Origin of the sequence: Streptomyces sp. NPDC006610, assembly GCF_040611575.1 — a bacterium.
GTDB lineage: Bacteria > Actinomycetota > Actinomycetes > Streptomycetales > Streptomycetaceae > Streptomyces.
The window spans coordinates 112,624-227,966 of record NZ_JBEXOP010000005.1; the positions used below are offsets into that span (position 1 = coordinate 112,624).

98 protein-coding genes, 2 tRNA genes and 1 pseudogene (2 of these 101 only partly in view) are annotated in these 115,343 nt (G+C 72.4%); 39 read left to right on the top strand and 62 right to left on the bottom strand.

All coding sequences use genetic code 11. The features are described 5' to 3' along the window. A protein-coding gene (locus tag ABZY13_RS06100; protein ID WP_356627666.1) for a molybdopterin oxidoreductase family protein crosses the window boundary here: on the top strand, positions 1–179 show its 3' portion. 1,939 nt of this gene lie to the left of the window's left edge; 179 of the gene's 2,118 nt are visible here — the last part of the coding sequence; the start codon falls outside the window, past its left edge; it ends in the stop codon at positions 177–179. A gap of 162 nt (positions 180–341) precedes the next feature. On the opposite strand, the gene ABZY13_RS06105 is transcribed toward ABZY13_RS06100, so the two are convergent. Then, entirely contained in the window at positions 342–707 is a 366-nt protein-coding gene (locus ABZY13_RS06105) for a Uma2 family endonuclease (RefSeq protein WP_356627667.1), read from the bottom strand. Between the two features lie 482 nt (positions 708–1,189). Between ABZY13_RS06105 and ABZY13_RS06110 the strand changes: the two genes are divergently transcribed. Together ABZY13_RS06110 and ABZY13_RS06115 are read left to right on the top strand one after the other, a co-directional pair. Further along, positions 1,190–1,696, top strand: a complete 507-nt coding sequence (locus ABZY13_RS06110) for a hypothetical protein (RefSeq protein ID WP_356627668.1) — start codon at positions 1,190–1,192, stop codon at positions 1,694–1,696. A 108-nt stretch (positions 1,697–1,804) separates the two neighbouring features. Continuing rightward, a complete protein-coding gene (locus ABZY13_RS06115; protein WP_356627669.1) occupies positions 1,805–2,428 on the top strand; it encodes a class F sortase in 624 nt (207 codons plus the stop codon). Here the strand turns inward: ABZY13_RS06115 and ABZY13_RS06120 are convergent. Further along, positions 2,336–2,755: a helix-turn-helix domain-containing protein gene (locus ABZY13_RS06120; RefSeq protein ID WP_356627670.1), complete on the bottom strand. Its 420-nt coding sequence runs from the start codon at positions 2,753–2,755 to the stop codon at positions 2,336–2,338. The genes ABZY13_RS06115 and ABZY13_RS06120 overlap by 93 nt on opposite strands. 117 nt (positions 2,756–2,872) lie before the next feature. Between ABZY13_RS06120 and ABZY13_RS06125 the strand changes: the two genes are divergently transcribed. Continuing rightward, positions 2,873–3,775 carry an NAD(P)-binding domain-containing protein gene (locus ABZY13_RS06125; RefSeq protein ID WP_356627671.1) on the top strand — a complete coding sequence of 301 codons (903 nt, stop codon included), beginning with the start codon at positions 2,873–2,875 and terminating at the stop codon, positions 3,773–3,775. A 7-nt stretch (positions 3,776–3,782) separates the two neighbouring features. Here ABZY13_RS06125 and ABZY13_RS06130 read toward each other — a convergent pair whose 3' ends face one another. After that, positions 3,783–4,565: a sulfite exporter TauE/SafE family protein gene (locus ABZY13_RS06130; protein ID WP_356627672.1), complete on the bottom strand. Its 783-nt coding sequence runs from the start codon at positions 4,563–4,565 to the stop codon at positions 3,783–3,785. Between the two features lie 211 nt (positions 4,566–4,776). Here ABZY13_RS06130 and ABZY13_RS06135 point away from each other — a divergent pair, with 211 nt between their 5' ends. From ABZY13_RS06135 to ABZY13_RS06160, 6 genes are all read left to right on the top strand, one after another. Beyond that, a complete protein-coding gene (locus ABZY13_RS06135) occupies positions 4,777–5,988 on the top strand; it encodes an FAD-dependent oxidoreductase (RefSeq protein WP_356627673.1) in 1,212 nt (403 codons plus the stop codon). Further along, complete coding sequence (gene nirB, locus ABZY13_RS06140; protein ID WP_356627674.1) at positions 5,988–8,618, top strand: nitrite reductase large subunit NirB; 2,631 nt, start codon at positions 5,988–5,990, stop codon at positions 8,616–8,618. The genes ABZY13_RS06135 and nirB overlap by 1 nt, the downstream gene beginning before the upstream one ends. Then, positions 8,615–8,968 (top strand): nitrite reductase small subunit NirD, encoded by a 354-nt coding sequence (gene nirD / locus ABZY13_RS06145; protein WP_356627675.1) that lies wholly within the window; start codon positions 8,615–8,617, stop codon positions 8,966–8,968. Before nirB ends, nirD begins: the two co-directional genes overlap by 4 nt. Before the next feature lie 256 nt (positions 8,969–9,224). After that, positions 9,225–10,385, top strand: coding sequence for an alkaline phosphatase PhoX (locus ABZY13_RS06150; RefSeq protein WP_356627676.1), 1,161 nt, complete (start codon positions 9,225–9,227; stop codon positions 10,383–10,385). Between the two features lie 118 nt (positions 10,386–10,503). Continuing rightward, positions 10,504–11,433 carry a superoxide dismutase gene (locus tag ABZY13_RS06155; RefSeq protein WP_356627677.1) on the top strand — a complete coding sequence of 310 codons (930 nt, stop codon included), beginning with the start codon at positions 10,504–10,506 and terminating at the stop codon, positions 11,431–11,433. 112 nt (positions 11,434–11,545) lie between these two features. After that, complete coding sequence (locus ABZY13_RS06160) at positions 11,546–12,031, top strand: excalibur calcium-binding domain-containing protein (RefSeq protein WP_356627678.1); 486 nt, start codon at positions 11,546–11,548, stop codon at positions 12,029–12,031. 143 nt (positions 12,032–12,174) lie between these two features. On the opposite strand, the gene ppdK is transcribed toward ABZY13_RS06160, so the two are convergent. Together ppdK and ABZY13_RS06170 are read right to left on the bottom strand one after the other, a co-directional pair. Further along, positions 12,175–14,895, bottom strand: a complete 2,721-nt coding sequence (gene ppdK / locus ABZY13_RS06165; protein WP_356627679.1) for a pyruvate, phosphate dikinase — start codon at positions 14,893–14,895, stop codon at positions 12,175–12,177. Between the two features lie 448 nt (positions 14,896–15,343). After that, a complete protein-coding gene (locus ABZY13_RS06170) occupies positions 15,344–16,627 on the bottom strand; it encodes an ROK family protein (protein ID WP_356627680.1) in 1,284 nt (427 codons plus the stop codon). A gap of 119 nt (positions 16,628–16,746) precedes the next feature. Here ABZY13_RS06170 and ABZY13_RS06175 point away from each other — a divergent pair, with 119 nt between their 5' ends. From ABZY13_RS06175 to ABZY13_RS06185, 3 genes and pseudogenes are all read left to right on the top strand, one after another. Next, positions 16,747–18,360, top strand: a complete 1,614-nt coding sequence (locus tag ABZY13_RS06175) for a hypothetical protein (RefSeq protein WP_356627681.1) — start codon at positions 16,747–16,749, stop codon at positions 18,358–18,360. Continuing rightward, complete coding sequence (locus tag ABZY13_RS06180) at positions 18,357–20,312, top strand: glycogen debranching N-terminal domain-containing protein (protein WP_356627682.1); 1,956 nt, start codon at positions 18,357–18,359, stop codon at positions 20,310–20,312. Before ABZY13_RS06175 ends, ABZY13_RS06180 begins: the two co-directional genes overlap by 4 nt. Positions 20,313–20,719: 407 nt before the next feature. Further along, positions 20,720–20,938 (top strand): annotated as a pseudogene (locus ABZY13_RS06185) (CDP-alcohol phosphatidyltransferase); the annotation flags it as partial. Between the two features lie 45 nt (positions 20,939–20,983). Here the strand turns inward: ABZY13_RS06185 and dusB are convergent. Beyond that, positions 20,984–22,126, bottom strand: a complete 1,143-nt coding sequence (gene dusB / locus ABZY13_RS06190) for a tRNA dihydrouridine synthase DusB (protein ID WP_356627683.1) — start codon at positions 22,124–22,126, stop codon at positions 20,984–20,986. A 133-nt stretch (positions 22,127–22,259) separates the two neighbouring features. On the opposite strand from dusB, the gene ABZY13_RS06195 reads away from it, so the two are divergent. Further along, the gene (locus ABZY13_RS06195; protein WP_356627684.1) at positions 22,260–22,466 is read left to right on the top strand and encodes a hypothetical protein; all 207 of its coding nucleotides are present in this window, start codon (positions 22,260–22,262) and stop codon (positions 22,464–22,466) included. Between the two features lie 277 nt (positions 22,467–22,743). Here ABZY13_RS06195 and ABZY13_RS06200 read toward each other — a convergent pair whose 3' ends face one another. Beyond that, positions 22,744–24,126, bottom strand: a complete 1,383-nt coding sequence (locus tag ABZY13_RS06200; RefSeq protein ID WP_356627685.1) for a glycine--tRNA ligase — start codon at positions 24,124–24,126, stop codon at positions 22,744–22,746. Positions 24,127–24,331: 205 nt separating this feature from the next. On the opposite strand from ABZY13_RS06200, the gene ABZY13_RS06205 reads away from it, so the two are divergent. The 4 genes from ABZY13_RS06205 (at position 24,332) to ABZY13_RS06220 (ending at position 27,498) form a co-directional block, all read left to right on the top strand. Further along, the gene (locus ABZY13_RS06205; protein ID WP_356627686.1) at positions 24,332–25,324 is read left to right on the top strand and encodes a zinc ABC transporter substrate-binding protein; all 993 of its coding nucleotides are present in this window, start codon (positions 24,332–24,334) and stop codon (positions 25,322–25,324) included. Positions 25,325–25,359: 35 nt separating this feature from the next. After that, a complete protein-coding gene (locus ABZY13_RS06210; RefSeq protein ID WP_356627767.1) occupies positions 25,360–26,130 on the top strand; it encodes a metal ABC transporter ATP-binding protein in 771 nt (256 codons plus the stop codon). Further along, positions 26,130–27,023 carry a metal ABC transporter permease gene (locus tag ABZY13_RS06215; protein WP_356627687.1) on the top strand — a complete coding sequence of 298 codons (894 nt, stop codon included), beginning with the start codon at positions 26,130–26,132 and terminating at the stop codon, positions 27,021–27,023. Before ABZY13_RS06210 ends, ABZY13_RS06215 begins: the two co-directional genes overlap by 1 nt. Before the next feature lie 61 nt (positions 27,024–27,084). Continuing rightward, on the top strand, positions 27,085–27,498 hold the full coding sequence (locus ABZY13_RS06220; RefSeq protein WP_356627688.1) for a Fur family transcriptional regulator: 414 nt from the start codon (positions 27,085–27,087) through the stop codon (positions 27,496–27,498). A 45-nt stretch (positions 27,499–27,543) separates the two neighbouring features. Here the strand turns inward: ABZY13_RS06220 and ABZY13_RS06225 are convergent, their stop codons facing one another. From ABZY13_RS06225 to ABZY13_RS06240, 4 genes are read right to left on the bottom strand one after another with little or no spacing between them, the layout of a single operon-like run. Then, the gene (locus ABZY13_RS06225; protein ID WP_356627689.1) at positions 27,544–28,377 is read right to left on the bottom strand and encodes an isoprenyl transferase; all 834 of its coding nucleotides are present in this window, start codon (positions 28,375–28,377) and stop codon (positions 27,544–27,546) included. A 45-nt stretch (positions 28,378–28,422) separates the two neighbouring features. Continuing rightward, the gene (gene recO, locus ABZY13_RS06230) at positions 28,423–29,172 is read right to left on the bottom strand and encodes a DNA repair protein RecO (protein WP_356627690.1); all 750 of its coding nucleotides are present in this window, start codon (positions 29,170–29,172) and stop codon (positions 28,423–28,425) included. Between the two features lie 30 nt (positions 29,173–29,202). After that, positions 29,203–29,481 (bottom strand): hypothetical protein, encoded by a 279-nt coding sequence (locus ABZY13_RS06235; RefSeq protein ID WP_356627773.1) that lies wholly within the window; start codon positions 29,479–29,481, stop codon positions 29,203–29,205. Beyond that, the gene (locus ABZY13_RS06240; protein WP_356627691.1) at positions 29,478–29,684 is read right to left on the bottom strand and encodes a hypothetical protein; all 207 of its coding nucleotides are present in this window, start codon (positions 29,682–29,684) and stop codon (positions 29,478–29,480) included. Before ABZY13_RS06240 ends, ABZY13_RS06235 begins: the two co-directional genes overlap by 4 nt. A 114-nt stretch (positions 29,685–29,798) precedes the next feature. On the opposite strand from ABZY13_RS06240, the gene ABZY13_RS06245 reads away from it, so the two are divergent. Further along, on the top strand, positions 29,799–30,632 hold the full coding sequence (locus ABZY13_RS06245; RefSeq protein ID WP_356627692.1) for a helix-turn-helix transcriptional regulator: 834 nt from the start codon (positions 29,799–29,801) through the stop codon (positions 30,630–30,632). Then, on the top strand, positions 30,614–30,886 hold the full coding sequence (locus tag ABZY13_RS06250) for a DUF397 domain-containing protein (RefSeq protein WP_356627693.1): 273 nt from the start codon (positions 30,614–30,616) through the stop codon (positions 30,884–30,886). Before ABZY13_RS06245 ends, ABZY13_RS06250 begins: the two co-directional genes overlap by 19 nt. Positions 30,887–30,993: 107 nt before the next feature. On the opposite strand, the gene ABZY13_RS06255 is transcribed toward ABZY13_RS06250, so the two are convergent. The 3 genes from ABZY13_RS06255 to ABZY13_RS06265 are packed head-to-tail and all read right to left on the bottom strand — an operon-like array spanning position 30,994 to position 32,483. Beyond that, entirely contained in the window at positions 30,994–31,431 is a 438-nt protein-coding gene (locus ABZY13_RS06255) for a helix-turn-helix transcriptional regulator (RefSeq protein WP_356627768.1), read from the bottom strand. Positions 31,432–31,449: 18 nt separating this feature from the next. Further along, the gene (locus ABZY13_RS06260; protein WP_356627694.1) at positions 31,450–31,938 is read right to left on the bottom strand and encodes a hypothetical protein; all 489 of its coding nucleotides are present in this window, start codon (positions 31,936–31,938) and stop codon (positions 31,450–31,452) included. Next, positions 31,938–32,483, bottom strand: a complete 546-nt coding sequence (locus ABZY13_RS06265) for a hypothetical protein (RefSeq protein ID WP_356627695.1) — start codon at positions 32,481–32,483, stop codon at positions 31,938–31,940. The genes ABZY13_RS06260 and ABZY13_RS06265 overlap by 1 nt, the downstream gene beginning before the upstream one ends. A gap of 1,073 nt (positions 32,484–33,556) precedes the next feature. Here ABZY13_RS06265 and ABZY13_RS06270 point away from each other — a divergent pair. Beyond that, positions 33,557–37,666 carry an SGNH/GDSL hydrolase family protein gene (locus ABZY13_RS06270; protein ID WP_356627696.1) on the top strand — a complete coding sequence of 1,370 codons (4,110 nt, stop codon included), beginning with the start codon at positions 33,557–33,559 and terminating at the stop codon, positions 37,664–37,666. A 760-nt stretch (positions 37,667–38,426) separates the two neighbouring features. Here the strand turns inward: ABZY13_RS06270 and ABZY13_RS06275 are convergent. Continuing rightward, the gene (locus ABZY13_RS06275; protein ID WP_356627697.1) at positions 38,427–42,326 is read right to left on the bottom strand and encodes an amino acid adenylation domain-containing protein; all 3,900 of its coding nucleotides are present in this window, start codon (positions 42,324–42,326) and stop codon (positions 38,427–38,429) included. Between the two features lie 318 nt (positions 42,327–42,644). Here ABZY13_RS06275 and ABZY13_RS06280 point away from each other — a divergent pair, with 318 nt between their 5' ends. Genes ABZY13_RS06280 through ABZY13_RS06300 form a run of 5 tightly spaced genes read left to right on the top strand, consistent with a single transcriptional unit; the run spans position 42,645 to position 49,212 of the window. After that, positions 42,645–44,258, top strand: a complete 1,614-nt coding sequence (locus ABZY13_RS06280) for an ABC transporter substrate-binding protein (RefSeq protein WP_356627698.1) — start codon at positions 42,645–42,647, stop codon at positions 44,256–44,258. A gap of 19 nt (positions 44,259–44,277) precedes the next feature. After that, positions 44,278–45,237 carry an ABC transporter permease gene (locus ABZY13_RS06285; RefSeq protein ID WP_356627699.1) on the top strand — a complete coding sequence of 320 codons (960 nt, stop codon included), beginning with the start codon at positions 44,278–44,280 and terminating at the stop codon, positions 45,235–45,237. After that, on the top strand, positions 45,237–47,222 hold the full coding sequence (locus tag ABZY13_RS06290) for a dipeptide/oligopeptide/nickel ABC transporter permease/ATP-binding protein (RefSeq protein ID WP_356627700.1): 1,986 nt from the start codon (positions 45,237–45,239) through the stop codon (positions 47,220–47,222). Before ABZY13_RS06285 ends, ABZY13_RS06290 begins: the two co-directional genes overlap by 1 nt. Next, positions 47,219–48,289 carry an ABC transporter ATP-binding protein gene (locus ABZY13_RS06295; protein WP_356627701.1) on the top strand — a complete coding sequence of 357 codons (1,071 nt, stop codon included), beginning with the start codon at positions 47,219–47,221 and terminating at the stop codon, positions 48,287–48,289. Before ABZY13_RS06290 ends, ABZY13_RS06295 begins: the two co-directional genes overlap by 4 nt. Next, positions 48,286–49,212 carry a dihydrodipicolinate synthase family protein gene (locus ABZY13_RS06300; protein ID WP_356627702.1) on the top strand — a complete coding sequence of 309 codons (927 nt, stop codon included), beginning with the start codon at positions 48,286–48,288 and terminating at the stop codon, positions 49,210–49,212. Before ABZY13_RS06295 ends, ABZY13_RS06300 begins: the two co-directional genes overlap by 4 nt. 28 nt (positions 49,213–49,240) lie before the next feature. On the opposite strand, the gene ABZY13_RS06305 is transcribed toward ABZY13_RS06300, so the two are convergent. The 4 genes from ABZY13_RS06305 to leuA form a co-directional block, all read right to left on the bottom strand. Beyond that, positions 49,241–50,437: a sialidase family protein gene (locus tag ABZY13_RS06305; protein WP_356627703.1), complete on the bottom strand. Its 1,197-nt coding sequence runs from the start codon at positions 50,435–50,437 to the stop codon at positions 49,241–49,243. After that, complete coding sequence (locus tag ABZY13_RS06310; protein WP_356627704.1) at positions 50,434–51,168, bottom strand: response regulator transcription factor; 735 nt, start codon at positions 51,166–51,168, stop codon at positions 50,434–50,436. The genes ABZY13_RS06305 and ABZY13_RS06310 overlap by 4 nt, the downstream gene beginning before the upstream one ends. Positions 51,169–51,558: 390 nt before the next feature. Further along, complete coding sequence (locus tag ABZY13_RS06315) at positions 51,559–52,254, bottom strand: TerB family tellurite resistance protein (protein ID WP_356627705.1); 696 nt, start codon at positions 52,252–52,254, stop codon at positions 51,559–51,561. Between the two features lie 196 nt (positions 52,255–52,450). Further along, positions 52,451–54,172, bottom strand: a complete 1,722-nt coding sequence (gene leuA, locus ABZY13_RS06320; RefSeq protein WP_356627706.1) for a 2-isopropylmalate synthase — start codon at positions 54,170–54,172, stop codon at positions 52,451–52,453. A 344-nt stretch (positions 54,173–54,516) separates the two neighbouring features. On the opposite strand from leuA, the gene ABZY13_RS06325 reads away from it, so the two are divergent. The 3 genes from ABZY13_RS06325 to ABZY13_RS06335 are packed head-to-tail and all read left to right on the top strand — an operon-like array spanning position 54,517 to position 57,270. Next, the gene (locus ABZY13_RS06325) at positions 54,517–55,590 is read left to right on the top strand and encodes a M4 family metallopeptidase (RefSeq protein ID WP_356627707.1); all 1,074 of its coding nucleotides are present in this window, start codon (positions 54,517–54,519) and stop codon (positions 55,588–55,590) included. Positions 55,591–55,610: 20 nt separating this feature from the next. Then, positions 55,611–55,877, top strand: coding sequence for a protealysin inhibitor emfourin (locus ABZY13_RS06330; RefSeq protein WP_356627708.1), 267 nt, complete (start codon positions 55,611–55,613; stop codon positions 55,875–55,877). Between the two features lie 58 nt (positions 55,878–55,935). Then, positions 55,936–57,270, top strand: coding sequence for a GH1 family beta-glucosidase (locus ABZY13_RS06335; RefSeq protein WP_356627709.1), 1,335 nt, complete (start codon positions 55,936–55,938; stop codon positions 57,268–57,270). Positions 57,271–57,368: 98 nt separating this feature from the next. Here the strand turns inward: ABZY13_RS06335 and era are convergent, their stop codons facing one another. After that, positions 57,369–58,322 carry a GTPase Era gene (era, locus tag ABZY13_RS06340; RefSeq protein WP_356627710.1) on the bottom strand — a complete coding sequence of 318 codons (954 nt, stop codon included), beginning with the start codon at positions 58,320–58,322 and terminating at the stop codon, positions 57,369–57,371. 177 nt (positions 58,323–58,499) lie between these two features. On the opposite strand from era, the gene ABZY13_RS06345 reads away from it, so the two are divergent. Continuing rightward, positions 58,500–59,822, top strand: a complete 1,323-nt coding sequence (locus tag ABZY13_RS06345; protein WP_356627769.1) for an ammonium transporter — start codon at positions 58,500–58,502, stop codon at positions 59,820–59,822. Next, entirely contained in the window at positions 59,819–60,157 is a 339-nt protein-coding gene (locus ABZY13_RS06350; RefSeq protein WP_356627711.1) for a P-II family nitrogen regulator, read from the top strand. Before ABZY13_RS06345 ends, ABZY13_RS06350 begins: the two co-directional genes overlap by 4 nt. 9 nt (positions 60,158–60,166) lie before the next feature. Here the strand turns inward: ABZY13_RS06350 and ABZY13_RS06355 are convergent, their stop codons facing one another. The 7 genes from ABZY13_RS06355 to ABZY13_RS06385 form a co-directional block, all read right to left on the bottom strand. Continuing rightward, positions 60,167–60,520, bottom strand: a complete 354-nt coding sequence (locus ABZY13_RS06355; protein ID WP_356627712.1) for a cytidine deaminase — start codon at positions 60,518–60,520, stop codon at positions 60,167–60,169. Positions 60,521–60,554: 34 nt separating this feature from the next. Further along, positions 60,555–60,914 (bottom strand): MmcQ/YjbR family DNA-binding protein, encoded by a 360-nt coding sequence (locus ABZY13_RS06360; RefSeq protein ID WP_356627713.1) that lies wholly within the window; start codon positions 60,912–60,914, stop codon positions 60,555–60,557. Then, a complete protein-coding gene (locus tag ABZY13_RS06365; RefSeq protein ID WP_356627714.1) occupies positions 60,911–62,218 on the bottom strand; it encodes a hemolysin family protein in 1,308 nt (435 codons plus the stop codon). The genes ABZY13_RS06360 and ABZY13_RS06365 overlap by 4 nt, the downstream gene beginning before the upstream one ends. Further along, the gene (gene ybeY / locus ABZY13_RS06370; RefSeq protein ID WP_356627715.1) at positions 62,215–62,712 is read right to left on the bottom strand and encodes an rRNA maturation RNase YbeY; all 498 of its coding nucleotides are present in this window, start codon (positions 62,710–62,712) and stop codon (positions 62,215–62,217) included. Before ybeY ends, ABZY13_RS06365 begins: the two co-directional genes overlap by 4 nt. Positions 62,713–62,724: 12 nt before the next feature. Then, on the bottom strand, positions 62,725–63,801 hold the full coding sequence (locus ABZY13_RS06375) for a PhoH family protein (protein ID WP_356627716.1): 1,077 nt from the start codon (positions 63,799–63,801) through the stop codon (positions 62,725–62,727). 177 nt (positions 63,802–63,978) lie between these two features. Beyond that, complete coding sequence (locus ABZY13_RS06380) at positions 63,979–65,277, bottom strand: PfkB family carbohydrate kinase (protein WP_356627717.1); 1,299 nt, start codon at positions 65,275–65,277, stop codon at positions 63,979–63,981. Between the two features lie 91 nt (positions 65,278–65,368). Continuing rightward, positions 65,369–66,664: a glucarate dehydratase family protein gene (locus ABZY13_RS06385; protein WP_356627718.1), complete on the bottom strand. Its 1,296-nt coding sequence runs from the start codon at positions 66,662–66,664 to the stop codon at positions 65,369–65,371. Positions 66,665–66,856: 192 nt separating this feature from the next. Here ABZY13_RS06385 and ABZY13_RS06390 point away from each other — a divergent pair, with 192 nt between their 5' ends. Both ABZY13_RS06390 and ABZY13_RS06395 read left to right on the top strand, forming a co-directional pair. Further along, the gene (locus ABZY13_RS06390; RefSeq protein ID WP_356627719.1) at positions 66,857–67,639 is read left to right on the top strand and encodes an IclR family transcriptional regulator; all 783 of its coding nucleotides are present in this window, start codon (positions 66,857–66,859) and stop codon (positions 67,637–67,639) included. Between the two features lie 179 nt (positions 67,640–67,818). After that, positions 67,819–69,099: an MFS transporter gene (locus ABZY13_RS06395; RefSeq protein ID WP_356627720.1), complete on the top strand. Its 1,281-nt coding sequence runs from the start codon at positions 67,819–67,821 to the stop codon at positions 69,097–69,099. A gap of 62 nt (positions 69,100–69,161) precedes the next feature. On the opposite strand, the gene ABZY13_RS06400 is transcribed toward ABZY13_RS06395, so the two are convergent. The 8 genes from ABZY13_RS06400 to hrcA form a co-directional block, all read right to left on the bottom strand. Next, positions 69,162–70,067 (bottom strand): ribonuclease Z, encoded by a 906-nt coding sequence (locus ABZY13_RS06400; RefSeq protein WP_356627721.1) that lies wholly within the window; start codon positions 70,065–70,067, stop codon positions 69,162–69,164. A 6-nt stretch (positions 70,068–70,073) separates the two neighbouring features. Further along, positions 70,074–70,427 (bottom strand): histidine triad nucleotide-binding protein, encoded by a 354-nt coding sequence (locus tag ABZY13_RS06405; protein WP_356627722.1) that lies wholly within the window; start codon positions 70,425–70,427, stop codon positions 70,074–70,076. A gap of 50 nt (positions 70,428–70,477) precedes the next feature. Next, a complete protein-coding gene (locus ABZY13_RS06410; RefSeq protein ID WP_356627723.1) occupies positions 70,478–73,687 on the bottom strand; it encodes a PDZ domain-containing protein in 3,210 nt (1,069 codons plus the stop codon). 45 nt (positions 73,688–73,732) lie between these two features. Then, positions 73,733–74,281 (bottom strand): hypothetical protein, encoded by a 549-nt coding sequence (locus ABZY13_RS06415; protein WP_356627724.1) that lies wholly within the window; start codon positions 74,279–74,281, stop codon positions 73,733–73,735. Between the two features lie 80 nt (positions 74,282–74,361). Continuing rightward, entirely contained in the window at positions 74,362–75,102 is a 741-nt protein-coding gene (locus tag ABZY13_RS06420; RefSeq protein WP_356627725.1) for a 16S rRNA (uracil(1498)-N(3))-methyltransferase, read from the bottom strand. Beyond that, the gene (locus ABZY13_RS06425) at positions 75,099–76,163 is read right to left on the bottom strand and encodes a nitronate monooxygenase (protein WP_356627726.1); all 1,065 of its coding nucleotides are present in this window, start codon (positions 76,161–76,163) and stop codon (positions 75,099–75,101) included. The genes ABZY13_RS06420 and ABZY13_RS06425 overlap by 4 nt, the downstream gene beginning before the upstream one ends. A gap of 246 nt (positions 76,164–76,409) precedes the next feature. Further along, entirely contained in the window at positions 76,410–77,546 is a 1,137-nt protein-coding gene (gene dnaJ / locus ABZY13_RS06430) for a molecular chaperone DnaJ (protein WP_356627727.1), read from the bottom strand. After that, positions 77,547–78,563 carry a heat-inducible transcriptional repressor HrcA gene (hrcA, locus tag ABZY13_RS06435; protein WP_356627728.1) on the bottom strand — a complete coding sequence of 339 codons (1,017 nt, stop codon included), beginning with the start codon at positions 78,561–78,563 and terminating at the stop codon, positions 77,547–77,549. 162 nt (positions 78,564–78,725) lie between these two features. Between hrcA and ABZY13_RS06440 the strand changes: the two genes are divergently transcribed. Next, entirely contained in the window at positions 78,726–79,457 is a 732-nt protein-coding gene (locus ABZY13_RS06440) for an MBL fold metallo-hydrolase (RefSeq protein ID WP_356627729.1), read from the top strand. Between the two features lie 31 nt (positions 79,458–79,488). Further along, the gene (locus ABZY13_RS06445) at positions 79,489–80,301 is read left to right on the top strand and encodes a DUF3097 domain-containing protein (RefSeq protein ID WP_356627730.1); all 813 of its coding nucleotides are present in this window, start codon (positions 79,489–79,491) and stop codon (positions 80,299–80,301) included. Here ABZY13_RS06445 and ABZY13_RS06450 read toward each other — a convergent pair. From ABZY13_RS06450 to lepA, 5 genes are all read right to left on the bottom strand, one after another. Next, on the bottom strand, positions 80,279–80,560 hold the full coding sequence (locus ABZY13_RS06450) for a Uma2 family endonuclease (RefSeq protein ID WP_356627731.1): 282 nt from the start codon (positions 80,558–80,560) through the stop codon (positions 80,279–80,281). The two genes, ABZY13_RS06445 and ABZY13_RS06450, sit on opposite strands and share 23 nt — an antisense overlap. A gap of 208 nt (positions 80,561–80,768) precedes the next feature. After that, a complete protein-coding gene (gene hemW, locus ABZY13_RS06455) occupies positions 80,769–82,001 on the bottom strand; it encodes a radical SAM family heme chaperone HemW (RefSeq protein WP_356627732.1) in 1,233 nt (410 codons plus the stop codon). Between the two features lie 30 nt (positions 82,002–82,031). Beyond that, the gene (locus ABZY13_RS06460) at positions 82,032–84,998 is read right to left on the bottom strand and encodes a SpoIIE family protein phosphatase (RefSeq protein ID WP_356627733.1); all 2,967 of its coding nucleotides are present in this window, start codon (positions 84,996–84,998) and stop codon (positions 82,032–82,034) included. A gap of 293 nt (positions 84,999–85,291) precedes the next feature. Next, positions 85,292–87,166: an AMP-dependent synthetase/ligase gene (locus ABZY13_RS06465; protein ID WP_356627734.1), complete on the bottom strand. Its 1,875-nt coding sequence runs from the start codon at positions 87,164–87,166 to the stop codon at positions 85,292–85,294. A 423-nt stretch (positions 87,167–87,589) separates the two neighbouring features. Then, complete coding sequence (lepA, locus tag ABZY13_RS06470; protein WP_356627735.1) at positions 87,590–89,458, bottom strand: translation elongation factor 4; 1,869 nt, start codon at positions 89,456–89,458, stop codon at positions 87,590–87,592. Positions 89,459–89,679: 221 nt separating this feature from the next. On the opposite strand from lepA, the gene rpsT reads away from it, so the two are divergent. Then, positions 89,680–89,946, top strand: a complete 267-nt coding sequence (rpsT, locus tag ABZY13_RS06475) for a 30S ribosomal protein S20 (RefSeq protein WP_086168781.1) — start codon at positions 89,680–89,682, stop codon at positions 89,944–89,946. Between the two features lie 223 nt (positions 89,947–90,169). Here the strand turns inward: rpsT and ABZY13_RS06480 are convergent, their stop codons facing one another. From ABZY13_RS06480 to leuS, 9 genes are all read right to left on the bottom strand, one after another. Beyond that, positions 90,170–90,565, bottom strand: coding sequence for a nuclear transport factor 2 family protein (locus tag ABZY13_RS06480; protein WP_356627736.1), 396 nt, complete (start codon positions 90,563–90,565; stop codon positions 90,170–90,172). Between the two features lie 65 nt (positions 90,566–90,630). After that, positions 90,631–91,623 (bottom strand): DNA polymerase III subunit delta, encoded by a 993-nt coding sequence (holA, locus tag ABZY13_RS06485; RefSeq protein ID WP_356627737.1) that lies wholly within the window; start codon positions 91,621–91,623, stop codon positions 90,631–90,633. 182 nt (positions 91,624–91,805) lie between these two features. Next, positions 91,806–92,051 (bottom strand): hypothetical protein, encoded by a 246-nt coding sequence (locus ABZY13_RS06490; RefSeq protein ID WP_356627738.1) that lies wholly within the window; start codon positions 92,049–92,051, stop codon positions 91,806–91,808. Between the two features lie 49 nt (positions 92,052–92,100). After that, on the bottom strand, positions 92,101–92,931 hold the full coding sequence (locus ABZY13_RS06495) for an arylamine N-acetyltransferase (RefSeq protein WP_356627739.1): 831 nt from the start codon (positions 92,929–92,931) through the stop codon (positions 92,101–92,103). Positions 92,932–92,962: 31 nt separating this feature from the next. After that, positions 92,963–95,515, bottom strand: a complete 2,553-nt coding sequence (locus ABZY13_RS06500) for a ComEC/Rec2 family competence protein (RefSeq protein WP_356627740.1) — start codon at positions 95,513–95,515, stop codon at positions 92,963–92,965. A gap of 128 nt (positions 95,516–95,643) precedes the next feature. Further along, on the bottom strand, positions 95,644–96,687 hold the full coding sequence (locus ABZY13_RS06505) for a ComEA family DNA-binding protein (RefSeq protein WP_356627741.1): 1,044 nt from the start codon (positions 96,685–96,687) through the stop codon (positions 95,644–95,646). 459 nt (positions 96,688–97,146) lie between these two features. Then, positions 97,147–97,992, bottom strand: coding sequence for a DegV family protein (locus tag ABZY13_RS06510; RefSeq protein WP_356627742.1), 846 nt, complete (start codon positions 97,990–97,992; stop codon positions 97,147–97,149). Between the two features lie 68 nt (positions 97,993–98,060). Beyond that, positions 98,061–98,831, bottom strand: coding sequence for a hypothetical protein (locus tag ABZY13_RS06515; RefSeq protein ID WP_356627743.1), 771 nt, complete (start codon positions 98,829–98,831; stop codon positions 98,061–98,063). Between the two features lie 256 nt (positions 98,832–99,087). Next, positions 99,088–101,964, bottom strand: a complete 2,877-nt coding sequence (leuS, locus tag ABZY13_RS06520; RefSeq protein WP_356627744.1) for a leucine--tRNA ligase — start codon at positions 101,962–101,964, stop codon at positions 99,088–99,090. A gap of 388 nt (positions 101,965–102,352) precedes the next feature. Between leuS and ABZY13_RS06525 the strand changes: the two genes are divergently transcribed. Continuing rightward, complete coding sequence (locus ABZY13_RS06525; RefSeq protein WP_356627745.1) at positions 102,353–103,804, top strand: cytochrome b/b6 domain-containing protein; 1,452 nt, start codon at positions 102,353–102,355, stop codon at positions 103,802–103,804. Continuing rightward, positions 103,801–105,417: an NADH-ubiquinone oxidoreductase-F iron-sulfur binding region domain-containing protein gene (locus tag ABZY13_RS06530; protein ID WP_356627746.1), complete on the top strand. Its 1,617-nt coding sequence runs from the start codon at positions 103,801–103,803 to the stop codon at positions 105,415–105,417. The genes ABZY13_RS06525 and ABZY13_RS06530 overlap by 4 nt, the downstream gene beginning before the upstream one ends. A 74-nt stretch (positions 105,418–105,491) precedes the next feature. Here ABZY13_RS06530 and ABZY13_RS06535 read toward each other — a convergent pair. The 9 genes from ABZY13_RS06535 to ABZY13_RS06575 form a co-directional block, all read right to left on the bottom strand. Beyond that, positions 105,492–105,564, bottom strand: a tRNA-Ala gene (locus tag ABZY13_RS06535). A 134-nt stretch (positions 105,565–105,698) separates the two neighbouring features. Next, positions 105,699–105,932, bottom strand: coding sequence for a hypothetical protein (locus tag ABZY13_RS06540; protein ID WP_003976229.1), 234 nt, complete (start codon positions 105,930–105,932; stop codon positions 105,699–105,701). A gap of 3 nt (positions 105,933–105,935) precedes the next feature. Then, positions 105,936–106,112: a hypothetical protein gene (locus ABZY13_RS06545; RefSeq protein WP_356627747.1), complete on the bottom strand. Its 177-nt coding sequence runs from the start codon at positions 106,110–106,112 to the stop codon at positions 105,936–105,938. Positions 106,113–106,279: 167 nt separating this feature from the next. Beyond that, a tRNA-Ala gene (locus ABZY13_RS06550) sits at positions 106,280–106,352 on the bottom strand. Positions 106,353–106,423: 71 nt separating this feature from the next. Further along, a complete protein-coding gene (locus tag ABZY13_RS06555; RefSeq protein WP_356627770.1) occupies positions 106,424–107,101 on the bottom strand; it encodes a histidine phosphatase family protein in 678 nt (225 codons plus the stop codon). Beyond that, the gene (gene rsfS / locus ABZY13_RS06560) at positions 107,092–107,538 is read right to left on the bottom strand and encodes a ribosome silencing factor (RefSeq protein WP_356627748.1); all 447 of its coding nucleotides are present in this window, start codon (positions 107,536–107,538) and stop codon (positions 107,092–107,094) included. The genes ABZY13_RS06555 and rsfS overlap by 10 nt, the downstream gene beginning before the upstream one ends. Before the next feature lie 126 nt (positions 107,539–107,664). Then, positions 107,665–109,470, bottom strand: a complete 1,806-nt coding sequence (locus ABZY13_RS06565) for a LytR C-terminal domain-containing protein (RefSeq protein WP_356627749.1) — start codon at positions 109,468–109,470, stop codon at positions 107,665–107,667. A gap of 16 nt (positions 109,471–109,486) precedes the next feature. Beyond that, positions 109,487–110,122, bottom strand: coding sequence for a nicotinate-nucleotide adenylyltransferase (nadD, locus tag ABZY13_RS06570; protein ID WP_356627750.1), 636 nt, complete (start codon positions 110,120–110,122; stop codon positions 109,487–109,489). 45 nt (positions 110,123–110,167) lie between these two features. Next, the gene (locus ABZY13_RS06575; RefSeq protein WP_356627751.1) at positions 110,168–110,332 is read right to left on the bottom strand and encodes a hypothetical protein; all 165 of its coding nucleotides are present in this window, start codon (positions 110,330–110,332) and stop codon (positions 110,168–110,170) included. Positions 110,333–110,550: 218 nt separating this feature from the next. Between ABZY13_RS06575 and ABZY13_RS06580 the strand changes: the two genes are divergently transcribed. After that, positions 110,551–111,699 carry a M48 family metallopeptidase gene (locus ABZY13_RS06580; RefSeq protein ID WP_356627771.1) on the top strand — a complete coding sequence of 383 codons (1,149 nt, stop codon included), beginning with the start codon at positions 110,551–110,553 and terminating at the stop codon, positions 111,697–111,699. 64 nt (positions 111,700–111,763) lie between these two features. Here the strand turns inward: ABZY13_RS06580 and ABZY13_RS06585 are convergent, their stop codons facing one another. From ABZY13_RS06585 to ABZY13_RS06600, 4 genes are all read right to left on the bottom strand, one after another. Next, positions 111,764–112,828, bottom strand: coding sequence for a hypothetical protein (locus ABZY13_RS06585; protein WP_356627752.1), 1,065 nt, complete (start codon positions 112,826–112,828; stop codon positions 111,764–111,766). Positions 112,829–112,904: 76 nt separating this feature from the next. Next, positions 112,905–113,435 carry a hypothetical protein gene (locus ABZY13_RS06590; protein ID WP_356627753.1) on the bottom strand — a complete coding sequence of 177 codons (531 nt, stop codon included), beginning with the start codon at positions 113,433–113,435 and terminating at the stop codon, positions 112,905–112,907. 102 nt (positions 113,436–113,537) lie between these two features. Next, the gene (locus ABZY13_RS06595; RefSeq protein ID WP_356627754.1) at positions 113,538–114,824 is read right to left on the bottom strand and encodes a glutamate-5-semialdehyde dehydrogenase; all 1,287 of its coding nucleotides are present in this window, start codon (positions 114,822–114,824) and stop codon (positions 113,538–113,540) included. Positions 114,825–114,924: 100 nt separating this feature from the next. Continuing rightward, a protein-coding gene (locus ABZY13_RS06600) for a hypothetical protein (protein ID WP_356627755.1) crosses the window boundary here: on the bottom strand, positions 114,925–115,343 show its 3' portion. Its footprint extends 73 nt past the window's final position; the window shows 419 of its 492 coding nt (coding positions 74–492); its start codon lies beyond the right edge, outside the window; its stop codon occupies positions 114,925–114,927.

Below are 115,343 nucleotides of genomic sequence, written 5' to 3' on the forward strand. Positions count from 1 at the left end.
GCCGTGCGGTGGCCCCGGCCCGCATCACGACGTCGATCCGCCCCGACACGGTCTTCATGCCCTTCCACTGGCCGGGCGAGGGCCGCGCCAACACCCTGACCAACCCGGCCCTGGACCCGACGTCCCGCATGCCGGAGTTCAAGGCGTGCGCGGTACGGCTGGAGGCGGTGCGGCCCTGACGGCCCCGGATCCCTGCCCCCGCCGGACGGCGGGGGCAGGGATCCGGTCCGGCTGCCGTCGGACAAGCTCTATTGGCGGGTGAGTCCGGCAGGATCGATGGTGAGGGGGAACGGAGCGTCCAGGCAGGTGGTCGCTCCGGAGGGCGCGGTGGTCCGCTCGACTTACCGGCCGCCCCGCAGCTCATGGACGACGAGCATGGGCGCGGGGTCGAACTCGAGCCGCCAGAAGTGCGGGATGGCGGCTTCCGCGTACAGCATGGGCTTGACCTTGCGGTCCATGGTGCTGTTGCCGGGGGAAACGAGTTCGACGACGAGTTGCACCGCGTCGACGTCGACACTGACGGGATCCTCGGCGGTCGCGCCGGCGTCGGCCACCACGAGGTCGGGCACGGCCAGTCCGGAGGGAAGAACGACGTTGACGCCTTCCAGGATCTCCACCGGTGCGCCGACGGCCCGGGCGGCGGCCTCCAGGGCGACGTGGAGGCGGAACGAGGCCCGCTGGTGGCGGACGCCGGGTGCGGGGGACATCAGGGGGGGACTCCCCCAGCAGTTCGTAGCGCACGGTGCGGTCTTCCGGCAGGGCGAGGACGTCGGCGACGGTCCAGGGCCCTGTGTGGTCGACGGCAACGCTCATGTCCCTTTCACCTCCTCGTCCCGCCCGACGGCCCCGGGATGCCCCGGCAAGCGGTACACGGCCGGCATACGGACGCCGTCACCTGCCGACACGAGCGTCATCAGGACCTCCGACAGGGCGGGTGCCGGCTCCGCGTTCAGCATTCGGGCGGCCCTCCGCGTCACCCGTTCACCGTCTCGGCGCAGTGCCGTGCGGGGATTTCCGTGCGGGGCCCGGCCGGTGGGGCTGACCTGGGCGGACGTCCGGGCCGGGTGGGCGCGGGGCGGGCTGTGCGCTCGGCCGTTCGAGGGATGCCGGGTCGTTTCTCGGGGAGCGGGTTCGGTCGCCGCGGCCTTTCCTCGGAGGGACAGGGACCGAATCGCTCGAGGGAGCATCGATGCGACGTACCGCCCGCTCGCTGACCGGTGCCGTGTTCGCCGTCGCCGCCGTGGGGGCGCTCGCCGCGCCCGCGCTCGGGGACGGGGCCCGGCTGGAGGTGCGGCCGGGGACGGCGGCGCCCGGCGGGGACGTCACGGCGACCGCCGTGGGGTGCGCCACCGCCGCCGGGGACGCCAGCGCGGTCGGCGCCGGGGAGTTCACACTGGCCCCGGACGACGACGGTGACGCCACCGGACGGTTCCGGGTGCCGCCGAGCGCGCAGCCGGGGACGTACGAGATCGTCGCGCGGTGCGCCCGCGGCGGCCCGAAGGTGCGCGGCGACCTGGTCGTCGTGCTCGCCTCGGCGCACGCTCAGGTGTATCCCCGGGGAAGTGTGAAGACGGGGGTCGGCGGCGCCCTGGGCCCCGACCCCGTGCAGACCGCGGCCGGCGTGGCGGCTCTCGCCGTCGCCGCCGCGGGCGGTACCTGGCTCCTGCATCGCCGGGCGAGAGGCGACGGGATCTGACGGACACCCTCCGCTGTCCGTCCGCCGGTACCGCAAGCCCCACCCCCTCCGGGTCCGACGCCCCTCGCGGCCCGGAGGGGGACGGGAGACTCCCGGAGGAGGCAGATCGTGCGCACGTTCGGCAATGCGGGCGACGCCGCGATAGCGGCCGTGACCGCCGTGGCCCTGTGCTCGGGCGTGTGGCTGCTGGCCGGCGCCGGCGCGGGAGCCCCGCCGCAGCCGTCCGCCGCCCAGGCGAGCGCGACGGCCGCGCCCGCCTCCCCCGTCGCCGCGCTGCCGCCCTCCCCGCCGGACCGCATCCGCATCCCGGCGATCCGCGTCGACGCCCCGCTGACCGGCCTCGGCCTCACCGCCACCGGCAGTCTCGACGTGCCGCCCGCCGACCGGCCCGGCCTCGCCGGCTGGTACGAGGCGGGCACCCGGCCCGGCGAGCGCGGCACCGCCATCGTCGCCGGGCACGTCGACAACGCCGACGGGCCGGCCGTGTTCTACCGGCTGGGCGCGCTGCGCCGCGGCAGCGTCATCGAGATCGACCGGCGCGACGGCGGCGTGGCCGTGTTCCGGGTGCACGCGGTCGAGGTGTACGACGCGGAGGACTTCCCCGACGAGAAGGTGTACGGGGCCGCGCCCAGGCCCGAGCTACGGGTGATCACCTGCGGGGGCGGCTACGCGCGCGGCACCGGGTATCGCGGGAACGTCGTCGTGTTCGCCCATCTGACGGGGAGCCGGTGAGCCGCCCAGGACGTTGGTCTTCCCCCACGCGCCCAGCGGCTCCAGCGCCTCGTTGAGGCTCACCCCGCGCGGCGTCAGCGAGTACTCGACGCGCGGCGGCACCTCGTCGTACTCCTCCCGGTGCACGATGCCGTCCGCCTCCAGCTCCCGCAGCTGCGCCGCCAGCACCTTCTCGGTGACCCCCGGCAGCCCCCTGCGCAGCTCGCCGAAGCGGTGCGGGCGCAGGGACAGCTCCCACAGGATGAGCACCTTCCACTTGCCGCCGATCACGTCGATCGCCGCGTCCACCCCGCACTGGTACGACCCCGGCCGTCGCCCGATCCCCATGTCCGCCACCAGCTCCCGTCGCCGTCGCGCGTGCTGCCTGCACGCTTCCCCGGGGGTAACCACCCACTCGCAAGTACGTACTTGAGCAGGTCATCGCCCTCCATGAGGCTAAACGCCATGACCGACAACGCTCGTTCCCATACCTCTCCGACCCCTCCCGTCACCCTGCTCGGCGCCGGCGCCATGGGCAGCGCCCTGGCCCGCGCCTGGCTCGCCGCCGGGCACCCCGTGACCGTCTGGAACCGCACCCCGGCCCGCGCCGAGGCCCTTGCCGCCGAGGGCGCCGCCGTCGCCGCGAGCGCCGCCGAGGCGGTGGCCGCCGGCCGGCTGGTCGTCGTCTGCCTGCTGGACGACGCCTCCGTCGGCGAGGCCCTGGCCGACGCCGACCTGACCGGCAGGGACCTGGTCGACCTCACCACCGGCACGCCCGCCCAGGGCCGCGCCCGCGCCGCCTGGGCCACGGAGCGCGGGGCCCGTTTCCTGGACGCCGGCATCATGGCCGTACCGCCGATGATCGGGAAGCCCGACTCGGGGGCGTACGTCTTCTACAGCGGCTCGCCCGAGCTGTTCGAGGAGCACCGCGCCACCCTCGCCGTTCCGGCCGGCGCCCGTTACGTGGGCGCGGACCCGGGGTTCGCGGCGCTGCACGACGTGGCGCTGCTGAGCGCGATGAGCGGGATGTTCGCGGGGGTGCTGCACGCCTTCGCGCTGATCCGGCGGGAGGACATCGCGCCCACCGACTTCGCCCCGCTGCTGGTCTCCTGGCTCACGGCGATGGCGCAGCTGGCCCACCAGACGGCCGAGCAGCTGGAGAGCGGCGACTACGGCAAGGACGTCGTCTCCAACCTCGCCATGCAGGCGGCCGGCAACGTCACGCTGCTGCGCACGGCCGAGGAGCAGGGCGTCAGCGCCGAGCTGCTCACCCCGTACACGGAGCTGATGGACCGCTGGCTGGCCGCCGGACACGGCGACGAGGACACCGCCGGGATGGTCGAGCTGCTCACCGGGGAGGCCTCCTGACCACTGCCTAGGCCACCCACTGCTCGTACGCCATGTTCGCCACCAGCGCCAGCACCACCGTCAGCAGCACGATCCGCACGAAACCGCTGCCCCTCTTGAGCGCGGTGTGCGCGCCGAGCATCCCGCCCGCGAGGTTGAACGCCGCCATCAGCGCCGCCAGCTGCCACAGCACCGTGCCCTGCCAGGCGAAGGTGGCGAGGGCGCCGGCGTTGGTGCAGCAGTTGACGATCTTGGCGGTGGCGGAGGCGGTGACCAGGTCGAGATGGAGCACGGCGGTGAGGGCGAGGACCAGGAAGGTGCCGGTCCCGGGGCCGATCAGCCCGTCGTAGAAGCCGATGCCGAGGCCCGCCAGGCCGATCGCGGCGAGCACCCGGCGGCGGGTCACGGGGCCCGGTGCCGGGGCGGTGCCGAAGGCGGGGCGCAGGATGACGAACGCGGCGACGCCGAGCAGCACCACCATGATCACCGGCTTGAGCACCTCCGTGCTCATCCCCGCCGCGAGGAACGCCCCGCCCGAGGAGCCGGCCAGCGCCGCGAGCCCGATGCGCACGGCCACGCGGACGTCGACGGGCGCCTTGCGTGCGTAGGTGACGGCGGCGCCGGCCGTGCCCACGATGGCGACCGCCTTGTTGGTGCCGAGCGCGTACGCGGCCGGCGTGCCGGCGGGCAGCCCGAGCAGCAGGGCGGGAAGCAGCAGCAGTCCGCCGCCGCCGACCACGGCGTCGATCCAGCCCGCCGCGAGCGCGGCGAGGCACAGCACGGCGACCATGGCCAGGGAGATGTCGGGCATGCGTGCGACCCTATGGACGGGATACGTGTGGCGTCCACGCAGCTGAGGGTCTTCTGAGGTTCACTCGGGGTTCGCGGGCCGATCTCACAGCCCACCCCCGGTCGGCCGTCCCAAGCCTCACATCCGCCCCCCTCCTCCGCTGAGGGCAGCGTTCCTCACGGGAAACAGTTGCGATGCGGCCGGGTAACGTCGGCGTCGCACGCTCAGGGGCATGACCTCGAATACGCGTGTGGTGGTGATCGGCGCCGGCCTCGCGGGCGTACGGCTCGCCCGGCGGCTCGGTGAGCTCGGCACGCCCGCGCTGCTCGTCGGCGAGGAGGAGCACCGGCCCTACAACCGGGTCCTGCTCGCCGAGGTGCTGGCCGGGCGGTACGCCCCCGACGTGATCGCGCTGCCGGCCCCGCCGGAGCTGACCCGTGCCCGGGTCACCGGCATCGACCGCGACGAGCGGACCGTGCGCTGCGCGGACGGCTCGGTGATCGCATACGACACGCTGGTCCTGGCCACCGGCTCCAACCCGGTCCTGCCGCCGCTGCGCGGCCTGTTCACCCCCGACCACGAGCTGCCCGAGGGCGTCCACGCCTTCCGCACCATGGACGACTGCCTGGGCCTGTCCAAGGCGGTACGGCCGGGGGTGCGGGCGGTCGTCATCGGCGGCGGCCTGCTCGGGGTGTCCGCGGCCCGGGCGCTGGCGATGCGCGGCGCGTCGGTCGTGCTCGCCCAGCAGTCCGAGCGGCTGATGGAGCGCCAGCTCGACCCGGCGGCGTCCAAGCTGGTCAAGCGGCATCTGAAGGACCTCGGGGTCGAGGTGCACACCGAGTGCCGGGTCCGGGACGTGCGCGTGGTCGGCGGCGCGGTCCGCTCGGTGGAGATGCACGACGGATACGCCCTCGACGCCGACATCGTGGTCCTGGCCTGCGGCGTCCACCCCCGGGTGGGCATCGCCAAGGCCGCCGGCCTCGCCGTCCACAAGGGCGTCCTGGTCGACGACGAACTGCGCACCTCCGACCCGCACATCCGGGCGATCGGGGACTGCGCCCAGCACGACGGCACCCTGTACGGGCTCGCCGCCCCCGCGCTGGAACAGGCCGACGTGCTCGCCCGGATGCTCACCGGGGACACGGCCGCCCGCTACGGCGGCACCCGTGCCCTCACCCGCCTCACCCTCGCGGGTCAGGCACCCTTCGACCTCGCCGCGTTCGGCGAGACGGAAGCCCGCCCCGGGGACGACGTCGTGCAGCTCACCGACGCCACCCGCGGCACCTACCGCAAGGTCGTCGTCCGCGACGACCGCCTGGTGGGCGGGGTTCTCGTCGGCGAACTCGGCACCGTCGGCGCCCTCGCCCGCGCCTGGGAGGGAGCAGAGCCGCTCCCCGACGACGGCCCGCTGCTCCACCTGCTCACCAACGATGGAGGCTCCTGATGACCACGACCGCAACTGTCGGGGACGAGTCCCGCCCCACGATCGTGCTCGTCGGCCACGGCATGGTCGGCCAGCGCTTCCTGGAGGCCCTCGCCGAGCGCGGCACGACCGCCACGCACCGGGTGGTCGTGCTGTGCGAGGAGCCGCGGCCCGCCTACGACCGGGTCGGCCTGACGTCGTACTTCTCGGGCAAGACGCCCGAGGACCTGTCCATGACCGACATGGAGTTCATCAGGGAACACGGCATCGAGCTGCACGTCGGCGACGCGGCCGAGACGATCGACCGCGAGGCCCGCCGGGTCACCGCCCGCTCGGGGCTGACCGTCGACTACGACGTGCTGGTCCTGGCCACCGGCTCCTACCCCTTCGTCCCGCCGGTGCCGAACAAGGACGCCGAGGGCTGCTTCGTCTACCGCACCATCGAGGACCTCCTCGCCATCGAGGAGTACGCCAAGAAGGCGACGACCGGCGCGGTGGTCGGCGGCGGTCTGCTGGGCCTGGAGGCCGCGGGCGCGCTGAAGGGGCTCGGGCTCGAGGCGCACATCGTGGAGTTCGCGCCCCGGCTGATGCCGGTGCAGGTGGACGAGGGCGGCGGCGCGGCGCTGCTGCGCACCATCCGGGACATGGGCCTGAGCGTGCACACGGGCGTGGGCACGCAGGAGATCGTGACCGACGAGTCCGGCGTCGTCACCGGCATGAAGCTGTCCGACGGCTCGGAGCTGGCCACCGACATGGTGGTGTTCTCCGCCGGCGTCCGCCCCCGCGACCAGCTGGCCCGCGACTGCGGTCTGGCGGTCGGCGAGCGCGGCGGCATCACCGTCGACGAGCAGTGCCGCACGGTCACCGACCCGCACGTCTTCGCCATCGGCGAGTGCGCGCTGGCCGCCGACGGCCGGGTGTACGGCCTGGTGGCCCCCGGCTACGAGCAGGCCGAGACGGCCGCCGCGACGATCGCCGCCGACGAGGCCGCCTTCACCGGCGCCGACCTGTCGACCAAGCTGAAGCTGCTCGGCGTGGACGTGGCCTCCTTCGGCGACGCGCACGGCGCGACCGAGGACTGCCTCGACGTGGTCTACTCCGACTCCCGCTCGGGCCTGTACAAGAAGCTGGTCATCAGCCGCGACGGCACGCTGCTCGGCGGCATCCTGGTCGGCGACGCGGACCAGTACGGCACCCTGCGGGCCCTCACCGGCTCGGTGCCGCCCATCTCGCCCGAGCAGCTGGTCCTGCCGGCCGGCTCCAGCGGAGGCGCGCAGCTCGGCCCGTCCGCGCTGCCGGACGACGCGGTGATCTGCTCCTGCCACAACGTCAGCAAGGGCACGATCCGCGCCGCGGTCGCCGACCACCAGTGCACCAGCGTGCCCGAGGTGAAGAAGTGCACCAAGGCCGGCACCGGCTGCGGCTCCTGCATCAAGGTCCTCGGCCAGCTGGTGACCGCGGAGCTGGAGGCCAGCGGCGTCGAGGTCGACAAGGGCCTGTGCGGCTGCTTCGGGCAGACCCGCGAGGAGCTGTACGAGATCGTCCTCGCCCTGCGCATCAACTCGTACCAGAACCTGCTGGACCGCTACGGCCGCGAGGAGGCCCGGGGCGGGGAGGGCTGCGAGGTGTGCAAGCCGACCGTCGGCTCGATCATCGCCTCGATCGCCCCCGTGATCGGCGCCGAGCCCTACGTCCTGGACGACGAGCAGGCGGCGCTGCAGGACACCAACGACCACTTCCTCGCCAACCTGCAGAAGAACGGCTCGTACTCCGTCGTCCCGCGCATCCCCGGCGGTGAGATCACGCCGGAGAAGCTGATCGTGATCGGCGAGATCGCCCGGGACTACGGCCTGTACACCAAGCTGACCGGCGGCCAGCGCATCGACATGTTCGGCGCCCGCGTGGAGCAGCTGCCGTCGATCTGGGCGCGGCTGGTGGACGCCGGCTTCGAGTCGGGGCACGCGTACGGCAAGTCGCTGCGCACCGTGAAGTCCTGCGTCGGGCAGACCTGGTGCCGCTACGGCGTGCAGGACTCGGTCCGCATGGCGATCGACCTGGAGCTGCGCTACCGGGGCCTGCGGGCGCCGCACAAGCTGAAGTCGGGGGTGTCCGGCTGCGCCCGCGAGTGCGCCGAGGCCCAGTCGAAGGACTTCGGCATCATCGCCACCTCCAACGGCTGGAACCTCTACGTCGGCGGCAACGGCGGCGCGACCCCGCGCCACGCCGACCTCCTCGCGCAGGACCTCGACGACGACGAGCTGATCCGGCTGATCGACCGGTTCCTGATGTTCTACATCCGCACCGCCGACCGGCTGGAGCGCACCTCGACCTGGCTGGACCGCATCCCCGGCGGCCTGGAGCACGTCAAGGACGTCGTGGTCAACGACTCGCTCGGCATCTGCGAGGAGCTGGAGAGCCTGATGGAGGCGCACGTCGCGAACTTCCGCGACGAGTGGACCGAGACCATCAGCAACCCCGACAAGCTCGCCCGGTTCGTGTCCTTCGTCAACGCGCCGGACACGCCCGACCCGCTGGTCTCGTTCGTGCCCGAGCGCGACCAGATCAAGCCGGACCTGCCGCTGCTGTCCATCGGCATCCGTCCCAAGGACGACATTCTGGAAGAAGCCCTGGAAGGAAGCGCCCAGCGATGACCCTGGCACCCGAGACGACCGACCTCAAGATCCAAGTGCGGATCGGCGAGGACACCTGGTTCACGGTCTGCGACCTGCATCTGCTGCTCCCGGGCCGCGGTGTGGCGGCCCTGCTGCCGGACGGCCGCCAGGTGGCCCTGTTCCGCGACCGCGCGGGCCGGCTGTACGGCATCGACAACCGCGACCCGTTCACCGGCGCGGCGGTCCTCTCCCGCGGCCTGACGGGCACGCACCAGGGCCGCGCGTACGTCGCCTCGCCCCTGCTGAAGGAGCGCTTCGACCTGGTCACGGGCCAGTGCCTGGACGACGACGCCGTCCGGATCCAGGCGTACGAGGTACGGGCCGCCTGAGCCTCCCTCTCGTGAACGACCGAGGGCCTTCCGGGTCCGGTGCGGACAACGTCGTCCCCACCGGACCCTGGGGGGCCCTCGTGTCTTCCCGGCCGGATGCCGTCCGCGCGGCGCGCCCCCCGTGTACTCCGACCCGTCACGGACCGGACACGAACCGTGCACGGAGCAGTCCACTCCGCTCCCCTAGGGTCCCGACCGCACGACCCCCTGTCGCCGACCGGCGGCGGGGGCGGTCACGGCACCTCCTGGAGTGAGAGTGGAACGTCGTAGCCTTCTGCGTGCGGCCGTCCTCGGCGGCTCGACCGCCGTCCTCGGCGGGACCCTGTGGCGTGGCGCCGCGTACGCCGCGCCCGCCCAGCCCGGCGCGAGCCCCTACGGCTCGCCGGGTTCCCCGGACGCCAACGGCATCAGACTCCCCAGCGGCTTCACCAGCCGGGTCATAGCCCGGTCCGGCCAGAGAGTCGCCGGCACCTCGTACACCTGGCACAGCGCCCCGGACGGCGGCGCCTGCTACGCCGACGGCACCGGCTGGATCTACGTCTCCAACTCGGAGATCAACCCCTCGGGCGGCGCGAGCGCGGTGAAGTTCTCGTCCACCGGCGCGATCACCGGCGCGTACCGCATCCTCTCCAACACCCGGCAGAACTGCGCGGGCGGCAAGACCCCGTGGAACACCTGGCTGTCCTGCGAGGAGGTGTCGCTCGGCTACGTCTACGAGACCGACCCGTGGGGGTCCAAGGCGGCGGTCCGGCGGGACGCCATGGGCCGCTTCAAGCACGAGGCCGCGGCTGCCGACCCGGTCCGCCGGGTCATCTACCTGACCGAGGACGAGAGCAACGGCCGCTTCTACCGCTTCGTGCCGACGACCTGGGGCGACCTGTCAGCCGGCCGGCTCCAGGTGATGGTCGCGGGCTCCGGCACGTCCGGGTCCTTCAGCTGGGCGAACGTCCCCGACCCCGACGGCTCCCCGACGACCACCCGCGCGCAGGTGTCGGGCTCGAAGTCCTTCAACGGCGGCGAGGGCTGCCACTACGCCGACGACAAGGTGTGGTTCACGACGAAGGGCGACAACCGGGTCTGGCAGCTGAACCTGCTCGACAACACCTTCGAGCTGGCGTACGACGACTCGCTCGTCACCTCCGGCACCGCGCCGCTCACCGGCGTCGACAACATCACCGGCTCGGCCTCCGGCGACCTGTTCGTCGCCGAGGACGGCGGCAACATGGAGATCTGCGTCATCACCCCGGCCGGGGTGATCGCGCCGTTCCTGCGCATCGACAACCAGTCCGCCTCGGAGATCACCGGCCCGGCCTTCTCCCCCGACGGCCGCCGCCTGTACTTCTCCAGCCAGCGCGGCACGTCCGGCACGTCGTCCGGCGGCATCACCTACGAGGTGACGGGCCCCTTCCGGGCGTAGCCGGCGACCCGACGGGGGTCGGGGGGTGTTGCGGGCGGGACGAGCGGGAACCTCCGCCGCGTCCCACCCGTACATCCGTACATCCGCATGTTCACATCTCCGCACCGGAGGCACATACATGAACCGACCCCTGTCCCGCCGTTCCCTCCTCGCGGGCACGGCCCTCGCCGCCCTGGCCGGCCCGGCCGCCGCCGCTTCCGCCTCGGCGGCCGGGTGGCCCACCGAGTTCCCCCTCCCGGACGGCTTCCTGCCCGAGGGCATCACCATCGGCGCCCGGCCGTACGCCTACATGGGCTCGCGCGCCAACGGCGCCGTGTACCGCACCGACCTGCGCACCGGCGAGGGCCGGATCGTCCACGCGGGCGCGGCGGGCACCGCGTCGATCGGCCTGAAACTGGACCGCGACGGGCTCCTCCACATCGCGGGCGGCGCCGGCGGCACGGCCAGGATCGTGGACGCCCGCAGCGGCGCCCTGCTCCACACCCGCCGGCTCACCACCGCGACGCCCGCGTTCATCAACGACGTCGTCCTGACCGGCGACCGCGCCTGGTACACCGACTCCCGCAACGCGGTCCTGTACGGCGTGCCGCGCGACGGCCGGGGCGCGGTCAGGCCCCTGCCGCTGACCGGCGAGTGGGAGCAGCTGGCGGGCGTCAACAACGCCAACGGCGTGGTGGCGACGCCGGACGGCCGGGGCCTGATCGTGGTGAAGAGCACGCCGGGCACGCTGTACCACGTCTCCCTGCGCACCGGCGAGGCCACGGCGATCGAGCTGGTCGGCGCGGAGTCGGTGGTCAACGGCGACGGCCTGGTCCGCATCGGCCGGACGCTGTACGTCGTCCAGAACCGCCTCAACCTGATCAGCGTCTGGCGCCTCTCCCCCGACCTGCGCACGGCCACCCTGACCCGCACGATCACCGACCCCCGCTTCGACGTCCCCACCACGGCGGCCCGCTACGGCGACCGCCTCTACCTGGTCAACGCCCGCTTCACCTCCCCGCAGCTCCCGGAGACGACGTTCACGGGGGTGGCGGTGCCGCTCCAGTAGCCGCAGCCCTTCACATCTCCCCCGCATCGATCACGAATCAGCCACATCCCCCGTGCGCCGGAGACCCCGGCACTGGGTTCGGCCCCCCGACACACCCGTCACTGGGGGGACCATGACGAATCCGTACACGCCCTACAACGCGCCCATGCCGCCCACGCCGCCCGCCGCGCCGACGCCGCCCTCGCGCCCGGCGCCGGCGTGGGCGCGGAAGAGACTCGTGATCCCGGCCCTGGCACTGGCGTTCCTCGCCGGCATCGGCGCGGGCGCGGGCGGCGAGGGGGACACCACCACGAACGCCAAGCCCGCGGCGGCCGAGCCGGCCCCCACCGAGACGGTCACCGCGACCGCGACCGTGACGCGGACGCCGAAGGCCGAGCCCGCGCCCACGGTCACCGCGACGAAAACGGTCCGCGCCACCAGGACGGTGACCGCCGGGCCCGCCGCCGAACCCGAGGCGGACGCCCCGGCGCCCGCCGACGTCCACTACGGCAACTGCACCGAGGCACGCGCCGCCGGCGCCGCGCCCATCCACCGCGGGGAGCCCGGCTACGCCTCCCACCTGGACCGCGACAACGACGGAGTCGCCTGCGACGCCTAGGCGGCGTGCGTGACCGCCGGAAACGGAGAGGGCGGCACCCCCGCACAAGGGTGCCGCCCTCTCTTCGTGCTCCGGAACCGCCGCCGGATCGGTGAGGGTCGGGGATACGGCGGCGGTTCCGGCGTTCAGGAGCCCGGCAGGGCTCAGCGGTGGTCGCTGCCGGCCGACCGGGACGCCGCCCGGCCCGCCTCCAGGCGCGCGACCGGAATGCGGAACGGCGAGCAGGAGACGTAGTCGAGGCCGACCTCGTGGAAGAAGTGCACCGACTCCGGGTCGCCGCCGTGCTCGCCGCAGACGCCGAGCTTGAGGTCGGGGCGGGTGGCGCGGCCGGCCCGGGCGGCGGCGGCGACCAGGGAGCCAACGCCGTCCTTGTCGATGGTCTCGAACGGGGAGACGCCGAAGATGCCCTTCTCCAGGTAGGCGGTGAAGAAGCTGGCCTCGACGTCGTCGCGGCTGAAGCCCCACACCGTCTGGGTCAGGTCGTTGGTGCCGAAGGAGAAGAACTCCGCCGCCTCCGCGATCTGGCCTGCGGTCAGGGCGGCGCGCGGCAGCTCGATCATCGTGCCGATCGCCAGCTTCAGCTCGTACCCGGTCGCCTCCTGCACCTCGGCGACGACCTGGTCGGCCTCCTCGCGGACGATCTCCAGCTCCTGGACCGTGCCGACGAGCGGGATCATGATCTCCGCGCGCGGGTCGCCCTTGGCCGCCCGGCGCTCGGCCGCCGCCTCGGCGATGGCCCGCACCTGCATGGTGAACAGGCCCGGGATGACCAGCCCGAGCCGCACGCCGCGCAGGCCCAGCATCGGGTTCTGCTCGTGCAGCCGGTGCACGGCCTGCAGCAGGCGCAGCTCGTTCTCGTGCGGCTCCTGCCGGGCCTCGGCGAGCGCGACGCGCACCGACAGCTCGGTGATGTCGGGGAGGAACTCGTGCAGCGGCGGGTCGAGGAGGCGGACGGTGACCGGGAGGCCGTCCATCGCCTCGAACAGCTCCACGAAGTCCTGCTTCTGCAGCGGCAGCAGCTCCTTCAGGGACTCCTCGCGCTCGGCCTCGGTGTCGGCCAGGATCAGCCGTTCCACCAGCTCGCGCCGGTCGCCGAGGAACATGTGCTCGGTGCGGCACAGCCCGATGCCCTGGGCGCCGAACCGCCGCGCGCGCAGCGCGTCCTCGGCGTTGTCGGCGTTGGCGCGCACCCGCAGCCGCCGCTTGCGGTCGGCGAACGCCATGATCCGGTGCACGGCCTCGACCAGCTCGTCGGCGTCGTCCGCGCCGGCGTGCATCCGGCCCTCGAAGTACTCGACCACCGGCGACGGCACGACCGGGACCTCGCCGAGGTACACCTTGCCGGTGGAGCCGTCGATGGAGATGACGTCGCCCTCCTCCACGACGTGCCCGCCGGGTACGGTCATCCGCCGCCGCTTGGTGTCGACCTCCAGCTCCTCGGCGCCGCACACGCAGGTCTTGCCCATGCCGCGGGCGACGACGGCGGCGTGCGAGGTCTTGCCGCCGCGCGAGGTCAGGATGCCCTCGGCGGCGATCATGCCGTCCAGGTCGTCCGGGTTGGTCTCGCGGCGGATCAGGATGACCTTCTCGCCGGAGCGGGACCACTTGACGGCGGTGTAGGAGTCGAAGACCGCCTTGCCGACCGCCGCGCCGGGCGAGGCGGCGATGCCCCGGCCGGCCTGCTCGACCTTGGCGTTCTCGTCGAAGCGGGGGAACATCAGCTGGGCGAGCTGGGCGCCGTTGACCCGCTGGAGCGCCTCGGCCTCGTCGATCAGGCCCTGGTCGACCAGCTGGGTGGCGATGCGGAAGGCCGCGCCCGCGGTGCGCTTGCCGACGCGGGTCTGGAGCATCCACAGCTGACCGCGCTCGATGGTGAACTCGATGTCGCAGAGGTCCTTGTAGTGGTTCTCCAGCGTCTCCATGATCTGCATCAGCTGGTCGTACGACTTCTTGTCGATGCGCTCCAGCTCCGCCAGCGGGACGGTGTTGCGGATGCCCGCCACGACGTCCTCGCCCTGGGCGTTCTGCAGGTAGTCGCCGTACACGCCCTGGTGGCCGGAGGCGGGGTCGCGGGTGAAGGCGACGCCGGTGCCGGAGTCGGGGCCGAGGTTGCCGAAGACCATGGAGCAGACGTTGACGGCCGTGCCCAGGTCGTGCGGGATGCGCTCCTGGCGGCGGTAGAGCTTGGCGCGGTCGCCGTTCCAGGAGTCGAAGACGGCCTTGATGGCGAGGTCCATCTGCTCGCGCGGGTCCTGCGGGAAGTCCCGCCCGGCCTCCGTCTTGACGATCTTCTTGAACCTGGCGACCAGCTTCTTCAGGTCCGCGGCCTCCAGTTCGGTGTCGACCGTGACCTTCTTGGCCCGTTTGGCCTGCTCCAGCGCGTCCTCGAAGAGGTCGCCGTCGACGCCGAGGACGGTCTTGCCGAACATCTGGATGAGGCGGCGGTAGGAGTCCCAGGCGAACCTGTCGTCGCCGGCCTGCCGGGCGAGGCCCTGCACGGACCTGTCGGAGAGCCCGATGTTGAGGACGGTGTCCATCATGCCGGGCATGGAGAACTTGGCGCCGGAGCGGACCGACACGAGGAGGGGGTCGTCGGCCTGGCCGAGCTTCTTGCCCATGCGCTGCTCCAGCGCTTCGAGGTGCGCACTCACCTCGTCACGCAGTGCCGCCGGCTCCTCGCCGCTGTCGAGGTAGACCTTGCATGCCTCGGTGGTGATGGTGAACCCCGGAGGGACGGGGAGGCCGAGGTTGGTCATCTCGGCGAGGTTCGCGCCCTTGCCGCCGAGGAGGTCCTTGAGGTCCTTGTTTCCCTCGGTGAAGTCGTAAACGAACTTCACGCCCTCACGCTCTTTGTTTTCCGACACGGGTCTCGACTCCTCGAGGACGCGGTGGCTGCCCTGACGGCGAGGAACATACCCAGATCAAAGGCGCCTGGGTACGTCCACTTGCGTGTCATGCGCCCGTAACCAGAGGTCCGCCAGCGGATCGAAAGTCACGGGCGAAAGGGTCGCCGACCGGGCGTGTGTTCACTTCTTGAAGGCGACTGCGCACGGGGAGCGGTCGAATCGCTCAGATGAGCACCTGTCGGCACGTCTGATTTCGCTCGATGAACGATCAAGGGGTGGCACTCAGTGCCACCCCTTGAGAAAGTGCAGTCGCCCGGGAATCGCTCATCTGAGCGCAACCCTCATCAGGGGTGGCGAGAATCACGCTTCCACACCCCGCGGGATTTCACCATGCGGACGCCGCCGCGGACGCCTCATGGAGGGGAAACCCACCCGTCACGCCCACCGGCGCCGGTCCCGCCCGTCGTCACACCCCCAGCGCCCGCAGCCGCTCCTCCACCCGCTCCGGCGCGTACAGGTGCTCCACCACCAGCGCGCCCGCCCCGATGAGCCCCGCCCGCTCCCCGAGCCGCGAGGTCACCACCTCGAGCCGGGCGGTGGAGCGGGGCAGCGCCCGCTGGTACAGCAGTTCCCGAACGCCGGTCAGGAAGGGCGTGCCGGCCAGGTCCCCCGCGATCATCAGCACGCCGGGGTTCAGCAGCGTCACGACCGTCGCCAGCACGTCACCCACCCGGCGCCCCGCCTCCCGGGCCAGCCCCATGGCCTCCGGGTGCCCGGCCGCGAGCAGGTCCCGCACGTCCGAGCCGGACGCCGCCCGCACCCCCGCCTCGGCCAGCCGCCGGGCCACCGCTCCCCCGCTGGCGACGGCCGCCAGGCAGCCGTAGGCCCCGCACCGGCACAGCGCGTCGGCGCCCTCCGGCACCCGGATGTGGCCGATGTCCCCGGCGCCGCCGTCGACGCCCCGGTACACCGAGCCGTCGACCACGACGCCGGCGCCTATGCCGGTGGAGACCTTGACCAGCACGAACGCCGAGCAGTCGGGGTGGCCGGTGCGCTGCTCCCCGTACGCCATCAGGTTGGCGTCGTTGTCCACGAGGACCGGCACGGACGGGGCGCCGGCGTGGTCGCCGACCGCCCTGGCCAGCCGGCCCCGTATGTCGTAGCCGTCCCAGCCGGGCATCATCGGCGGCTGCACCACGCGCCCGGTGCCGGTGTCGACGGGGCCCGGCACGGCGAGCCCGACGCCGCACACCTCCTGCGGCGCGTGCCCCGCCTTCTCCAGCAGCTCGGCGAACCAGCGCCCCAGTTCGCCCAGGACGTGCTCGGGGCCGTCCTCGACGACGAGCGTGCCGCCGTGCTCGGCGAGTATCTCGCCGCTGAGCGACAGCACGGCCGCGCGCGCGTGCCGGGTGTCGAGGTCGGCGGCGAGGACCACCGCGTGGTCGGTGTCGAACTCCAGGGTGATGGAGGGCCGGCCGCCCAGCGGGGAGTCGACCGGGCCGCCCGCACCCTCGCGCAGCCAGCCCGCGCGGAACAGCCGGTCCAGCCGCTGCCCGACGGTGGCCCGGGACAGCCCGGTGGCCTGCTGGAGCGCGCCCCGTGTGGTCGCACGGCCGCTGCGTACGAGCTGGAGCAGGTCACCGGCGCTGGCCTGACCGCCGCTCCGGCCGCCGCCGGGCCCGGCGGCGGGTCCCGCGCCCCGTCCGCTCCTGCCGCTGGCGACGGAGCCCGCTCTTCCGGTTCCGGTCATGCACACCCCCTTGTGTTTCTCAAGTTTGCATTACATATTGAGTTTTGCGTGTTAAATAGACGTAACCCTACGGTAGCCCCAGCCGAACTGGTCGGCCGGACGTCTTCGGGGAGCCACGCGTGGACCGCTCGACCCAACTCACCGCCCACCGCTCCGCATCAGCCGAGCGCACGGAACCCGCACGCACCACAACATCACCTTCCTTGCCCGGACCGGGCCGGGCAACCGACACGGCCCCCGTTGCATACGATCCCGGCGCATCGGCCGAAACACCGCACCTCAGCGCCGCCCGCGTGCTGGAGGGCAACTGGACCGGAACGTCCACCGTCCCCTCGCGCGGCCTGTATCCGCACCAGTGGTCCTGGGACTCCGCGTTCATCGCGATCGGCCTGCGCCATCTGTCGCCGTTACGCGCACAGACCGAGCTGGAGACGCTGCTGTCCGCGCAGTGGGCGGACGGCCGGATCCCGCACATCGTCTTCAACCCCTCCGTGCCGCTCGACGCCTACTTCCCGAGCCCCGACTTCTGGCGCTCCTCCACCGCGGGCCACGCCGCCGGCGCCCCGCGCGCGGTGGAGACGTCCGGGATCGTTCAGCCGCCGGTGCACGCGCTGGCGGCCTGGCTGGTGCACTGCGCCGACCCCGGCCTGTCCCGGGCCCGCGGCTTCCTGGCGCGCGTCTACCCGCGCCTCGCCGCCTGGCACCGCTATCTGCTGCACCGCCGGGACCTGGGCGGCGGCGGGCTCGCCTCCGTGGTCCACCCCTGGGAGCAGGGCATGGACAACAGCCCCTGCTGGGACGCCCCGCTCGCCCGGATCACCCCGGCCCCGGCGCGCTCCTTCCGCCGCGCCGACCTCGACCACGGCGCGCCCGAGGACCGGCCCACCGACCTCGACTACGGGCGGTACGTACGGCTCGCGGCCGACTACCGCGACGGCGGCTACGCCGACGGGAGCGGCGACTTCGCCGTGGAGGACCCGGCGTTCAACGCGCTGCTCATCGCCTCCGAGTCGGCCCTGGCCCGGATCGCCCGCGAGCTGGGCGCGTCCGGCACGGCCCGGCAGGCCCGCGCCGAGCGGCTGACGGGCGCGCTGATCGAGCGGCTGTGGGACCCGGCGGAGGGCATGTTCTTCTGCCGGGACGTGCGCGGCGGGAACGTCATCCGCGAGCGCGGCGTGTCCGGCCTGGTCCCGCTGCTGCTGCCCGCCCTGCCCCGCGCGGTCGCCGCCGCCCTGGTCCGCACGCTCGGCGGGCCGCACTTCGGGCTCGGCTCCACCACCCGGCTGGTGCCCAGCTACGACCTGCTCGGCGAGGCCTTCGACCCGCACCGCTACTGGCGCGGGCCCGCCTGGTTCAACACCGGCTGGCTGGTGGAGCGCGGCCTGTGGGTGCACGGCGAGCGGGAGCGCGCCGAGGCCCTGCGCACGGCGCTGCTGGACACCGCCGTCGCCACCGGTTTCGCCGAGTACGTCGACCCGTACACCGGCGAGGCGTGCGGGGCGACCGGCTTCAGCTGGACGGCCGCGCTCACCCTGGACCTGCTCCACGACCGGCCCGCCGAGGGCCACGGCACGGCGATCGGCGCACCCGGGTTCGGCGGCGCGGAAGGCGGCACGGGCAACGGCGCGGCAAGCGGCTCGGGAAGCAGCACGGCAAGCGGCTGCGGAAACGGCGCGGCACTCGGCCCGGGAAACGGCGCGGGAGACAAGGGAGAGGGAGGGGACCTGGGATGACGGACCGGCAGCATCTGCTCGTGCACTCGGGCACGTTCGTCGCCGTGGGAGACAGCGGTGACATCAGCGGTGTGCGCACCGGCGGCGCGGTCCGGCCCGGCGGACTGCCGGACGGGCTGTTCGTCCGCGACGCCCGCCATCTGAGCCGCTGGCAGCTCACCATCGACGGCGCGGTGCCCGAGACCCTCACCCCCGTCGCCGACGGGGACACCGCCCGCTGCGTGCTCGTCCCGCGCGGCGGCCGTCAGGAGCCGCCCGCCTGCACGGTCTTCCGTGAGCAGGCCGTCGGTGACGGGTCGTTCGTGGAGTCGCTGCGGGTGGCCGCCAACCGTCCGGTGCCCCTCACGGTCCGGCTGGCGCTCACCGTCGACGCCGACTTCGCCGACCAGTTCGAGCTGCGCTCCGACCACCGCACCTACGCCAAGACCGGCGCGGTCCGCCGCCGCCAGGTCCTCGACCACGGCATCGAGTTCGTCTACCAGCGCGGCGCGTGGCGCTCCTGTACGACGGTCACCGCGGAGCCCTCGCCGGACGCCGTCGAGGAGACCGGCACCGGCGCCCGCCGCCTGGTGTGGAAGCTGGAACTGGAGCCGCACGGCACGGCCGAGCTGGTGCTGCGCGCCATCGCCCGGCCGCACGGCGAGAAGCGGGCGCTGCGCGTGCCCCGCTCCCCGGCCTCGGTCAACGAGCAGCTCCTGGAGAAGGAGGGCCGGTTCGTGGAGGGCGTCGCCTTCCCCACCGGCTGGCCGGAGCTGGCCGCCGCCTGCGCGCGCGGCCTCGCCGACCTCGCCGCCCTCCAGATCCCGGCGACCGGGCCGGACGGCGAGGAGCTGCGCGTGCCCGCGGCCGGCGCGCCCTGGTTCCTCACCCTGCTCGGCCGCGACGCCCTGCTCACCTCCCTGTTCGCGCTGCCCTACCGCCCCCAGCTCGCCGCGGCCACGCTCCCCGCGCTCGCCGCCACCCAGGCGACCGGCGCGCACGCGGAGTCGGTCGCCCAGCCCGGCAAGATCGTGCACGAGGTGCGCCACGGCGAGCTGGCGCACTTCGGGCAGGTGCCCTACGGCCGCTACTACGGCTCGGTCGACGCCACGCCCCTCTTCCTCGTCCTGCTCGGCGCGTACGTCGAGCAGACCGGGGACACCGCGCTGGCCCGCCGACTGGAGCCGCACGCCCGCGCGGCGGTCGGCTGGATGCTCGACCACGGCGGCCTGACCTCGCGCGGCTACCTGGTCTACCGCGCCGACCGGGGCGGTCTGGCCAACCAGAACTGGAAGGACTCCCCCGGCGCCATCTGCGCCGCCGACGGCAGCCGGGCGAGCGGCCCGGTCACGGCGGCGGGCGCGCAGGGGTATGCCTACGACGCCCTGCGCCGCACCGCGCTGGTGGCCCGCACGGTGTGGGAGGACGAGGTGTACGCGGCACTGCTGGAGCAGGCGGCGGGCGATCTGCGGGACCGGTTCCAGCGGGACTTCTGGATGGACGACCGGTCCTTCCCGGCGCTGGCCCTGGACGGCGAGGGCCGCCGCCTGGACGCGCTGGCCTCCGACGCCGGGCATCTGCTGTGGTCGGGGCTGCTGGACAAGGAGTACGGCGAGGCGGTCGGGCGGCGGCTGCTGGAGCCGGACTTCTTCTCCGGGTGGGGCGTGCGCACGCTGGCGGCCGGCCAGCCGGCGTACCACCCGCTGTCGTACCACCGCGGCTCGGTCTGGCCGCACGACAACGCCCTGATCGCCCTGGGCCTGGCCCGCTACGGCCTGCACGACGAGGCCCGCACGATCGCGCACGGCCTGGTCGACGCGGCCACCGCCACCGGCCACCGCCTCCCGGAGGTCCTGGCGGGCTACGGCCGCACCCACCACGCGGAACCGGTCCCCTACCCGCACGCCTGCGTCCGCGAGTCCCGCTCGGCGGCGGCTCCGCTGGCGCTGCTGACGGCGGTGGGCGGGGCGTAGGGCCTCCGGCGGCGGGCGGTCCAGGGACGCGGCGCCGGTGCCGGGGCGGGCGCCCGTCCCGGCGCCCTCGGCACGCACGCGTGCCGCGCCCGGCCGACGGCCCGGCTCACGGCAGCTGACGGGGCGTACTGCCCGCCGACGCCGGCGAGCCACGACGGCACCCGGGACGGCGCCCCCGTCCCGGCGCCCCCCATACGTGCCCAAGCCCGTCCGGTGGCCCGGCTCACGCAGCCGAAGGGGCGCACCACCGGCAGGGCGACGGGCACGACACGGGCACCCGGAAGCGGCACCGGGTGCCCGTGCCCCTCTCCTCACCCGCAGGCTCGGCCCCGCCCCCGCCGGCCGGCGCCGCCGACACCCTCGCCGAGCACGGCGCCGACGGCCGGCCCGCCCCCGGGCCCGCCGCCGGCGACCACCAGCCCATCGCCCGGGTCAGCGGCCGGGGCGCGAGCCGGGACGTGCCGGTGTCCGTCGTCGCCGGGGACCCGGAGGTGCTGGACCGGATCGACGGCTGGCGCTGAACGGAGGGCCTGATCGCGGGCGGCGCCCCGGTGTGGCGGATGAGCGACTTCCGCGACCGCTTCCTGACGGCGTACGGCTCCGCCCCGCACCCGGCGAAGGACTGATCGGCCCAATCGGCATGATCGGCCCCGCCAGCATGACCGGCCCGCTCAGCCGCCGGAGGTGTCCAGCTCGGCGTCCTCGCCGACGCCCGCGCAGTCGTACGGGTCCTTCAGCCAGCCGTCGGGCAGCACGACCCGGTTGTTGCCGGAGGTACGGCCGCGGGGCCCCTCGGCGCCGGCCGGCCACGGCTGGTCGAGGTCCAGCTCGTCCAGCCCGGACCGCAGCTCCGCCGGCGACGAGGTCACCGCGAGCCGCTTGCGCATCTCGGAGCCGACCGCGAAGCCCTTGAGGTACCAGGCGACGTGCTTGCGGAAGTCCACGACGCCCTTGGACTCGTCGCCGATCCACTCGCCGAGCAGCGCGGCGTGCCGCACCATCACGTCGGCGACCTCCCGCAGCGACGGCCGCGCGACGTCGTCGGCGCGCCCCTCGAACGCGGCGACCAGGTCGGCGAACAGCCACGGCCGGCCCAGGCAGCCGCGTCCGACGACGACGCCGTCGCAGCCGGTCTCGCGCACCATCCGCAGCGCGTCCCCGGCCGACCAGATGTCGCCGTTGCCGAGCACGGGGATCTCCGGGACGTGTTCCTTGAGCCGGGCGATGGCGTCCCAGTCGGCGGTGCCGCCGTAGTGCTGAGCGGCGGTGCGGCCGTGCAGGGCGATGGCGGTGACGCCCTCCTCGACGGCGATGCGGCCGGCGTCGAGGTAGGTGATGTGGTCGTCGTCGATGCCCTTGCGCATCTTCATGGTGACCGGCAGGTCCCCGGCCCCGGCGACGGCCTCGCGCAGGATGGCGCGCAGCAGGTTCCGCTTGAACGGCAGCGCCGAGCCGCCGCCCTTGCGGGTGACCTTGGGCACGGGGCAGCCGAAGTTGAGGTCGATGTGGTCGGCGAGGTCCTCCTCCGCGATCATGCGGACGGCCTTGCCGACGGTCGCCGGGTCCACGCCGTACAGCTGGATCGACCGCGGGCGCTCGCTCGCGTCGAAGCGGATCAGCTGCATCGTCTTCTCGTTGCGCTCGACCAGCGCCCTGGTGGTGATCATCTCACTGACGAACAGCCCCTTGCCTCCGCTGAACTCCCGGCACAGGGTGCGGAAGGGCGCGTTGGTGATCCCGGCCATGGGGGCCAGGACGACGGGCGGCTGGACGGTGTGCGGGCCGATGCGCAGGGGCGTGGTGGGCATGGACATTCCTCCATTGTCCCGCACGGACCGCGGTGCCCGGCACCCCGTTCCCGCCCCGGCCTCCCGTCGGTCTCGTGGTTGCTGCACACTCCTGGGGGCACGCGCCTGTGTGCGGGGCGGCAGGACGCTGGAGGGGTCGATGACGGGGAACGACACGAGCAAGGTCAGCCGCTGGGACCAGCACGGCCGGGAGCACGTGGTCCGGGTGCGGCGCACGGGGGTGCAGCGCACGATCAGCTGCGACACCTGCGGCTGGCGCCGGGGCGCGCAGTTCCTGCCGTGGCTGAAGGCCCAGGAGCACCTGGCTCAGGCGCACCAGGCGACGGTGGACCCGGCGGGCGGTTAGGGGACGGCCGGCGGCTCGCCGGTCACCCGGCGCGTCAGCCCCGCAGGCCCCGCACCACCGGCTCCACGACCGGCTCCACGACCGGCTCGAACTCCGCGTCGGCGCCGGGCTGGTCCGGTCCCGGGCGTAGCCGCCGGGGTCGTGGCGGCGCCCGGTGGCGTGGAGGACGCGCGGGCGGTGACGGCGGGGCCGGCGGCTCGGCGGCCTCGACGGGACACGGGGAAGCCCCCGGCGCCGCCCACGAGGGGCCGCACCGGGGGCTTTCGCGCGTGCGCGTCTAGCAGCCGACCAGCCGCGACGCGAGGTAGCCCTCGATCTGGTCCAGCGACACCCGCTCCTGCTTCATGGTGTCGCGCTCGCGCACGGTCACCGCGTTGTCGTCCAGGGTGTCGAAGTCGACGGTGACGCAGAACGGCGTGCCGATCTCGTCCTGGCGGCGGTAGCGGCGGCCGATCGCGCCGGCGTCGTCGAACTCGATGTTCCAGTTCTGCCGCAGCGTCTGGGCGAGGCCCTTGGCCTTCGGGGACAGCTCGGGGTTGCGGGACAGCGGCAGGACCGCGACCTTCACCGGGGCCAGGCGGTGGTCGAGGCGCAGTACGGTGCGCTTCTCCATCTTGCCCTTGGCGTTGGGCGCCTCGTCCTCGACGTAGGCGTCGAGCAGGAACGCCAGCATCGCGCGGCCGACACCGGCCGCCGGCTCGATGACGTACGGCGTCCAGCGCTCGCCGGCCTCCTGGTCGAAGTAGGAGAGGTCCTGGCCGGAGGCCTTGGAGTGGGCGCCGAGGTCGTAGTCGGTGCGGTTGGCGACGCCCTCCAGCTCGCCCCACTCGCTGCCGCCGAACTGGAAGCGGTACTCGATGTCGGCGGTGCGCTTGGAGTAGTGGGAGAGCTTCTCCTGCGGGTGCTCGTACCACCGCATGTTCTCTTCACGCATGCCGAGGCCGGTGTACCAGTTCCAGCGCTGCTCCATCCAGTACTCCTGCCACTTCTCGTCCTCGCCCGGCTTGACGAAGAACTCCATCTCCATCTGCTCGAACTCGCGGGTGCGGAAGATGAAGTTGCCGGGCGTGATCTCGTTGCGGAAGGACTTGCCCATCTGGGCGATGCCGAACGGCGGCTTGCGGCGCGAAGTGGTCTGCACCTGGGCGAAGTTGGTGAAGATGCCCTGGGCGGTCTCGGGGCGCAGGTAGGCGATGGAGCCGGAGTCCTGGGTCGGGCCGAGGTGGGTCGACAGCAGGCCGGAGAACTGCTTGGGCTCGGTGAAGGTGCCCTTGTTGCCGCAGTTGGGGCAGTTGAGGTCGGCGAGGCCGTTCTCCGGGGCGTGGCCCTTCTTCTCCTCGTAGGCCTCCTCCAGGTGGTCCGCGCGGAACCGCTTGTGACAGGAGGTGCACTCGGTGAGCGGGTCGGTGAACGTGGCGACGTGGCCGGAGGCGACCCAGACCTCGGGGGCCAGGATCACGGACGAGTCGATGCCGACGACGTCCTCGCGCGACGTCACCATGTAGCGCCACCACTGGCGCTTGAGGTTCTCCTTCAGCTCGACACCGAGCGGCCCGTAGTCCCAGGCGGCGCGCTGGCCGCCGTAGATCTCACTGCAGGGAAAAACGAAGCCACGGCGCTTGCTCAGGCTGACGATGGTGTCGATCTTGTCGGCGGCCACGGTGCTCTCTTCATTACGACGACGATGACTGACAAGTGCGGCGCGTAGCGCCTCGATGGGGGGTGGTGGTCGGGGGACGGGCGGGCGAAGCGAGACGCTTCCAGCGAATGATTCAGGTTACCGGCGCGGCCTGCCCCTCGACCAAATCGGCCCCCGTCCCGACGCTTGTTGACAACGGTTTCCATATTTGTTGAAAATGGGAGTCATGAACGTACGACGACACCACATATCCGCCATAGCGGTCGCCGCGGCCGTCACCCTCGGTCTCGGGACCCTTTCCGCCTGCTCCGACGACAGCGCGGCGGCGGGCAACGCCGGGAACACCGACAAGTTCGACGTCGTCGCGTCGTTCTACCCGATGCAGTTCCTCGCCGAGCGGATCGGCGGGGAGCACGTGAACGTCACCACCCTGACCGCCCCCGGTCAGGAGCCCCACGACCTGGAGCTGAGCACCCGGCAGACCGCCCAGCTCGGCGAGGCCGACGCGGTGCTCTACCTCAAGAGCCTCCAGCCCGCCGTGGACGAGGCGGTCGACCAGTCCGGCGTCGAGACGAAGATCGACGCGGCCACCCTCACCTCGCTGGAGGACCACGGCGACGTGGAGCACAGCCACGAGGGCGAGGAGGAGCACGCCGAGGAGTCCTCCGGGGAGGAGCACGCCGAGGAGGAGGAGCACGCCCGCGACCCGCACGTCTGGCTCGACCCGGTCAAGTACGCCGAGGTCGCCGAGGGCGTCGCCGAGGCCTTCGCGAAGGCCGACCCCGACCACGCGGCCGACTACCGCAAGAACGCCGAGGAGCTGACCGGCAAGCTCGACGACCTGAACACGCGGTTCGCCGAGGGCCTGAAGAACACCGAGACCAAGGTCTTCTTCACCAACCACGCCGCCTTCACCTACCTCGCCGAGCGCTACGGCCTCACCCAGGAGGCCATCTCCGGCCTCGACCCGGAGAGCGAGCCGAGCCCCGCCCGGATCAAGGAGCTGCAGACCGAGGCGAAGGCCGACGGCGTCACCACCGTCTTCTACGAGACACTGGTATCGGACAAGACGGCGAAGACCCTCGCCAAGGACGCCGGCCTGAAGACCGACGTCCTGGACCCGCTGGAGGGCATCACCGACAAGTCCGAGGGCGACGACTACTTCCAGGTCATGGACGCCAACCTGGAGGCGCTGCGCACCGCCCTCGGCGCCAAGTGACCGCTTCGGCGCCGACCGAGCGCTCTTTGGAGGCGATTGTGAGCGAGCCCGTCATATCCCTGCGCGGGGTCCGCGCCGAACTGGGCTCGCGCCCCGTCCTGCGCGGCATCGACCTCGCCGTCCGCCGCGGCGAGGTCGTCGCGCTGCTCGGCGCGAACGGCTCGGGCAAGTCGACGGCCGTGCGCGCCGTCATCGGCCAGGTGCCGGTGACCTCCGGCGGGATCGAGCTGTTCGGGAGCCCGCTGAGCCGGTTCCGCGACTGGGCGCGGGTGGGCTACGTCCCGCAGCGCACCACCGCCGCGGGCGGCGTCCCGGCCACCGTCACCGAGGTCGTCTCCTCCGGGCGGCTGTCGCGGGCCCGCTTCGGCGTGCTGCGCAAGGCCGACCACGCCGCCGTACGCACCGCCCTGGAGCTGGTCGGCATGGCCGACCGGGCCAAGGACTCCGTGGGCGCGCTCTCCGGCGGCCAGCACCAGCGGGTGCTGATCGCCCGCGCCCTCGCCTCCGAGCCCGAGCTGCTGATCATGGACGAGCCGATGGCGGGCGTCGACCTGGCCAGCCAGGAGGTCCTCGCGGACACCCTGCGCCGGCAGGTCTCCCAGGGCGCCTCCGTCCTGCTCGTCCTGCACGAACTGGGCCCCCTGGAGCCCTTGATCGACCGGGCGGTGGTCCTGCGCGACGGATGCGTCACGCACGACGGCCCGCCCCCGAAGGCGGTCGGCCAGCACGCGCTGCCCGGCCACGACCATGTGCACCCGCACGCACCCGCGGGCGCCGAACCGATCCGCACGGGACTGCTGAGCTGATGGACTTCCTCGACTACGCCTTCATGCAGCGGGCGCTGCTGGCGGCCGTCCTCGTCGGCATCACGGCCCCCGCGATCGGCGTCTACCTCGTCCAGCGCCGCCAGGCCCTGATGGGCGACGGCATCGGCCACGTCGCCATGACCGGCGTCGGCCTCGGCTTCCTGATGTCCTGGTCCCCGGTGTGGACGGCGACGCTGGTCTCCGTCCTCGGCGCGGTCCTCATGGAGCTGATCCGCTGGTACGGCAGGACCCGCGGCGACATCGCCCTCGCCATGCTGTTCTACGGCGGCATGGCCGGCGGTGTGATGCTCATCAACCTCGCTCCGACCGGCTCCAACGCCAACCTGACGTCGTACCTCTTCGGCTCCCTGTCGACGGTGTCCGAATCCGACGTCACGGCCATCTGTCTGCTCGCCGCGTTCGTGATGCTGGTCACGGTCGGGCTGCGCCGGCAGTTGTTCGCGGTCAGCCAGGACGAGGAGTTCGCGCGGGTGACGGGCCTGCCGGTGCGGGTGCTGAACCTGCTCATGGCGATCACGGCGGCGGTGACCGTGACGGTCGCCATGCGCGTGGTGGGCCTGCTGCTGGTCAGCGCGCTGATGGTGGTGCCGGTCGCGGCGGCGCAGCAGATCGGCCGCAGCTTCGCCGCCACCTTCGCCGTCGCCGTCGCCATCGGCGTCGCGGTGACCCTCGGCGGCACGGTGACCTCGTACTACCAGGACGTTCCGCCCGGGGCGACCATCGTGCTGCTGACCATCGGCGCGTTCGGCGTGCTGACCGTGCTGGCCGCCCCGCTGGCCCGCCGCCGGGCCCGGGCGACGGCCGCCGACGCCGACCGCGGCGACTGCACGATTCCCGCCACTCGTCCGTCCGGCGACAAGATCGGCACCTGACGTGTCCGGCCCGGCTGGCACAATGGCCCGGCAAGCGCAGAGCAGACGTCAGGAGGCAACGGTGACGACCGCTGGACCGCCCGTGAAGGGCCGCGCCACACGGCAGCGCGCCGCCGTGGCGGCAGCCCTCGAAGAGGTCGACGAGTTCCGCAGCGCGCAGGAGCTCCACGACATGCTCAAGCACAAGGGCGACGCCGTCGGGCTCACCACGGTCTACCGCACGCTCCAGTCCCTCGCCGAGGCCGGCGAGGTCGACGTCCTGCGCACCTCGGACGGCGAGTCCGTCTACCGCCGCTGCTCCACCGGCGACCACCACCACCACCTGGTGTGCCGCACCTGCGGCAAGGCGGTCGAGGTCGAGGGCCCTGCCGTGGAGAAGTGGGCGGAGGCCATCGCCGCCGAGTACGGCTACGTCAACGTCGCCCACACGGTGGAGATCTTCGGCACCTGCGCGGAGTGCGCGGCCAAGGGCTGACGTCCGATGGCTCCGGGGGCGCCGGGCGCGCCCCCGGAGCCCGGGTCACTGCTGCCGGCCCTCCATGGCCAGCAGCTCCTCGTTCGGGATCGCCCCGCCGAAGCGGCGGTCGCGGGAGGCGAACTCCACGCACGCGCGCCACAGGTCGCGGCGGTCGAAGTCCGGCCACAGGATGTCCTGAAACACCAGCTCTGCGTACGCGCTCTGCCACAGCAGGTAGTTGGAGGTGCGCTGCTCGCCGCTGGGCCGCAGGAACACGTCCACGTCCGGCATGTCCGGGTAGTACAGATAGCGCGCGAACGTCTTCTCGTCGACCTTCGACGGGTCGAGCCGGCCCGCCCGCACGTCCTCGGCGAGGGCCTTCGCCGCGTCGGCGATCTCGGCCCGGCCGCCGTAGTTCATGCAGAAGTACAGGGTGAGCCGGTCGTTGTCCTTGGTCTGCTCCTGGGCGACCTGGAGCTCCTTGGCGACCGACTTCCACAGCTTGGGCATCCGCCCCACCCAGCGCACCCGCACGCCCAGTTCGTCCAGGGTGTCGCGGGTCTTGCGGATGAAGTCGCGGTTGAAGTTCATCAGGAAGCGCACCTCGTCGGGCGACCGCTTCCAGTTCTCGGTGGAGAAGGCGTACAGCGAGATCGCGCCGACGCCCATCTCGATGCCGCCCTGGAGCACGTCGAGCACCCGCTCGGCGCCGACCTTGTGTCCCTCGGTGCGCGGCAGCCCGCGCTGCTTGGCCCAGCGGCCGTTGCCGTCCATGACGATCGCCACATGGTTCGGGACCAGCTCCCCGGGCAGCTTCGGGGGCCGCGCGCCGGACGGGTGCGGTTCCGGCGTCCTGTACTCCCGGCGCTGACGCCCCAGAAACCCGCGTACGGCCATGTGCTTCTCGTCTCTCTCTTGGTTCTCTTGGTTCTCTAGGTGTCGCTAGGTCTTCTCGACATACCGGAGGGAGCGCAGCCCTCGCTCCAGATGCCAGTGCAGATAGGCGGAGACCAGCCCGCTGCCCTCCCGGACGTACCGCGGCTCGCAGCCGTCCGCGGTCTCCCAGTCTCCCGTAAGCAGCGCGGCGAGCAGTTCCAGGGCCTGCGGCGAGGGTACGACGCTCCCGGGCACCCGGCAGTCGGCGCACACGCAGCCGCCGGACGCCACCGAGAAGAAGCGGTTCGGGCCCGGCATCCCGCACTTCGCGCAGTCGCCGAAGCTCGGGGCGTAGCCGTTGACGGCGAGGGACCGCAGCAGGAACGCGTCCAGGACCAGGTGCGGGGCGTGCTCCCCGCGGGCGAGCGTGCGCAGCGCGCCGACCAGCAGCAGGTACTGCTGCACGGCCGGCTCGCCCTCGTGGTCGGTGAACCGCTCGGCGGTCTCCAGCATCGCCGTCCCGGCGGTGTACCGCGCGTAATCGGTGACGATCCCGCCGCCGTACGGCGCGATGGTCTCGCTCTGCGTGCACAGCGGCAGCCCGCGCCCGACCAGCTCGCCGCCGCGTGCGAAGAACTGCACGTCGACATGGGAGAACGGCTCCAGCCGGGCCCCGAACTTCGACTTGGTCCGCCGCACCCCGCGGGCCACGGCGCGTACGCGTCCGTGACCCCGCGTGAGCAGGGTGATGATCCGGTCCGCCTCACCCAGCTTCTGGGTGCGCAGCACGATGCCGTCGTCGCGGAACAGACTCATGCGGCCCATTCTTCCTTACGCCCGGGACCCCTAGGGGACCTCGCCCCGGCTGCGGGCGTTCTCGTACGCGGTGGCCGCGCGCAGCCGCTCCATGGCGGTGGCCGCCCGCAGCGCCTCGGGATCGGCGTCCCACTCCCGGCCGCCTCCGAAAGGCCGTAACTGGACGTACGGCCCCTCCTTCCCCATCACCACACCCACGCGCCCGTCGCGGGTGTCCACCGCGTACGACCCGACCACCGGTACGTACGCTCCGACCCCCGGTACGTGTGCGCCGCCCACCGGTCCCGGCGGCGTCTCCGCGTCGCTCACCGCAGCACCGCCGCCAGCCGGGCCGCCGTCTCGACGGAGCAGCGCCCCAGTTCCACCAGCGGACAGGGCGCCCGCCGCGCCAGACTCACCGGGTCGAGCCCCAGCGACGGCAGCGTAATTCCGACCTCTCCCAACGCGGCCCGCAATTCCTTCAAGGTTTCCTCCGCCTCTTCGACGCAGCGCGCCGAGTGTCCTGCCTCCACCTGATTCCCCTCACTTTCCGGGTTTCACGCTTTCCGCCTCCAGCGTGACGCGCCGCCCCTACACTCGGAAGACATTTCGGCCTACAAGTGCCTGGCAGGACAAGGGGGTTGGCCATGGCCAACGGTTCACGACAAGCAGCGTGGGAGTTCTTCGGCACGGAACTCAAACGACGCCGCGAGGAGGCGGGGTTGACGCAGGTGGAGCTGGGTGCGCGGGTCTTCATCTCGGGCGCGTACATCGGCCAGTTCGAGCAGGCGATTCGAAAGCCCCAGCTGGATATCGCCCAGCGGATTGACGTAGTACTGCAAACCGACGGTATTTTCGAGCGGTTGTGCAAGAAGCTGATTGACGACCACCGGTTCGCGGATTACTTCGCGGCGGTGGCGGAGCTTGAGGCGTTGGCGTTGAAGATCTGCGAGTTCGCACCCACGGTGGTGCCGGGTCTTCTCCAGACGGAGGCGTATGCGCGGGCGGTGACGGTGGCCCCCAACCCGTTCGTCACCGACGCGTACGTGAAGGAGAAGGTGGACGCCCGTCTGGAACGCGCGCGGATCCTCAGCGACGCTACAAGGCCGGAGTATTGGGCGATCCTGCATGAGAACGTGCTGCGCGTGCCCGTGGGCGGCCAGGAGGCGATGGCGGAGCAACTGGAGCACATCGCACGGTTGATGAGGGAGCGGGTCGTGGTCGTGACGGTGCTGCCACAGGCGGCGGGGGCGCACGCCATGATGGCCGGCGATCTGCGGTTGATGGAGTTCGACGACGCGCCGCCTGTCGCCTATACAGAGACGTCGTTTTCAGGAACGTTGATCGACGAACCGGCCGTGGTGAAGCGCACTCAGCGCGCATACGATCTGCTGAGGGTCGCCGCGCTGTCACCAGAGGCGTCCCTGGCCCTGATCGAGTCGGCGGCGGAGGACTACAGACGATGCGCGAGTACGACCTGACCAACGCGAGCTGGCGCAAGAGCAGCTACAGCAACGGCGAGGGCGGCAACTGCGTCGAGGTCGCCTCCGGCTTCCCCGGCGCGGCCCGCTGGCGCAAGAGCACGTACAGCGATGGCAACGGGGGCAACTGCCTCGAAGTCGCCGACGGAGTCCCCGGCGTCGTCCCGGTGCGCGACAGCAAGGTCCCGGACGGGGACGTGCTGGTGATCGGCGGCGCCGCGTGGCGGGCGTTCGTCGGCGGGGTCACGGCGTAACCGCGGGCGGCATCCGGAGGGCGAGGGGGGCCTTGACGGTGGCGGGCCGGGGGCGATCCCCGCCCGCGCGGCGCCGAGGAGGACGTGCACGGCGAGGGAGGCCTGTGTCAGTCGGGGCCTCCCCGCGTGCCCACCCAAGCGCTCCTGTCCTTGACATCGGCTCTCGGACACGCGTTCCGCCATGCGATGAACACTGGGGGACGACCTGGACGCCCGAAGAAGAACCGTCTCCCCTGTAGGCTCAGACGAAGTTTCGCCGAGTTCCTGATGACGTTGTCGTGGATGACGAGGACCCGGGCCACCTTGTGGGGGTCGGCGGTCGCGGTCAGCTCCGCCACGCGGACGGGCGAGACGCTGCTTCCGCCCGGTGCCTCGACGTAGCGTGCCACCACGTCCGTGCCGGACACCTGGCCGCTATCGATCTGCGACACCGTGCCCTTGGTCACGCCCATGCGTTCGGCCACCTGAGCCTGGGTGAATCCCCCTTTCTGCCGCATCTCGATCAGACGCCAGACCTCTGGAGCGACAACACTGAAAAAGCTCAGTGGCGACTTCGAATAAGGTCAGTAGTGCAGCACCGAGTCAATATAGACATGCGGATCGTCCGGCAGATCCCCTTCGAAGGACGCGCCCATAATAATGGTTTCAGACGCCGTCTGACCTGCGGGTACTTGCCGGAAGTCGAAGTTGTTGGTTGTCACCCAGTCCTCGCCATTCCCGACACTGACAGAGACCCTAATATTTCGGGTCTTATCGGTGGTGTTGGTCACGTTGCAGGCGACATTTATTCCGATCTCGTTGGGGGTAGCTCGAATCTCCGTACCGCCGAGCGTGACAATCTTTGTCTTCCCAAGATAACTGATAACCGGCGACGGTTCCGGGCTGGCCTTGGGCGATTCTGGAACACTTGGAGCGCTGCTGCGACTCGCACGAGAGCTGGTCGGGAATCCAGTAGAAGCGCTGTCCTCACTGCTTGAACACCCGGTCAGCAGCACGACAGCGAGCAGAGTTGCGCCCCATGAAACGCGGCGCAAGACCTTGCGGCATGGCATCAGTTACAGTGTCCCACTTGGAGAAGGTTGTCAACGACGACGTCGCTTCCGGCCTTCATGTACGAGTACGCCTGGCCGCAGTAGCCGCGCTTTTGATAGACGGGCCCGGCGTAAGAGCTGTACGTGCCGAAGTCCTGAGTGTCCGGAGTGCTGGTGTAGTTGTCCTTCAGCCGGATACCCATGTATCGCGCGGAGCCGGTGTCGTTGAAGAACACGGCACAGATCGGCTTGTCGTAATAGCTGTCGCCTGTCGTAGTGCCATTGGTCCAGGTGTAGGTAGTGCCATAAGTGCCGTAGCGGGCAGCCCCCGTGGAGATGGTGTAACTAGATCCGCACACGTTGGCAGCGGCTGCGGCGACCTCCACACTCGACTCGATAATCCGCTTGGTCTCGGGCGACGCTTGTGCGGCGACCTTCACACCTCGAATGTCGACAGTCCCGACTGACCCGTTACTTGCGGGGCCGGCCGCCAACGCGGCGGGCGCAGTCATCGTGACAGCCGCCAGCGCCAGACAGGCACCACTCAGGCCTAAAACAGTCTTCACTTTCTCTCCTTGAAGCGACAGCCAGCTCACACTGCTGCCAGAGAGTATCGCACCAGATACACAAACAAGCAGCATTTTTCGATCGAGCCGAACGTGGGCATCCTGAATCCCTTGTTCCGCAGGCCATTTTCGCCAACCTCGCTCCTCTCCAATGCCGAAGGGCGGAGACGTCAGCGCAGTAAACCAATGCGGTTGAACAGGAGCCTTGCGTCAAACAGGTACACCTGACTCGGGGGGCGACCTGGCCGGAACCGAATTGTTCCGGCCAGAAGACCCATCACGGTCGGATTGCCCATCACTGCGACCAATTTCTGTCCGAATGGTCCCTTTTGGGCAATTACCCCTGGTTATAGCCAGGCGAGCTGAGGCAACGGGGACCCGGCGACGGGACGCCAACTGCACCGACGGAGTGCACTGAACCAGGGGCCGGCTTCCCGATGACGGGGGCCGGACACCCGGGCCTGGCAGCCACTGCACTCGCTCGGGCGACCGCGGCACGAGAGACAAAGGGCCGCGACGAGGCGAGCCATGGGGACCATTGAAGGTTTCAGCACTTCGAGCCCGGATCACGCGCGGACACCCAACGACGCGCCATGGTTGTGCACGTTTTTCATATCGAACAAGCCACCGATGCATCACGAATGATGTCTCAAATTCATGCATAAGTAGCATATAGAAAATTTCGGACTTGATATCGCACGTGTACGCCGTGCAACGATTTGACCACGCTGTGGCACTCGCAGGATCTTGACCGCAAGGGGGATCCATGAAGGCCGCAGGAGGATCGGGTATTGGTCTGCAGGGTCAGCTCATTTGTGCCTGACGGGTCCCGCAGATATGCCGGGGCAGAATCGCACCCTCTGACATACCAGCCGGAAGAAGTCCGCAGACAATTCAGCGGCACCGGATATGGGCGCCCCAGACCGCTCCACCTCAGGACCCCCAGCCGCAGTGACAAGCAGTAACAATCCTGTTCCATTGCCTGACAAGGGCTGCAACTGCGGCGCCTGGTCCTGCCGGAATTACAGGCGAAGTTTTTTCAGTGCCGAGCCTGTACCTACAAAGGACACCAGTTGAAATACGTCTTACCCAGCTATGCCCGTGTGCCGATCACAGCAACTTTGGCGCTGTCACTCGCCGCTGGGATCGCAACAACTCAGGCATACGCACAGACGCCACCCCCTGGAGCTGCCCAGGGTTGGTCCACGCCTCAAGGACCAGCCTCGGACAAACTGACGGGAGAGGGCCACCCGTTCTCGGTCCCGCCCAAACAGCGCGCCACAATACTGGGATCGAACTTCAGTTCCTCTTCCGACCGAGCATTTACTACGTCCGGCGACGGCACAGGTTTCCATCTTCTCGTCGCGGACGAGAAGATGGGGTATGAGTGGAAGACGGCAGCCTCGCTTTCCGAGCCCGGCTTTGACACTGACACCTGGATTGGTAACGCCTGCGTCACCGGTTCCGGCAAGTACGCGGCTGTCGCCTACGCGCCACGGACATTCACCAACGAACCTGCACTGATGACTCGCGGAGCATTCACCGCCGTCGTGGATCTCGGGTCAGGGAAGATCACCAAGTTGCCACTTCAGGCAACGCTCAGCTATTTCTCTCCTGGCTGCGGAATCGACGACGATGCGGTTTTCACCGCACTGACGGACGATGCCTCGAAGAAGAATCAGACCCGGCTGCAGACAGTTGACGCGAAGACCGGCCGAATCAAGCTGAAGCAAACCGTTGCCGGTCAGGTTACTTCAGCCGTTCCAACCCGTCAGGGGATAGTCGCTGCGTCAGGGCACCACATCGTCACTGTGCGGGACAACACTGTCAGGCCTGTCGCCGACACCACCGCCTGGCCCTTCCAGCTCAAGGCCGACGCTGACGGTGGCGTCACCTTCATAGACCGACTTCCCTCCTCCGGCAAAAAGCGGGTGGCCGCTGACGACACTGCGACCGTCGCACGAGTCGGTAGAACAGCATTGAGCGGCAAGAAGCCACATACCACGCCCTCAGTACTCGCCCGCGGCCGACTCACCGCGTTCGACCTGGCCGCCACACCGGCCGGCCAGGTTTACGTGACAGGCACCGCCAAGAGCACGACCGCCGCGGAGGAGGCGCCGCTGCACAACCCCGGGGGCATTGACAAGGACGCACGCGTGTCCAGCCAGGCCAAGGCGGCCGTCACAGTGCAGTGGGCCGACGGCAAGGACTCTCGCATCAGCACGGAAGAGGCGCATGAGGCGCGAACCGTGCAAACATCGATCAAGGCGCTCGATACCGGCAAGCGCATAGTCCTGGAAGCACCGCCCCTGCGCAGCCGGCTGGGGGGAGCCCCCGGGGTGAGGAGCGGTGCTACGGCCTCGCCCGTTCTCCAGACCACGTCCGCTCCGCGAACAGCGAAGAGCAACCGCATCGTCACTGCGGCGACCTCGGGCACGGTCGAGGCGGACAGAGCATGTTCCGTGGCCCGCAACGATCCAAAGAAGCAGGCGTTTCAACCCACACCTCGCCAGGTCGAGTGGGCCGTCGACCAGGCCGTCGTCGGACAGCTGAACAAGGGCGCCACCAGGCCGGCGAACTGGAAGAACACGGGGATGGTCGGCTACGCACCCCAAACGTTGTTTCCCTTGCGGGCGCTGAGCGGAAGTCAGGGCCAATCGGACTGGCACGTGCCGGCACAGATCATGCTTGGCATCACTGCTCAGGAATCCAACATGTGGCAGGCCAGCCGAGTCGTCGTGCCGGGGGCAACTGGCAACTCACTGATCGGTAACTTCTACGGCGTAGAATACGCGGCCAACGGCGAGCAATCCGATCCTTTTATGATCAATTACGTCGATGCCGACTGCGGCTATGGGATCACTCAAGTGACCGATGGCATGCGCATGCACGGCAAGGAGAAGCCTGGCGAGACTCCGAAGACGACCACCCAGCAGGAGGCGATCGCTCTTGACTATGCGGCGAACATCGCCGCCGGCGTCAACATTCTCATAGAGAAATGGAACCAGACTCAAGCCGACGGGCTGACCATCAACGATGGCCACCCGAGGTACATCGAGAACTGGTTCTACGCCTTGTGGGCCTACAACTCCGGCTATTACCCCAAGTCGACCGCAGGCGCCTACAGCGGCCGCTGGGGCATGGGCTGGACGAACAATCCGGCGAACCCTCTGTGGAAGGAGAACCGGACCCCGTTCCTGGAGAAGGCCAGCGGCGAGGACGACTACAGCCACGCTGCCCACCCGCAGGACTGGCCGTACGAGGAAAAGGTCATCGGCTGGGCTGCCCGTCCGATCTCGGCAATGTTTGCGCCAGGCGACTACCAGGCCGGCTACCGTGCCGCGTGGTGGACCAGCAATGGCGCCCGTACCGCGGCGAAGCCGCCCATCGACCTCTTCTGCGATTCCAGCAACGACTGCAACCCGTCGGCCATCGGCACCGATGCCTCCAACGACGACGGCAACGGCCCCTGTCTCCTGCCCGGCGACCCGCACGAAAGTGATCCGCTCTACCTCAAGTGCTGGTACCACCAACCAGCAGGCTGGAAGTTGTGCACGTCGCTGGCCCAATGCGGTAACGCCATCCACCGCTTCAACGACACCTATCCCGAACAGGCTGACGCGAACTCCTATCCGCCGCGTTGCAACACAGGGCTACCCAGCGGCTCCTTGATCGTCGACGACCTCGCGGCGGGAGTCGTCCCAGCCGGCTCTGCCACGCGCAGTTGCGGAAGCACGGTGTCGCATGGGTCATTCGGATTCGCATTCGGCTCCGACAGCGCTCGCGTCGATCTGCACCAAATCGGTGCCGGAAACGGCAACCACTTCTGGTTCGCCCACACGCGCTCGGCGACCAGCGGCTACGGCGAGCGCATGGCTGTGACTGGTGAGTGGACCCTTCATTCTGCTCAGCGTGGCTGGATGCGTGTCTTCGCCCACATACCTGACCACGGAGCACACACGCGTCAGGCCGCCTACCTCGTCGGCGGTACGAACTCCACGAGCCCGAAACGCGTCCAACCTCAGCGCATTCGACAGAACAAGTGGGCCGATCTCGGCGTCTTTTACTTCACCGGCACCCCACGCGTGACTCTCACCACACACACCGAAGACGGTACTGGTGACGAGGACATCGCCTGGGATTCGGTCGCCTTCCAGCCACTCCCCGGCAAGCCGAAAGATTTCGTGGTGGCGATGGGAGACTCCTACTCATCCGGTGAGGGCGCTTCCGACGGCAACAACGACTACTACCCCGAGACCAACTACCTCGACAAGCAGACCTCGTCGTCCCGGAATGCCTGCCACCGATCCACAAAAGCTTGGTCACGGCAGGCCACGATGCCCGGACACAGTGCTTCCATCGGTGCACGGGACGATTCCCGCGATCCTTCTCTGGATTACCACCTGATCGCGTGCTCGGGAGCCCGGACCTATAACGTGCTCCACGGCGGAGTCATCCAGAAAAACGGAGGCGAACTTCCACAGATTGAGAAGGGATACCTCGACCAGAACACCACGCTGGTCACCATCAGCATCGGTGGCAACGATGCACGCTTCGCCGCCGTCATCCAGAAGTGCCTCATCGCTGTCGGCGGGGGCAACTGCGCCCACAACACCTTCGGAAGCAGCGATACCGACTCACATGTCGATGGCCGCGACACCAAGTACGTCGGCGCTGCCTTGTCCGAAGCTGTCCCCGGGATCATCAACACGATTGTCCGACCGGACATTCTTGAGACCCTGCGACAAATTCACGCCAAGGCTCCCAACGCCCGGATCATACTCATGGGCTATCCGCCGCTCTTCTCGAACCAGGCCGACTGCATGCGACTGACTCCTGGCATCAGTATGGGACTGTCCGAGGCTTCGGCGGTATGGCTGAGCAGCATCGCAGGAACGCTTGCGGAGGCCATGCAGGGAGCGGTGAACGACGCGAATGCCGTCGGTATCAGGGCGTGGTTCTCCAACCCGACCGGTGATTTCTCCGGCAAAGCCGTCTGTGGCGACCCAGAATCCGTTCACGGCATCGTCAAGACCCTTGTGGATTCCGATGAGCCTCTGACCGACTGGCCCGTCCTCAAGGACTACGGTCTTTCCGCCCAGTCATTCCACCCGAAGATCGCAGGCGCCCGCCTGTACGCCGACTCGCTCGAGCGCACGATGTCCATTATGGGCAACTTGTAGGGACGTCCCAGGCGTGGCCCCGCAGCCGGCGGGGCCACGCTCGTCCCGTGTCAGATAGGTACGCGTACTCAGGCACGATCCGATGCTGTCAGGAACACTGAAGCCATGCTGCTTATTAGGACTGCTGCCACCACCGTTGCCGCCCTTGCCGCGCTGGCTCTGGCCGGCTGCTCCGGTGACGACCTATTCCGAAACATGAACGGGACACGCTCAGCCAACTCGGCGTCCCCCACTCCCACAGATGACCCCGCGCCCCAGGCTGATTCTCCACCCAACTACGCTGACAACAGCCGAGCTCGCCGGCCAGGAAATATGACGCCCCAGGATGAACAGGAGGCCAAGGCCATAGCACGAGACGTCAAGGCAGCTCTTGAGACGAGCCGGAAAAATGGACGCATTTCCCCTCAGGATCTACGGCCCGTCCTCAAAGACATCGCCACACACAGGCGAGTCGCTCTCACCAACCACACCACGGGTACAGCAGCCGTCGCGGTCGATGTAACCGTCTACGGTATCCACGTCGGTCAGTCCGCCTGCGTCTCAGGTGCAGTAAGCAGTAAGCGCGTATGGGTCAACGTCAATGGACTCTATCCTGAGACGGGCTGCATCGAACCCCCTGCTTCGCATTAGATCGACCTTTCGTGAGGGTCTGCCAACAGAGTTGACGGACCCTTTTCGCTTTTTAGGGTTAATGGCCAGCTACCGATGACCAACGTGCCGCAACAAGGTCGCATCACGCGCACTACATGTCCACGCTGCCCTAGCCGACCGGGCTCTGCCGCGTCAGACGTTCGCTGAGCACCTTCCCCACCAGCGCCATGTTCTCGGCCTTCGCCATGGCGTGGTGGGTGCAGTCCACGTCGTGGCAGACGATGCGACCGGTGATCCACGGCTGCCAGGTGCGGGCGGTGGTGGCGGTGGCGGGTTTGCCGCGGGTGGCGTGGAAGTAGAGCAGGTCGCCGTCGAAGACCCGCTCGGTGAAGGTCGGCAGCAGGGTGGTGTGATGCCGCATGGCGGCGACGGCCGCGGTCAGGTGCTCCTTCACCAGCGCCGCACGCATCGGCTCCGGCCCGTCGGCGGCCTCGCCGAGCAGGATTCTGACGATCTGCTCCTCGGCCTCGACGGGCACCCGCTCGCCGGCCGGGTCGATGGGCGGGGCGTCGAGCATGGCCAGCAGCTCGACGCGATCGCCCTCGGCCTGGAGCCGGACCGCGACGGCATGGGCCAGCGCCCCGCCCAGGGACCAGCCCAGCAGGTGGTAGGGGCCGGTCGGCTGGACGGAGCGGATGTGCCGGATGTAGTCGGTGAACGCCTCCTCGAAGGAGCCGGCGGGCTTGTCGCGATCGCGCAGGCCCCGGGCCTGGAGGGCGTACACCGGCAGGTCGGCGGGCAGGTGGCGGGGAAGGACGGCGTAGCACCAGGCCAGGCCGCCCGCGGGGTGGACGCAGAACAGCGGCGGCCGGCTTCCCGTGGTGCGCAGGGGCAGGAGGGGACGGTAGGCGTCCTCCTGGTCCTTCTCGTCGAGGAGCGCGGCGAGGGCGGCGACCGTGGGGGCCTGGTAGAGGGCGCCGAGGGAGAGGCCGGTCCCCAGCTCGGCGCGGATGCGGGAGACGAGCTGCGCGGCCAGGAGCGAGTGACCGCCCAGGGTGAAGAAGTCGTCGTCGACGCCGACCTCGGGCACGTCGAGGACCTGGGCGAACAGGGCGCACAGGGCCTGCTCCCGGCCGGTGCGGGGCGGCCTGCCGGAGGGGGCCGGGCGGTCCGTGACCGCGGGGAGGGCGGCGCGGTCCAGCTTGCCGTGGGCGGTCAGGGGCAGGGCGTCGTGGAGGAGGAAGGCGGACGGCACCATGGCGGCGGGGAGCCGGGTCGCCGTCCAGGACCGCAGGTCCGCGATGTCGACCGGTCCGTCGGGCACGACATGGGCGGCGAGCGTGTGGGAGTCCGGACCGGACCGGTGGACGGCCACCGCCGCGTGGGCGATGCGGGGGTGGCGGGCGAGGACGGCCTCGATCTCCGGCAGTTCGATGCGCACCCCCCGGACCTTGACCTGGTCGTCCCCGCGGCCGAGGTACTCCAGGACGCCGTCGTGCGTCCAGCGGGCCAGGTCGCCGGTGCGGTACATCCGGCTGCCGGGCGGCCCGAACGGGTCGGCGACGAACCGCTCGGCGGTCAGTGCCGGCATGTCCAGGTAACCGCGGGCGACCTGGTCGCCGCCCAGGTACAGCTCCCCCGGCGTCATCGGGGGCGCCGGCCGCAGGGCCCGGTCCAGGACGTGGGCGCGGACGTTGTGGCCGGGGCGGCCGATGACCGGGCGCTCGTGCCGTCCGTCGACGCGGCAGTACACCGCGTCGACGGTGCACTCGGTGGGGCCGTAGTAGTTGTGGAAGGACGTGCCGGGACAGTCGCGCAGCCGCTGCCACAGGGCCGCGTCGATGGCCTCCCCGCCGACCATCACCAGCCACGGGCGGTGTCCGTCGCCCTCGACCAGTCCGGCGGCCAGCAGCTGGCGGAGGTAGGAGGGGGTGACGTCGAGGAAGTCGATGCGCCGCTCGCGGACCCGGCCGACGAGGGTGACGGGGTCCATCCGCACCTCCTCCTCGATGAGGTGCACCTCCTGGCCGGCGGCGAGGAAGAGGGGTCCCTCCCAGGCGGTGTCGAAGGAGAACGACGCGGTGAGCGCGGCGCGCAGCCGACGGCCGGCCCCGGCGACCGCGGGAGCGATCAGGTCGCGTTCGTGGTCGAAGAACAGGTGGGTGAGCTGGCGGTGCTCGACCACCACGCCCTTGGGCCGCCCGGAGGTGCCGGAGGTGAAGGCGGCGTAGGCCGGGTGGTGCGGGAGCGGCGCACGCACGGGGTCGGTCTCCGGGCGGCCGGCGAGGTCGTGCAGCGTCCGCGCGTCGTCCAGCGCCAGCGTCCCGGCCCCGGTGCCGAGGCGTGCCGCCTCCGCGACCGTGGTGAGCACGCACAGCGGCCGGACGTCGGCCAGCAGCGCGCGCAGACGGTCCACCGGATGGCCCACCTCCAGCGGCACGCAGGCGGCGCCCGCCTTGAGCACGGCCAGCAGGGCGACGACGTAGTCCGCCGTGCGCGGCAGCGCCAGCGCCACGTACGTCTCGGGCGCGGCGCCGCGGGCGACGAGCAGGTGCGCCAGCCGGTTGGCGCGGGCGTTCAGCTCACCGGCGGTCAGCTCTGCGTCGCCGCAGACCAGGGCCGTCGCGCCGGGCGCACGGCGGGCGTGGGCCTGGAACAGCTCGGGCAGGGTCACGGCCGGGACGGGGCGTTCGGGGCCCTGGGCGAGGGACAGCGTCCGTGCGCGTTCCGCGGGCGTCAGCACGTCGATGCCGTCGAGAGGGCGGTCCGGTTCGGCGTCCGCCAGCGTGCCGAGCAGCGCCACGAAGCGGTGCAGATGGGCGGCGACGTCCGCGGCCGGGTACAGGTCCGGGCCGGCCTGGAAGTCGATGCGCAGCGAGCCGTCGGCGGGGCGGTCGTAGACGTTGACGCCCAGCCCCGTGACCGGCCCGTTGGAGAGGTTGTTCAGCACGGCCGGGTGCGGGCCGAAGCGCAGCCGCTGGTCGTACGTCATGATGTTGAGGTTCCAGTCGCCCAGGAACGTGCGGGACTTGCGGGCGTGCGGGGCGACCTTCAGCTCCCGCGTCAGGTACCCGGCCGGGTAGCGCTGGTGGCGCAGGACGCCCTTGGCCCGCTCCGCGGTGTGGCGCAGCAGGTCCTCCACGGTCGCCGTCCGTTCGTCCAGCCGCAGCCGCAGGGGCAGGACGTTGGTCAGCATCAGCGGCACGTCGCGCGATGCGGGGCCGCGTCCGGACAGGGTGAGGTCCAGCGTCACGTCGTCCCGGCCGCCGAGCCGGTGCACGTACAGGGCCAGGGCCGCCATGGCGATCGTCGGCAGGCCGGTGCGGGCCCGGCGCGCCAGGGCCCGCAGCCGGACGGTCGCCCCGGGGTCGAGGTGGCCGGTCTCGCGTACGAAGTGACGGGGAATCCTCGGCAGGTCGTGGGCCGACTCCTGCCCGGTCGCCCAGTCGGCGAGCTGCTCCGCCCAGAACTCCCGGTCCCGGACGAACTGCTCGGAGACGTGGTAGGCGGCCTCGTCGTCCAGCGCCCTGGTCATAGGGCCCAGGGGATTCGGCGGGACCGGTTCGCCGGCGTCCAGGGCGGTGTAGACCTCGGCGATCCGCCGGATGATCATGGACATGCCCCAGCCGTCCGCGGTGAGGTGGTGGATGGCGAGGTACAGCAGGAAGCGCTCCCGCGCGGTCCGCAGCACCGCGAAGGTGAACGTCGGGGCGCGCCCGAGGTCGGCCGGGCGGGCCAGCCGGTCCCGCATCCAGGTGTGGGCGGCGGCCGTGGGGTCGCTCTCCGCACGCAGGTCCAGCACCGGCAGTGCCCAGTCGTCCAGCGGTTCCACGAACTGGCGCGCGCCGCCGTCCCCGTCGGGCACGAACCGGGTCCGCAGGCACTGCGCCTCGGCGAGCGTCCTGCGCAGCGCCGTCTCCAACAGGTCCGTGTCCACCGGGCCGTCGATCTCCACCACTTCGACGGCGTTGAAGGCAGGGCTGTCCGGGTCCAGTTGCTGGCCGAACCACATGTCGGCCTGCGCCGCCGTCAGCGGCAGCCCACGATCGCTGCCGAACGTCCTGTGCATTGTCGTCAACTTCCCTGCCGGTCCCTGGACCCCTCGGTCACCTGCCACCAGGGCCAACGAGCCGGACCGGCTGAGGTACCGGCGACCGCCGGGCCCGCACGCCGCCGGCCGGTCCCGACCCGGCCACCGCCCACGCCCCGGCCTGTCCGGATCCGCCCGCCCCGCCCCGCCCCGCCCCACGGCGTCCCTTGACCACCCGGACGGCCGCTCCTATGGTCACGCCGACCGACAGAAGATATAAGATCCACTTTACATACCATTTGCCCCTCCCGTCCGCCCCGTCAGTTCCTCCGCCCCCCACCCCCGCTGGAGGCCCCCGTGCGCGACACGCCGCCGACGGTGCCCCGCCGCTCGCTGCTGAAGTGCGCCGGGGCGCTCGGGCTCTCCCCGGCCGCCCTGACGGCGTGTTCGCTGGGGCCGGAATCCACCATCGACGTCGGCGGCGGCAGCGAGCGGGAGCGCACGCTGACCGCGGTCATCGGGTACGGCAACGACGGCAGCTGGGACCCGACGCAGACGGCGTCCGCGTTCTGCATGGCGGGCAACCACCACATCTACGAGGGGCTGCTCGACACCGACCCCATCTCCCGCGAGCCCTACCCCGCGCTGGCGACCGCCCTGCCCGAGGACCCGGACCGCAGCACGCTGTGGCGGTTCACGCTCCGCGAGGGGGCCACCTTCCACGACGGGAGGCCGGTCACCGCCGACGACGTGGTGTTCGTCTTCGACCGGCTCCTCGACCCGAAGGTGCCGACCCTCGGCAAGGGCTTCTTCGAGAGCTGGCTGGAGCGGGTCCGCCGGGTCGACCGGCGGACCGTCGAGCTGGCCCTGAAGTTCCCGTTCCCGGACGGGCTCGCCCGCCTCACCCTGGCGAAGGTGATGCCCAAACACGTCTTCTCCCGCCCCGGCGCCTGGGACGAGGCGATCAAAGGGCTGGCGGTCGGCTCGGGGCCGTACCGGCAGACCGCGCACCACCCGAAGTCCAACACCGTCTTCGAGGCACACGACGGCTACAACGGCCCCCGGCCACCCGCGTTCCGCCGGATGAACTGGCTGTCGATCGTGGACGCCTCCTCCCGCGTGGCCCGCGTCTCCGGGGCCCGCGCGGGGGCGCAGATCTCGGACAACATTCCGTACGCCAACATCGGCCACCTGCGCGAGGACGGAATGACGGTGGCCGGCGGGGCCGGGATGAACAACCTGTTCCTGCTGTTCAACACGGCGCACGAGCCCTTCGGCGACGTACGGGTCCGGCAGGCGCTGCACTACGCCATCGACCGCGAGCAGATCGTCGAGGTCGCCCTGAAGGGGCACGGCCGACCCGCGACGTCGTTCCTCGACGAGGGCAATCCGGCGTACCGGCGGGCGCGCACCGTCTACGGCTACGACCCCGACCGGGCCCGGCGGCTGCTGAAGGAGGCCGGGGTCCGCCGGCTCGAGGTCGACCTCCTCGCCGTCAACCTCAGCTGGATCGTGGACTGCCTGCCGACCGTGAAGGCCGGCTGGGACGCCGTCGGCGTGGAGACCTCGCTGACGCCGCAGGAGACCACGGCCGTCTTCACCAAGCTCGACCAGAAGCGGGACTTCCAGGTGGTGGCCGCCGCCTCCAACCCCAACCAGTTCGGCCTCGACGCCGATCTGATCCTGCGGTACAACTACGGACCCGCCAACCTCTGGATGGGCTACGCCCGCTGGGCCGGCGACCCGGTCGCGCGGCGGCTGTTCGCCGCGATGGACCGGGCGACGCGCGAGAGCGACCCGGACCGCAAGCGGGCGATGATCCAGGACTGCGTCGACGTCGTCGCCGAACAGGCCGTGCTCTACCCGGTCGTGCACAACGAGCTGATGACGGCCTGGGACCCCGGGCGGCTGGCCGGGATAAGGCCGCAGCCGTACCCCGGAATCAATCTGCTCCAGGCCAAGTGGGTCTGAAAACCCCCGGGAGTCGCCCGTGACCACCGTCGTCAGGATCCTGGCCCGCCGCATCCTCCTGCTCGTCCCGCTGATGCTCGGCATCGTGCTGTTCGTGTTCCTGGTGATGCGCTTCTCGGACGTCGACCCGGCGTCCGCGTTCTTCCAGGGCGCCAACCCCACCCCCGAGCAGCTCCACGACTTCCGCGAGGAGCACGGGCTGCTCGACCCGCTGCCGCTGCGCTATCTGCACTTCGTCGGCGACCTGCTCCACGGCGACCTCGGCACCAGCGCCCTCACCCGGGAGGCGGTGGTCGACCAGATCGCCACCGCGCTGCCGCTCACCCTCCAGCTCACCTTCCTGGGCCTGACCGTCGCCGTGGTGCTGGCGCTGCTCGGCGGGGTCACCGCGGCGATCTTCCGGGACCGGGCGGCGGACCAGTTCATCCGCGTCGTGTCGCTGGTCGGGGTGGCCGCGCCGGGCTTCTGGCTGGCGCTGCTGATGATCCAGTACCTGGCCGTGGACGCCGGACGGTTCCCGACCGGCGGTTACATCAACCCGCGCGACTCGGTCACCGGCTGGCTGTGGACGATGACCCTGCCGGCGCTGGCCCTCTCCCTGCCGGTGGCCGCGCAGCTGACCCGGATCGTGCGCACGGCAGTGGTCGAGGAGCTGGACAAGGACTACGTGCGCACCGCGATCGGCAGCGGACTGCCGCCGCACGTCGTCGTGGGCCGCAACGTGCTGCGCAACGCGCTGGTCAACCCGCTCACCGTGCTCGGCCTGCGCGTCGGCTATCTGCTCGGCGGCGCGGTCGTCATCGAGACGATCTTCTCGCTGCCCGGCATGGGCAAGCTGATGATCGACGCCGTGAAGAACGGCGACCCGGCCGTCGTGCAGGGCGTCGTCCTCACCACCGCGGCCGGATTCGTCGTGGTCAACCTCGTCATCGACGTCCTCTACCTCCTGGTCAACCCGCGACTGAGGGAAGCGGCCTGATGCTCTCGCGCACCCGCCTCACCGAGGCCCTGTCCCGCCCCGGCGTCCGGCTGCGCGGCCCGCGCCGGCTGCCGCCGCTGTCGAGGATCGCCCTCGGCTTCCTGGCGCTGGTGGTGCTGGCCGCCCTGTTCGCGCCGCTCCTCGCGCCCTACGACCCGCTGGAGCAGCTGCCGCCCGTCGACAGCACGGGCCGCCCCTCCGCCGAGCACTGGATGGGCCAGGACAGCCTCGGCCGGGACATCCTGAGCCGGTTGATGTACGGGGCGCGCTGGTCGCTGGCGATCGGGCTGGGGGCGACGGCGCTGGCGCTGATGGCCGGCGCGCTGATCGGGGCCGTTGCGGCGACCTCGCGACGGGCCGTGGACGAGACGCTGATGCGCTGCCTGGACGTGGTGATGGCGTTCCCGGGGATCGCGCTGGCGGCGGTGCTCGTCGCGGTGTTCGGCGGCGGGATCACCGTGCTGATCTGCGCCATCGCGTTCCTGTTCACGCCGCCCGTGGCCCGGGTCGTGCGCGCCAACGTGCTCGACCAGTACGGCGAGGACTACGTCACCGCCGAGCGGGTCATCGGCGCCCGCACCCCGCACATCGTGCTGCGCCACGTGGCCGTCAACTGCGCCGCGCCCGTGCTGGTGTTCTGCACGGTGCAGGTGGCCGAGGCGATCGTGTTCGAGGCGTCGCTGTCGTTCATCGGCGCGGGGGTCAGGCCGCCGGACCCGTCGTGGGGCAGCGTGATCGCGGACGGCAAGAACATGGTGCTCACCGGCGGCTGGTGGGCGACCGTGTTCCCGGGGCTGCTGATGCTGGTGACCGTGCTGTCGCTGAACATCCTGTCCGAGGGCGTCTCCGACGCGTGGGCGGCGCCGGCGGCGCGGGACGTGGAGGCGCGGGGCGGGAAGGGCGACCGGCTGGAGACGCCCGAGCCGGGCAGCGGGCGGGTCGTGCCGCTGCCGGGGCTGACCGAGGCCGCCGAACGGCTGCGGCGCCGGGCGCGTCCCCGGCCGGCCGGGCCGCCGGTGCTCGCGGTGGAGAACCTCGCCATCGGGTTCCCGGGCCGGCACGGGGGCGTGGACGTCGTGGACGGCATCGGCTTCGAGGTGCACCCGGGCGAGGTGCTGGGGCTGGTGGGCGAGTCGGGGTGCGGGAAGTCGCTGACCGCGCTCACCGTCATGGGGCTGCAGCCCAAGGGCGCCCGGGTGCGCGGCCAGGTCCGCTTCCGCGGGCGGGACCTGGCGGCCGAGCCGGCGCGGACGCGGCGCAGGCTGCTCGGCCACGAGATGGCGATGGTCTACCAGGACGCCCTGTCCTCCCTGAACCCGGCGATGACCATCCGCGCCCAGCTCAAGCAGGTCGTCCGGCGCGGCGGCCGGCGCAGCCCCGCCGAACTGCTCGCCCTGGTCGGCCTCGATCCCGGCCGCACGCTGCGCAGCTACCCGCACGAACTCTCCGGCGGCCAGCGCCAGCGCGTGCTCATCGCCATGGCCCTGTCCCGCGAGCCGGGCCTGATCGTCGCCGACGAGCCGACGACCGCCCTCGACGTGACCGTGCAGGCGCAGATCATGGAGCTGCTGCTGCGGCTGCGGGCCGAGCTGGGCTTCGCGCTGATCCTGGTCTCCCACGACCTCGCGCTCGTCGCGGACGTCACCGATCGGGTGGCGGTGATGTACGGCGGGCAGATCGTGGAGACGGGCGTGACCGCCGACCTGGTGGCGGCGCCGGCCCACCACTACACGCGCGGGCTGCTCGGCAGCGTCCTGTCGCTGGAGTCGGCGGCGGAGCGCATGACGCAGATCAAGGGCACGGTGCCGTCCCCGGCCGACTTCCCGGCGGGCTGCCGGTTCGCGGACCGCTGCCCGATGGCGAGCGCGGTGTGCCGTACGACCACCCCGATCCTGGCCGGCGCCCCCACCCACACGGCGGCCTGCCACCACCCGGCGATCGTGCTGGTGGGCGACGGCGACGCGGAGAGCGAGGTCCTGTCATGACCGCACCGTCACAGCCCGCCGAGACCCCGGTGCGCCCGCCCGGCGCGCTGATCGAGCTGCGGGACGCGCACGTCGTCCACAAGGCGCGCGGCGGCGGACTGTTCCACCGGGACAGGGTGTACGCGCTCACCGGCGCCGACCTCGCCGTCGCGCCCGGCGAGACGGTCGGCGTGGTGGGCGAGTCGGGGTGCGGCAAGTCGACGCTGGCCAAGGTGCTGGTCGGGGTGGAGCGGCCGACGTCCGGGACGGTGGCGTTCCGGGGCCGCGACGTGTGGACCATGACGCCCGCCGCCCGCCGCGCGGCGATCGGCGGCAGCACCGGCATGATCTTCCAGGACCCGTCCACCGCCCTGAACCGCCGGCTGACCGTCCGCCGCATCCTGCGCGATCCGCTCGACGTGCACGACCGGGGCACCCGCGCGCAACGGGAGGAACGGGTACGGGAGTTGATGGCGCTGGTCGGGCTGCCGGCGGCGCTCGCGGACGGGCTGCCGGGACAGCTGTCCGGCGGCCAGCGCCAGCGCGTGGCCATCGCCCGCGCCCTCGCCCTGGACCCCGAGCTGGTGGTGGCGGACGAGCCGACGAGCGCGCTGGACGTGTCGGTGCGCGCCCAGATCCTGAACCTGCTGCTCGACCTGAAGGAACGCCTCGGGCTGGCGCTGGTGTTCGTCTCGCACGACATCCAGACCGTGCGCCGCATGAGCGACCGGGTGATCACCATGTACCTCGGCCGGATCGTGGAGGAGTCCCCCGCCGGGCGGGTCACCGACCGCGCCCGGCACCCGTACACCCGCGCCCTGTTCTCGGCGACGCCGGGCCTGCTGCACCCCATCGAGCCGATCCCGCTGGCCGGTCCCGTCCCCTCGGCGACCCGCCCGCCGAGCGGGTGCCCGTTCCGGACGCGCTGCTGGAAGGCGGACGCCGTGTGCGCGCGGGAGATGCCGGACTTCGCACAGGCGTCGGCGCCGGGGCACCGGTTCCGCTGCCATCATCCGGTCGGGGAGGACGAGGCGACCGGCGACCTGGTCGGCCAGGCCCGGCCGCGCTCCGAGGAGCCGGGCGCATGACGCTCCCCGCCCCGCTGACCGGCGTCGTCCCGCCCCTGTGCACGCCCCTGACAGCGCAGGGCGAGGTGGACGTCGGCTCGCTGCTCCGGCTGGTCGATCACGTCACGTCCGCGGGGGTGGCCGGCGTGTTCGTGCTGGGCTCGACGTCGGAGGCGGCGTATCTGACGGACCGGCAGCGCGAGTCGGTCGTCCGGGCCGTCGCCGGTCACCTGGGCGGCCGGCTGCCGCTGCTGGCCGGCGCGATCGACATGACGACCCCGCGCGTCCTGGAGCACGTCCGGGCGGTGACCGCGGCCGGCGCGGACGCCGTCGTCGTCACCGCGCCCTTCTACACCCGCACCCACCCGGCCGAGATCGCCCGCCACTACCGCCTGGTCGCCGCCGCCTGTCCCGTCCCGGTTCTCGCCTACGACATCCCGGTCGCCGTCCGCACCAAGCTCCCCGCCGCCCTGGTGCTGGAGCTGGCCGCCGACGGGGTGCTGGCCGGGCTGAAGGACTCCAGCGGCGAGCTGGGCCCCTTCCGCGAGGTACTGGCCGGCGCCCGCGCGCTGCCCGGCTTCGCCGTCCTCACCGGCTCGGAGGTCCTCGTCGACGCGGCCCTCGCCCTCGGCGCCCACGGCTCGGTGCCGGGCCTCGCCAACGTCGACCCGCACGGCTACGTCCGCCTCGACCGCCTGTGCCGCGCCGGCGACTGGCAGCGGGCGCGCGCCGAACAGGAGCGGCTGTGCGCCCTGTTCGCCCTGACCGGCGTCGGCTCCCCCGCGCGGATGGGCGGCAGCTCGTCGGCGCTGGGCGCGTTCAAGGCGGCGCTGCGGCTGCGGGGGATCATCGACTGCCCGGCCACGGCGGAGCCCCAGGTGCCGCTGTCGGCGGACGAGGTGGCCGAGGTGGGCAAGCACCTGGCGGCGGCGGGGCTGCTGTAGGGGCGCCACGGCCGCTGTGGACCGGGCGTCAGATGAGGCTCGGGGAGAGCTGCTCGAGCGCCAGCCGCCGGTACTCGATCGTCTCGTAGGGGGAGTTCACGCCCGTCTCGTACAGGATGCCGACCGTGCTGCGCGTCACCTGCGCCAGGTCCGAGTAGGCGGCCCGCCGGTCCGACAGGGTCAGCGCCCTGGTGAAGGTCCGCCCGGCGTCGCTGCTGCGCCACACGGCCATGGACCGGCGCTCGGTGGGGACCGAGGGCGCGGAGAACAGCAGCGAGGCGACGAGGCCGGGCGGCTGCAGGACGCTCCCCTGGACGGCGGGGACGTCGTTGAGGGTGGGCTGCACGGCGTAGGGGCGGTCGAGGGTGGCGCCACCGTCGCCCGAGTGGCTGTCGAGGCGGTTGCCGGTGCTGGTGCCGTGCTGGTCGCGGGCGGAGAAGTACAGCCTGCCGTCGCCAAGTTGGGCGGCGGTGCTCTCGTTGGCGTTGTGGACGCCGTCGTAGGTGGCGTCGACGAAGCCGAGCCGCCAGGTCTGCCCGCCGTCGTCGCTGAGGATCGCGTGACCGCCGTAGTACTTGGGCTCCGCCCCGGTGTCGGAGGAGCCGGCCGGCGGGGCGGCGGAGTGGTTGGCGGGCACCACCAGGCGCCCGGCGTGCGGGCCGCGGGTGAGGGCGACGGCGTGGCCGGGGCCGGTGGCGTACCAGCGCCAGCCGGGGCGCTTCACCGACGCCGTGATCTCCCGCGGGGCGGTGAAGCGGACGCCGTCGTCCGTGCTGCGCTGCACGAACACCCGGCGCCCCTGCGCGGCCGTCACCTCGCCCCGCATGATCTGCGCCTCGCTCACCGCGCCGTCGTTGTACGAGGTCAGCAGCACGACCGCGCCGGTCTTCGGGTCCACGACGGGCGCCGGGTTGCCGCGCGTGTCGCCCTTCCCGGCGGCGACGACCGCGAGCGGGCCCCAGCTGCAGCCGCCGTCGGTGGAGCGGCGCAGCACCACGTCGATGTCCCCGCTGTCCCCGCTCCCGCCGCGCCGGCCCTCGGCGAAGGCCAGAACGGTCCCCCTGGCCGTGGTGACGACGGCGGGGATGCGGTAGGTGGCGTACCCGCCCTTGCCGGAGACGTACGGCACGGAGGTGCAGACGGCGGCCGATGCGGGAGTCGTGAGGGAGAGGGTGGAGGGGAGGGCCAGGGCGGCGATCAGGGCGGCGCGGACGAGAAGTCTCATCGGTGGGGGGTTTCCTGACTGGTCGTCGGACGGTGGGCGTCCCATGCTGCCCGATTCGTCCCGGCCGGACGCTCACCCGCCCCCGGCGTCACCAGCCCCGGCTCGTACGCGGCGATGACCAGGTGCGCCCGGTCCCGCGCGCCGAGCTTGCCCATGATGCGGCTGACGTGCGTCCTAGCGGTCAGCGGGCTCAGGCCGAGGGCCTCGGCGATCTCGGTGTCGTTCAGGCCCCGCGCCACCAGCGTCAGCACCTCGCGCTCGCGCTCCGACAGGCATTCGGGGCCGGCCGTCGGCGGCAGGGAGAGGCTGCGCAGCAGGCGGGCGATCAGCTGGGAGGCCGGGCCGGGCGACGGCAGGGCCTCGCCCGCGGCGACCGTGCGGATGGCGTCCAGCAGGTCGACGGGCCGGGTGTCCTTCACCAGGAAGCCGGAGGCCCCGGCGCGCAGCGCCTCCACGATGTGCTCGTCGGTGTCGTACGTGGTGAGCACCAGCACCTTCACGCCGGCCAGGTCCTCGTCGGCGGTGATCAGCCGGGTCGTCTCGATGCCGTCGAGGTCCGGCATGCGGATGTCCATCACCACCAGGTCGGCGCGTTCGGCACGGGCCAGCTCCACGGCCTGGCGGCCGGTGCCCGCCTGGCCGACGACCTCCATGTCCGGGGTGGACTCCACGAGCATCGCGAACGCCGCCCGCACCAGGGTCTGGTCGTCGGCGAGCAGGACCCGGATCACCGGCCCTCCTCCCGGTCGGTGGCCTGGGCCGGGAGCACGGCGTGCACCGCGAAGCCCCCTTCCGGGCGCGTGGCCGCCTCCGGGGAGCCGCCCACGCTGCGGGCCCGCTCCCGCATGCCGACGAGCCCGAAGCCGGCGTGGTCCCGGAGGGCGGTCCTGCGCCGTCGTCGGTGACCGACAGGTGCAGGGCGCCGGCCCGTTCGGTGACGTCTCCCTCCGGGACGGGTGTCTGGATGCGGTTCCAGACACCCGGCGCGGGGCGGGCGATTCGTCGGACGGGAGGGCGAGTTGGCGGCCACTGCCGGGGGAGGCACGCGGGCGGGACCACTCCCCGGGGAGTATCGGCGGCGGTTTCGCCGGGTCGGTCAGGACGGTGTCCGGGCCGGTCGGTCAGGACGGTGTCCGGGCCGCCGTCAGCAGCCGGTCGATCTCATCCGTCGTGATCGTCAGGGCTGCGCCGACCGTCGCCAGGACCTCCCGCTCGGCCTGGCTGTAGGGGCCGTCGGCCAGGGCGATGCGGGCGCCCTGGAGGAGGATCGACTCACGGCCGGCCGGGGCGAGGTGCGGGGCGAGGGGGTCGAGGGCCTCGTGCAGCTCTATGGCCAGGCTGGGGCCGCAGGGGCCGCCGAAGATGCGGCCGGTGTCGGCGGCGAGGGCCTCCACGAGGGCGTTCAGCTGGTCCTCGGTGCAGTCCGTGACGCCGGCCGCGCGGACCGTGCCGGCGGCGGCGGACAGGGACGTGCGGGTGCGGGTGCCGTCGGCGGCGAGGACCGCGAGGGCGACGGTGTGCACGGCGTCGCGGAGCATCGCGGAGAAGCGGGTGGTGGTGGGGTGGTCGAGGACGTCGGTCCCGAAGTGGCGCCCGCAGGCCGTGCACTCCACGACCGGGCCGGCGTCGCCGCGGGGCAGCACCGGAACGCCGAGCACGGTGAGGCGGCGGCGGCCGGTGAGCCGCTGGTAGTTGCGGTCGCCTCCGCAGCCGGGGCAGAAGAACTCGCCGTCGCCCACGGGCGTCCACGCGGTACGGGTGCCCAGGATGCGCGCACCCCCGGTGGCCCGGCCGTCTCGTCCCCGTCCTGGCAGCACGTCGCACCTCCCGTAGCCCCACGGCAACATCGCCGCGCTGGCGTGATGTTAGCCACATCCTGGAGGCGGAGTCAGTACCCTGTGGAGACCTTTCCGTGACCTCCACAGGGATTGGCCGGTATACGACGGGGCCCCGGCCGCCGAAGAGCACGGGACATCGGCGGACGGAGCCCCGCGAAACGGACGGAACCGCTGGTCAGCGGGCGGCGCGGTTGACAGCCGAGACGACCGCCTTCAGCGAGGCCCGCGTGGTGTTGGCGTCGATGCCGATGCCCCACAGGACCTTGTCGTCGATCGCGCATTCGATGTAGGAGGCGGCCTGCGCGGAGGCGCCCTCGCTCATCGTGTGCTCCTGGTAGTCCAGCAGCCGTACGTCGATGCCGACGGCCTGGAGGGCGTCGAAGAAGGCGGAGATCGGACCGTTGCCGGTGCCGGTCAGGACGGTGTCCACGCCGTCGACGGTGGCCTCGACGGTGAGCGTGTCCACCCCGTCCCGGTCGGTCGTCGACTGGCCGTTCTTGACCTGGATGCGGCCCCAGGGGTTCCCGGGGTTCGGCAGGTACTCGTCCTGGAAGACCGCCCAGATCTCCTTCGGCGTGATCTCGCCGCCCTCGGCGTCCGTCTTCGCCTGGATGATCCTCGAGAACTCGATCTGCATCCGGCGCGGCAGGTCCAGCTTGTGGTCGTTCTTCAGGACGTACGAGATGCCGCCCTTGCCGGACTGCGAGTTGACGCGAATGACGGCCTCGTAGGAGCGGCCGACGTCCTTCGGGTCGATCGGCAGGTACGGCACGGCCCACTCGATGTCGTCGACGGTGACGCCCTTGGCCTTCGCGTCGGCCTCCATCGCGTCGAAGCCCTTCTTGATGGCGTCCTGGTGGGAGCCGGAGAAGGACGTGTAGACCAGGTCGCCCACGTACGGGTGGCGCGGGTGGACCTCCATCTGGTTGCAGTACTCCCACGTGCGACGGATCTCGTCGATGTCGGAGAAGTCGATCTGCGGGTCGACGCCCTGGGAGAAGAGGTTCATGCCCAGGGTGACCAGGTCGACGTTGCCGGTGCGCTCGCCCTGGCCGAACAGGCAGCCCTCGACGCGGTCGGCGCCGGCCATCAGCGCCAGCTCGGCGGCGGCGACGGCGGTGCCGCGGTCGTTGTGCGGGTGCACGGACAGGCAGACGTATTCGCGGCGGGAGAGGTTGCGGTGCATCCATTCGAAGCGGTCCGCGTGCGTGGACGGCGTGGAGCGCTCGACGGTCGCCGGCAGGTTCAGGATGATCTCGCGGTCCGGGCCGGGCTGCCAGACGTCCATGACGCCCTCGCAGACCTCCAGCGCGAAGTCCAGCTCGGTGTCGGTGAAGATCTCCGGGCTGTACTGGTAGCCGAACGACGTCTCCGGGCCCAGCAGCTTGTCGGCGTACTCCATGACCAGGCGGGTGCCGTCGACGGCGATCTGCTTGATGTCGGCCCTGGAGCCGCGGAAGACGACCCGGCGGAAGACGGGGGCGGTGGCGTTGTACAGGTGCACGGTGGCGCGGTGGGCGCCCTTCAGGGACTCCACGGTCCGCTCGATCAGGTCCTCGCGGGCCTGGGTGAGGACGGAGATCGTCACGTCCTCGGGGATGGCGTCCCCGTCCTCGATGATCGAGCGCACGAAGTCGAAGTCGGTCTGCCCGGAGGCGGGGAAGCCGACCTCGATCTCCTTGTAGCCCATCTTGACCAGCAGGTCGAACATGGCCCGCTTGCGCGCCGGGGACATCGGGTCGATCAGGGCCTGGTTGCCGTCGCGCAGGTCGGTGGAGAGCCAGCGCGGGGCGACCGTGATCCGCCGGTCGGGCCAGGTGCGGTCGGGGATGTCGACCTGCTCGTAGCGGCCGTACTTGTGGATCGGCATGGAACTGGGCTGCTGGCGGTTGGCCATGATGCGTGGGCTCCTAGGGGATGTCCGGTGTCCGGAGAGGACGGGAGGACGGCCGACGACGCAACGCCAAGCTCCGCGGGGAGGGGGTCGGCCTCGACTACAGGCCCTCGCCGCGGCAGCTAAGAAGGAGCAGCCCGAAACGCATGATGCTCCGCAGCCTAGCCGAGCCGCGCCGGGTGCGCGGGCCTGTTCCAGTATGCGGGACCGGAGGGACGAAAGGGACGCCGCTCATGAAAAGTGCCGTATACCACTGACGGGCGGCCAACCGGAAGGACTCCGCGCGCAATTCGCCCATCATGATTGCGGCCAGTGACACACTCGTCACGGAGTGCGATCGTTGCAGTATGACGACGTCCCACGGGACCTTCGAGCCCGTCTTCTGCACGATCATCCCGCCCCACGTCCTCGACCACCTCGCGCAGGCCGGCGACCCCGTCCTCGCCGGCCCCGCCCGCCGCACCCTCCAGCGCGACGCCCTGGAGCGCACCCGCCGCCGGCTGACCACCGTCGTCGGCGCGGCCGCCGTCGCCACCCCGGCCGGGGCCGAGGCCGGCAAGCCCCACCGCACCGTCTACGACGCCGAGCACGGCACCGAGCTGCCCGGCCGCAAGGTCCGCGGCGAGGGCGACGAGCCCGGCCGGGACGCCACCGTCAACCGCGCCTACGCCGGACTCGGCGCCACCTTCGAGCTGTTCTGGCAGGCCTTCTCCCGCGACTCGATCGACGGCCACGGCCTCCCGCTGGACGCGACCGTGCACTACGACCGCGAGTACAACAACGCCTTCTGGAACGGCGAGCAGATGGTGTTCGGCGACGGTGACGGCGAGATCTTCCTCGACTTCACCATCCCGGTCGACGTCATCGGCCACGAACTCGCCCACGGCGTCACCCAGCACACCGCGAACCTCACCTACTTCGGCCAGTCCGGCGCCCTGAACGAGTCGGTGTCCGACGTCTTCGGCGCCCTCGTCAAGCAGTTCACGCTCGGCCAGACCGCCGACGAGGCCGACTGGCTGATCGGCGCCGGACTGCTCGCCCCGCGCGTCAGCGGCGTCGCGCTGCGCTCGATGAAGGCCCCCGGCACGGCCTACGACGACGACGTCCTCGGCAAGGACCCCCAGCCCGCGACGATGGACGACTACGTCCACACCGGCCGCGACAACGGCGGCGTCCACATCAACTCCGGCATCCCCAACCACGCCTTCTACCTCGCGGCGACCGAGCTGGGCGGCCGGGCCTGGGAGCGGGCCGGGCAGATCTGGTACGACGTCCTGACCGGCGGCAAGCTCAAGCAGAAGGCGACCTTCGCGGACTTCGCCAAGCTGACCGTGGCGGCGGCCGAGGAGCGCTTCGGAGCGGGGGACGAGTTCGACGCGGTCTCCAAGGCCTGGGAGCGGGTGGGGGTGCGCACGCAGTAGATCCGTACTAGACACATCCCATGCGGATCGAGGTACTGCGCACCGGAGGCTTCGCGGGCATCGAGCGGCGGGCGGAGGTGGACACCGCCGGGCGGCCCGACGCCGCGGAGTGGCACGCCCTGGCCGAGCGGGTGCTCGCCTCCGGCCGGGGCGCCGCCGTGACCGGAGTGCCCGACGGGTTCGGCTACGAGATCACCGTCGACGGCACGACGGTGCACGCCGCCGACCCCGGGCTGACGGAGGAACAGCGCCTGCTGATCTCGAAGGTGCTGAAGGAAGGCGCGTAAGTCGCCCCTCGGTCGGGGGCGTTGACGCGGTCCGGGCGCCGTGCGGATGATCCGGTCCATGACGGCCGACCCGATACCCCGGTTCCCGGACGGATTCCTGTGGGGCGCCTCGACGTCCGCCCACCAGATCGAGGGGGCGGCGGACCAGCGCGCTCCCTCGGTGTGGGACGCGTTCACGGCCGAGCCGGGGCGGGTGAAGGACGGCTCCACGGCGGCCGTCGCCTGCGACCACGTCCGCCGCTACCGCGAGGACGTGGCGCTGCTGGCGGACCTGGGCGTGGACGCGTACCGGTTCTCGGTCTCCTGGCCGCGGGTGAACACCCCGGGCGGGCTGGACTTCTACGACCGCCTGGTGGACGAGCTGTGCGCAGCCGGGGTGCGACCCGTGCCGACGCTCTTCCACTGGGACCTGCCGGCGGAGCTGGACTGGCTTCGGCGGGAGACGGCCGAGCGGTTCGCCCAGTACGCGGCGGTGGTCGCGGCGCGGCTCGGCGATCGCGTGACAAAGTGGATCACGCTCAACGAGCCCGCCGAGCACACCCTCCTGGGCCACGCCCTCGGCGTCCACGCCCCCGGCAAGCGACTGCTGTTCGACGCGCTGCCGGTGGCCCACCACCAGTTGCTGGCGCACGGCCTGGCCGTACGGGCGCTGCGCGCGGCCGGGGGGAGCGACATCGGCATCGCCAACTCCCACGGCCCGACATGGCCGGCGTCGCGGGAGAGCGCCGACCTGGAGGCGGCGGAGTTCTACGACGTCCTGCTCAACCGCCTCTTCGCCGACCCGCTGCTGCTCGGCCGCTACCCCGAGGGCATCGGCGAGCTGATGCCCGGGGACGTGGCGGCCGACCTGGAGGTCATCGCCGAGCCCCTGGACTGGTACGGCGTGAACTACTACGCGCCGACCCGGGTGGGCGCCCCGCAGGGCGCCGGCATCGACTTCGGCGGGGTGCGGATGCCGGCCGGACTCCCCTTCTCCGTACGGGAGATCGAGGGCGTCCCGGTGACCGGCTTCGGCTGGCCGGTGGTGCCGGAGGCGCTGACCGAGCTGCTCACCGCCTTCCGCGACCGCTACGGCGACCGCCTGCCGCCGGTGGTCATCACCGAGAACGGCTGCGCCTACGACGGCGTCGACGACACCGATCGCATCGCCTACCTGGACGCCCACATCCGCGCCCTGCACGACGCGCTGCGAGCCGGGGTGGACGTGCGCGGCTACTTCGTCTGGTCGCTGCTGGACAACTTCGAGTGGGCCGAGGGCTACGCCCGCCGCTTCGGCCTGGTCCACGTCGACTTCACCACGCAACGCCGCACTCCGAAGGCGTCGTTCGGGTGGCTGCGGGAGGTGCTGGCGGCGCAGCAGGGGGGCGTCTCCTTTGGTTCGCGGGCGCGTTGATCGACGCGGGAAAGGGGAGGGCGCCAAGCTCTGCGGCCGCCGCGTGAAGCTCCTCCCGCTCTGAGCCGCAGGGCCCGTAACGCTCTGGGACGCGGCGCTCAGAAGCCCAGCTTGCGCAGCTGCTTCGGGTCCCGCTGCCAGTCCTTGGCGACCTTGACGTGCAGGTCCAGGAAGACGGGCGTGCCGAGCAGGGCCTCGATCTGCTGCCGGGACTTGATCCCGACCTCCTTCAGCCGCTTGCCCTTGGGGCCGATGATGATGCCCTTCTGACTGGGGCGCTCGATGTAGACGTTGGCGTGGATGTCGAGCAGCGGCCGGTCCGCCGGGCGGTCCTCGCGCGGGAGCATCTCCTCCACGACCACCGCGATGGAGTGCGGCAGCTCGTCGCGCACGCCCTCCAGGGCGGCCTCGCGGATCAGCTCGGCCACCATCACCTGCTCCGGCTCGTCGGTCAGGTCGCCCTCCGGGTAGAGGGCGGGACCCTCCGGGAGCAGCGGGATGAGCAGATCGGCGAGCAGGTCGACCTGCTGGTCCCCGACGGCCGACACCGGCACGATCTCCGCCCACTCCATGCCCAGCTCCCTGCCGAGCTGGTCGATGGCGATGAGCTGCTCGGCCAGGGTCTTGGAGTCGACCAGGTCGGTCTTGGTGACGATGGCGACCTTGGGGCTCTTCTTGATCGCGGCGAGTTCCTTGGCGATGAAGCGGTCGCCGGGGCCCAGCTTCTCGTTCGCCGGCAGGCAGAAGCCGATGACGTCGACCTCGGCCCACGTCGTGCGCACGACGTCGTTCAGCCGCTCGCCGAGCAGCGTGCGCGGCTTGTGCAGCCCCGGCGTGTCCACCAGGATCAGCTGCGCGTCGGGGCGGTGCACGATGCCGCGCACGGTGTGCCGCGTGGTCTGGGGCCGGTTCGAGGTGATCGCCACCTTCTGCCCGACCAGAGCGTTCGTGAGGGTGGACTTGCCCGCGTTGGGGCGGCCCACGAAGCAGGCGAAGCCGGCCCGGTGGACAGTGTCGGCAGGCTGCTCGGATGACTCGGTACGCACGCTCATGGCGCCATTGTCCCTGATCCCCGACGCCCTGCCGTACCGTCGCGCACACTCCCTCCGTTCGGTGAGCTTCCGGTAACCCCGACGCAACGAAACGTCACGGAAACACGGCCGTACGCGACCGGAAACGCACAGCGGTGACCCTCTGACCCACCCGCACCCGTTGGAGACACCGTGACCGTGACGTCGGCCGCCGAAGCGGCCCCCGCACTCGACAGCGGCGACACCGCCTGGCTGCTCGCCGCCACCGCCCTGGTCCTGCTGATGACGCCGGGCCTCGCCCTCTTCTACGGCGGCATGGTCCGCACGAAGAGCGTCCTCAACATGCTGATGATGAGCTTCGTGTCGATCGCGTTGGTCACCGTGGTGTGGCTGGCCGCCGGATACTCGCTGGCCTTCGGCGAGGACTCCTTCGCCGGGCTGATCGGCGGCCTGGAGCACGCCGGGATGGCCGGCCTCGGCCCGGACAGCGTCCAGGGCACCGTCCCGACGCTGCTGTTCGCCACCTTCCAGCTCACCTTCGCGATCATCACCGCCGCGCTGATCAGCGGCGCGATCGCGGACCGGGCGAAGTTCGGGGCCTGGCTGGTGTTCGTGCCGGTGTGGGCGCTGCTGGTATACGTCCCGGTCGCGCACTGGACGTGGGGACCCGGCGGCTGGATCCTCGAGAGGCTCGGCGCGCTCGACTTCGCGGGCGGACTGCCCGTCGAGATCACCTCCGGCGCCTCCGGACTCGCCCTGTGCCTGGTGCTCGGGCCGCGGCTGGGCTTCAAGAAGGACGCGATGCGCCCGCACAACCTGCCCCTGGTCATGCTCGGCGCGGGCCTGCTGTGGTTCGGCTGGTTCGGCTTCAACGCGGGCTCGGCGCTCGGCGCCAACGGGCTGGCCGCCGCCGCCTTCCTCAACACCCTCGCCGCCGGCTGCACCGGCCTGCTCGGCTGGCTGTTCGTGGAGCAGAGGCGCGACGGCCACGCGACCACGCTGGGCGCGGCGTCCGGCGCGGTGGCCGGCCTGGTCGCGATCACCCCGTCCTGCGGCTCGGTGTCGCTGCTCGGCGCGCTGGTCGTGGGCCTCACGGCGGGCGTCGTCTGCTCGTACGCGGTGAGCTGGAAGTTCCGGCTGAACTACGACGACTCGCTCGACGTCGTCGGCGTCCACCTGGTGGGCGGCGTGATCGGCACGCTGCTGATCGGCGTCTTCGCCGTGTCGGAGATGACCGGCGGCACGGAGGGGCTGCTGTACGGGGGCGGGCTCGGGCAGCTCGGCCGGCAGCTGGTGGCCGTGGCCGCGGTCGGGGCGTACGCCTTCTGCGTCACCTACGGCATCGCCCGGCTGATCGACCGGGTGATGGGCTTCCGGGCGAGCGAGGAGCAGGAGCACACCGGCCTGGACCTTACGGTGCACGCCGAGACGGCCTACGATCACGGGGTCCCGGGCGGTCACGGCGTCCCGGTCACCTCGTCCCCCCTCGTCTCTCCCGCCAAGAAGGTCGACCAGGCATGAAGCTCATCACCGCGATCGTCAAGCCGTACCGGCTCGACGAGGTCAAGAACGCGCTCCAGGAGATCGGCATCCACGGCCTCACCGTGAGCGAGGCCAGCGGTTACGGCCGGCAGCGCGGCCACACCGAGGTCTACCGGGGCGCCGAGTACCAGATCGACCTGGTGCCCAAGGTCCGCGTCGAGGTCGTGGTCGAGGACGCGGACGCGGACACCGTGATCGACACGATCGTGAAGGCCGCGCAGACCGGCAAGATCGGCGACGGCAAGGTGTGGGCGCTGCCGGTGGACACGGTGGTCCGCGTCCGCACCGGCGAACGCGGTCCCGACGCCCTGTGAGGCAGCGGCTCAGCCCGCGGTGACGGTGGTCCGGACGGTTCCGTCCGGACCGGCCACCAGCACCGGGGTCTGCGGGCCGCCCAGGTCGCGCACGGCGGCCCGGTCCTCGTCGGAGGCGGTCTCCGCCCCGGTGACGACCGCCGCCGCCTCCAGCGACTTCGCCCCGGACGCCACCGCCATCGCCACGGCCGTCCGGAGCGCGCTGAGCTTCAGCGACGGAAGGTCCACGCTGCCCGCGACATACGTCCGCCCGGTCTCGTCCCGTACGGCGGCCCCCTCCGGCACGCCGTTGCGGGCCCGCGCGGAACGGGCCAGGGTGACGATCTTTCGGTCCTCGGGGTCAAGCACGCTGCTGTCGGTCATGGCCAGAGCATACGAACAACCGGCCGGTGACCGCTCAGGGGCGGTCCAGACGGAGCCGCTCGGCGCGCGGCAGACCGGCCACCACCAGGTCGTAGGAGTCCTCGACCAGCTCCCGCACCAGACGGTCGGAGAGGTCGCCGTCGGCCGTGACGGTGTTCCAGTGCCGCTTGTTCATGTGCCAGCCGGGGACGATGAGACCCGGATGCCCGGCGCGCAGCCGGACGGCGTCCTCGGGGTCGCACTTCAGGTTGACCTTCAGGGGCCGCGCGTCGAGCTCGCTCAGCGCGAAGAGCTTGCCGCCCACCTTGAAGACGGAGATCTCCGGGCGGAACGGGAAGTCCTCGACGGCGGCGTTGAAGGACAGGCACAGGGCGCGCAACTCCTGGGGCGTCATGCCGGGTGCGGCTCCTCCTGGTGCGGGACCTCGGACAGGACGGGCTCGGACAGCACGGTGACGATCTTGTTGCGCCGCCCGGCCGCCGCCTCCGCGGTCAGCCGCAGCTCACGGCCGTCGGGCAGTTCCACCACCGACGACGCCCCGGCGATGGGCACCCGGCCGAGCGCCTTGGCCAGCAGTCCGCCGACGGTCTCGACGTCCTCGTCGTCGAACTCCTCCAGCCCGTACAGCTCGCCCAGGTCGCCGATGTCGAGGCGGGCGGTGACGCGGTAGCGGTCCTCGCCCAGATCCTCCACGGGCGGCAGCTCCCGGTCGTACTCGTCGGTGATCTCCCCGACGATCTCCTCCAGGATGTCCTCGATGGTGACGATCCCGGCCGTGCCGCCGTACTCGTCGATCACGACGGCGACGTGGGTGCGCTGCTTCTGCATCTCGCGCAGCAGGTCGCCGGCGTTCTTGGTGTCCGGGACGAAGTGCGCGGGCCGCATCGCCGTGGACACCAGCTCGCTCTCCGCCTCGCGGCTGATGTGCGTCTTGCGGGCCAGGTCCTTCAGGTACACGATCCCGACGATGTCGTCCTCGCTCTCGCCCGTGACCGGGATGCGCGAGAAGCCGGAGCGCAGCGCGAGGGTGAGGGCCTGCCGGATGGTCTTGTACCGCTCGATGACGACCAGGTCGGTGCGCGGCACCATCACCTCCCGCACGAGCGTGTCGCCCAGTTCGAACACGGAGTGCACCATGCGGCGCTCGTCGTCCTCGATCAGCGACTCCTTCTCGGCGAGGTCGACCAGCGCGCGCAGCTCCGCCTCGGAGGCGAAGGGGCCGCGGCGGAATCCCTTGCCGGGGGTGAGGGCGTTGCCGATGAGGATCAGCAGCGACGGCAGCGGTCCCATGATCCTGGCCAGCGGCAGCAGCACGTACGCCGCGACCGTGGCCGTGTTCAGCGGATGCTGGCGCCCGATGGTGCGCGGGGAGACCCCGACGGCGACGTACGACACCAGCACCATGACGCCGATGGCGATCAGCAGCGCCTCGACGGTGCTCGGGAACTCCTTCAGGCAGGCGTAGGTGACCAGCGCGGCGGCGGCCATCTCGCACGCCACCCGCACCAGCAGCGCCATGTTCAGGTAGCGCGTCGGGTCGGCGGCGACCTGCGCCAGCTTGGCGCTGCCGCGCCGGCCCGAGCGCACCGCCTCCTCGGCGCGGAAGCTGGACACGCGCGCGAGGCCCGCCTCCGCGCAGGCGGCGAGCCACGCCACGACGACCAGGGCGACCGCGCCCGAGAGCAGGGCGAGGCTCATGACACGGTCGGGGCCGGGGACGGGCCGGTCAGGCCCCTCTCCGCACGCCAGCCGTCCACGATGGCCGCCTGGAGACCGAACATCTCGGCCTTCTCGTCGGGCTCCTCGTGGTCGTAGCCGAGCAGGTGCAGCACTCCGTGGACGGTGAGCAGTTGGAGCTCCTCGTCCATGGAGTGCTGCGTCCGAGCCTCGGCGCCCTGCTTGGCGGCCACCTCGGGACACAGCACGATGTCGCCGAGCAGGCCCTGCGGGGGCTCGTCGTCGTCCTTCGACGGCGGACGCAGCTCGTCCATCGGGAAGGACATGACGTCCGTCGGCCCCGGCAGGTCCATCCACTGGATGTGCAGCTGCTCCATGGCGTCGGCGTCCACGACGATCACCGAGAGCTCGGAGAGCGGGTGGATGCGCATCCGCGCGAGCGCGTAGCGGGCGATGTCGAGGATCGCCTGCTCGTCGACCTCGGTTCCGGACTCGTTGTTGACGTCGATCGACATGGTCGTGCTGGTCTACTTCCCCTTGGAGCCCCTGGCGCCCGAGGCGCCCCGGCCCTTGTCCGCGCCGTTCTCGGTGCCGTGCTTGCTGTCGAACTTCTCGTACGCGTCGACGATACGGCCCACCAGCTTGTGCCGGACGACGTCGTGGGACGACAGCCGGGAGAAGTGCACGTCCTCGACGCCCTCCAGGATGTCCTGCACCTGCCGCAGACCGGACTTGGTCCCGCCGGGCAGGTCCACCTGCGTCACGTCACCCGTGATCACGATCTTCGAGTCGAAGCCGAGGCGGGTGAGGAACATCTTCATCTGCTCGGGGCTCGTGTTCTGGGCCTCGTCCAGGATGATGAAGGCGTCGTTGAGCGTGCGGCCACGCATGTACGCCAGCGGCGCGACCTCGATCGTGCCCGCGGCCATCAGCCTCGGGATGGAGTCGGGGTCGATCATGTCGTGCAGCGCGTCGTACAGCGGGCGCAGGTAGGGGTCGATCTTCTCGTAGAGGGTGCCGGGCAGGAAGCCGAGGCGCTCGCCGGCCTCCACCGCGGGGCGGGTCAGGATGATGCGGTTGACCTGCTTGGACTGGAGGGCCTGCACGGCCTTCGCCATCGCCAGGTACGTCTTGCCGGTACCGGCGGGGCCGATGCCGAAGACGATGGTGTGCTGGTCGATGGCGTCGACGTAGCGCTTCTGGTTGAGGGTCTTGGGTCGGATGGTGCGGCCGCGCGAGGACAGGATGTTCTGCGTCAGGACCTCGGCCGGGGTCTCCCGGCCGTCGCTCTCCCCGTTCTCGCTCGCCCTCAGCATGGCGATCGAGCGTTCCACTGCGTCCTCCGTCATCGGCTGTCCGGTGCGGAGCACCAGCATCATCTCGTCGAACACGCGCTGGACGAGGGCCACTTCCGCCGTCGGCCCGACCGCGCTGATCTCGTTGCCCCGGACGTGGATGTCGGCCGCCGGGAAGGCCTTCTCGATCACGCGCAGGAGGGAGTCGCCAGATCCCAGCACGGTGACCATCGGATGCTGGGCGGGGACCGTGATCTGTGCTCTCGCCTGTCCCTGCGCGGAGGTGTGAGCTGTGGGTGTCTCAGTCATGGGCCGGCGCTTAAGGCCTGCGGTTCCTCCTCGTCACGGCCGCGTAGCTGAGGGCGGCCTCGCGCTGTCCAGGGTACGACGGTGTGCCGACAATGCCGTAGGCCTTTTCGCCTGGGGTTCGCGGCGGGGGGCCGGGCGGGTGGTCCGGGTGGTGTCCGGGCCGTGGTCGGACGGTGGTCAGGCCGAGCGGCCGAAGCCGATGGTGGGGACCGCGCGGCGCAGCGGCCAGGGGCGGGTGGTGGCGGGGATGAGGTCCTTCAGGAAGGCGTAGCGGCGCAGCGCGGCCGGTTCCTGGTCGTCGTGCGCCTGGACCTCGCGCCACCAGGCGGCGATCTCGGACCACCCGGGCGCGGACAGCGAGCCGCCGAACTCCTGCACCGACAGGGCCGCGGTGAGGCCCGCGAAGGCGAGGCGGTCGGCGAGCGGCCAGCCGGCCAGGGAGCCGGTCACGAAGCCGGCCACGAACACGTCCCCGGCGCCGGTCGGGTCGAGGGCCTCGACGGCGATCGCGGGCACCTCGGCGCTCTCGCCGGTGCGCCGGTCGACGGCGTAGGCGCCCTCCGCGCCGAGGGTGACGACGGCGACGGGCACGTGCGCGGTGAGGGCGTGGGCGGCGGCGCGGGGGGTGGCGGCGCGGGTGTAGCGCATCGCCTCCTCGGCGTTGGGCAGGAACGCCTCGCAGTGGGCGAGGTCGGTCAGTCCGGCGAGGTCCCAGGCGCCGGAGTCGTCCCAGCCGACGTCGGCGAAGACGCGGGTGCCCCTGCTCGCGGCCTGGGCGATCCAGGGGGCGGGGGCGCCGGGGGTGAGGGAGGCGACGGCGGCCCGGGCGGGCGGGGGGCAGGCGGGGGCGGGTTCCTCGGGGGGCGGTTCGTGGCCGTGGGAGACCATGGTGCGCTCGCCCTCGTAGGCCATGGAGACGGTGACCGGGGAGTGCCAGCCGGGGACGGTGCGGGAGGGGGTGAGGTCGATGCCCTCGCCCCGTTCCAGGGCGTCCCAGCAGTAGTCGCCGTAGTGGTCGTCGCCGAAGGCCGCGGCGAGGCAGGTGCGCAGGCCGAGCCGGGCGAGGGCGGTGGCCATGTTGGCGACGCCGCCGGGGCTGGAGCCCATGCCGCGGGCCCAGGACTCGGTGCCGCGGACGGGGGCGGAGTCGAGGCCGGTGAAGATGATGTCGAGGAAGACGGTGCCGGTGAGGTAGACGTCCCAGGGCGGGTCGCCGGGGGCGCGGCGGCCGGCGAGCGGGTCGACCTGGGCGTGGCAGTAGGGCCCTTCGCCGAGCCGGGCCTCGCCGGTGGCCCGTCCTGCGGCGAGGCCCGGTCCGCTGCCTGTGGCGCCGGCCGGCCGCGTGCCGGTGGCCGGTTTCCTGCCGGTCGCGGGTCCTCGGCCCTTCGCAGGCCCTCCGCCCGTCGCCGGTTCTCCGGCGCTCGCCGGTCCTGTGCCGTTGCCGTATGACGGCGTCTCCGGGGTGGACGCGATCACGGTGTGCTCCCTGACGTGGTGCTGGTCCGGCCAGTGTGCACCACGTCACGCTTCTCGCGTCCCGGTACCGAAGTGGCGGGCGGGGCGCGGATCACCAGCGGGGCACGGAGGGGGCGACCCAGTCCGGGTCCGCGATCCGCATCGCCGCCGCGTCGTCCCGGTCGCGCAGCGAGCCGTCGTCGTCCAGCCAGCGCCGGTGCAGGAAGGCCAGGCGGTCGCGGTCCAGCTCGACGCCGAGGCCGGGGGCGTCGGAGACGGCGACCCTGCCGTCCCGGAAGGCGAGGCGTTCGGTGAGGACGTCCTCCGACTGCCAGGGGTAGTGGGAGTCGCAGGCGTGGTGGAGGTCGGGCACGGTCGACGCGACGTGGGTCATGGCGGCGAGGGAGATGCCGAGGTGGGTGTTGGAGTGCATGGACACCCCGACGCCGAAGGTGCGGCAGACGGCGGCGAGGGCCTGTGTGTTGCGCAGTCCGCCCCAGTAGTGGTGGTCGGAGAGCACCACCTGCACGGCCCCGCGCCGGAACGCCTCCTCGATCTCGGCGAACGTCGTCACGCACATGTTGGTGGCCAGCGGCACGTCCGTTGCCGCGGCGACCTCGGCCATCGCGTCGGTGCCCAGCGCCGGGTCCTCCAGGTACTCCAGGACGTCGCCCAGCTCGGCGGCGACCTTCAGCGAGGTCGGCACGGACCAGGCGCCGTTGGGGTCGAGCCGCAGCGGACGCCCGGGGAACGCGGCGGCGAGGGCGCGCACGGCGGCGATCTCCTGGTCGGGCGGGTGGACGCCGCCCTTGAGCTTGAACGAGGTGAAGCCGTACCGCTCCGTGAACCTCCTGGCCTGCGCGACGATCCCCGCCGGGTCGACGGCCGCGCCCCAGTCGTCCGCCTCACAGGCCACGCCCTCGGGGTGCTCGGCCCACTTGTAGAACAGGTAGGCGCTGTACTCGACGGCGTCGCGCACCTTTCCGCCGAGCAGGGCGTGCACGGGCAGCCCGAGGGTCTTGCCGAGCGCGTCCAGGCAGGCGACCTCGAAGCCGGAGACGACGGACAGGCGCAGCTTGTCGGCGGTCTGGACGCCGCGCAGCCCGCCGACGTCGACGGCGCCGGAGACCCTGGCCTCGTCCACGGCGACCCGGTCGGCGACGGCGAACAGTCCGTTGAGGTCGGTCAGCTGCCGCCCCTTCAGCTTCTCGGCGAAGGGACGGGCCGGCTCCAGGTACTTGGTGTCGCCGTAGGTCTCGCCGACGCCGGTGACGCCGTCCGCGGTGACCACCTCGACGATCAGCCGGGGCGTGTACGGCTGGTGCACGCCCTGGGTGTTCAGCAGCGGCGGGTCGGCGACCAGGATCGGGGTCAGCCGGACGTCGGCGATGGCGAGGTCGCGGTTCACGGGGCGGCTCCTGCGGGGTCGGGGGCGGGGTGGGCCGGCGGCGAGGGGCGACGAGCGGGGCGACCGCGGAGCCATCTCCACATGTAGATGACATCCACGTATGCAGACGAGGCTAGGCAGCGCCGCCTCGGGGCGTCAATGGGCCGGCACCGGCGGGCGTCGGCGGGCGGGCACGGCGCTTACCATCTCGGCATGTCGGAGACCGGTGGCGTGCGCGAGGTGAAGTCCGCGGCGCGGACGGTGGAGCTGCTGGAGCTGCTCGCCGCGCGCGGCGACCGCCCCGCGCGCCTCCAGGAGCTGGCCGACGGGCTGGGGGTGCCGCGCAGCTCGATGTACGCGCTGCTCCAGACGCTGGCGTCGCGGGGCTGGGTGCGCACCGACATCACCGGTTCCCTGTACGGCATCGGCATCCGCGCCCTGCTGACCGGCACCGGCTACCTCGACTCCGACCCGCGGGTGCGGGCGGTGCGTCCGTACCTCGACGAGGCGTCCGAGGCGCTCGGGGAGACCATTCACCTGGCGCGGCTGGACGGCGCGGACGTGGTGTACCTGGCGACCCGCGAGTCGCACGAGTACCTGCGCACCATCAGCCGGGTCGGGCGCCGGCTGCCCGCCCACGTCGGCGCGCTGGGCAAGGCGCTGCTGGCCGAACGCCCCGACGACGACCTTCCCGACGGCCCCTACCAGGCCCTCACCCCCAACTCCCACACCAGCAAGGAGTCGTTGGCGGCCGACCTCGCCCGGGTGCGCGAGCGCGGTCACTCGGTGGACCGGGAGGAGGGCGTGCCCGGCATCGTCGGCTTCGGCTTCGCCCTGCGCTACGACGTCCCGGCCCAGGACGCCATCAGCTGCTCGGTGCCCGTGGCGCGGCTGACGCCGGGTCACGAGGAGCGGATCGTCGCGGTGATGCGGGAGATCCGGGCGAAGATCGAGGCGACGGTTCCGGGCGGACAGGGCGCGGTCCACTGGCGGTGACGCCCGCCGCTACCCGTCACCCGAACTCGTCAAACGCAAAGGTGACTCACCTCACACACCCCGCGCTCCCGTTGCGCTCCCCGGCTTGATACAAATTGGCCGCGCGTTCCTGTCTGTCGACAGTCGTCGCCCAATCCCCCCATTCGCAGCAGCTTCTTCCGTATGCCCTGGGAACGCCCGTGTTCGCCCCCCGCACCCTGCCCTGGCCCCTCGTCGCCCTCTTCACGGCCGGGTACCTCGCCCCGTACCTCCTCCCGACCGTCGTCGGCAGGCTGGACTCCGGACTGCCCGTCACGGCCACGCAGGCCGGCGCGATCGGCAGCGCCCTGCTGCTGAGTTCGGCGACGGCGGGCTTCCTGCTCGCCTCCGGGTTCTGCCGCCTCTCCCCGCGCACCCTCGCCCGCGCGGGCCTCGCCCTGGCCGCTCTCGGCTACGGCGGCGCCGCCCTGACCGGCACGGTCTGGGCCGTCGTCGCCGGCGCGGTCGTCGGCGGCCTCGGCTCGGGCACCGCCACGGCGGTCGCCGCCACCGGCATCGCCGCCCTCGGGGCGCCTTCGCGCGAGGGCGGCCCGGCGGGCGACCCGCATCGCGCGACCACGCTCGGCCTGCTCGGCGTGTCCGCCCTCGCCGCCGCCGTGTATCTGACGGTCCCTCATCTCGGCCCCGGCCACGCCCTCCCGCTCGCCGCGATCGCCCTGACCGCCGTCGCCGTGTGGCCCCTCGCCGGCCGCCTGCCGGCCCACGTCCCGCCTGCCCACGCCGAGCCCGTCCAGCGGCCCGCGGCCCAGGCCGGGCCCCGCCTGCCCCACCTGCGCTCCGGTCTGCTGCTGGCCGCCGCGATGCCCGTGTGGTCCATGGCCCAGAACTCCCTCTGGGGCGTCAGCGGCCGGATCGGCCTGGAGCAGGCGCACCTGTCCGAAGCGGCCGTCGGCGCGGTGTTCGCCGTCGGTCTGGCCGCCGGGCTGCTGGGCGTCGTCGGCGCCGGCGCCCTCGGCCCGCGCCTCGGGCACGCCCTGCCGATCGGCGCCGGGACCACGCTGATCGCCGGCTGCATCGCGCTCAGCGCCTCGGCGACCGGCCCGGCGTCCTTCGCGGCCGGCGAGATCGCCTGGAACGCCGTCTATCCGGTCGTCCTGTCCTACGTCATCGGCCTGGCCGCCTCCCTCGACCCGCGCGGCCGGTGGGCGGTGCTGGTCGGCTCGGCCGCGTCCCTGGGCACGGCGGCGGGCCCGCTGACCGGGAGCGTGCTGTCGGCGCAGGCCGGCTTCCCGGTGATGGGCCTGGTGCTGGCCGTCGCCCTGCTGGTGGTCGCCGTCCCGATGACGACGGTGGCGCTGCGCGCGGCCCGGCCGCTGCCCGTGGTGGAGATCGCGGTCGACGGCCCGCCGGCCCACCGGACGGCGTACGACACGGCCGGGCCCCGGCAGGCGATGTCCGCGCCGGGCTCCGCGAACGGCTGAGAAGAACGCCCGCGCCGCCGCCGAACCCGGGGCGTCCCCGACCGGCGAGCGGCGTCCGCGCTTCACCGTCGCTTCGGAACCGGCACCCGCTGGAGGTCGTGCGCCACGGTCAGCTCGCCCTCGAACCCGGCGGCCCGCGCCTGCCGTTCGAACTCCGCCGGCTCGGAGTAGCGCTGGCTGAAGTGCGTCAGCACCAGATGCCGTACGCCCCCGTCCCGCGCGACCCGGGCCGCCTGGCCGGCGGTGAGGTGGCCGTGCTCGACGGCGAGGGCCTCGTCCTCGTCCAGGAAGGTCGACTCGATGACGAGCAGGTCGCAGCCCTCGGCGAGCGCGTGGACGCCGTCGCAGAGCCGGGTGTCCATGACGAACGCGAACCGCTGCCCGCGCCGCACCTCGCTGACGTCGGCGAGCGTGACGCCGTTCAGGCTCCCCTCCCGCTGGAGGCGGCCGACGTCCGGCCCCTCGATGCCGTGCGCGGCGAGCCGGTCGGGCAGCATCCGCACCCCGTCGGGCTCGACGAGCCGGTAGCCGTAGGACTCGACGGGGTGGGAGAGCCTACGGGCCTGGAGGGTGTAGGCGGGGGCGACGGCGAGGTCGCCGTCGGACGCCACGGGGGCCTCGACGAGCCGGACGGTCTCGCGGTAGGCGGTGGCGTACCGCAGCCGGTCGAAGAAGCGCTGCCCGGAGGCCGGGTAGTGGGCGGCGACCGGGTGCGGCACCTGGTCGAGGTTGATCCGCTGGATCACGCCGGCCAGGCCCAGCGAGTGGTCGCCGTGGAAGTGCGTGACGCAGATCCGGTTCAGGTCGTGCGCGGCGACCCCGGCGCGCAGCATCTGCCGCTGGGTGCCCTCGCCGGGGTCGAAGAGGATGCCCTCGCCGTCCCACCGCAGGAGGTAGCCGTTGTGGTTGCGGTGGCGGGTCGGCACCTGGCTGGCGGTGCCGAGGACGACCAGTTCGCGGACGGACACGGTCGGTCAGCCGGGGGGCCACTGGAGGCCGCGTCCGCCGAGGACGTGGGCGTGCGTGTGCCAGACGGTCTGGCCGGCGCCGGATCCGGTGTTGAAGACGATGCGGTAGCTGTCGAGCTTCTCCTCGTCGGCCACGGCCTGGGTCTCGCGCAGCACGTCGGCGGCGACCGCCGGGTCGGCGGCGGCGAGGGCGGCGGCGTCCCGGTGGTGCGCCTTGGGGATCACCAGGACGTGGGTGGGCGCCTGCGGGTTGATGTCCCGGAACGCGATGGTCGTCTCGGTCTCACGGACGATCGTCGCGGGAATGGTCCCGGCGACGATCTTGCAGAACAGGCAGTCGTCCTGCGGTTCCCCTGCCATGCGTCGGCCTCCTCGGGGTGATCACTGACTACGGCATCGTAGCGACTGCGTCACGGCAGCGAGGGCGGCGTCTTCGCCGGTTCCGCCTCCAGCGCGGCCAGCGCGATCCGCACCGCCTCGTCGAGCTGCGGGTCCCGCCCCGCGGCCCAGTCCTGGGGCCGCTGCACGACCTCCACGTCCGGGTCCACGCCGTGGTTCTCCACGCCCCACGCGTACCCCTCCAGCCAGAAGGCGTACTTGGGCTGCGTCACCAGCGTGCCGTCGACCAGCCGGTACCGGCTGTCGATGCCGATGACGCCGCCCCACGTGCGCGTCCCGACCACCGGACCGATGCCGAGCGCCTTGATCGCGGCGTTCACGATGTCGCCGTCCGACCCGGAGAACTCGTTGGCGACCGCGACGACCGGTCCTCGCGGGGCGTCCTCCGGATAGCTGTACGGCCGCATCCCGCGCGGCACCCCCCAGCCCACGATCCGCCGGGCCAGCTTCTCCACGACCAGCTGGGAGGTGTGCCCGCCGCGGTTCTCCCGGACGTCCACGACGAGCCCCTCGCGGGCGACCTCCACCCGCAGGTCGCGGTGGATCTGCGCCCAGCCCGGCGCCTGCATGTCGGGGACGTGCAGATAGCCGAGCCGGCCGCCGGACAGGTCGTGCACATGGGCCCGCCGGTCGCTCACCCAGGCGTGGTACCGCAGCGGTTCCTCGTCCGCGACGGGCACGACCACGGCGTGCCGCACCTCGCCGCCGCCGGCCGGCGAGACGGTCAGCTCGACGGGTTGCCCCGCCGTGCCGACCAGCAGCGGCGCGGGCCCGGTCACCGGGTCGACCGGGCGTCCGGCCACCGCCACGATCGCGTCGCCGGCGCGCACCGCGACCCCGGGCGCGGCCAGCGGGGAGCGGGCGTCGGGGTCGGAGGTCTCCGAGGGCAGGATGCGGTCGATGCGCCAGGCGCCGTCCGCGTGCCGGGAGAGGTCCGCGCCGAGCAGTCCCTGCCGGTCGCCGCCGCCGCGACCGCCGCGCGGGACGACGTAGGCGTGCGAGGTGCCGAGTTCGCCGTGCACCTCCCACAGGAGGTCGACCAGGTCGTCGTGGGTGGCGACGCGGTCGAGGACGGGGCGGTAGCGGTCCAGTACGCCGTCCCAGTCGACGCCGCTCATGTCGGGCCGCCAGAAGTGGTCCCGCATGATGCGGCCGGTCTCCTCGTACATCTGCCGCCACTCGGCCGCGGGGTAGACGGTCTGCCGGATGCGGCCGAGGTCGACGGTGACGTTGGTGTCGCTGTCCTCGTCGCCGGAGGCCCGCCGGTCGCTGGGCACCACCTTGAGCCGGCCGTCCGTCCACAGCAGGACGCGTTTGCCGTCGCCGCTGACCTCGAAGTGGTCGACGTCGGCGGCGAGATGCTCCAGGCGCTGCTGGGCGAGGTCGTACCGCTCCAGCTCGGTCTTCGGGTCGGGGTCGTCCGGGGTGGCCCGGGCGGAGCCGAGGACGCCCTGCACCGGGTGGCGCAGCCAGAGCACGCCGTCCTTGGCGGCGCGCAGGTCGGAGTAGCGGCCGGCCTCGACGGGGAAGGGCACGATCCGGTCGGCGAGGCCTTCGAGGTCGACGCGGGTGGCGGGGGCGCCCTCGCTGTCGGGGGTCTCGTCCTTGTCGGGGGCGTCGAAGGGGCGGCCGTGGCGCTGCGGGCCGAACGGGGACGGGGTGGTGGCGGCGAGGGTGATCAGGTGGGGGCGGTCGCCGACGACGAAGGCGAGGTCGAAGACGTGTTCGTCGTAGACGGGGTCGAAGGCGCGGTTGGAGAGGAAGGCCAGATGCTTGCCGTCCGGGGTGAAGGCGGGTGCGTAGTCCTGGAAGCGCAGCGGGGTCGCCTCGGTGACCGACAGGTCGGTGGTGCCGGCGAGCCTGAGCTGGCGCAGCGGGCGCGGGCCGGGGTGGGACCAGGCTAGGTAGGCGGAGTCGGGCGAGAAGACCAGCCCCGAGACGTCGCCGTGCTCGCTGCGGTCGACCTCGCGGACCTCGCCGGTCTCCCGTTCCACGAGCAGCAGGCGTCCGTCGTGGGCGGCGACGGCGGCGCGGCTGCCGTCGGGGGCCACGGCCAGGCGCGTCACCCGGCCGAGCCGGCCGGCGGCGAGGCGGCGCGGGGCGGTGCCGGGGGCGGGGCCGGTGGCGGGCGCGAACTCCAGGGCGTCCTCGCCCTCGGCGTCGGTCACCCACACCACCCACTCCTCGCCCTCGACGCGGAAGGTGCGGGGCAGCCGGGCACGGACGCCGGGTTCGGCGGCGAGGGCGCGGGCGGGTCCCGAGCGGTGGGTGACCCAGTGCACCGCGCCGCGCACGGCGACCGCGCTGCCGCGCGCGGTGTGGTCGGGGTGGGCGGAGCCGAACCAGCGGGAGGCGTTCACCGGGTACGGCTGCCGGTCGGTGCGCTGCCCGCCCAGTTGTACGTCGAGGCGGCGCGGCTCGGCGCCGTCGAGGCCGTCCAGCAGCCAGAGTTCACCGGCGGCGCAGTAGACGAGCCGGTCCCCGTCGCTCGCGAGGTGGCGGGCGTAGAAGCCTTCCCCGAGCGGGCTGTGCCGGCGCAGGTCGGAGCCGTCGGCGAGGGAGGAGTAGACGGCCCCGACGCCCTCGTGGTCGGAGAGGAACGCGATCCTCTCCCCCACCCACACGGGGTGTTCGAGGTTCCCGTCCAGTCCCTCGTGCAGGCGGACGAACTCGCCGTCGCCGTCGGGGTCGATCCACAACTTGCCCGCGGTGCCGCCCCGGTAGCGCTTCCACCAGGCCGCCTCGCGTCCCATCGGCGCGGACAGCAGCACGGTGCGCGGCCCGAACGCGACCGCGCCGACCGGCCCGTACGGCAGCCTGGTCGCGGGTCCGCCGTCGAGCGGGACGGCGTGCGCCCAGGTGCGGCGCAGGGTGGCCTGGCCGTGGGCGGTCAGGGCGAGGACGTGTCCGTCGGGGGTCCAGCCGCGGACCTCGGTCCTCCAGCTGCCCCAGTGGGTCAGTCGCCGGCTCGGGCCGCCGTCCACGGGGGCGGTGTGCACCTCGGGCGCGCCGTCGCGGGTGGAGGTCCAGGCGACGGTGGCGCCGTCGGGCGAGATGCGGGGCAGGGCGACGGGCACGTTGTCGGCGCTGACCCGCCAGGCCCGGCCGCCGTCCAGGGGCGCGAGCCAGACGTCGTCCTCGGCCGTGAAGGCCACCAACTCGCCGTGCAGGTGCGGGAAGCGGAGATACGCCGACGTGGCGGGAGATGTGGACTGGGTCACCCGGTCAGCCTATGCAGGGGCGGTGCCCGCGGACAGGGCTTTGGATCACTTGCCCTCCGGCCAGCACTCCGGGTCGGTGTGGCACCAGACGGTCCGGGTGACGGTCACGGTGGCCGTGGCTCCCGGCCCGCCGGGCCGTCCGCCCGGCTGCCGGATCGGCGGGGCGGCGGTGGCGCCGCAGTCGCCGAGGCCGCTGACGCGGAACAGCTGCTTGCCGCCCACCTTCGCGGTCAGGTCCCCCCGCACGCAGGCCCCGTCGACCGCGCGGGTCACCCGGCCGGTGACGGTGATCTCCCGGCCGTCGTCCGTCCGGCCCTCACAGTCGATCTCGGCGACGGTGCGCTCGCTCGCCGACGGCGCGGCGCCGCCGCGGTCGCCGAAGTTCGCGGTGCAGGTGAGCCATTGGACGCCGGCGCCCCGCCGCTCCAGCTCGCGGGTCGCCAACTCGTCGGTGGTGTAGGACACGGCCACCGAGCTCATGGTGGTCCCCGGCTCGCAGCCGACGGCCCCGGCCGCCGCGCCCGTCACGACGACGGCGACCGCCAGGGCCCGCCGCGCGCGCGGGCGGCGCCGAATCCGTCTCCATACCCCCATGACAGGCAGCCTGCCACCGTCCCGGCCGGGACGGTAGGGCGCAAACGGCCAAGAGCGCGCCCCCGTTGGCCGGCCGTCCGTCAGGACCAGCGGCCGGTGCGGGTGAGCAGGAGGGCCGCGGCGGCCGTGCCGGCGGTGGAGGTGCGCAGGACGGTGGGGCCGAGGCGGTACGGGTGGGCGCCGGCGTCGGCGAACAGGGCCAACTCGTCCGGGGAGACACCGCCTTCGGGCCCGACGACCAGCACGATGCTGCCGCCTGCCGGGAGTTCGGCGGTGGCCAGCGGGGTGTCGCCGCTCTCGTGCAGGACGGCGGCGAAGTCGGCGCCGTCCAGCAGCGCGGCGACCTGCTTGCTCGTCGCCGCCTCCGCGACCTCGGGGAAGCGCACCCTGCGGGACTGCTTGCCGGCCTCGCGGGCGGTGGCGCGCCACTTGCCGAGCGCCTTGGCGCCGCGCTCGCCCTTCCACTGGGTGATGCAGCGGGCCGCCTGCCACGGCACGATCGCGTCGACGCCGACCTCGGTCATGGTCTCCACGGCGAGTTCCCCGCGGTCGCCCTTGGGCAGGGCCTGCACGACGGTGATGCGGGGCGAGCACGGCGGCTCCTCGCGCACCTCGCCCAGGTCCACGACGAGCCGGTCCCGGCCCTCGGCCGCGGCGACCTCTCCCTCGGCCCAGCGTCCGGCGCCGTCCGTGAGGACGACGGCCTCGCCGGCCCGCAGCCGCTTCACGGAGACGGCGTGCCGTCCCTCGGGCCCGTCCACGACCTGCCGCCCGCCGCCTTCCGCGGTGAAGCCGTCGACCACGAACACCGGCGCGGTCATCGCACGCCCCGCGCGGACCGGGCGGCGTCCAGCTCGGCCGCCAGCACCTCCACCAGTTGCCCGGCGGGCAGTTCGCGCGCCATCCGGTGGCCCTGGCCCGCCCACAGGGCCATGCCCTGGGCGTCCCCCGCCTGCGCGGCGGCCTTGCGGACCGGCGAGGTGAGGTGGTGGATCTCGGGGTAGGCGGCGGGGGCGTAGCGGCCGTGCTCGCGGATGAAGCGGTTGACCAGGCCGCGGGCGGGGCGGCCGGAGAAGGCGCGGGTCAGTTCCGTGCGCACGAACAGGGGGTTGGTCAGCGCCTCCTTGTGCACGGCGTGGGCGCCGGACTCGGAGGTGGCGAGGAACGCGGTGCCCAGCTGTGCGGCGCTCGCGCCCGCGGCGAGGACAGCGGCGATCTGGCTGCCGCGCATGATCCCGCCGGCGGCGACGAGGGGCAGGCCGACGGCCTCGCGGACCTGCGCGATCAGCGACAGCAGCCCGAGGCCGGAGCCGTCGGTCTCGGGGACGTCCCGGTGGGTGCCCTGATGTCCGCCGGCCTCCACGCCCTGCACGATCACGGCGTCGGCCCCGGCCCGCTCGACCGCGCGCGCCTCGTCGGCGGAGGTCGCGGTGACCAGGGTGAGGGTGCCGGCCCGGCGCAGGGCGTCGAGGACGTCGCGGGACGGGCAGCCGAAGTGGAAGGAGACGACCGGGACCGGGTCGTCCAGCAGCACGGCGAGCTTGGCGTCGAACCCGTCGTCGCGGCCGCTGTCCGGATCGCCCAGCTCGGTCTCGTACCAGGCGGCCTCGCCGGCCAGCTGCTGGGCGTAGACGTCCACCGCCGCGGGCTCGGCGTACTCCGGCTGGGGCAGGAAGAGGTTGACGCCGAAGGGGCGGGAGGTGAGGCTCCGCAGCTGCTTGATCTCCTGGTACACGCCGTCGGCCGTCTTGTACCCGGCGGCGAGGAACCCGAGCCCGCCCGCCTCGCACACGGCGGCGGCGAGCCGCGGCACGGAGACGCCGCCCGCCATGGGGGCCTGCACGATCGGATGCGGGAAGAGATCGGTCAGCGCGGAGGACATGACGGCATGGTGTCACGTCCTCCCGACGGCACCGAATCGGGCCTGGCCTTGGCACGGGCCACCGTCACGCGGCCCGCGGCCGGTGGGCGGCCGGTGGGTTCACCGCCCGTCGAACGCATCCTTCAGCCGAGGGAAAAGCCCTTGTCGCCCCGGCCGACCGTGCCCACCCGGGGGACGGCCCCCGGACCCCCGGCAGCCCCGCCCCCCCAGCCGGCCGACGCTGCCCGACGACCGCCGCCGACCCCGTCACCGCCCGTTGAACGCATCCTTCAGCCGAGAGAAAAGCCCTTGTTGCCCCGGCTGAAACTGGCCCTGCGGGCGTTCCTCACCCCGCAGTTTGGCCAGTTCGCGCAGGAGGCGCTCCTGGTCCGGGTCGAGTTTGTTGGGGGTCTGCACCTCGACGTGGACGATCAGGTCGCCCCGGCCGCCGCCGCGCAGATGGGTGACGCCGCGGCCGTGCAGCGGGATCGACTGGCCGGACTGGGTGCCGGGCCGGATGTCGACCTCCTCCATGCCGTCCAGCGTCTCCAGCGGCACCTTGGTGCCGAGGGCCGCCGCCGTCATGGGGATCGTGACCGTGCAGTGCAGGTCGTCGCCGCGCCGCTGGAAGGTCGGGTGCGGCAGCTCGTGGATCTCGACGTACAGGTCGCCGGCCGGGCCGCCGCCGGGGCCGACCTCGCCCTCGCCCGCGAGCTGGATCCGGGTGCCGTTGTCGACGCCGGCCGGGATCTTCACGGTCAGCGTGCGGCGGGAGCGGACGCGTCCGTCGCCGGCGCACTCCGGGCACGGGTTCGGCACGACGGTGCCGAAGCCCTGGCACTGCGGGCACGGCCGGGAGGTCATGACCTGACCCAGGAACGAGCGCGTGACCTGGGAGACCTCGCCCCGGCCCCGGCACATGTCGCACGTCTGCGCCGCGGTCCCGGGCGCCGCGCCCTCGCCGCTGCAGGTGGCGCACACGACGGCCGTGTCGACCTGGAGGTCCTTGGTGGTGCCGAAGGCGGCCTCGTCCAGCTCCACCTCGATCCGGATCATCGCGTCCTGGCCCCGGCGGGTGCGCGAGCGCGGCCCGCGCTGCGACGCCGTGCCGAAGAACGCGTCCATGATGTCCGAGAAGTTCCCGAAGCCGCCCGCGCCGAAGCCGCCCGCTCCGGCGCCGCCGCCCTGCGAGAGGGGGTCGCCGCCGAGGTCGTAGACCTGCTTCTTCTGCGGGTCCGAGAGCACCTCGTAGGCGGCGTTGATCTCCTTGAACCGCTCCTGCGTCTTCGGATCGGGGTTGACGTCAGGGTGCAGCTCGCGCGCGAGCCTGCGGAAGGCCTTCTTGATCTCTTCCTGCGACGCGTCGCGGCGCACGCCGAGAACGGCGTAATAGTCCGTGGCCACTTACGACTCCGCCAGGATCTGTCCGACGTACCGTGCCACCGCTCGTACCGCTCCCATCGTTCCCGGGTAATCCATGCGGGTCGGTCCGACCACGCCGAGCTTGGCGACTGCCTCGCCGCCCGAACCGTAGCCCACCGACACCACCGACGTGGAGGTGAGTCCCTCGTGGGCGTTCTCGTGCCCGATGCGCACGGTCATGCCCGAATCCTTCGCCTCGCCAAGCAACTTGAGGAGGACGACCTGCTCCTCCAGCGCCTCCAGCACGGGCCGGATGGTGAGGGGGAAGTCATGTCCGAAGCGGGTGAGATTGGCGGTGCCGCCGATCATCAGCCGCTCCTCGGTCCGCTCCACCAGCGTCTCCAGCAGGGTGGAGAGCACCGTCTGGACCGTGCCGCGGTCCTCCTTCTCGAAGGCCTCCGGCAGATCCTGCACCAGCTGCGGCACGTCCGTGAACCGGCGCCCCGCGACGCGGCTGTTCAGCCGCGCCCGCAGGTCCGCCAGGGACGCCTCGCCGAACGGCGCCGGGCAGTCGATCACCCGCTGCTCGACCCGGCCGGTGTCCGTGATCAGCACCAGCATCACACGCGCGGGCGCCAGCGACAGCAGCTCGACATGGCGCACCGTCGACCGCGTGAGCGACGGGTACTGCACCACCGCGACCTGCCGGGTGAGCTGCGCCAGCAGCCGCACCGTGCGCGCCACCACGTCGTCGAGGTCGACGGCGCCGTCGAGGAAGTTCTGGATCGCGCGCCGCTCGGGCGCGGTCAGCGGCTTGACCTCGGCCAGCTTGTCGACGAAGAGGCGGTAGCCCTTGTCCGTGGGGATGCGCCCGGCGCTGGTGTGCGGCTGCGCGATGTACCCCTCGTCCTCCAGGGCCGCCATGTCGTTGCGGACGGTGGCCGGGGAGACGCCGAGGCTGTGCCGTTCGGTGAGGGCCTTGGAGCCGACCGGCTCCTCGGTTCCGACGTAGTCCTGGACGATGGCGCGCAGGACCTGCAGCCTTCGTTCACTGAGCATTCGCGCACACCTCCAGCGGTTCGCCCCTTGACGCTCCCCCTGGCACTCTGCGCACGCGAGTGCCAGCCTTACCCGGCCCAGTGTACGGCTGCCGGGTACGCCCCGGGCAAGGCCGGTCCCGCCGGGGTCGTGCCGTCGGGGACGTGAGGCTAGCGTCGCCGTATGACGGTGACTTGGGAAGAGGCGGGGTGGGAGCGGGTGGCGGCCGGGGTCGGCCGGCGGCGTCTGCCCGGGTGGGACTGCACGGCCGGGCTGGTGCTCGGGAAGGGCGCCGCGCTGCTGATCGACGCGGGGTCGGGGCTCGCGGAGGGGGCGATGCTGGGCGCGCGGGCGCGGGAGGTCGCCGGCCACCGTGTGACCCATCTCGCGCTGACCCACCCGCACTTCGACCATGTCTTCGGGGCGGCGGCGGTCGCGGGCGCGCAGGTGTACGGCGCGGTGGGCGTGGACGCGGCGCTCACCTCGCCCCGCGGGCGGGAGGAGCTGCGGGCGGACGCCGTGCGCAACGGCCTGGACGCGGAGACGGCCCGGGAGGCGGCGGACGGTCTGACCGCGCCGGCCCATCTGGTCAGCGGCGAGTGGACGCTGGACCTGGGCCCCGGCCGCCAGGTGCTGCTGGCGAACGTCGGCCCCGGGCACACCGCCCACGATCTGGCGGTGCTGGTGCCGGGCGACCCGGAGGTCGTCTTCTGCGGCGACCTGGTCGAGGAGTCCGGCGAGCCGCAGGCCGGCCCGGACGCGGTGCCGTCGCGCTGGCCGGCCGCGCTGGACCGGCTGCTGGACCTCGGGGGCGAGGACGCGGTGTACGTGCCCGGTCACGGGGCGCCGGTGGACGCGGCGTTCGTCCGGCGCCAGCGGGACGCCCTGGCGGCGCGTTTCGGCGTGTCGCCGTGACGGCCGCGGGGGTTCTCCTATCGTCGTTCGAATGCGCCAGTACTCTCCGGACCTGACCCCGCCGTGGAAGAAGCCGAAGCCCGTGCCCGAGGTGCCGGCGGAGCCCGGCCTGGTGGTGGAGGAGGCGGGCACCGGTTTCTGCGGGGCGGTGATCCGCTGCGAGGCGGGCACGGTGACGCTGGAGGACCGCTTCGGCAAGCACCGGGTGTTCCCGCTGGAGCCCCGCGGCTTCCTCCTGGAGGGCCGCACGGTGACCCTCGTACGGCCCACGGCCCAGGCGCCGGTGCGTCCCGCCCGCACCGCCTCCGGTTCGGTCGCCGTCCCCGGCGCCCGCGCGCGGGTGGCCCGGGCCGGGCGGATCTATGTCGAGGGCCGGCACGACGCCGAGCTGGTGGAGAAGGTGTGGGGCGACGACCTGCGCATCGAGGGCGTGGTCGTGGAGTACCTGGAGGGCGTGGACGACCTGCCCGCGATCGTGGCCGAATTCGGCCCCGGCCCGGACGCCCGGCTCGGCGTCCTGGTGGACCATCTGGTGCCGGGCTCGAAGGAGTGGCGGATCGCACAGTCGGTGACGAGCGAGCACGCCCTGGTGGTGGGCCACCCGTACATCGACATCTGGGAGGCGGTGAAGCCGTCGTCCGTCGGCATCGAGGCGTGGCCGCGCGTGCCGCACGGCCAGGACTGGAAGACGGGGGTGTGCCGGGCGCTGGGCTGGCCGGAGAACACGGGCGCGGTGTGGCAGGCGATCCTGGCCCGGGTGGGGTCCTACAAGGACCTGGAGCCGGAGCTGCTGGGGCGGGTTGAGGAGCTGATCGACTTCGTCACGGACAGCGGTGAGCTCTGACACCGTGGAAGGTGCCGAAGTCGCCCGTGTCCAACTCGATCCCCAGGGCTTCCAACGGCACCCGGTCACCGAACTTGACGATCTCCCGACTCCGGTAGTCGGCGTCCTCGCCCTGGCCTTCGGGCTTCGTCAGCAGGACGCACTGGGCCATGACCGGGTCGATGACGAGGTGGGCGGCAATCCCTCCCGCCGCGTAGACCGACCGTTCGACCACGTAGTCCTGGTGGACGCTTGATTCGGAGACGACTTCCACGGCCATCGTGACCAGCTGACACGGCAGCAGCCGTCCCCCTGCGGCAGGAGATCACGCGCCAGTACCACAAGGTCGGGAACCGGCTCACTGGCCTCGTCGGCGATGTCGACGTCCTGCGTCCGCAGGCGGGCCCAGCGCTGTGGCGGAACCTGGTCCTGGACATCGGCAACGATCATGTTGTGCCCGTCCCGCACCGCTTCACCCGCCGGAGTGATCAGTCGACGAGATCCCTGACCACCGCGTCCGCCAGCAGCCGGCCCCGCAGAGTGAGCGCCGCGCGGCCCTCGGCGTACGGCCCCTCCCGCAGCAGCCCCTCCGACAGGGCCCGGCGGGCGGCGGCGAGGCCCTGGTCGCGCAGCAGGGACAGGGGGACGCCCTCACGCAGCCGCAGCTCCAGCAGGACGCGCTCGACCCGGCGGTCCTCGGCGCTCAGGATCTCGCGCCCGGCACCCGGCGAACGGCCCGCCGCGAGAGCCCCCGCGTACGCCCCGGGATGCTTGACGTTCCACCAGCGCACACCCCCGACGTGGCTGTGCGCCCCCGGTCCGGCGCCCCACCAGTCGGCGCCGCGCCAGTACAGCTCGTTGTGCAGACAGCGCCCGGCGTCGGAGGCGGCCCAGTTGGACACCTCGTACCAGTGGAATCCGGCCGCGGTCAGGGTCTCATCGGCGATCAGGTAGCGGTCGGCGTGGACGTCGTCGTCGGTCGCCGGGATCTCGCCGCGGCGGATGCGTCGGGCGAGCCGGGTGCCCTCCTCGACGATCAGGGCGTAGGCGGAGACGTGGTCGGGTCCGGCGCCGAGGGCCGCGTCGAGGGAGGCCCGCCAGTCGTCGTCGGACTCGCCCGGGGTGCCGTAGATCAGGTCCAGGTTGACGTGGTCGAATCCGGCCGCGCGGGCCTCGGCGACGCAGGCCTCGGGGCGGCCGGGGGTGTGGGTGCGGTCCAGGACGCGCAGGACGTGCTGCCGGGCGCTCTGCATGCCGAAGGAGATCCGGTTGAAGCCGCCGTGGCGCAGGGCCGCGAGGTAGGCGGGGTCGACGGACTCCGGGTTCGCCTCCGTGGTGACCTCGGCGTCCGCCGCCAGCCCGAACTCCTCCCCGATCGCCCCCAGCATCCGTACGAGGTCCCCGGCGGCCAGCAGGGTCGGCGTGCCGCCGCCGACGAACACCGTGCTCACCTCGCGCGGGTCGTCGCCGAGGACCTTGCGGGCGAGGCGGATCTCGTCGATCAGGGTGTCGGCGTAGTTCTCGCGGGAGGCGAGGGCGCCCCCGGTGCCGCGCAGTTCGGTGGCGGTGTACGTGTTGAAGTCGCAGTAGCCGCAGCGGGTCGCGCAGTAGGGGACGTGCAGATAGAACCCGAGGGGACGCTCCGCGGCGCCGGCCAGGGCGTCCGGGGGCAGCGAGCCGTCGTCGGGGACGGGCTCGCCGTCGGGGAGTGCGGAAGGCATGTCTCCATTGTCCCGCACCGCCGCCGGTCGTTACTGCGCCTGCAGGACCAGCAGCGCCAGGTCGTCCTCCGGCGGCCTGTCCCCGAACTCGTGCACCAGTCGGCGGACCCGCTCGGCGATCAGCCCGGCATCCAGTCCGGCGCAGCCGGCCAGCGCGGTCGCGAGGCCGTCCTCGTCGTCGAACTGGCGTGAGCCGCTGCGCCGCTCGGTGACGCCGTCGGTGACGCAGAGCAGGCTGTCGCCGGGCCGCAGCTCGAAGGTCTCGCTGGTGTACGTCTCGTCCTCCACGACGCCGAGCAGCGTCTGGGGTCGCACGACCGCGCGGACGTCGCCGTCGGGGCGCAGGAGCAGCGGGAGGGGGTGGCCGGCGGAGGCGAGGGTGCAGTGGACGCCGCCGTCGAAGGGGACCAGTTCGCCGTAGAGGAGGGAGAGGAAGCGGGTCTGCGGGCCCTCCCCGGGGCCGGACGGTCCGGCGAGGGCGCGGGCGGCGGCGTCGGCGGCCTCGGTGGCGTCGTCGAGGAGGAGCTGGTTGAGGCGGTCCAGGACGTCGGCGACGCCGTAGCCCTCGCGGGCGAGCAGCCGCAGCCAGGGCCGGGCGAGCCCGATGACGACGGCGGCCTCGGGGCCCTTGCCCTGGACGTCCCCGAGGGCGAACCCCCAGCGGCCGTGGCCGGCCGGGAAGACGTCGTAGAAGTCGCCGCTGGGGCCGCCCTTGTCGCGGGGCTCGTAGACCAGGGCGCTGCACACGCCGGGGATCTCGGCGACGGCCCCGGGGAGCAGGCCGCGCTGGAGCACGGCGCTGATGGTGGCCTGGCGGGCGTACTGCCGGGCGGCCCCGATGGCGAGGGCGACCCGTCGGCCGAGGTCCTCCACGAGGCCGGTGATCTCGTCCGGGAACCGCGGCACCCCGCCCCGCCCGATGACCAGCGTCCCGAGCGGCCGCCCGCCGGCGACGAGCGGATACGCGAGCGCGGCGCCGCCCGGGGGCGCGCCGACCGGTGCCCCGGCCGCGTCCGGCCCGCCCGGCGCGTCACCGCGGGTCGGACGGACGTGTGCGGTCCCCTCCGCCGGTGAGGCCGACCGGGCCGTCACCGGCTCGCCTCCGGCCCCGCGGGGGGAAGCACCCGCGGGGCTCGGACGCCCGGTCACCGGGTGACCGGAGCGGACGGCCCCCGGCCCGTCCGACGACCCGACCGCACCCTCGCCGCCCCCGGCGGGGCGGGCGGGCGCCGACCCACCCGGCGCCACTGCCACGCCCTCGTCCCCGACGCCGCCGGCGCCCCCGGTCCGACCGGCCGGCACCGGCCCACCCCCCGGCGACGTCGACCTCACGCCCGCCTCGCCACCGGCACCCGCCGAGGGACCGCCGTCGCCCACCGGGCCACCGGTCACCGGGCCCGACGCCCCGACCGCACCCTCCCGCGGACGGTCGTCCGCCGATCCGCCCGCCACCGACGCGCCCTCCGCGCCCGCCCCACCACCGGCACCACCCCGGAAGCCCTCCGCCGGCGCCGACCGCCCGGAGGTCGCACCGCTCGGCACCCCGGCCGCGCGAACACCCGCCGGCCCGCCCAGGGCCGACGCGGACGCCTCCCCCTCCGCGCCGCCGACCCCGCCCCGGCCTCCCGAACGGCCCGCTGCCGAGCCCTCCGGCGTCTCCGCCGGCCCGGCGGGGAGGCTGCCGGTGTCCGGCGTGCTGACGTCCCCGGGGACGTGCGCGGCGGACGGCGGGCGGACGGGGGCGGCCGGGAGCCCGGCGTCAGCGAGGGCGGCGCCCGAGCGGAGGCCGGCGGCCGGTTGGCAGCCGGGGGCCGCCGAGGGCGCGACGTCAGCGGAGGCGGCGCCCGAGCGAGGGTTGGCGGCCGGTCGGCCGGCGCGAGCGGTGTGCTCTTCCCGCCGGTACGAAGGGACCTGCGAGGCCGACGGGACCGGCAGGGCCGCCAGGGCGGAGGGCGGGGCCTGAAGGCCGGAAGGCAGGGCCTGTGGGCCGGACGGGTACGACAGGCCGGACGGGTACGACGGGTGGAACGGGTCCGGCAGGCGGGAGGGGTGGGACGGGTCCGGCAGGTGGGACGGGTCCGGCAGCTCCGGCCACGGGTACTGCATCGGGCCCGGCGCGAAGGCGTCCGGGCTCTGCGGGGGTTCCTTCTCCAGTGCCCGGCGCAGGTCCTCCGTACGGTCCTCGCTGGTGTGCCAGACGCGGGCCAGGCGGACGCCGGACGAGCCGGCGGAGCGGCCGCCGAGGGCCTCGTCCTCCAGCCAGACCGCGCACCAGTCGGCCAGGCGCGGGACGATCAGCTGGCCGGTGAGGGAGGCGACCAGGTCCTCGTCCAGCTGGCCGGCGAGCAGGTCGGAGGCCTCGGCCAGGAAGGAGAGGGCGCCCCGCCCGAGCCAGTCCCGGTCGCGCTCGGCGCGGCAGGGGGCGGGGGCGAGCAGTTCCGCCCCGGCGAACGCGCTCGGCGCGGTGGAGTGCGCCCCGGTCGGCGCGCCTGGGCCGTCGGACACGCGCGCCCACACCGTCTTGGCGTCCCGCCGGTAGGTGACGCCCCACGCCTCGCACAACGCGGTGATCAGCCGCAGGCCCCGGCCGTACTCCCGCGCGTCGGGGCCGGCCGGCGCCGCCGCGGCGTCCCGGGGCGCGCGCGAGGGGTGGTGGTCGCACACCTCCAGGACGACCGCGCCGGAGCCCGGCTCCATGCGGCACACCAGTTCCACGTCGGTGCCGGCGTGCACCACCGCGTTGGTCACCAGCTCGCTGACGACGACCAGGGCGTCCTGGGCCTGCCGGTCGGTGAGGCGCTCGGCGCCGGGCAGGCCGAGGTCGGCCCACTCCTTGAACGCCGCGCGCAGCAGCCCACGGGCGGCGCCCGGCGCGAGGGAGCTTCCGTTGAAGGTGGCGTGCACCTGCGCGCCGGGGTGTGCGGAAGCGGCGCCGGCGTACGCAGGCGCGTCGGAGGGACGGGAAACGGTCTCCCGTTGCACCGGAATGGCCCCCATCTGCAACTCCCCGAGAGGTTCGGTCGATGACCCCGAGGTCGATGCCGTCAGGGTGACAGACCGGCCCCGTCCATAAGCGACGAGTTACCTAAGTGGGCCGCGATGAGTGAGAACAGTGGTAGGCGCGTGCTCGAAGAAGCTCGAAGTAGGTCGAAGAAGGGACGGAAACGACCGCTGTGCGTCACAGGCGCCGGACGCACAGGGGGCGCGGGGGCGCACCGCACATGCGCCCCCGCGCCCCCCACCGGTGCTCCGACGCCGGGCGTCCGCCGCCCGGCGTCGGCGTCCGGCGTCTAGGCCTCCCGCGTGCCGGCGTACATCTCGTCCAGCAGATGCCGGTACTCCCGCTCCACCACCGGCCGCTTCAGCTTCAGGCTCGGCGTGATCTCGCCGTGCTCGATGTCGAGGTCGCGCGGCAGCAGCCGGAACTTCTTGACGGTCTGCCACCGCTGGAGTCCGGCGTTGAGCCGCTGCACATAGCCGTCGACCATCTCGACCGTGGCCGGCGCCGCCACGACCTCGGCGTACGACTTGCCCTCCAGGCCGTGCTCCTTCGCCCAGCCCATGATCGCCACCTCGTCCAGCGCGATCAGCGCGGTGCAGAAGTTCCGGTCGGCGCCGTGGACGAGGATGTTGGAGACGAACGGGCAGATCGCCTTGAACGACCCCTCGATCTCGGTCGGCGCGACGTACTTCCCGCCGGACGTCTTGAACAGGTCCTTCTTGCGGTCGGTGATGCGCAGATAGCCGTCCGGGGACAGCTCGCCGATGTCGCCGGTGTGGAACCAGCCGTCCGGCTCCAGCACCTCGGCGGTCTTCTCCGGCAGCCCGTGGTAGCCCTCCATGATGCCGGGGCCGCGCAGCAGGATCTCGCCGTCCTCGGCGATGCGCACCTCGGTGCCGGGCAGCGGCTTGCCGACCGTGCCGGTGCGGTAGGCCTCGCCGGGGTTGACGAAGGAGGCCGCGGAGGACTCGGTGAGGCCGTAGCCCTCGAGGATGTGGATGCCGGCGCCGGAGAAGAAGTAGCCGATCTCGGGCGCGAGGGCGACCGAGCCGGACACGCAGGCGCGCAGCCGCCCGCCGAAGGCCTCCCGCAGCTTGGAGTAGACGAGGGCGTCGGCGACCTTGTGCTTGGCGTTCAGCCCGAAGGGGGCGGAGGCGGTGCCGGTGCGGCGGAAGTTGTCCTGGGTGACCTTGGCGTACTCGCGGGCGACCCCGGCCGCCCACTGGAAGATCTTGTACTTGGCCGCGCCGCCCGCGCGGGCCTTGGCTGCGACGCCGTTGTAGACCTTCTCGAAGATGCGCGGCACGGCCGCCATGTACGTCGGCTGCACCACCGGCAGGTTCTCGATGATCTTGTCGACCCGGCCGTCGACGGCGGTGACGTGGCCGACCTCGATCTGTCCGGAGGTGAGCACCTTGCCGAAGACGTGGGCGAGCGGCAGCCACAGGTACTGCACGTCGTCCGGGCCGACCAGCCCGGTCGCGGCGATGGCCTTGGCCATGTAGGACCAGTTGTCGTGCGGCAGGCGCACACCCTTGGGCCGGCCGGTGGTGCCGGAGGTGTAGATGAGGGTGGCGAGCTGGTCCCGGGCGATCGCGCCGACCCGCTCCTCGACCAGTTCGGCGTCCTTCTCCAGCCGGGCCGCGCCGCGGGCCTCCAGCTCGGCGAGGGTGAGCACCCCGTCACCGGTCTCGACGCCCGCGCCGTCCATGACGACGACGTGCGTCAGCTCGGGCAGCTCGCCCCGCTTCTCCTGCGCCTTGGCGAGCTGTTCGGCGTTCTCCGCGATGAGCACGCGGCTGCCGGAGTCGGCGAGGATGTACGCCGACTCCTCCGCGTTGGTCTGCGGGTAGATCGTGGTGGTCGCGGCGCCCGCGCACATGATGCCGAGGTCGGCGAGGATCCACTCGATCCGGGTGGCGGCTGCCAGCGCGACCCGCTCCTCCGGCCGGACGCCCAGCTCGATCAGCCCGGCCGCGATGGCGTACACGCGCTCGGCGGCCTGCGCCCAGGTCAGCGACTTCCAGTCGTCCGGGCCCTGGCCGGAGGCGGCGGGCACGGGGTAGCGGTACGCCTCGGCGTCCGGCGTGGCCGCCACGCGCTCCAGGAAGAGGCCCGCGACGGACGGCGGACGGTTCTCGATCAGGGTCTGTGTGTCGCTCACGACATCCTCCGGGGCCCGCGACGTTGCGGCTGGCTCGGTGCGGTTCAGGCGTTCGGTGCGGGGTTCAGGCGTTCGGTGCGGTTCAGGCGTCTCGGTACGTCTTCGGGTCCTGCACGTCTACAGGGTCTCGGTGCGTGTACAGGGTCTTGGTACGTGTACAGGGTCTCGATACGTCTACAGGTACGTCTTCGCTGCGGATTTCGCTGGCTGGGGGCACGGCTGTGTTCACTCACGAGCCGTTGTTTAACTCGCGAGTAACTAGCGGGCAGGGACAGAGTAGAGCCCGACCGGCCCGCGCGTAAGAGCCCGCGCCCGCTCACTTCGCACGGACCGCGCCCGTGAAACGCGCCGGGGCCCGCCGCACTTTCGTACGACGGGCCCCGTATCGTCCGCTTTGCCGGGGCCGGGCCCCGTGATCTGCGGTTACTTCTTGCCCTTGCCCGAACCCGCGCTGTCGTCGCTGGACAGGACCGCGATGAAGGCCTCCTGCGGAACTTCCACGGAACCCACCATCTTCATCCGCTTCTTGCCCTCCTTCTGCTTCTCCAGCAGCTTCCGCTTACGGGAGATGTCACCGCCGTAGCACTTGGCGAGGACGTCCTTGCGGATGGCGCGGATGGTCTCGCGGGCGATCACCCGGGAGCCGATGGCGGCCTGCACCGGCACCTCGAAGTTCTGCCGCGGGATGAGTTCCTTGAGCTTGGCGACGAGCCGCACGCCGTACGCGTACGCCTGGTCCTTGTGGGTGATCGCGGAGAACGCGTCCACCTTGTCGCCGTGCAGCAGGATGTCCACCTTGACCAGGCTGGAGGCCTGCTCGCCGGTGGGCTCGTAGTCCAGCGAGGCGTAGCCGCGGGTCTTGGACTTCAGCTGGTCGAAGAAGTCGAAGACGATCTCCGCGAGCGGCAGCGTGTAGCGGATCTCCACGCGGTCCTCGGAGAGGTAGTCCATGCCGAGCAGGGTGCCGCGCCGGGTCTGGCACAGCTCCATGATCGCGCCGATGAACTCGGTGGGCGCGAGGATCGTCGCCCGCACGACCGGCTCGTGCACCTCCGCGATCTTCCCCTCGGGGAACTCGCTCGGGTTGGTGACGGTGATCTCCTCGCCGTCCTCCATCGTCACCTGGTAGACGACGTTGGGCGCGGTGGCGATCAGGTCGAGCCCGAACTCGCGCTCCAGCCGCTCCCGGATCACGTCCAGGTGCAGCAGGCCGAGGAAGCCGACGCGGAAGCCGAAGCCGAGGGCCGCGGAGGTCTCCGGCTCGTAGACCAGGGCGGCGTCGTTGAGCTGGAGCTTGTCCAGGGCCTCGCGCAGCTCCGGGTAGTCCGAGCCGTCCAGCGGATACAGGCCGGAGAAGACCATCGGCTTGGGGTCCTTGTACCCGCCGAGGGCCTCGGTCGCGCCCTTGTGCATGCTGGTGACGGTGTCGCCGACCTTGGACTGGCGGACGTCCTTCACGCCGGTGATGAGGTAGCCCACCTCGCCGACGCCCAGGCCGTCGGCCGGGAGCATCTCGGGCGAGTTGGTGCCGATCTCCAGCAGCTCGTGCGTCGCGTTCGTCGACATCATGCGGATGCGCTCGCGCTTGTTGAGCTGGCCGTCGATGACACGGACGTACGTCACCACGCCGCGGTACGAGTCGTACACCGAGTCGAAGATCATGGCGCGGGCGGGCGCGTCCTTGACGCCGACCGGCGCCGGGATCTCGGCGACGACCTTGTCCAGCAGCGCCTCGACGCCGAGGCCGGTCTTGGCGGAGACCTTGAGCACGTCGCCGGGCTCGCAGCCGACGAGGTTGGCCAGTTCCTCGGCGAACTTCTCGGGCTGGGCGGCCGGCAGGTCGATCTTGTTGAGCACCGGGATGATCGTGAGGTCGTTCTCCATCGCCAGGTAGAGGTTGGCGAGGGTCTGGGCCTCGATGCCCTGGGCGGCGTCGACCAGGAGGATGGTCCCCTCGCAGGCGGCGAGCGACCGCGAGACCTCGTAGGTGAAGTCGACGTGCCCCGGGGTGTCGATCATGTTGAGGATGTGCGTGTTGCCGGGGTCCTGGGACGGAGCCCACGGCAGCCGCACCGCCTGGGACTTGATCGTGATGCCGCGCTCGCGCTCGATGTCCATCCGGTCGAGGTACTGAGCACGCATCTGCCGCTGCTCGACCACGCCGGTCAGCTGGAGCATCCGGTCGGCGAGCGTGGACTTGCCGTGGTCGATGTGCGCGATGATGCAGAAATTGCGGATCAGAGCCGGGTCGGTACGGCTCGGCTCGGGCACATGGTTAGGGGTCGCGGGCACGCAGGGTCCTGTCTCTTGAGGCGCCTTATGCCTCGGGTCGGATCGATACGTAGCTTCCATGGTCCCACGGGCCGGGACCGGCGACCGGTTTGGGCCACCCGGAGGGCCGCTGGTAACGTGGAGGGCTGTGCCTCATGCCCTCTCAGCGCGAGGCGCAACCCAAGAAAATCATCGGCGCGGGTCCCGTGCGGCCCCGTGCCAGAACCTGAAAAGGCTCATTCGTGGCGAACATCAAGTCCCAGATCAAGCGGATCAAGACCAACGAGAAGGCCCGGCTGCGCAACAAGGCCGTCAAGTCCTCCCTGAAGACCGCGATCCGCAAGGCCCGCGAGGCCGCTGCCGCGGGTGACGTGGAGAAGGCCACCGAGTACCAGCGCGCTGCCGCGCGTCAGCTCGACAAGGCCGTCTCCAAGGGCGTCATCCACAAGAACCAGGCCGCCAACAAGAAGTCGGCGCTGGCTGCGAAGGTCGCGTCCCTCAAGGGCTGAACCCCTCAGTTGATCTGATCGCCGGAAGGACCCAGGGCGGGCCCTCTCTCATCCGCCCCCGACCGGCACCCCGGATCCGCGCGCGGCCTGCGTTCGCCACGCGGGCGCGGATCCACACAGGCTCGAACCGAAGGCCCCGGCCTCCCGCTCTTCCCCAGAGCCGGAGCCCGGGGCCTTCGGCGTGCGCGTACGGCGTCCGGCGTTCCACGTCCGACGACGGTCGTCAGGCCCAGAACTCGTTGGCCACGTCGATGTCCGCGACGCACTCGTCGAGGTCGGTGATCCGGTCGCCGAGCACGCGGAAGACGATGCACCCGTCCTCGTCGATACGGCGGCCCCTGCGCTCGGCGGAGACGCGGTGGACGGCGACGACGTGCCCGCGGCCGTCGACCAGCAGGCTGCGCAGGTCGACCCGCAACGACCCGGCCGTTTCCTCGAACAGCCGGCCGTACAGGCCGACGACCGCGTCCTGCCCCTTGAAGTCCCCGGACAGCTGGTGACTGCCGGGCACGTGATGGGTGCAGTCCGCCGTCATCAGTTCGCGCAGGGCGTCCATGTCGCCTCGTACGAAGGCCTCGTAGCCTCGACGGACGAGAGCCGCGTGCGGATGCTCAGCCATGGTGATCGCCACCTTCCCGTGTCCGGCGATGGACGGCTGACACGCCCGATTCTCCTCCCGCGGGTCTAACCGCGCCCTCTGGAGCGAGCGGCTCGGGCGATGGTCACGACCGCCTTCTCCAAGGCGTACTCCGGGTCGTCGCCGCCGCCCTTCACGCCCGCGTCGGCCTCGGCGACCGCGCGCAGGGCGAGGGCGACGCCGTCCGGGGTCCAGCCGCGCATCTGCTGGCGCACGCGGTCGATCTTCCACGGCGGCATGCCCAGCTCGCGGGCCAGGTCGGCGGGGCGCCCGCCGCGGGCCGAGGACAGCTTGCCGATCGCGCGGACGCCCTGGGCGAGGGCGCTGGTGATCAGTACCGGCGCCACGCCGGTGGCCAGGGACCAGCGCAGCGCCTCCAGCGCCTCGGCCGCCCGGCCCTCGACGGCCCGGTCGGCGACCGTGAAGCTCGACGCCTCGGCCCGTCCCGTGTAGTACCGCCCGACGACCGCCTCGTCGATCGTCCCCTCCACGTCGGCGACCAGTTGGGACACCGCGGAAGCCAGCTCCCGCAGATCGCTGCCGATCGCGTCGACCAGCGCCTGACAGGCCTCCGGCGTGGCCGAACGGCCGAGGGTGCGGAACTCCCCCCGGACGAACGCCAGCCGGTCCGCCGGCTTCGTCATCTTCGGGCACGCCACCTCCCGCGCCCCCGCCTTGCGGGCGGCGTCCAGCAGCCCCTTGCCCCTGGCCCCGCCCGCGTGCAGCAGCACGAGCGTGATCTCCTCGGCGGGCGACCCGAGATACGCCTTGACGTCCTTGATCGTGTCCGCGGACAGGTCCTGCGCGTTGCGCACGACCACGACCTTGCGCTCTGCGAAGAGGGAGGGGCTGGTCAGCTCGGCGAGCGTGCCGGGCTGCAACTGCTCGGGCGTCAGGTCCCGTACGTCCGTGTCGGCGTCGGCCGCCTTCGCGGCGGCCACCACCTCGCGCACGGCACGGTCGAGCAGCAGGTCCTCCTGCCCCACGGCGAGCGTCACCGGGGCGAGGAGATCGTCGTTCGCACTTTTCCTGGCCATCACGCCCAGCATGTCACGCGGCACTGACAGGACGGACGGGACGGTTGGCCCGGCCTGGGACACCGGGCACGGTCGGCCGGGCCCGGGGCCGAGCCGCGAGGGCAGGAGTGCCCGAGCCCGGAGCTGCGGGACCGACCGAGCCGCAAGGCGCGCCGGGCACGGCCCGACGCCCCGCCCCGGTCCCCCTACGGCTCCTCGCGCCAGCCGTCCCACTCCCCCGCCAGCTCGTCCAGCTCCGCCGGGTCCAGCCGGCCCGCCTCGTCGCGCAGGACGACCAGCCACTGGGCGTCCTCGGCGTCGTCCTCGCCGGCCAGCGCGTCGCGTACCAGCTGCGGTTCCTCCTCGACGCCGAAGCGCTCGCCGAGCACCTCCGCCACCTCCTCGGCGGCATCGCGGTCGGGCAGCACCAGCACATGTCTCACATCGCTCACGACGCCATTTTCCGGCACCCTCCCCCCGCCCCCGCCCTGCGGGGTCCCGTCACTCCCGCCCCGCGGACTCCCGCACGGCCGGCACCCGGTCCAGCTCGATCCCGAACCGTTCCCGGTACACCGCCAGCACCTCCTCGTCCCCGTGCAGTTCCCGCTCGTCCCGCGCCCCGTCGGGACCGGTGACCGTCAGCCGCCGCCCGCCGAGGGTGATCCGGCCGCCGTCCTCGGTGACCCGGGAGCAGACGAGCGACTTCCCGAAGTGCGACGCGGGCGACGTGGCGTGCCACCACGCGCCGGTCACGAAGTCGGCCGGCACCCGCGGCCGTACCTCCAGCCGGTACACGGCCACGCCGTCCCTGCTGACGTCCAGGTCCGGCGCCCCGGGCCCGCCCCGGAGGCCCGCCGCGTCCGGCCCCGCCTCGCCGATCCGGAACGTCCCGCCGGGGTCCGGCTGCTCCCGCCGGTCGCCGAGCGCCAGCGGGTAGTGGCTGTGCGCCCCGAACCCGACGTCGGCCAGCCATTCCCCCGCGTCCGCCGTCCGCACCCGCAGCGCCATGTGGTCGTACGGGATCCCCGGTCGGCCCTCCTGCGTGTACACCCGCGCCGCCAGCAGCGCGACGTCGTATCCGAGCGCCGTCAGCAGCCCGGCGAACGCGCCGTTCAGTTCGTAGCAGAACCCGCCCCGCCGCGCCCCCACCACCTTGTCCAGCAGCCGCTTCTCCTCCAGCACGATCTCCTCGCCGAGGTGGATCGACAGGTTCTCGAAGGGCACCGTCCGCAGATGGCGCAGATGCAGCTCGTGGAGCGCGTCGGCGGTGGGCCGGGGCGGGCGGGCGACGCCCAGTCTGCGGAGGTAGGCGTCGGCCTGTGCGGAGTCCATGTCCCCAGTGTCCGTCCCCGCCGCGCGGTTCTCAGTCCCTCGCCACGCGCACCTCCCCCTTCCCGCCCGCCACCGCCACGGCGCCGTCGACGTCCGTCCGCAGCACCGTCGCCCCCTGCGCCCGCAGCGCCGCCACCGTGCTCGGCGCCGGGTGGCCGTAAGGGTTGTCCGCTCCCGAAGAGATCAGCGCCAGCCTCGGAGCCGCCCTGCGCAGTAGTTCCGGTTCCTGATAGGCGGAGCCGTGATGGGCGACCTTCAGTACGTCCACCCCGTCGACCAGGCCAGCCGCCGGTGTCCGCAACAGGGCTTGCTGGGCCGGGGGTTCGAGGTCCCCGAGCAGCAGTATCCGCAGGCCCGCCGAGCGGACGAGCAGGGCGACGCTGGCGTCGTTCGGGCCTTCCGGTTCCGGCGCCGGGGTGGTGGCGCCGGCCGCCGCGGGAGGCGGTGGCCACAGCACCTGCCAGGACAGGTCACCGGTGCGCCGTTGCTCCCCGGCCGCCGCCCGGGTGACCGGAATGCCCCGGGCGGCGGCCTCTCTTCGCACGAACGCGGCCTGCTCCGCCGGTTCTTCGAGGCCGGTCGTCTCGATCGCGCCCACGGCCCGCCCGCGCAGCACGCCGGGCAGCCCCACGACGTGGTCGGCGTGGAAATGGGTCAGCACGACGAGGGGGACGCGGGTGATGCCGAGCGACCGCAGGCACCGGTCGGCCAGGCGCGGGTCCGGCCCGGCGTCCACGACCACGCCGGTGCCCGCTCCCGCCGCGAGCACCGTCGCGTCCCCCTGTCCCACGTCGCACATGACCAGCCGCCAGCCCGGCGGCGGCCATCCGGTGATCACCCTGGCCAGCGGTGCGGGCCGCACCACCGCCAGCACCAGCAGCAGCCCGCAGACCCCGCACAGCCACGGATGCCGCAGCAACCGCCGGCCGACGGCCACGACCACCCCGGTCACCAGCGCCAGCAGCAGCGCCCCCGTCCAGTCGCCCCGCCAGTCCACCCCCGCCCCCGGCAGTGCCGCCCCGGTGCGGGCCACGTCCGCGATCCACCCGGCGGGCCAGCTCGCGCCCCATGCCAGCGCCTTGGCCACCGGCATCGCCACCGGAGCGGCGGCCAGGGCGGCGAAGCCCAGCACCGTGGCCGGGGCGACCGCGAACTCCACCAGCAGATTGCACGGCACCGCCACCAGACTCACCCGTGCCGACAGCACCGCCACGACCGGTGCGCACAGCGCCTGCGCCGCGCCCGCCGCCGCCAGCGCCTCGGCGAGCCTCGGCGGCACCCGTCTCCGGCGCAGGGCGGCACTCCAGCGGGGCGCGAGCGTGAGCAGCGCGCCGGTGGCCAGCACCGAGAGCAGGAAGCCGTAACCGCGGGCCAGCCAGGGGTCGAGGAGGACGAGCAGCAGGACCGCCGTGGCCAGGGCCGGGAGCAGGGATCTGCGACGGCCGGTCGCCAGGGCGAGCAGCACGACGGCCCCGCAGGCCGCCGCCCGCAGCACGCTCGGGTCCGGCCGGCACACCACGACGAAGGCGAGCGTGAGCACCCCTCCGAGCACGGCGGTCGCCCGCAGGGAGATCCCGAGTCGCGGTGCCAGGCCCCTGCGTTCACTGCGCTGCGCGAGGCCCGGCGGCCCGAGCAGCAGGGCGAGGACGATCGTGAGGTTGCTCCCGGACACCGCGAGGAGATGGGCGAGGTCGGTCTCCCCGAAGGCCTCGTGCAACTCCGGCGTGATCCGCGAGGTGTCCCCGACGACCAGACCCGGCAGCAGTGCACGCGCGTCCGCCGGCAGCCCGTCGGTGGCCTTCCGCAGCCCTGCCCGCAACCGCCCCGCGAACCGCTGGGTCCCCGACGGCCCCGCGACCACCTCCGGAGGGCCGTCCCGCACCCGCAGTACGGCAGCGATCCGGTCGCCGCCCACCAGCGCGGGCGCCAGCCGCCCGGTCACCCGCACCCTCGTGGAGGGCAGCAGCCCGAGCCACTCCCGCCGGGCGCCTCCGCCGGCGTCCACGACCACCAGCACCGGCGTCCGCGTCCCCGTCGCCTCCCCGGACGTCCCTGACGCCGCCTCGACCCGCCCCACCTCGGCGTTGACCAGCACGGACACGGGCGCCGCCCGGTTGCCCGTCACCCGCGGCCGGGTGAGCCGGGGATCCGAGGTGACCCGCGCCTCCGCCGTCACCGTCGCGTACTGCCGCGCCAGCCCCGGCACCGGCCCCCGTCTCAGATCCGCCCCGCGCAGCCCGGCCGACACGGCCGCGGCGGCGACGCAGAGCAGCACGGCGGCGATCACCGGGGACCACCGGACCACTGGGGACGACTGAACCACTGGGGACCACCGGGCCACCGCGTGCCCCCGCCGCCCGCGCCACCGCTGCCCCGGCCCGCGCCCGCTCCCGCGAGCCGCCAGCAGCCCCGCCCCCGTCACCGCGCACCCGGCCGCGACGCCGGTCACCCACCCCGGCGGTGCGGTGAGCGCCCACGCCGCCGTCCCCCAGGCCGCGAGCGCCGGCGGGACCAGCCGCAGATCCGCCGGCCCTTCCTGCCGGGGATGCGCGTCCCCCAGCCTCCGCCCCGACGCCCGGTGCACGGACGGGCGACGGCCGGGGCCGGCAGCCCGGACGGCCCCGACAGTCCGGGCGGTCCCGACCACCCCGACAGCCCCGACAGGACCGGCAGGCCCTGCAGCGGCCCTGTGCCGTGTTCCCTCCCCGCTCCTCACGGCCGTACCAGATTCCGCAGGTCGGCGAACCGCCGCTCGCCGATGCCGTTGACGTCCCGCAACTCGTCCACCGAGCGGAAACCGCCGTGCCGGGTGCGGTAGTCGATGATGTGCTGGGCCAGCACGGGGCCCACGCCGGGCAGGGTGTCGAGTTGCTCCACCGTGGCGGTGTTGAGGGAGATGGGCGTTGCCGCCGCCCCCGGTAACGCGCCCGCCCCGGCCGGGGCGCCTGCCACGGGCGGTGGTCCGGCCACGGGCGCGGGTCCGCCGACGACCACCTGCTCGCCGTCCACCAGGAAGCGGGCCCGGTTGATGTCCGTGAGGTCCGTGCCGGGGCGCACCCCGCCCGCCGCCCGGAGCGCGTCCGCCACCCGCGAACCGGCCGGGAGTCGGTGAATCCCCGGTTCGCGCACCTTCCCGCCGACGTCCACCACGATCTCGGCGACGGGCGACGCGGTCGGGGCCGTCGGGGCGACGACCGGCGTCCGCCGCTCCGGGGCCGCAGCGCGCGCCGTATCCGGCACCGCCGCCCCCACCACCTCCGGCGCCCGCACGGTCTCCGTCCGCCCGGCCCAGAAGTGCTGGACGGCGAGCCCTGCCGCCACGACCAGGACGACGGTGAGCGCGACGACGCTCCTGCGCTCCAGGCCGCACCGCGCCTGCATCCACACCGGCAGCCGCTCCCGCACGGCCGCCCCGGCCCGCTCCCGCCACGCGGCGGTACCGCCCCCCGCACCGGCACTCGCATCGGCCCGGTCACGCTCACCGACGTCACCGTGGTCAGCCGAGTAACCGGTGTATCCGGAATGACCAGAGGGACCGGAGCAACCGGGAACGACCGGAGTCCGCCCCTCCGCCTCCGTCCCCATCCCCGGTGGCCCCGCCCCCGACTCCCCCCGCTCCTCCGGGGGTTCGCCGAAGAGCACCCCCGCCCGCCGCCGGACCTCCTCCGCCGGCGTCTGCCGCTGACCGCCCCGCAGCCGCCCCGCAGGTCGGCTCCGTCGGCCCGGACGACGATGCGAGACCCGACCGCCGGACATCCGCTCCTCGGGAATCCGCCCACCAGTCGCCCGCGTCCCGGGCACTCGCCCCTCGGGCACCGGGCCGTCGGACACCGTGCCTTCGGACACCGGCCCCTCGGACGCTCCCGCTCCCCCTCTGGAGACCCGCCCGCCGGGCACCCTGCCCCCGGGCGTCCGCCCATCGGACACCCTGCCGTCGGAACCCCGCCGCCGCCCCGGTCCACTGGTGACGGAAGCCGCTCGTGTGCGTGATCGAAGTGCCATGCCCCGAGGATGGGACACCGGACCACTCCCGCGATGATCTTGCTCAATCCCCGGGGACAACCAGCCGCTTGTGGAAAACCCCGTCCCCCGTACGTGTGACAGTCATGCGCAGCACGGTCGTCCGCCGTCGGTCATGCGCATCACGGTGGTCCGCCTCCGCTCAGCGCAGCACAGTCGTCCGCCGTCGGTCAGCGCAGCACGGTCGCACGACGGTCACCGCGGCGAGACGACGACTCCCAGCAACCCGGGCCCCGTATGCGCCCCGATCACCGCTCCCACCTCGCTCACGTGCAGATCGGCCAGCCCCGGCACCCGCGCCCGCAGCCGGTCCGCCAGCGCGGCGGCGCGGTCGGCCGCGGCGAGATGGTGGACCGCGATGTCGACGGGCGTGCCGCCCGCCCGGTCGGCGGCGATCTCCTCCAGCCGGGCGATGGCCTTCGACGCCGTCCGCACCTTCTCCAGCGGCTCGATGCGGCCCCCGTCCAGCTGGAGCAGCGGCTTCACCGCCAGCGCGGAGCCGAACAGGGCCTGCGCGGCCCCGATCCGGCCTCCGCGGCGCAGATAGTCCAGGGTGTCGACGTAGAAGTAGGCGGCGGTGCCCGCGGCCCGTTTCTCCGCCGCGGTGACCGCCTCGTCCACCGTGCCGCCCGACTCCGCCGCCTCGGCCGCGGCGAGGGCGCAGAAGCCGAGGGCCATCGCGATCATGCCGGTGTCCACGACCCGTACGGGGACCGGCGCCTCGCGGGCGGCGAGGACCGCGGCGTCGTAGGTGCCGGAGAGGTCGGCGGACAGGTGCAGGGAGACGATGCCGGTCGCGCCGGACTCGGCGACCTTGCGGTAGGTGTCCGCGAACAACTGGGGGCTGGGGCGCGAGGTGGTGACGGAGCGTCGCTTCTGGAGCGCCAGGGCCAGGGAGCGGGTCGAGATCTCGGTGCCCTCTTCCAGCGCTCGGTCGCCGAGGACGACGGTCAGCGGTACCGCGGTGATGCCGTGGCGCTCCATCGTCCTCGGCGGCAGGTAGGCCGTTGAATCGGTGACGATCGCGACATGGCGGGACATGAGCTGGAGGTTACCTGGCGTAGCGCCCGGAAGGCAGCCCAGCCCTCACGGCGACGCGGACACCGGGTTCAGGTCGTGCTCTCGGGCCTCGGCTTCTTCTGCCAGGGGTAGGCGGGACGCGGCGCGGACGGCGCGATCGCGGGCCGTGTCGGCTCCTCGGCCCGGCGAGAGGGCTGCCCCTCGGCGGCCGGGGCCGGCGACTCGGGCCACGGCGGCGGGACGGCCCCCGCGTCAGTGGACCGGCCGTCAGTGGACCGGCCATCGGCGAACCGGGCATCCGTGGACCCACTCGGCTCCGTCGTCCAGTGGCGCAGGGCGCCGGTCTCCACGTCGATCTGGGCGCTCAGCAGGTCCAGTTCGTCCTCGGCGAAGCGGCCGGCCCGGTCGCGGGCGGCCCAGCGCAGCGAGTCGGCCGAGTGCGTGATGCGCTCGGTGCGTTCGCGCAGTGCGGGCAGGCGCTCGGCGAGGGTGGAGCGGTCGGGCTCGGACTCCAGACGGCGCAGTTCGTCGTCCAGTTCGTGGCCGTGGGCGCTGAGTCGCTGGAAGAGGGCGAGCGACTCCTTGAGGGACTCGTCCTCCGCGGCGCCCGCGCGCAGCGCCTCCTGCGTGGCCCGCATGGATGTGCGCAGCTTCAGCCGCAGCTGGGCCAGTTCACCGGCCGGACCGGGCTGGGCGAGGGACTTGGCGCGCAGGGTGTGGTCCTCGACGGTGCGCCTGGCCTGCGTGATCGTGCGGTCCACGCCGCGCCTGGCGGCGCCGACCACCTTCACCGTGGCATACGCGCCGAGCCCCAGGAGCAGCACGAAGAGCAGGACGACCACGGCGATGACTGCTTCCACGATGCTCCTCCTCGACGGCCGCGGCCCGTCTCGCGCCGCGTCTTCAACGGTAAACGCAAAGGGCAGGTCCGGAGTTCCGGAAGAACCCCGAACCTGCCCCCACGCACATCCCGAAGCCTCCCCTAGGGGACGCCACACGACGCGGCGACGGACACCGGACGTGACGAGCACCGGACGTGACGAGCGCCGGACAGCGACGACCGCCGGGCAGCGACGAACACCAGGCGACAGCAAGAACGCCGGGCAGTGACGAACGCTAGGCGGTGACGATGTTCACCAGCTTCGGCGCCCGCACGATCACCTTCCGGATCGCCGCCCCGTCCAGCGCCGCGACGACCTTCTCGTCGGCCAGCGCGACCTTCTCCAGTTCCTCCTCGGAGATGGCCGGCGACACCTCCAGCCGCGCCTTGACCTTGCCCTTGACCTGCACGACGCAGGTCACGGTCTCGTCGACCGCATAGGCCGGGTCGGCCACCGGGAAGTCCTGGTGCACGACCGACTCCTGGTGCCCCAGTCGGCGCCACAGCTCCTCGGCGATGTGCGGGGCCAGCGGCGCGACCATCAGCACCAGGGCCTCGGCGACGGACCTCGACACCGGACCGCCGGTCTTGGTCAGGTGGTTGTTCAGCTCGGTGACCTTGGCGATGGCGGTGTTGAACCGCATGCCCTCCAGGTCGCCGCGCACCCCGTCGATCGCCTTGTGCAGGGCGCGCAGGGTGGCCTCGTCGGGCTCGGCGTCCACGACGGTCACCTCGCCGGTGGCCTCGTCGACGATGTTGCGCCACAGCCGCTGCAGCAGCCGGAACTGGCCCACCACCGCGCGCGTGTCCCACGGCCGGGAGACGTCCAGGGGGCCCATGGCCATCTCGTACAGGCGCAGCGTGTCCGCGCCGTACTCGGCGCAGATCTCGTCGGGCGTGACGGCGTTCTTCAGGGACTTGCCCATCTTGCCCAGCAGCCGGGAGACCTTCTCGCCCTGGTAGTAGTAGCCGCCGTCGCGCTCCTCCACCTCGGCGGCCGGCACGGCGATGCCGCGGCCGTCGCGGTAGACGTAGGCCTGGATCATGCCCTGGTTGAACAGCTTGTGGAACGGCTCGGCCGACGAAATGTGCCCCAGGTCGTACAGCACCTTGGACCAGAAGCGGGCGTACAGCAGGTGCAGCACGGCGTGTTCGGCGCCGCCGACGTACAGGTCGACGCCGCCGTGGGGCTGTCCCTCGCGCGGACCCATCCAGTACTGCTCGATCTCCGGGTCGACCAGCCGGTCGCTGTTGCGCGGGTCCAGGTAGCGCAGCTCGTACCAGCAGGAGCCGGCCCAGTTGGGCATGGTGTTGGTCTCGCGGCGGTACTTCTTCGGGCCGTCGCCCAGGTCCAGGGTGACGTTGACCCAGTCCTCGTTGCGCGACAGCGGAGTCTCGGGCTGGGTGTCGGCGTCGTCCGGGTCGAAGGTGCGCGGCGAGTAGTCCTCGACCTCGGGCAGCTCCAGCGGCAGCATCGACTCGGGCAGGGCGTGGGCGACGCCGTCCTCGTCGTAGACGATCGGGAAGGGCTCTCCCCAGTAGCGCTGGCGGCTGAACAGCCAGTCGCGCAGCCGGAAGTTGACGGTGCCCTCGCCGATGCCGGACTGCTCCAGCCACTCGGTGATCCGGGCCTTGGCCTCGGCGACGCCCAGACCGTCCAGGGAGACGCCCTCGCCCGAGGAGTTGACGATCCTCGCGTCGTAGGAGGCGAAGGCGTCCTCCCAGGCGGCGGTGTCGGTGCCGCGGCCGTCGGTGGGCTCGACCACGCAGACGATCGGCAGCTCGAAGGCGCGCGCGAACTCGAAGTCGCGTGCGTCGTGTGCCGGTACGGCCATGATCGCGCCGGTGCCGTAGCCCATCAGGACGTAGTCGGCGATGAAGACGGGGACCTTGCTGCCGTTGACCGGGTTGGTGGCGTACGCGCCGGTGAAGACGCCGGTCTTGTCCTTCGCCTCGGCCTGGCGCTCGACGTCGGACTTGGCGGCGGCCTGCGCGCGGTAGGCGGCGACGGCCTCGGCCGGGGTGGCGTGGCCGCCGGTCCACACCTCGTGGGTGCCCTCCGGCCAGGCGTCCGCGGTGAACTTCTCGACCAGCGGGTGCTCGGGCGCCAGCACCATGTAGGTCGCGCCGAACAGGGTGTCGGGACGGGTGGTGAAGACGGTGATCTTCTCGCCGTCGATCGGGAAGTCGACGCGGGCGCCCTCGGAGCGGCCGATCCAGTTGCGCTGCTGCAGCTTGATGGCCTCGGGCCAGTCCAGGGCGTCCAGGTCGTCCAGCAGCCGGTCGGCGTAGGCGGTGATGCGCATGTTCCACTGGCGCAGCTTGGCCTTGAAGACGGGGAAGTTGCCGCGCTCGGAGCGACCGTCGGCGGTGACCTCCTCGTTGGCCAGCACGGTGCCCAGCCCGGGGCACCAGTTGACGGGCGCGTCGGAGGCGTAGGCCAGCCGGTACTCGCCCAGCACTTCGGCGCGCTCGGCGGCGCTCAGCGCGCTCCAGGAACGGCCGCCGGGGACGGGACGCTCACCGGACTCGAACTGGGCGACCAGCTCGGAGATCGGGCGGGCCCTGCGCGCCTCGTCGTCGTACCAGGAGTTGAAGATCTGCAGGAAGATCCACTGGGTCCACTTGTAGTACTCCGGGTCGATCGTGGCGAACGACCGGCGCTTGTCGTGGCCCAGGCCCAGCCGGCGCAGCTGGGCCTTCATGTTCTCCATGTTGGCCTCGGTGGACACGCGCGGGTGCGTGCCGGTCTGCACGGCGTACTGCTCGGCGGGCAGGCCGAAGGCGTCGAAGCCCAGGGTGTGCAGGACGTTGTGGCCGGTCATGCGCTGGAACCGGGCGAAGACGTCGGTGGCGATGTAGCCCAGCGGGTGGCCGACGTGCAGGCCCGCACCCGAGGGGTACGGGAACATGTCCATGATGAACTTCTTGGGCCGGGCGACCAGCTCCGGGTCGCCCGCCAGGTCGCCCTTGGGGTTCGGCGCCGCGTAGGTGCCCTCGGCGTCCCAGACGTCCTGCCAGCGTGCCTCGATGTCGGCCGCCAGGGCGGCCGTGTAGCGGTGCGGCGCCGCCTCCGCCTGTGCGGCGGCAGCGGCGGGGTTCGTCTCGCTCATGTCCTCAAAGCTCCATCGATCGTCTCTGCCTGCGGCTGCGACTTTCCGGAAATGAAAAATCCCCTCGCACAGGAGGGGACGCCGCGCCGATTCCGGCCACACGACTCATCGGTGGCCGGGACTGATCAGCGCGGCTCGCTAAGCAGAAGGCGTACGGCACGCATGGCGTCAGGGTACCGCAGCCCTCGACGGGGCCGCGACGACGTTCCGTCCACCGAACACCGTGCGACATTCACTCTGGTTACTTCGCGTAACAGTCGCTAAGGGTCAAGACTCCAAGTGGATCATCGTTTGATAACAACGCAATAACTCAAACCTCCTACCCGCGGGTATGGCGCGACCTAGAGTGCGGCCCGGGACCGCTACACCGAACTGCTCGGAGTGCCCCATGAACCCACTCAAACCGCCGATCCCGCCGATCCCGCCGAATCCGCCGATCCCGGCGAACCGGCTGAACCCGCCGAGCCCCCTCAGCCCGTCGCACTCACGCGGCGCCTCGCGTGCCGCTTCCCGCAGTGCCTCCCGCAGTGCCTCCCGCAGTGCCTCCCGCAGGAGCGGCCGCGCCGCCCTCCCCGCACCCGGCCGCTCGGCCTACGGCGTCGCCACCGCGGTCGCCCTGGTGCTCATCCCCGTGGCCGTTCTGGCCGGAGGCGACGGGTTCCGCGACTTCCTGAACTTCGGCGCGGGCGTCCTGTCGCTGGTCTCCCTGACCTGTTCGGTGATCTGGGGTCTGGTCGCCCAGGACCGGATCTTCCTCACCGCGCGCCAGCGGCTCGTCGGGCAGGCGGTGCACCGGACCACGGCCGTCGCCTCGATCGCGTTCCTGCTGCTGCACATCACCGTCAAGCTCGCCCTGGACCACGTCGGCCTCGTCGCCGTGGTGATCCCGTTCTCGCTCGGCGTGGCCGGCAGCGCCGGGCTCATCGGCCTCGGCTCGGCGGCCGGACTGCTCATGGTCTTCGTCGGCCTCACCGGCGCCCTGCGCAGCGCCTTCGCCTCCCCGGCCCCGATCGCGGCACGCTGGCGGGCGATGCATGCGCTGGCCTACCCGGCCTGGTGCGCCGCCCTGCTCCACGGCCTGTTCGCGGGCCGCGAGGCGGACACGGTCTTCGTGGTGCTGTACCTGCTGTGCGTGGCCGGCGTCGCCGCCGCCCTCGCCCTGCGCGCGGCGCCCCGCCCGGTCAAGCGCCGGGTCGCCGTCCTGATCACCGCGTTCCTCGGCTCCCCGGACGGGCAGGGCCGCGACGAACTCGGCGAGAGCGGCGCGCGGACGGCGTCCGGGACCGCACCGCCCGGCCAGGGCTCCGCGCTGCCGGGCCACGAGCGCCCCCTGCCCGGCTACGAACGGGCGACGGCCCCCGACCCCGCCGGCCGCCCCTCCCCCACCGAGCCCGCCGGCGGCTTCGCAGCCGCCTACCGCGCCGTCTCCCGCTCGTCCCGCCCGCCCCGCGCCTCCCGCGCCTCCCGGTGCGCCCACACCTCCGACGCCGACCTCCAGCCCACCGAGCCCCTCCCCCGCACGGACGCCGGCGCCTCCGCCGCCTGGCCCGTTCCGTCCCCGCTCCCGGTCGGCGAGGCGCCCCCGTCGGCGTACGACCCCCTCCAGGACACCGGACACACCATCCCGGCCTACGGCGATCCGGGCTTCGTCGGCCACGCCGGAAGTGATCCGCGCGACACCGTTGAGTCGAACACCCTCCACGGCACGTATCACCCGGACGACATGGACAACAGCGGTCCCACCACTGCTGCACCCCCCGGCGCCTCCTACGATCCCCACGACTTCGAGGCGCCGGGTTCGGGCGACCCTTGGACCACGCCTTCCGGAGGCCTGAAGTGAACGAGGCTCTGCCCGACGTACCCGAAGTCCGCGTGGTCGGGCTTCCCCAGCTCACGTCGGGTTTCGACCTTGTCGAACGACTGGATCTGCCCATGCACCTGAAGGTGCACGGGCCGCTCGACCCCATGGGCGGCGAGCAGCTCGCCCGGCTCGCCGAACGCATCGGCCTCCGGGGCCGCGGCGGCGCGGGCTTCCCCTTCCACAAGAAGCTGCGCGCGGTCGCCGAATCGGCGATCGGGCGCGGCGTCCGGCCGGTGGTCGTCGTCAACGGCAGCGAGGACGAACCGGCCTGCCGCAAGGACACGGTCCTCATCAACCGTGCCCCGCACCTGATCCTGGACGGCGCGCTGCTGTGCGCCGAGGCTCTCGGGGCGCGGCGGCTGGTGATCGGCGTGACCCGGGAGTCGACCCAGCGCTCCATGGAGGCCGCGCTCGCCGAACGCGGCCTCGGCGACGGACGCAGATCGGCGCTGCGCGCACGCGTGCAGCGCAACCCGGTCCGCATGGTCACCGGCGCCGCCGCCTCGCTGATCCGTTCGATCGACGGCGGCCCGGCGATCCCGCCGGGCCGCAAGATCAGCGCGTCGAGGAGCGGCGTCGGCGGGGCCCCCACCCTGCTGTCGAACGCCGAGACCTTCGCCCAGCTGGCCGTCGCCGCCCGCATCGGCCCCGAGCGCTACGGCAACACCGGCCTGTACGACGAGCCGGGCACCGTCATGCTGACCGTCTCCGGCGCGGTGGCCCGCCCGATGGTGATCGAGGTCCCCACGGGCGTGCCGCTGCGCTACGTCCTCCAGCTGGCCGGCGCCCCACCGGTGCCGCAGGGCGTGCTGACCGGCGGCTACCACGGCAAGTGGATCGACACGGCGACGGCCGGCGAGGCGGTGGTCTCCCGCAACTCGCTGGACGCGGTGGGCGGTTCGCTGGGCGCGGGCGCGATCCTGCCGATCGGCCAGGACACCTGCCCGCTGGGCGAGTCGCTTCGGGTGGCGCAATGGCTGGCGGAGGAGAGCGCGGGCCAGTGCGGCCCCTGCTACCTCGGTCTACCGGCCGCCGCGCGGGGTTTGGCGGACGTCCTGAACGGTGGCGGTCCGGCCGCCCTGGAGGCGCTCAGGCAGGTCGCCGGGAACGTCAAGCGGCGCGGCGCGTGCTCCCACCCCGACGGCTCGGCCATGTTCCTGGAGTCGACCGTCGAGGCGTTCACCGACGACCTCGCGGCGCACGTCCTGGGCAACGGCTGCGGACGCCCGGTGCAGGGCGTGCTGCCGCTCTTCGCGGCCGGCGGGACCCCGACGGGCGTCCCGGGCGGCGAGGCCGGGGACGGCGGGCCGAGCCGGCAGAGGATTCACGTCGACTGGACGCTGTGCCGGGGGCACGGACTGTGCGCCGACATCCTCCCGGAGGTCTTCGAGCTGGGCGCCGACGGCTTTCCGACGGTCGCCCAGGCGTCCGTGCCCCGGTACGCGGAGGCGAAGGCGCTGCGTGCGGTGCGCCGCTGCCCGGCGCTGGCCCTGCGCATCGAGGAGGAGGCCCCGTCCCGACCGCCGGCCCGCAGCAATCTGCCGGTGCTGTCACAGGGTCGCGAGCGGGGGCGGCGGGCGCTGGGCCGCTGACGCCGTATCCACCGGGAAGAGCGGGAAAGAAGAAGATCCCGCCGGGTCTCTCGACCCGGCGGGATCTTTCATTGTGGAGCTAAGGAGAATTGAACTCCTGACCTCCTGCATGCCATGCAGGCGCTCTACCAACTGAGCTATAGCCCCTCGCGTTGGCCGCTGGTTTCCCTGGCGGCGACGCCAACATTACACGGTCCACCGGGTGCAGTACCAAATCGTTTCCGCTTGCGACCCGTTCGCGCCCAATGCCCGTTTACGACGCCGTCACGCCGTTCACGCCGTCACGCCGTCACGAACGAGTAGAACCGCTTGAGGGTGCAGTGCTCCTCCAGGAGCCGGCCGTAGATCGGCTCGCCCTCCAGCTCGCGGTACGTCTCGATCGGGTCGCCTTTTATGATCAGCGCCCGCGCGCACTCCTCGCACCAGTACTGGTAGTCGGGGTTCACCGGTTCCATGTCGCGGACGATCGGCGTACCGCTGCCGCACCAGTCGCACTTCCGCCTGTGGGCACCCATCGTTCAGCTCCAGCTGTGGCCGCAGGCCGTGCACACGTAGGAGATCCCGCCGTTGTCGCCGAGGACCTGGGCGACATGGGCGGAACCGCAGGAAGGGCAGCTGAGCCGGGTGACCGTGTCCCGTGTCAACGCCGCTCCGCCGAGGAGGTGGCCGACCTCCTCGAGGATGCTCGCAGGCATCGCTACTCCCTCCCGTCGGGCCGCGTCCCCTTCCGGCCGTTTGATTCTGCCACGGCCGGGCCGACTCGGCGTCTCCTCCGAGGGATACGCCTGCCGGGGGCGGCCGGCTCAAGACCACGACGAAAAATCCCGCCCCCTCAAGGGGACGGGATTGATCCGCGGAGCTGTGGAGCTAAGGAGAATTGAACTCCTGACCTCCTGCATGCCATGCAGGCGCTCTACCAACTGAGCTATAGCCCCGAGTGTTCCTCCCGCTCGGCGGGCGAACAAGAAGAACTTTAGCCTGTGACCTGCCGGAAAGTGAAATCGGTTCAGTCGTCGTCGCCGAGGACCGGCTCCGGCAGGGTTCCGGCGTTGTGCTCCAGCAGCCGCCAGCCGCGGGCGCCCTCGCCGAGGACGGACCAGCAGCAGTTGGTGAGGCCGCCGAAGCCCTCCCAGTGACGGGCCTCCAGGCCGAGCAGCCGGCCGATGGTGGTGCGGATCGTGCCGCCGTGGCTGACGACGACGAGGGTGCCGTCGTCGGGCAGTTTCTCGGCGTGCCGGAGCACCACCGGGGCGGCGCGGTCGGCGACCTCGGTCTCCAGTTCGCCGCCGCCGCGGCGGACCGGCTCGCCGCGCTTCCACGCGGCGTACTCCGCGCCGTGCCGGGCGATGATCTCGTCGTGCGTCAGGCCCTGCCAGACGCCCGCGTAGGTCTCCCGCAGGCCCTCGTCGGTGGCGACCTCCAGGCCGGTGAGCGCGGCCAGCTCGGCGGCCGTGTCGACGGCCCGTCGCAGGTCGGAGGCGACGATCGCGTCCGGCCGCAGCGAGGCGAGCAGCCGGGCGGCGCGGCGGGCCTGGGCGACGCCGGTCTCGGTGAGCGGGACGTCGGTGGTGCCCTGGAAGCGGCGCTCCACGTTCCACGACGTCTGGCCGTGCCGCCACAGGATGATCCGGCGCCCGCGGCCGGGCCGGCCGCCGGCCACCTCACCGGTCGCGGTCACCGCCAGTCCCCGTCCGTGCCGGAGGCCTCCTCCGCGGCCTGCAGCTTGGCGTGCTCCTCGGCCTTGCCCCGGGTGGCCTTGGCGTCCTCGGGAAGCTCCAGCTCGGGGCAGTCCTTCCACAGCCGCTCCAGGGCGTAGAAGACGCGCTCCTCGCTGTGCTGGACGTGGACGACGATGTCGACGTAGTCGAGCAGGATCCAGCGGGCCTCACGGTCGCCCTCGCGGCGAACCGGCTTGGCGCCGAGCTCCTTCTGGAGCCGCTCCTCGATCTCGTCGACGATCGACTTGACCTGGCGGTCGTTGGGCGCGGAGGCCAGCAGGAAGGCGTCGGTGATCGACAGGACGTCGCTCACGTCGTAGGCGATGACGTCGTGCGCGAGCTTGTCGGCGGCCGCCTGGGCGGCGGTGGTGATGAGGGCGAGAGAACGGTCGGTCGCGGTCACTACAAGGCTTTCCGTCGGCGGTCGTGGTACCTCAAGGGTCTCACGGACCGCCGACGGTCCCAGCTCGTCCGCGGGGATCGCGAAGATCCGGGATCGCGGGACCGGGCCGGCGCCGGCGCCTGCGGTTCACTGCGCCACGGTCGGCTCGTAGTCCTGGCCGAGCACGACCGAGACGTTCGCGTTGGCCGAGACCTCGCCCTCGGCGACCGCGTCGGCGGGCAGGCCCAGCGTCTTGGCGACCTCGGCGGCGTTCTCCTTGTGGGCGGCGTCGGCGTAGGTGACCTTGGAGGCGGCCTGCGCCGAGCCCTCGCTGCCGGCTTCCAGGAAGGTGAAGCCGCCGTTGAGGAGGACCACGCGGGCCTTCTCGGTGTTGTCCTTCTCACCGCTGGCGTTGCGGACCGAGACGCGGACGGCGGCGCCCTGGTCGGGGCTCTTGGCGGTGCCGCCGAGGATGTCCTTGACGACGCTGTCGCTCGCCTGGGCGGTGAGGGTGCCGTCGTCCTGGACGGGCAGCAGCGCGGTCTCGTGGTCGCCGCTCTTGGCCAGGTCGGACAGGTCGGCGAGGAACGCGCCGAGGTCCTTGTCGGTGAGCGACGGGTCGAGGATCTGGGCCAGCGTCTGCACGGTGACCGTCGCGGCCTGCGGGTCGGAGGACAGCTTGCGCAGCACCCCGTGCAGGACCTGCCCGAACCGCTCCAGCTGGGCGTTCTGGTCCTCGCCGGAGGCACGGTGGGTGGCGTAGGCGACGGCCATCTTGCCGCTCAGGGTCTGCTTCTCGCCCTTTCTGACCAGGGGGGCCTGCCCCTTCTTCGCGGCGGCCGGGTCGGGGACGTCGGCGTCGGTGTCGATCTCGATGTTGCCGACCAGGTCCACGAGGTTCTGCAGGTACGGGGTGTCCAGCCGCCAGGTGCCCTGGATGGAGGTGCCGAGGACCGTGTCCAGGGCCTCGCGGGTGCCGGAGGAGCCGTCGTCCTCGACCGACTTGGCCAGCGTCGTCGTGGAGCCGTCGTCACCGGTGAGGGCGAGGGCGTTGGGCAGCAGGACGGTGGTGCCCCGGCCGGCGGTGGTGTTGTCGACCAGCAGGGCGGTGGAGGTGCCGCCCTTCTTGGTGTCGTGCAGGTGGACGACGATCACGTCGCGCTTCTGGGCGCCCGCGGCCGTGGCGCCGCCGGCCTTCGCGTCCCCGGCGGACAGGCCGGGGAGCTTCCCGGCGTACCAGAGGTAGCCGACGCCGCCGGCCGCGACCAGGGCGAGGACGGTGACCAGGGCGATCAGCCGGCCGCGCGCCCGGCGGCGGGCCTCCTCGCGGCGCTCGGTGCGGTTCTCGGTGAACTTCAGCCAGTCGATGACGTCCTCGGAGTCCCCGTCGGGGTCCTCGACGAACGCGAACTGCTCGGTGCGGTAGTCCCGGTCCTCACGGCGCGAAGGCTCCGGCGACTCCCGCCGCTGCTCCGGCTGCTCCTGCCGCGGTTCCGTCCCGGCGTACTCGTACTCGGACTCGTGCTCGCGCTCGGCGGGGCGCGCCTGCTGGGGGACGTACGCGGTCTGCTCGGCGGCGCGGGGAGGCTGCTGGGCCCCGGCGGCCGTCTGCGGCTGCTGCCCGTAGGGGCCGTACGGGTCGTAGGGGTCGTACGGCTGCCGCTGCGGCTCGTAGGCCGACGAGGGCTCGTAGGCCGACGAGGGCTCGTAGGCCGGCGGGACCGGCGCCTGCTGACCGGTCCCGGTCGCGGCGCCGTAGGGGTCGTAGGGCGGCGCGGGCTGCTGGGCGCCCGCGGCGTACGGGTCGTAGCCGTAGTGCTGCTGTCGCTGTCCGTAGGGGTCGTACGCCGGGCTGGGCTGCACCTGCTGGTAGACGGGCCGGCCGTACTCGTCGTAGCCGACCACCTCGTACCGGGCTTCGCCCTCGTACCCCGCGTCGTATCGGTCGTTCACCGGTGCCCCTCTCGGCTCACTCGCCGCGGTACAGCTCTCGTTTGGCGATGTAGCGCACGACTCCGTCCGGCACCAGATACCAGACGGGGTCGCCCTTGGCGACTCTCGCACGGCAGTCCGTGGAGGAGATGGCGAGGGCGGGGACCTCGACCAGTGAGACGCCGCCCTTGGGCAGGCCCGCGTCGGTCAGCGTGTGGCCGGGCCGGGTCACCCCGATGAAGTGGGCCAGCGAGAACAGCTCCTCGGAGTCCCGCCAGGTCAGGATCTGGGCGAGGGCGTCGGCGCCGGTGATGAAGAAGAGGTCCGTGTCCGGGTTGAGCCGGCGCAGGTCGCGCAGGGTGTCCACGGTGTAGGTGGGGCCGCCGCGGTCGATGTCGATGCGGCTGACCGAGAACTGCGGGTTCTCGGCGGTCGCGATGACCGTCATCAGATAACGGTCCTCGGCCGGGGACACCGCGCGGTGGGACTTCTGCCACGGCTGGCCGGTGGGCACGAACACCACCTCGTCCAGCCGGAACTCGGCGGCGACCTCGCTGGCCGCCACCAGGTGCCCGTGGTGGATCGGGTCGAACGTGCCGCCCATCACTCCCAGGCGGCGCCTGCCGCCCGCGCGGTCGTGCGCCGGACCGGTGGGCATGTGCTGCTCTCCCATGCCTGCGACCCTACCGGCCCGGCCCGTTCGCCCTGTCGGCCGGAGTCAGCGGTCGCGGTTGAAGAGGGTGGTGATCCACAGCAGCACCATCAGCGCGAGGAAGGCACCGCCGCCGGTGACGTAGGGGTTGAGGCTCTCGTGGTTGCCGCCGTGCTTCTCGCCCTCGGAGGCGAGGGTGACCAACTGGGCAGCGGCGCTGTGGAAGCTCATCTTCGGCAGGACCTATCGCGTGTGGGCGGGACAGAGACGTCGGCTCATCGTATGCGGGCGGCCCGACGGGGATCACCCCGACTCCCGCCGTCGCGCAACCTTCCGGGTCCCCAGGTCGTCCTTCCGCCTAGGCTGGGCTTCGGCGACGTCATGGAGAGCGCCCAGCGGCACGGGGCGGACCGCCCCGTCACGGCACACCGACGCACATGGGGGAACACATGTCCGACGACGGCCACCAGCAGGGCGGGCACGGAAGCGTGCCGAGCAGGCAGCGCAGGCGCTTCCCCGGGATCTCCTCGCGCGCGTACGAACATCCGGCGGACCGCTCCGCCCTGGTCGCCCTGCGCAAGCTGAGCGGCTTCGACACGGCCTTCAAGGCGCTCAGCGGGCTGCTGCCCGAGCGGAGTCTGAGGCTGCTGTTCCTGTCCGACTCGGTGCGCGTCTCCGACCGGCAGTTCGCCCACCTGAACGACATGCTGCGCGACGCCTGTTACATCCTGGACCTGGAGAAGGTCCCGCCGATGTACGTCAACCAGGACCCGCAGCCCAACGCCATGTGCATCGGCCTGGACGAGCCGATCATCGTCGTCACGACCGGCCTGGTCGAACTGCTCGACGAGGAGGAGATGCGGGCGGTGATCGGCCACGAGGTCGGCCACGCCCTGTCCGGGCACTCGGTGTACCGCACCGTCCTGCTGTTCCTGACCAACCTCGCGCTGCGGGTGGCCTGGATCCCGCTGGGGAACGTCGCGGTGATGGCGATCGTGACCGCGCTGCGCGAGTGGTTCCGCAAGTCGGAGCTGTCCGCGGACCGCGCCGGGCTGCTGGTCGGCCAGGACCTCCATGCCTCGATGCGCGGCCTGATGAAGCTGGCCGGCGGCAACCACCTGCACGAGATGAACGTGGACGCGTTCCTGGAGCAGGCCGAGGAGTACGAGGCGGGCGGCGACCTGCGGGACTCCGTGCTGAAGATCCTCAACGTGCTGCCGCGCAGCCACCCCTTCGCCACGGTCCGCGCGGCCGAGCTGAAGAAGTGGTCCGAGTCCCGCGACTACCAGCGGATCATGGACGGCCACTACCCGCGGCGCAGCGAGGACAAGGACACGTCGGTGACCGACTCGTTCCGCGAGTCGGCGGCGAGCTACGCCGGCGAGGTGCGCGGCTCCAAGGACCCGCTGATGAAGCTGGTCAACGACATCGCGGGCGGCGCCGGGGACCTGGGCAGCCGGGTGCGGCGCGGGTTCGGCGGGTTCACCGGGTCGGCCGGCCGCGAGGCGAACGGCTCCCCGGGCGGTTCGACGGGCGGCTCCCCGGACGACTCCGCCGGCGGCTCCACGAAGACCGAGCCGCCGCGCGATCCGCAGTAGGACCACCGGGCGCGCGTCTGTTCGAACGGGGCGGGCCCTCGGGCCGCCCGGACACTCGGGCCGTTCAGACCTTCGGCTGGGCGCTGTCGGCGAGCGAGCCGCACAGCGCCGCCGCGCCGTGCGTGGCGTACGGGTCGGTGCCGGCCGGGCCGCCCTTCTCGGCCGTCCGGCCGGCCAGCAGCGGGTGCAGATGGCCGGCCGAGTCGTCGGCGCAGGACAGCGGCCCGGCCTGGACGTAGGAGCCGACCAGCCGGGTCTGGTGCCGGCGCAGGTCCTCCCGGTCGAAGCGGAACTGCAGCTCGCGCCGGACGGTGAACAGCGACGCCTCCGCCCGGGAGCGGTCGGCGGGCCGCAGCGCGTAGACGAACGTGTGGTCCGTGGTGACCTCGAGGGTGCCGGAGTCGATCTCGGCGACGTGCATGCTGCCCTGGGCGCGGATGCCGCGGTCGGCCAGCTGGGTCTCCTTCGGGTCGAAGCGGACGACCCAGCCGGTCGGGGCGTGCCGGCCGTCGGCGACGGGCTGCTCGAAGCTGCGGTCGAACTGGTGGAGCTGGTCGGCGTCGAGCAGCACCCGCACGGGCCTGACCTGGCCGCCGGTGAGCACCTCGGGGTTGAGCGAGGAGCGGACGAGGTAGTTCTTGGCGGTGGTCAGGGCGCCGAGGACCTGACTGTCGGAGAAGTTCGCGGTGCGCCGGGCGGCGGGCAACGGGATGCCCTCGGCGCCGACCCGGAACTGCGCGGCCGGGCTGGCGGCGTACAGCCGTTCGGGGTCGGCGGCGCCGGGTACCCGGCCCTGCGGGGCGAGCGGGATGACCGTCATCCGCAGGGGTTCGGCGGAGCGGCCGGCCGCCGGGTTCTGGTACGGGTGGCGTACACCCATGTAGACGGCGGCGCCGAAGGCGAGGGCGATCAGCACGACCAGGACCGTCAGCTGGCGGGACAGCCCCCGGCGCAGGGGGGTGCGGCTGCGGACGGCGGGCGCGTGGTCGGTGATGCGCTCCTGCGCGGAGAACTCCTGGAGCCGGGCAGCGCGGACGAACGACTCGTCGAACACGACGGATCGGTATTCGTCGTCCCCACCGGGGACGCCGTCCGGTGTCCTCTCGGGGGGTTCGCCAGGGCCGCCCATGTCTTCAGAGTAGGTCGCCCGGCACCCCGGTAAACGCCCCGTTCTGCGACAACTTCTGACGCGAAATCACCGGTCGTCACGGAGTGTGCGGGACCGCCGAGGGGAGCAGGGGCGCCTTGCCGCCCCCGCCCTGTTCGAGGCCGGTCGAGGCGGGTGGGGGCGCCTGCTCGGGGCGGGACGAGGAGCCGCCCCGGTAGACCGCGGCGAAGGCCAGCGCGACCATGCCGACGCCCATCACCACGGCGAGCACCCAGGCGACCGGCCGGTGCCAGCGCACCTGTCTGCCGTACGGGACCCCGTCGAAGCCGTCCGGATCGTCGAAGTCGTCCCGGAGTGGATCATGGCCGAAACGGTCGTCGTCGTATCCGTCGTCGTACCGCTCGCCTCCGGCGTGAGCACGGCGGGCCTCCGTCTCGGAGGCCTCGGCTCTGGCCTGGGCCGCGGCCAGGAGGCGTTCGACGGCGGTCGGCTCGTGCACCACGGCCGCTCGCACGAAGGCCTCGTCGAAGACCACGGAGGCGAACTCTTCGTCCGACACCCCGCGGTCGTGGTCGTCGTCGGGCTCCCAGCCGTCAGGGAACGGCGAACCCCCCACGTCCTCCGGCACGCAGTCCAGAGTAGACCTGGGGGGTCAATTTGGGCAGACGGTACGGAAATTCATCCACCTGACGAGACGGGTTCCGGCCGCCGCGGGCCGTCCCCCGCGGTGTCAGCGCCGTACGTGTCCGTCGCCGGTGACGATGTACTTGGTGCTGGTCAGCTCCGGCAGGCCCATGGGGCCGCGGGCGTGCAGCTTCTGGGTGGAGATGCCGATCTCCGCGCCGAAGCCGAACTGGCCGCCGTCCGTGAACCGGGTCGAGGCGTTCACCGCGACGGTGGTGGAGTCGACGAGCTGGGTGAACCGGCGGGCGGCCTGCTGCGAGGTGGTCACGATCGCCTCGGTGTGGCCGGAGGTCCACAGCCGGATGTGCTCCACGGCCTTGTCGAGCGAGTCCACGACCGCGGCGGCGATGTCGTACGACAGGTACTCGGTCTCCCAGTCCTCCGGAGTGGCCTCCACGACGGTCGCCCGGGAGTCCTTGGCGTACGCCATCACCCGCTCGTCGGCGTGCACGGTCACCCCGGCCTCCGCGAGGGCGTCCAGGGCGCGGGGCAGGAACTCGGCGGCGATGTCCTGGTGGACCAGGAGGGTCTCGGCGGCGTTGCAGACGCTGACGCGCTGCGCCTTGGAGTTGATCAGGATCTCGACGGCCGTGTCGATGTCCGCCTGGGCGTCGACGTAGACGTGGCAGTTGCCGGTGCCGGTCTCGATCACCGGGACGGTGGACTCGTTGACGACCGTCCGGATCAGCGAGGCGCCGCCGCGCGGGATGAGCACGTCGACCAGGCCGCGGGCGCGCATCAGCTCGCGCACGCTGTCGCGGCTCTCGCCGGGCACCAGCTGCACGGCGTCGGCGGGCAGCCCGGCCCCGCCGACGGCGTCGCGCAGGACCCGGACCAGCGCGGTGTTCGACTCGTAGGCCGAGGCCGAGCCGCGCAGCAGCACGGCGTTGCCGGACTTCAGGCAGAGGGCGGCGGCGTCCACGGTGACGTTGGGGCGGGCCTCGTAGATGATCCCTACGACGCCGAGCGGGACGCGGACCTGGCGCAGGTCGATGCCGTTGGGGAGGGTGGAGCCGCGCACCACCTCGCCGACCGGGTCGGGCAGCGCGACGACGTCCCGGACGTCCCCGGCGATGGCACGCACCCGCTCGGGGGTGAGGGTGAGCCGGTCCACGATGGCCTCGCTGGTGCCGGCCTCGCGGGCCTTGGCGACGTCCTTGGCGTTGGCCTCGACGATCTCGCTCGTGCGGACCTCCAGCGCGTCCGCGATGGCGAGCAGCGCGTCGTCCTTCACGGACCGCGGGAGCGGGGCGAGGTCGGCGGCCGCGGCCTTGGCCCGGTAGGCGGCCTGGGTGACCGGGGTCATCGAGTCGTACGGCGAGAGCGTGGTCATGAGGGCAGGGTAGTGCGCCGGACCGGCCGGTTCACGGGGCATCCCAAACCCCGAGACACCCTTGCGCATCGGACAAGACGGTGAAGGACGGTGAAACGGGTCAGAACGGGTGGACGCCGACCGGGGTGGCGGGCGGGTGGCCGTAGCCCTCGGAAACGCGCTGGTGGTAGGTGGCGCGGTCGATGACCTCCAGGCCGACGATCTCCCAGGGCGGCAGTCCGGCGCTCTGCCGGTGCTCGCCCCACAGGCGCAGCGCGACGGCGGCGGCGTCGTGCAGGTCGCGGGCCTCCTCCCAGTACCGGATCTCCGCGTGGTCGTCGGCGTATCTGCTGGTCAGCAGGAAGGGGTGGTCGTGGGCGAGCTGTTCCAGGGCGCGGCGGACCTCGGTCAGCGGGGCGCTCTCGCCGGAGACGCTGAGGGTGACGTGCCACAGGCGGGGAAGGTCGGCGGGCTCCTCGCCGGTGAAGCGGTCGCCGGCGGCGACGCTGGTGAGGGCGCGTTCCTCGCCGGGCGCTCGGG

Bases quoted from the DNA above. Each gene is read 5' to 3' on its own strand.
- ABZY13_RS06460 (WP_356627733.1), bottom strand. From the start codon at position 84,998: ATGGGGGCCATTCCGGTGCAACGGGAGACCGTTTCCCGTCCCTCCGAC.
- ABZY13_RS06305 (WP_356627703.1), bottom strand. From the start codon at position 50,437: ATGAGACTTCTCGTCCGCGCCGCCCTGATCGCCGCCCTGGCCCTCCCC.
- dusB (WP_356627683.1), bottom strand. From the start codon at position 22,126: ATGTCCATGCCCACCACGCCCCTGCGCATCGGCCCGCACACCGTCCAG.
- ABZY13_RS06575 (WP_356627751.1), bottom strand. From the start codon at position 110,332: ATGAGCTTCCACAGCGCCGCTGCCCAGTTGGTCACCCTCGCCTCCGAG.
- ABZY13_RS06365 (WP_356627714.1), bottom strand. From the start codon at position 62,218: ATGAGCCTCGCCCTGCTCTCGGGCGCGGTCGCCCTGGTCGTCGTGGCG.
- ABZY13_RS06260 (WP_356627694.1), bottom strand. From the start codon at position 31,938: ATGCCATGCCGCAAGGTCTTGCGCCGCGTTTCATGGGGCGCAACTCTG.
- ABZY13_RS06355 (WP_356627712.1), bottom strand. From the start codon at position 60,520: ATGACCGACAGCAGCGTGCTTGACCCCGAGGACCGAAAGATCGTCACC.
- ABZY13_RS06495 (WP_356627739.1), bottom strand. From the start codon at position 92,931: ATGGACTCCGCACAGGCCGACGCCTACCTCCGCAGACTGGGCGTCGCC.
- ABZY13_RS06180 (WP_356627682.1), top strand. From the start codon at position 18,357: ATGACGGACCGGCAGCATCTGCTCGTGCACTCGGGCACGTTCGTCGCC.
- hrcA (WP_356627728.1), bottom strand. From the start codon at position 78,563: ATGCTCAGTGAACGAAGGCTGCAGGTCCTGCGCGCCATCGTCCAGGAC.
- ABZY13_RS06205 (WP_356627686.1), top strand. From the start codon at position 24,332: ATGAACGTACGACGACACCACATATCCGCCATAGCGGTCGCCGCGGCC.
- ABZY13_RS06225 (WP_356627689.1), bottom strand. From the start codon at position 28,377: ATGGCCGTACGCGGGTTTCTGGGGCGTCAGCGCCGGGAGTACAGGACG.
- ABZY13_RS06250 (WP_356627693.1), top strand. From the start codon at position 30,614: ATGCGCGAGTACGACCTGACCAACGCGAGCTGGCGCAAGAGCAGCTAC.
- leuS (WP_356627744.1), bottom strand. From the start codon at position 101,964: ATGAGCGAGACGAACCCCGCCGCTGCCGCCGCACAGGCGGAGGCGGCG.
- hemW (WP_356627732.1), bottom strand. From the start codon at position 82,001: ATGCCTTCCGCACTCCCCGACGGCGAGCCCGTCCCCGACGACGGCTCG.
- ABZY13_RS06595 (WP_356627754.1), bottom strand. From the start codon at position 114,824: ATGACCACGCTCTCGCCGTACGACTCGATGACCCCGGTCACCCAGGCC.
- ABZY13_RS06135 (WP_356627673.1), top strand. From the start codon at position 4,777: ATGACCTCGAATACGCGTGTGGTGGTGATCGGCGCCGGCCTCGCGGGC.
- ABZY13_RS06155 (WP_356627677.1), top strand. From the start codon at position 10,504: ATGAACCGACCCCTGTCCCGCCGTTCCCTCCTCGCGGGCACGGCCCTC.
- ABZY13_RS06110 (WP_356627668.1), top strand. From the start codon at position 1,190: ATGCGACGTACCGCCCGCTCGCTGACCGGTGCCGTGTTCGCCGTCGCC.
- leuA (WP_356627706.1), bottom strand. From the start codon at position 54,172: ATGGCCAACCGCCAGCAGCCCAGTTCCATGCCGATCCACAAGTACGGC.
- ABZY13_RS06170 (WP_356627680.1), bottom strand. From the start codon at position 16,627: ATGACCGGAACCGGAAGAGCGGGCTCCGTCGCCAGCGGCAGGAGCGGA.
- ABZY13_RS06215 (WP_356627687.1), top strand. From the start codon at position 26,130: ATGGACTTCCTCGACTACGCCTTCATGCAGCGGGCGCTGCTGGCGGCC.
- ABZY13_RS06300 (WP_356627702.1), top strand. From the start codon at position 48,286: ATGACGCTCCCCGCCCCGCTGACCGGCGTCGTCCCGCCCCTGTGCACG.
- ABZY13_RS06350 (WP_356627711.1), top strand. From the start codon at position 59,819: ATGAAGCTCATCACCGCGATCGTCAAGCCGTACCGGCTCGACGAGGTC.
- nirB (WP_356627674.1), top strand. From the start codon at position 5,988: ATGACCACGACCGCAACTGTCGGGGACGAGTCCCGCCCCACGATCGTG.
- ABZY13_RS06275 (WP_356627697.1), bottom strand. From the start codon at position 42,326: ATGCACAGGACGTTCGGCAGCGATCGTGGGCTGCCGCTGACGGCGGCG.
- ABZY13_RS06125 (WP_356627671.1), top strand. From the start codon at position 2,873: ATGACCGACAACGCTCGTTCCCATACCTCTCCGACCCCTCCCGTCACC.
- ABZY13_RS06360 (WP_356627713.1), bottom strand. From the start codon at position 60,914: ATGACGCCCCAGGAGTTGCGCGCCCTGTGCCTGTCCTTCAACGCCGCC.
- ABZY13_RS06120 (WP_356627670.1), bottom strand. From the start codon at position 2,755: ATGGGGATCGGGCGACGGCCGGGGTCGTACCAGTGCGGGGTGGACGCG.
- ABZY13_RS06505 (WP_356627741.1), bottom strand. From the start codon at position 96,687: ATGTCCGGCGGTCGGGTCTCGCATCGTCGTCCGGGCCGACGGAGCCGA.
- ABZY13_RS06160 (WP_356627678.1), top strand. From the start codon at position 11,546: ATGACGAATCCGTACACGCCCTACAACGCGCCCATGCCGCCCACGCCG.
- ABZY13_RS06545 (WP_356627747.1), bottom strand. From the start codon at position 106,112: ATGCCTGCGAGCATCCTCGAGGAGGTCGGCCACCTCCTCGGCGGAGCG.
- ABZY13_RS06375 (WP_356627716.1), bottom strand. From the start codon at position 63,801: ATGACTGAGACACCCACAGCTCACACCTCCGCGCAGGGACAGGCGAGA.
- ABZY13_RS06290 (WP_356627700.1), top strand. From the start codon at position 45,237: ATGCTCTCGCGCACCCGCCTCACCGAGGCCCTGTCCCGCCCCGGCGTC.
- ABZY13_RS06420 (WP_356627725.1), bottom strand. From the start codon at position 75,102: ATGACCGCGCCGGTGTTCGTGGTCGACGGCTTCACCGCGGAAGGCGGC.
- ABZY13_RS06130 (WP_356627672.1), bottom strand. From the start codon at position 4,565: ATGCCCGACATCTCCCTGGCCATGGTCGCCGTGCTGTGCCTCGCCGCG.
- era (WP_356627710.1), bottom strand. From the start codon at position 58,322: ATGAGCGTGCGTACCGAGTCATCCGAGCAGCCTGCCGACACTGTCCAC.
- recO (WP_356627690.1), bottom strand. From the start codon at position 29,172: ATGAGTCTGTTCCGCGACGACGGCATCGTGCTGCGCACCCAGAAGCTG.
- ABZY13_RS06325 (WP_356627707.1), top strand. From the start codon at position 54,517: ATGACGACGTCCCACGGGACCTTCGAGCCCGTCTTCTGCACGATCATC.
- ABZY13_RS06440 (WP_356627729.1), top strand. From the start codon at position 78,726: ATGACGGTGACTTGGGAAGAGGCGGGGTGGGAGCGGGTGGCGGCCGGG.
- ABZY13_RS06425 (WP_356627726.1), bottom strand. From the start codon at position 76,163: ATGTCCTCCGCGCTGACCGATCTCTTCCCGCATCCGATCGTGCAGGCC.
- nadD (WP_356627750.1), bottom strand. From the start codon at position 110,122: ATGGGAGAGCAGCACATGCCCACCGGTCCGGCGCACGACCGCGCGGGC.
- ABZY13_RS06415 (WP_356627724.1), bottom strand. From the start codon at position 74,281: ATGGGGGTATGGAGACGGATTCGGCGCCGCCCGCGCGCGCGGCGGGCC.
- ybeY (WP_356627715.1), bottom strand. From the start codon at position 62,712: ATGTCGATCGACGTCAACAACGAGTCCGGAACCGAGGTCGACGAGCAG.
- ABZY13_RS06295 (WP_356627701.1), top strand. From the start codon at position 47,219: ATGACCGCACCGTCACAGCCCGCCGAGACCCCGGTGCGCCCGCCCGGC.
- ABZY13_RS06105 (WP_356627667.1), bottom strand. From the start codon at position 707: ATGTCCCCCGCACCCGGCGTCCGCCACCAGCGGGCCTCGTTCCGCCTC.
- ABZY13_RS06405 (WP_356627722.1), bottom strand. From the start codon at position 70,427: ATGGCAGGGGAACCGCAGGACGACTGCCTGTTCTGCAAGATCGTCGCC.
- ABZY13_RS06580 (WP_356627771.1), top strand. From the start codon at position 110,551: ATGTCCGACGACGGCCACCAGCAGGGCGGGCACGGAAGCGTGCCGAGC.
- ABZY13_RS06330 (WP_356627708.1), top strand. From the start codon at position 55,611: ATGCGGATCGAGGTACTGCGCACCGGAGGCTTCGCGGGCATCGAGCGG.
- ABZY13_RS06450 (WP_356627731.1), bottom strand. From the start codon at position 80,560: ATGGCCGTGGAAGTCGTCTCCGAATCAAGCGTCCACCAGGACTACGTG.
- ABZY13_RS06245 (WP_356627692.1), top strand. From the start codon at position 29,799: ATGGCCAACGGTTCACGACAAGCAGCGTGGGAGTTCTTCGGCACGGAA.
- ABZY13_RS06540 (WP_003976229.1), bottom strand. From the start codon at position 105,932: ATGGGTGCCCACAGGCGGAAGTGCGACTGGTGCGGCAGCGGTACGCCG.
- ABZY13_RS06335 (WP_356627709.1), top strand. From the start codon at position 55,936: ATGACGGCCGACCCGATACCCCGGTTCCCGGACGGATTCCTGTGGGGC.
- ABZY13_RS06480 (WP_356627736.1), bottom strand. From the start codon at position 90,565: ATGGCTGAGCATCCGCACGCGGCTCTCGTCCGTCGAGGCTACGAGGCC.
- nirD (WP_356627675.1), top strand. From the start codon at position 8,615: ATGACCCTGGCACCCGAGACGACCGACCTCAAGATCCAAGTGCGGATC.
- ABZY13_RS06525 (WP_356627745.1), top strand. From the start codon at position 102,353: ATGAACCCACTCAAACCGCCGATCCCGCCGATCCCGCCGAATCCGCCG.
- ABZY13_RS06390 (WP_356627719.1), top strand. From the start codon at position 66,857: ATGTCGGAGACCGGTGGCGTGCGCGAGGTGAAGTCCGCGGCGCGGACG.
- ABZY13_RS06510 (WP_356627742.1), bottom strand. From the start codon at position 97,992: ATGTCCCGCCATGTCGCGATCGTCACCGATTCAACGGCCTACCTGCCG.
- ABZY13_RS06445 (WP_356627730.1), top strand. From the start codon at position 79,489: ATGCGCCAGTACTCTCCGGACCTGACCCCGCCGTGGAAGAAGCCGAAG.
- ABZY13_RS06195 (WP_356627684.1), top strand. From the start codon at position 22,260: ATGACGGGGAACGACACGAGCAAGGTCAGCCGCTGGGACCAGCACGGC.
- ABZY13_RS06585 (WP_356627752.1), bottom strand. From the start codon at position 112,828: ATGGGCGGCCCTGGCGAACCCCCCGAGAGGACACCGGACGGCGTCCCC.